Origin of the sequence: Cetobacterium sp. 2A (assembly GCF_014250685.1) — a bacterium.
Taxonomy (GTDB): domain Bacteria; phylum Fusobacteriota; class Fusobacteriia; order Fusobacteriales; family Fusobacteriaceae; genus Cetobacterium.
Genome location: NZ_JACFAJ010000001.1, coordinates 173,015 through 288,357, shown reverse-complemented (window position 1 = coordinate 288,357; position 115,343 = coordinate 173,015). Strand labels below are relative to the sequence as shown.

Here is a 115,343-nt window from a genome sequence, read left to right as displayed (position 1 = left end):
TTATTTTAAAATCTCATCCAATCAGTTTCAAACATAAAATTTTTCATGATAATAAATTAGAAATCTTAGTAAAAGAATTAGAAAGTAATTTTCGTTGTAATTTTCTTTCACAAGATAAAAGAATCCTTTCAGAATTTTTTGGAACTGCACAATATAAATTTAAATTCGGTTTAACGAGATACAATATAAGAAAAGAAAATCTCCCGAATCGATTAACTTCTGTCTTTGAAATTCTTAAATTTAATTTTGAAAAACACTTAGGAAACATCTACGAAGAAGATCTGGTTATGGGAACATTTTTAATAAAAAATATATTAAAACAAAAAATATACTCAGAAATTCCTGATATTTTTATCGTAGATTACAGTGTCTCAAATTGGGTAGGAGATAGTATAAAAGACGAACTTTTGAAAAATTACAAAGTAAAAAATGTAGATGTTAGTTCTATTTATACAGAAATTGACTGGGATAAAATAAAAAAGACTTATAAAAAAGTCTTTTTTATAGATATCAATAGCAATCTTATCAATAGAAATTTAAACCTAGAATATCATAGAATAAATCCTATTTGTCACCATAATAATCCTTATTATTTTGAAAAATTTGGAGTTAAAAGAAAATAAACAATTTCTGAATAAAATTTCTTTATATCTTCCCATTTATAATAGGGTTTCTGTTGACTTTCAATCGGAAACTCTATTTCTTTTTCATTGTATAACATTTTAACAAGGATAGGGTTTTCATTATTATGCTCATAAAAAATCCATTGAATATTGGCTCCCATCGGAGCTATTTCATAGTCTTTCCATATATTTTTAACCTCAATTAAATCATCAGTTTGTTCTGATGCTCCTTTTATCTTTAGTATACTCGCAAATGGAATTATAGTTTCAGCATGAGCAAACCTTAAATTCGCTGACGTTTTTCTATTTAGTAAAGCAGCCTCAGATGTTACTAAGAAATCTTTTAATAAGATAACAGATACGTTTGTAGAAATCTCATTTCCTATATTTCCAGGACCTTTTTCAAGATATTGAGATAAATTTTCATTTTCCCATAATATTTTAAGTTCTTTTTCTGTAAAGAAGTCTCCTAATCCAAAATTCTTCTTAATGTCGAATTGATTCCCATATATCTCATAAAGAATTTGTGAAAATTTATTTTTTTCATGAATTTCTTTCAAATAACTTTCTGAAAAGAATTTTTTTAAAAAATCAGTTGAAAAATCTTCTTTATTTTCAAAATTTTGAAGTTCCTTTTTCCAATCGCCTTTTTCTTTATATTCTAAATAAGCCTTATTGAGACTAAAAAATCTCAATATTGGATCTATTTTTCCATAACTTGAAGACTTAAAAAAATTTGAAGATGTATATTTTGAAAGTTCTTCTAAAAAACTATTCATGCTTTCTTTAGTTCTTTCCACATAAGTAGATACTGCTATAACTTCTTTCCCAAAAACTTCTGGAAAATTTTCATACATTCTCTTAGCAATTCCTTTTTCCATTTCTTTTCCTAAAGGGGTAAGCAGACCAAACTTTTCTTTTTCATAGTTTGCTATATTTATAATATATTTTCTGATAATCTTTCCATCTTCTGTAAGACTTTGTTTTTTATTTGCATCTTCAAATATATTTATAACATAATCTATATCTTTAGAAGTGGATAAATAACGTGCTCCATGTCTACCTATATGATTTATATAAATAGGTACATATCCTGGAGGAGGAGGCGTATACTCTCTTTTAACTTTCACATAAGGAGTTTGAGTTCCAAGGTAAGTATTAATCTCCATTTTTTTATCTTTACTAAAAATTAAATTAACACTTAGAAAAAACCAAATCATAATTCTCTTCATAATCCTCTCCTCTTAGTCATATTTAATTTGATATTCAATATATTTTCCCCATCTTCCTCTTTTTTACTTCATTATTTTTAAAATTTAATGAAAATATATTTTCTTTTTTACATTTTATGAAAATAACATTTGATTTTAAACGATTAAAATGTTAAAATATTTCTAAATTAAAAAAATATTTAACTTTGTCTTAGGAGGCTCAAATGAAAAAATTAACTAGCAACTCTTTAATAATAATAGCTATGATTTTAGGAATAGCTGTAGGTGCTATAATGGGTGAGAAAGCTGCCATATTTGCTCCATTAGGAAATCTATTTTTAAAACTAATAACAATGTTAGTTATTCCTCTTGTATTTTTTAGCATCATATCGGGTGCTGCATCTCTTGGAAAGACTAAATCTGCTGGTAAAGTTGGCTTTCTTACTTTAGCATATTACTTAGTTACATCTGCAATATCTGTACTAATTGGAATTGGAGCTGGTTCTTTATTCAAACCTGGACTGGGAGTAACGGTTCCAGAGGCTCTATTAACTGATAGTTCAGTTTATACAGAGGCTGGAAAAGTAGCAGGATTCTGGGATACTATCATAGGAATAGTTCCAAACAATCCTTTTGAATCTCTTATAACAGGAAATATTTTACAAATACTTGTTTTCTCACTATTTTTCGGAATCTGTCTAGCGAGTTTAGATGAAAAAAAACAAAAACCTGTATTAGATGTTTTAAGTACAGTAAATGATGTTCTTATAAAAATGGTAGAAAAAATACTTTTACTTGCTCCTTTTGGAGTATTTGGATTAATGGCTAATTCAATTGCAGTATTTGGCATTGATATATTAACATTGGTATTAAAGCTTTTTATTGTTTTTACAATTGCACTTTCAACAATTCATTTTGGAATGATTCCAGGACTTGTAGCTCTATTTACTGGTATTAGTCCTTTGAAATTCTTAAAAACTTTAGCTCCAGCTCAAATTTTAGCATTCTCTACAGCATCATCTATGGCAACTCTTCCCGTTAATACAAGATGTTGTGAAGAGTTAGGAGTTGATAATACTACAGCTTCTTTTGTTCTTCCACTAGGAGCTACAATTAATATGAATGGAAATGCAATGCTTTATGGTTTAATAGCTATGTTTTTCGCTCAAATGTTTGGAATAGAAATTGGGGCTAGTCAATTTGTTGCTATTGTTCTTACATCTGTTCTTGGAGCAGTTGGTACAGCTGGAGTTCCAGGACCATCTCTTCTCGTTGTTGCTGTTTTAGCTGCCGCTGGAGTTCCTGTTATAGCTCTTCCTCTTGTGTTTGGAATAGATAGAATACTTGATATGATGAGAACATCTACAAATACATTAGGAGATGCTTCGTGTGCTGTCATTATGGATAGTATAATAAAAAGAGAAAAGAAAGAAGCTCTTGCAAATTAAAAAAGAAGCTGAGATAACTCAGCTTCTTTTTTTATATCTCTTCTTCTGTAAAATCATCATCGTCTAATGAACTCTCACTATCCGACTCATCAATTGGTGCCTGAACTTTTCCTGCTCCAATTATTTTATTTACTTCTTCTTCTATCTTTTCTAAAAGATCTTTATCGCTTTCTAATCTAGTTTTAACATTTTCTTTTCCTTGTCCGATTCTTATGTCTCCAAAACTAAACCAAGATCCTGATTTATTTACGATATCATTATCTAGAGCAATTTCTAAAATTTCTCCTACTCTTGATATTCCTTTTCCATACATTATTTGGAATCTAGCTTCTTTAAATGGAGGTGCTACTTTATTTTTAGTAACTTTAACCGCAGTTTCGTTACCAATCATTTCATCACCTTGTTTCACACTTCCAATTCTTTTTACTTCAAGTCTTATAGATGAATAGAATTTAAGTGCTTTTCCACCTGTAGTTGTAGTTTGAGGTCCAAAACCAAATCCACCAATTTTGTCTCTTACTTGATTTATAAATATCATTGTTGTTTTTGATTTATTAAGTGTAGCTGTAAGTTTTCTAAGAGCTTTAGACATAAGTCTTGCTTGAAGACCCATTTGTTGGTCTCCCATCTCTCCATCAATCTCAGCCTTTGGCACAAGTGCAGCAACAGAGTCTATAACTATAACGTCAACAGCTCCTGATCTAACAAGCATATCCGCTATTTCTAGTGCTTGCTCTCCAAAGTCGGGCTGTGAAATTAAAAGCTCATCAACATCTACTCCTAAAGCTTTTGCATAAATTGGATCTAAAGCATGTTCCGCATCTATAAATGCTGCTATTCCACCCTCTTTTTGTGCTTGAGCAACTATATGTAAAGCTATTGTTGTTTTTCCAGAACTTTCAGCACCGTAAACTTCTACAACTCTTCCTCTTGGAACTCCTCCAATACCTAAAGCTATATCAAGATTTATACTTCCAGTTGGAATGACATCTACGCTCATACTTTGGTTTTCTCCAAGCTTCATTATAGAACCTTCTCCAAAGTCTTTTCTGATTTTTTTCATTGCTGCTTCTAGAGCTTTTTCTTTATCTGTATTATCTGATTTTTTTGCCATTTTCCCCTCCGTTATCTATAAAAATTACTACCTTATCTATATTTATATATAATATATAATACCATAATTTTTATATTTTGTCCATCTTGCTAAAGAGATTTTGTAAATGTATTACTATCTGTTTTTACAAATCCCATCTCTAATAAATAATTTTGATGAACTGTGTTATTTGTTTTTTGAACAATTTTTCTATAACCTTTACTCAAAAAAAGTTCTTTGTTTTGATTGTAAAGATAATTTCCAAATTTCATATCCCTAAACTTTGGAGTAACATAATCTAAAGATACAAGTCCAACATCATTATCTACTTTTTTCATCATTAAAATTCCAACTAAATAGTTATTTCTTAAAAGATAATAAGCTATATCGGCATCCATAATTTTATCAAAATCAAAATACTTCTGAATATCATTTTTATTTCTTTTTAAAAAGTATTTAAAATAACTAGTATTAATATCCGTTTCAATAATTTCAAAATCATCTTTAAAAAAATAAAGTTTTTTCAAATAATATATATCGATAACAACTATTCCAATATTTAAAAACATAGTTGAAAAAGATCCTATAAGGTAACCGTACACTGCAAATAAAAGAGATCCAAATAAATTAATCCAACGCAATTTAACAATAGAACTCATCATAAGAGACAAAAATATTGTTGTCGATGCAAGGGTTCCAAAAATCTCTAAAAAATTCACATTATCACTTCCTTACTTTCTATTATTAAGTTTTTCAGCTACCCATTTCACAGCCATTTCTGAAAGAAAATCACCTTGATACCCACTATCTCCTTCTGAATTTGTTATATAGATATTTTCTACATCTGCCCTCAAAAGAGCATCTGCAAGTTTTAAACTTTGTCTAATAGGTACATTATTATTTTTAACTCCATGTACTATAAAAATTGGTGGATTAGATGATCTAACTTGTTGCAGTGGACTTGCCATTTCAGCTAATTTAACTTTTTCATAATCTGGTTCTTTTACTTTCTTTTTATTTCTAAGTCCTCTTAAAATTCCAACTCCTTGTTCTGGATTTGTATATCCTAAAAGTTTTGCTTCAGGAGCTGTTGGTGTATCATGTTTTTCTATAGATTCTTTTCTAGATACATATCTAGAATTCCCATCAATTGCCATTGTTAGTAAATCAGTAGGACCATAGAAATCAACTACTGCTATAGTTCCACTATCAAACTCTGAATTTCCTCCAACATCACCTTCAAATTTTGGATTACCTGCAGTCATTCCTAAAAGTAATGCTAACTGCCCTCCTGCCTCATCGCCAACTACTGCAATTCTTGTTGGATCTATTCCGTATTTAGCTGCGTTAGCTTTTAAATATCTAACTGCACCTTTAACGTCAAAAATTTGTGCAGGAAATATAGCTTCATTTGAAAGTCTATATCCTACACTCACAAAAGTTATTCCTTTATCAATAACTTTTGAAAAAGCTTTAAAATTTGCATTTTTAGAACTATCTGTATTTGTAATATTTATTACATCCCCTTCTTTTAAAACAGGATCAATATATCCATTATTATAGTCTCCTTCACTCCATCCACCACCATGTATATAAATTAAAACTGGTGTAGGACCATTATCTATAAAAGGTTTAAATATATTCATTTTTAAATCTTTCATTTCTCCATTATCTTTTGCTACAGTCGCGTAAACTACATCTTTGTATGTAGCTTTTAAAAGATGAGTTTTTGGTTTTCCAACATTATCAACTTGAATTTTTTCTGTTTTAGGCTTAGAAGAATATAAATTATATTTTGCTGAAACTATTGGCCAAAAAAACACCCCCGAAGCTAGAGCAATTATTAAAGATATTAACAATAACGCATACTTTAATCCCGTGTGTTTAGGTTTTTTACTATACATTTTTCTCCTCCTAGTCCTCATCTTTTTCTATTACCATCTCTTACTAGAATTATTTAATACTCCTTTATTTTTATTAAATATATTTTATTTTGTAAAGGATTTATTTGTTTTTTTATGAATACTAATATAAGGTTTTTTTTAATTTGACTCTGGAGGATAGATATGAATAAAATTTTACTATTGTTACTCTTATATTCAACCATTATTTTTTCTGATGGATTAAAAGTTTTTACAACAATATACCCTAATTATAATCTTATTAAACCAATCCTTGGGGATTATGGATCTGTTGTAACTATTGTTCCTCAAAATATTGAAGTTCATCATTTTGAGCCATCAACTAGAGATATATTATCTATCAATAAGGGCGATTTATTTTTTTATACAAGTGATATTTTAGAACCTTGGGTTAAAAGTGTGTCTAAAAATTTTCCATCATCACTAACAGTTGTAAATAATAGTAATTTTGTAAAAAATTTAAACACAAAAGATACTCATATTTGGTTAGATCCGATTTCGGCTATTGATATAGTACATGGGATAGCTACTACTCTGGCTAAAACAGATCCTAAAAATAAAGAATATTTTATGAACAACGCTTTGGATTATGAAAAAAAAATTAAAGACTTACACACAGAATATACAAATACTTTAAAAAGTTATAAAAATAAAACTATTATTTATGTTGGTCATAATTCATTTGGATATTTGGAATCAAGATATGATATTAATTTTTTAACCCCGTATTCTGGATACTCTGTAGATTCTGAACCAACACCAAAATCTATTCAAAAAATAATTGATTTTGGAAAGAAAAATAATATCAAATATGTTTTTTATGAAAAAGGTACAGATTCTAAATTTGCTGAAACCATTGCAAAAGAATTATCAGCTAAAACTATTCCTCTTGATTCTTTACATTCAGCAAAAGGTGATTATGTTGAATTAATGAGAGCTAATCTTCCACTTTTAGAAAAAGGTCTAAAAAATGAGTAATTTAAATAATCTAATTGAAGTTAAAAATATTTGTTTTAATAGTAAAAACATTTCCATTTTAGAAAATATCTCTTTTGATGTAGAAAAAGGAGATTATATTTCAATAATTGGTCCAAATGGTTCTGGGAAATCCTCTTTAATAAAAATACTTTTAGGAATAATTGATTTTGGAATTTCTGGAAAAATAAATTTAAATAATATTACTTTAAGTGATATCGGATATCTTCCTCAAGCTAATTCGTTTAAACCTAAAAATTTTCCAGCTAAAGTTTATGAAATTATTTCTACAGGTCTTTTATCCAAGAAAAAATTTCCTAAATTTTTAAACTCATCAGATTTAAAAAAAATTGATGCAATTTTAAAACGAATAAATATTTTCCATCTCAAGGATAGAATTATTAGTGATTTATCTGGTGGAGAACAACAAAAAGTTCTTCTAGCTAGAGCTTTAATTTCAAATCCTAAACTTATTTTACTAGACGAACCTACGTCTGCTTTAGATTTAGATACAAGAAATAATTTTTATTCTCTTCTAAAAGAACTAAATGAAAAAGAAAATATAACAATTTTATTTATAACCCACGATATCGAAAATATTAAAAAAAATTCAAAAAAAGTTCTTTATCTAGATAAAAAAATCCTCTTTTTTGGAAATACAGAAGCTTATCAGGAGGAAAAAAATGTTTAATGAAATCATAGATTTTTTTTCTTATAGTTTTATTTGGTATGCTTTAGGAACTGGAATATCAATTGGGATTGCTTGTGGATTTTTAGGCCCATTTTTAGTAATAAAAAACTACTCTCTTATTGGAGATGGATTGTCTCATGTTGGATTTTTAGCCCTAGCAATTGGAGTTCTCTTAAAAAATTTGTCCTTTTTTATTCTCTTTCCAATTATATTTATTGCTTCTTTAATTATATTAGAGTTTTCAGAAAAACATGAGATTTCTGGAGATAGTGCTATTGGGATACTTTCTTCAGTGTCTCTAGCTTTAGGGGTTATTATTATAACTATTTCTTCTGGGTTTAATGTAGATGTATTTAGTTTTTTATTTGGATCAATTTTATTTGTAAGCTTTAATGATTTTTTATTTTCATTTTTTATAGGATTATTTGTTATGATAACCGTAACCCTTTTCTATAATGATTTACTTTGTGTCTCTTATGATGAAGATTTTTCAATTTCTCAAGGAATTAGTTTGAAATTATTAAAATATATTTTAGCTCTATTGGTCTCTCTTGTTATAACTGTCGGTATTAAGTTTTTAGGAACACTTTTAATTTCATCTTTAATTATTTTTCCAACGCTTTCAGCTTTTCAAACAAGAGGAAGTTTTAAATCTTTAATTTTTAAAAGTTGTTTATTTTCAATCCTAGCAACATTCTTCGGACTTCTTTTATCTTTTTTTCTAAACTTTCCAAGCGGTGCAAGCGTTGTTGTTGTTAATGCTATAATATTTTTGATAACTTTTATAAAAAAAGAAAGATGAAATCAGTTTAACTGATTTCATCTTTCTTTTTAGTTCTGTGAAAATAATAATATATCTCCATATAAAAGTTCTACATCTCCTTTAGGAGTTATATAGGTCTCATTTCTTTTTACTGATATTATAAGCATTCCTTTTGGTAATTCTAATTCTTTTATTTTTTTATTTCTATACTCAGAATTTTCATCTACAATCATTTTCTTAATGGCTAACTCTTCCAATTCATCTATAACTATAGAGTTATTATCAGTATCATCTTCATCAAATAAATTTAAATATCTCCCCAGAGGTTTTAATGTCATTCCTTGAATTATCACTGAAAAAACAACTATATAGAATATTAAATTAAACATCATTTGTGAATTTTCTAACCCTTCCGTTATAGCCATAGTTGAAAATATTATTGGAACTGCTCCTTTTAATCCAGCCCAAGAAATAAAAAATTTCTCTTTTCCTGTAAATTTAAATGGAATTAATAAAAGATAAACAACTAAAATTCTAACTACTATAACCATAATTACTGCTAAAATACTACCTATATAAATATATTTATATAAATTACTTGGAAAAACTAGTAATCCTAATATTACAAACATCGCTATTTGCATAAACCAGGTCGCTGAGCTAATATTTCTAATACTATTGAGTTTAAAATTAAACTTTTGATTCCCTACCATAATTGCATATACATATATCGCTAAATATCCATTTCCTTCTAATATAGTTGTTAATCCATAACATATAAAAAGGACTGCTATTAGATGAATCGTCAAAAACTCTTCTCTAACAATACTTATATATTTTGAAAGAGGTAAAGTTATTTTTCCAAATATATACCCTATAAGTGCTCCCAATCCAATTTGCTTAATTAAAAATATTATACCCCCAATTACAGATGTATTTTCGTTTTTAAAAAAGGAAATAATGAATAAAATTAAAGCATATGCCATTGGGTCGTTACTTCCAGACTCTATTTCAACAACAGATTTAATTTTTCTTTTTAATTTTGTATCCCCTAATGTCGACATAACTGCAGCTGCATCAGTCGAAGAAACCATCGCACTAAATAGTAAACATTCTTTTAAGCTTAAACTTGTCAAATAATATACTGCTATACCAGAAAGAGCTGCTGTTAAAAAAACACCCAATGTAGCCAATGTAAAACTTGGAAAAAATGCCAACTTAACATCACTTTTTTTTGTCTCTAATCCTCCAGAAAATATTATAAACATCAGAGCTACAGTTCCTATATTTTGAGCTAACATTGCATTATCAAAATAAATTTTTCCTATACCCTCAGATCCTGCCAACATTCCAACTAATATGAACATAATTAATAGTGGTATCTGTAATTTTTTTGATATTCTAATAGAAAATAAGCTCAACAATATAATTATTCCAGTTGTTAATATTTCAATTCCCATATTTTTTCTCCATTCTTAATCTTTTATGGTTCAATGATATCAGCTCTTTTCAATTATTGCTACAAAAAATATAAAATGACTAGCAAGTATTTTTAAGTGCCAGTCATCTTATATTTTGTTCTTATTTTTTCTTTACATATTTCATTGTATCTAATGCTACAGCCATGACTATTATAACTCCTTTTATTATAAACTGCCAATATGGATTAACTCCAATATATGTCAGACCATAATTTATAACTGTAAATATAAGTACCCCTGTAACCACTCCTGGAACTGTTCCAACTCCACCACTAAAAGATACTCCTCCAACTACACATGCAGCTATTGCATCCAGTTCATACATATTTCCTAGGTTATTTGTAGCACTTCCAACTCTTCCTGCTTCTAACAATCCTCCAAAAGCATAAAATATTCCAGATAGCATATAAACTATTAAAATAGTTTTCTTTACATTTACTCCAGAAACCTTAGCTGCTTCAGGATTTCCACCAACTGCAAATAAATTTTTTCCAAATATTGTTTTATTCCATAAAATCCATATAAATATTGTAGCTATTATTGCATATATAATCAGATAATTTACCCTCATTCCAGCAACACTAAAGAATCCCTGAGAAAATTCTGTAAATCTTGAATCAAAACCAGCAATAGGAGAGGCCCCAACATAATCAAAATAAAGTGAGGTTGCCCCATAAACAACTATTGAAGACCCTAGAGTTGCTATAAATGGTGTAACACTCAAATGAGCTACCACAAATCCATTTAGTAAACCAATAAAAGCTCCAGCAATAGTCACAATTAAAATTACAAGTGGTATTGGTAATTCTCCAATTTGAGGAAATACCTTATTCACATTAGTCACAGCTTGAAGTAAAGTTGCCCCTACTACAGCTGATAATCCAACTTGTCTTCCTGCAGAAAGATCTGTTCCTTGAGTTACTATAATCCCCGCAACTCCAAGAGCCAATATCGTTCTTACAGATGACTGAGTTAATATATTTCTAAAATTTCTAGCACTTAAAAACGAAGGCTCTTTTATTATTATAATAGACAAAAGAATGAATAAAACTAAATAAATTCCTCCATCCATCATCCATTTTTTAAAATCGATTGACCTAGACTTTTTTTCTGATGTAACTTCCATTTCTACTCCCCCTATAAATTAAAGATATAAAGATGCTAACTGTAAAATTTCCTCTTGAGAAGTTTTTGCAGTCTCTACAATTCCTGCTAATTTTCCATTACTCATAACCATTATTCTATCTGTTATTCCCAAAAGTTCAGGCATTTCAGAAGATATTATGATTATACCTTTATCTTTATTTGCCAAATCTAGCATTAGCTGATAAATTTCAAATTTCGCACCAACATCTATTCCTCTCGTTGGCTCATCAAGCATTAGTATGTCAGGAGAAGTCAATAACCATCTTCCTATTATTACCTTCTGTTGATTCCCACCTGACAAACTTCCGATTGATGTTTTATGACTAGGAGTCTTAACTCTCATAGAATCAATAACCCACTGTGTATCACTTTTCATTTTCTTATTATTTAAAAGTTTTGTAGCTCCAATATATTTATCTAAATTTGAAATTAAAGAGTTAAATTCTATATTTAACTGAGAATATATTCCAGTAGCTCTTCTCTCCTCTGTAACAAGTGCAAATCCATTTTTAATAGCTTCCAAACTTGTTTTGTTCCCTACTTCTTTTCCATTCACAATAACTTGACCTTGTTTTTTTTCTCTAATTCCAAATATTGTTTCAACTATATCAGTTCTTTTAGATCCAACTAGTCCTGCTACTCCTAAAATTTCTCCCTTTTTAAGTTCAAAGGTAATATCTTGAATAGACGGTTGATTTAATGCCGTTAGGTTTTTTACTTCCAATATTGTTTCTTTAGGCTCATTAGTTTTTTTAGGAAATCTTTGAGTCAATTCTCTTCCAACCATCAAACTTATTATTTCTGATGTTGTCACTCCTTTTAAACCAGTTGTCGTTACCCACTGGCCATCACGCAATATAGTTATTTCGTCGCATATAGCTGAAATTTCTTCCATCTTATGCGAGATATATACTACGCCACATCCTCTATCTTTTAATTTTTTGATAATCGTAAAAAGATGGCCTACTTCTTTTTCTGTAAGCGATGATGTCGGCTCATCCATAACTATTACTTTCGAATTGTATGAAAAAGCTTTTGCAATTTCTAACATTTGCATTTGTGAAACAGATAATGTTGAAACTTTTGCTTTCGGATTTACATCTATTTCTAGCTCATCAAATATTTTTTTAGTATCTTCGTACATCTTTTTATGATCAACAAATATCCCTTTTAAAGGGTATCTTCCTAGCCACATGTTATCCATTACTGTTCTTTGCAAAACTTGGTTTAGTTCTTGATGAACCATTGAAACTCCATTTTCCAAAGCATCTTTGGATGAGATAAAATTAATCTCCTTTCCTTCTAATAATATTTTTCCAGAATCTTTTTCGTAAATTCCAAAAAGACATTTCATCAAAGTTGACTTCCCAGCTCCATTTTCTCCCATAAGAGCATGAATACTATAAGGTTTTATTTTTAAATTAACATTATCTAAAGCTTTAACTCCCGGAAAAGATTTTGAAATTCCTGTCATCTCAAGTAAATATTTATCCATACATTGCTCCTTAAGTTTAAATTATAAAAAGGAGAGGGAAATTCCCTCTCCTTATATAGTAATAGAAAATTTCTTATTTTTTAAAATCTTTTAGGTTATCTTTGTCCACTCCTACATAAGGAACTCTAAGAACTCTCTCTTCTAGTACCCAAGTTGTTCCTTCAGTTGCAGGTTTTCCTTCAGCTAAATTCTTAGTTAATTCATAAGTTGCTTTTGCTTGATTTGCTCCATCATTAAGAACTGTTCCAGCCATTGCTCCAGACTCAACCAAAGCTAAAGCCTCTGCTAGTGCATCTACTCCAAATACAGGAATATTTGATTTTCCAGCTGCTTTTAATGACTCAATAGCACCCATAGCCATTCCATCGTTATTTGCGATTATAACTTCTATTTTATTTCCATTTGGTCCAGAAAGCCATGCATCAGTTTTATCTTTTGCCATAGCAGCATCCCACATTCCAGTATCCATATGTAATTCTTGAGTTTTTATTTTGTGAGTATCATTTAAAGTCTTTACAACGTAAGTTGTTCTTGCCTCAGCATCTGGATGTCCTGGTTCTCCTTTTAGTAAAACATATTGAATTACCCCATCCTTATTTAAATCCCAATTTGGATTTGCTTTCCATTGCTTAGCAACGATATCTCCTTGTATAACACCTGACTCTTTCGAATCAGTTCCAACATAATAAGCTCTATCATAACTAGCCATTGCTTCTTTAGAAGGTTCTTTATTATAGAAAACAACTGGTAAGTTTTCGGCTTTTGCTTTGGCAATTACTGTTGGTGCTGCTGCTGGGTCAACTAAGTTGATAGCTAATCCATCTACACCTTTTGCTATTAAAACATCAATCTGGTCATTTTGTTTTGATTGGTCATTTTGTGAATCATTCATCATAATAACAACATCTTTATCTGCTGCTGCATTTTTCTCTATAGCTTGTCTCACACTAGCCATAAAGTTGTCATCATACTTGTAAACTGTGAATCCTAACTTTGTTGGTGCTGCATAAACTGCAGAAGTTACTGCTAAAGCTGTTAAAAAAAATGTTAATTTCTTCATAAATATTAACCTCCCCCATTTTCTTGTAATAATATAGCACATTAAGATTATACAACGTATATTTTAAATGTCAATATTACAATTTTAGCTTTACCAGCTCCCTCCTCCTCCTCCTCCAGCTCCTCCTCCAGAACTTCCTCCACCCATAGAAGACATCCCACCTCCATAATTTGATGGAGCTTTAGGTGCGGAAAGCATGTTTTGGTTCAATCCAATCAAACTTCTATTAAAACTACTCATAAATAGAAGCATAGTAAATGATCCATCATTTGCTGAGTACCAAGTCGGAGGTGTCGTTACTAAATCTTTAAATTTATCTGCCCATTTATCACTTACTCCAAGTACTATTGTATACGGTAAAATATCATAAAAATATTCAGGATTTTCCTCTAATAACATTTCCAATTTATTCTTTTCTGCTGTTATTAAAAATCTTTTAAATCCTAAAACTCTCCCTAATATATTTTCTCCATATTCTGTTCTTCTTTTAGTTATTGAAGCAATTAAAAAAATTCCTGCTATTGAAATAATTGAAATTGGTATTTGGATAATTGGAAGTATTCCTGTAAACCAAACATATCCAAAAATAGTTAAAATTATAAAAATAGGAAAAGCTCTCATACAATTTCCAATTTGTAAACTTTTTTCATCATATAGCTCTCTATGAGCCATAATTATATCAATTTCAAATATCTTAGAAGCTTTTTGAATATGAGTGTAAAATTTATCTTTTAAACTACTCAATTTAACTTTAGAACTAGTGTCACTATATAAAAATAAAGCATCAAATAAATATTTTTGAAAATCACTTTTATCTGATTCTAAATTTTTAAGTTTTTCTATTTCAAAGTCTTCTTTTGAAAAAATTCCATTTTTTGGTATTACATTTATTTTTAGATATCCCTTGCTGGCCCAATAAAAAACCATGCTAGTAAAATCTTTAGAATCTAACCTTCCATCTATATAATACCCAATTTCTGTCGGTGTCATATCATCCGGTGGATAAAATTCTATAACCTCTACAATTTTTTTATTCGTTCCATATTTTTTGTATAAAATAAAAGATATTATCAGAAGAAGTATTGGTAATATAATTGTTACAATTTTAAGTAGTCCGTATAGAAATTTTTGATTATTTACATTAAAATATCCTTCAGGTAAAGGTAAGGCTAATGTTACACTTTCTCCAGGAGATAAAACTCTTGTAGTATATCCTGTTATTGTATTATCTTTAACACTCCATACTATTCCTTGCGTACTAGTACTTCCATATTTTCCTAAAGTAAAATTGATTTTATTTGAATCAAAATTCTTTGGAAGTGTTATAGAGAATTCAAGTTTATCAATATTGGTATCCCAATCGTTTCCGATTAAGTTATAATAAACTTCATCATAGTCATTTATTCTATCCCAACCCATGTTATATTTATATTTTATTTCGTAATATTTATTTCCTATTATATATTTATCGGGATTTCCTATTCTTAAATATATATATTTCCCATTATCTTTAGATGTCCACATTTCATTAGCTTCTAAATTTGTAATTGGTATAGTTCTTCCATTGTAATATTCTGGAATAACTCTATATATCCCTCTTCTATTCTCTTTAAATTCTACATCTATATTTTCTGAAATAGTATATACGTTATTGTCATTTATTTTTATATCTACCTTATAGTCTCTTATCACATATCCGTCATCTGCAAATATTGTTGAAAATATAAGGAGAAATAAACTAAAACTCCACTTTAACATTTTTCTTTTCTTCTTCATTTTCTACTTTAAAATATGGATAATTTGTAAATCCGAAAATTCTTGCAAATATTACTGCTGGGAATGTTTGACAAAGAGTATTGTAATTTCTAACAGTACCGTTATAATATTTTCTAGATTGTAAAATTTCACTTTCTAACTTTACAAGTTCATCTTGTAACTGCATAAAATTTTGATTTGCTTTAAGTTCTGGATAAGATTCTGTAAGAGCAAACAATTTAGTTAGTGCACCTGTTATCATATTTTCATTAGCTATTTTTTCTTCTGGTGTAGTCGCAGACATGTATCTATTTCTAGCTTCTATTACCCTAGTCAATGTATCTCCTTCATAATCTTTGTATCCTTTTACTGTGGATACTAGATTAGGAATTAAGTCATATCTTTTCTTTAAATATACGTCTATTGTTGAGAAAGCCTCATCTACATAGTTTTTCTCTTTTACTAATTTGTTATAGATTGATATACCCATGATTACTATAATTACAATTAAAATTAAAATTATTATTCCAAACATTTTTTCCTCCTTTAAATTTTTATTTCTACCTAATCGAATTATACCCTTTAGAAGTTTTTTTTACAATAAAATGAATGAAATATCAATTCTATATAGAATATCATTTTTAGATTTATAATTTTTTATGGAGGTAGAATTATGAAACTATTTTCTGAAATGCAAAAAATAGGAAAAGCATTAATGACACCAGTTGCAATACTTCCAGCTGCTGGGTTATTTCTAGCTTTTGGAAGTAAACTACAAATTCCACTTATGGAGCAAGCTGGTGGAATAATTTTTTCTAATCTTCCACTACTATTTGCAATTGGATCTGCTATAGGACTTGTAGGTGGAGATGGGATTGCGGCCTTGGCTGCTACTGTTGCTCTTCTAATTATGAACGTTACAATGGGAATCTTAACGAATGCCGAAGCTGGAATTGCTGCTAAAGATTTAGCATATGCTACTGTTCTAGGTATTCCGACTCTTCAAACTGGTGTTTTTGGAGGTCTTATAGCAGGTATTATTGCCGCTATATGTTATAAAAAATTCTATCAGACTGAACTCCCACCTTTTTTAGGTTTCTTCGCAGGAAAAAGACTAGTTCCAATCATGACAGCAATTGCAGCATTTTTAGTTGGACTTGCAATGCCTTATATCTGGCAACCTGTCCAATTTGGTTTAGAAAAACTATCATTTTTAGCTAATGAAACCAATACTAATGTTTCAACGTTTATTTTTGGAGTTGTTGAAAGAGCTTTAATACCTTTTGGACTTCACCATATCTTCTATGCACCTTTCTGGTTCCAGTTTGGAAACTATACGACTTCAACAGGACAAGTAATAACTGGTGACCAAGCTATTTGGTTTGCTATGTTAAAAGATGGTGTTACTAATTTTAGTTCAGCCACTTATGATGGAGCTGGAAAATTTATGGCTGGAAAATTTCCATTCATGATGTTTGGTCTTCCTGCGGCTGCTCTTGCAATGTATAACGAAGCTAGGGTTGAAAATAAAAAAATTGCCGGTGGTATCTTATTTTCAGCTGCTCTTACTTCTTTTTTAACTGGAATAACTGAACCACTTGAATTTTCATTTCTTTTTGTTGCTCCTATTCTTTATGGACTACATTGTATTTTTGCGGGGTTATCCTTTATGCTAATGAATATGTTTAAAGTTAGAATTGGAATGACTTTTTCAGGAGGAGTTATTGATTATACAATCTTTGGAATTTTGCCATCTACCGAAGGCTTTCAAACAAATTGGCCAATGGTACTTGTTGTTGGTGCAGGATTTGCAGTTATTTATTACTTTGGTTTTAGATTTTTCATTAGAAAATTTAATTTAATGACTCCAGGTAGAGAAATTGTAGATCCTAACGATACACAGGAAGTTTCTTTAGGAAATGAAGAGCTTGCAGTATTAGTTATAAACGCATTAGGTGGTAAAGAAAATATAGTTTCTACCGATGCCTGTATTACAAGACTTAGAATGGAAGTTAAAAACACATCTATGGTGGATGATAAAGAATTAAAAAGACTTGGTGCTAATGGAGTATTAAAAGTCGGAGAACACGGTGTCCAAGCTATATTCGGGGCAAAAGCTCAGTTCATAGCGAATGATATAAAAAATATTGTAGAAAAACAATAATAAATACAAAATAAAGATAGGAGACAATAAAAAATTTAGTCTCCTATCTTTATTTTAAAATCTATCTAAATAATCTGTAAAAATACCATCTACTTCATATTTTTTAAGCTTTTCAAAACTCTCTACATCATTGACTGTATACACAAAAGTTTTATATCCTAATTTCTTTATATCTTTTACTTTTTCTTCTGTTAAAAATTTTGCACTGGGATTAATACTATATGGTTTTATTTTACTTTCATTAATATATTCCTCTAGGTTATCGGGAAGCTCTTCGAATAATAATCCAATTTTTAACTCCTTATCCTTTTCAGATATTCTCTTTAATATTTCATGGTTGAAAGATGAAAACAATATATTTTCTTTTGGAAATGATTCTATATTTTTTAATATATAATCTTCAATTTCTCTTTTTTCAGAATCTATGGCTTTAAGTTCTATATTTAAAATACTCTCTTTAGGAATTATTTCTAAAACTTCTTTTAATACTGGGAATACCTCAGAAGAAAACTCTTCAGAAAAATTATTCTTAATTGGAAGAAATCTTAATTCTTTCAAATAGTTATCTTTAATATTTCCTTCTCCAGCAAATACTCTTCCTAATGAGTAATCATGATAAACCACAACTTCATTATCTCTAGTTAATTGTACATCTATTTCAAAAGCTTTTGCTCCCATCATAACTGCTTTTTTTATTGAACCTAATGTATTCTCAGGTGCATATCCAGATGCCCCTCTATGTGCAAATTTAATCATTTATTAATCCCTCCTCTTTTAATTCTTATATGCGATTATATCCTAAAATCTAGTTTTTCTAAAGTCATTTTTACAATTTATTTACATTAAGTTTGATATAACTTAATTAATTGACAGTTTTGTGAAATTAGGATACAATATTTTGTGAAATTTTAGGAGGTTAGATGGAAAATATTACAATAAACAACAACGGATTTCTAAGCTACGTTGATAGATATTTTAAGCTTAGTGAAAATAATAGTTCAATCTCTACAGAAATAACTGCGGGAATTACAACTTTTATGACAATGGCCTACATTTTAATAGTTCAACCTATATTTATGGGAGCAGCTGGAATGGATACAGGTGCTGTAACTATTGTTACTGCAATCTTATCGGCTATTTTCTCAATCATAATGGGTCTTTATACTAATCGTCCATTTGCAATGGCTCCAGCTATGGGTGGAAATGCCTTCTTTGCCTATACCTTAGTTGCTGGGGGAATGGTAACTTGGGAAATTGGAATTGGAATGGTTTTCCTATCAGGAATAGGCTTTTTAATTTTGACTCTATTTGGTCTTCGTGAAATTATAGTTAAAGCTATTCCTAGAAATCTAAAATTTGCTATTGGAGTTGCAGTTGGTTTCTTTATAGCAATGGTTGGATTTAAAAATGGAAACTTAATGACAATAGTTAATGGAACTATCCAGATGGGAAGTTTAAAAGATCCCGTTACCTTTTTATCTTTAACTGGGCTTGTAATTACAATCGCCTTAGTTCTTAATAAGGTAAAAGGTGGTGTTTTAATAGGAATTTTAACTACAACAATTTTAGGGATTCCTTTTGGAATTACAAACATCCCTAGTAGTTTCTTTTCAATGCCACCTTCAATTATGCCTATTGCTTTTAAGTTAGACATACTTGGAGCATTAAAACTAGCATTTTTCCCACTTATTTTTACATTCTTTGTAGGAGATTTTTTCTCTACATTAGGAACACTTTTAGGAGTATCATCAAAAGCCAATCTTCTTGATGAGAATGGAAATCTTCCAGAAATAGACAAACCTTTTCTTGTAGATTCAATAGCAACAATTTTAGGTGCAGTAATAGGTTCTACTACAATAACTACTTTTCTTGAATCTGCAGCTGGAGTAGAAGAGGGCGGAAGAACTGGACTAACTGCTGTTACAACTGGTATTTGTTTTCTACTTACAATATTTATAACCCCAATAGTTTATATAATTCCATCTGCAGCAACAGCTCCGGCTCTTATTTTTATTGGAATTCTTATGATGACAAGTATCAAGTTTATAGATATGGAAGATTTAACAGAATTTGTTCCTGCAGCTATAACAATTATGTTTACAATATTTACTGATAATATGGCTACTGGAATGAGTATCGGAATACTTTCTCATATCGTAGTGAAAATCGTAACTGGAAAAGCTAAAGATTTAAATTTACCTATATTAATTTTAAGCATTCCTCTTTTAGGTTATTTTATTTTTTTATAAAATAAAGGATATAATCATTTTCTAGAGTATATTTTTTTATAGATTTAATAAAATATTTTTTAGAGGTGATTTCAAATGCAACTTACCAAAAAAAATGATAATTTTTTAAATTTTTTCTCTGACTTTTTTGATGACAAACGTGCTTTAGAACCTTTTAAAAAAAATGTTATTCCTTCTGTTAATCTTCTAGAGAATGACAATGAATATGAAATTGATGTGTGTGCTCCTGGTATACCAAAAGACGATATAAAAATTGCTATAACTGGAGATTCATTAACTATAAGTTATGACTATGAAGAAAATAAAGAAGAAAATAAAAAAGATTTTACAAAGAAAGAATTTGTGTATCGTTCATTTAAAAGAACTACTACTATTCCTTCTGATGTTTTAAGAGATCAAATAACAGCTAATTTTGAAAATGGTATTTTGGCACTTAAACTTCCAAAAGATCATAGTAAAAAGGAAGAAACAAAAAACATAGAAATTAAATAACCCCAAATAAATTAAAAATCTCTTCTACATATAAAATGTAAAAGAGATTTTTTTCTTTATCTATAATCATTTTAATGTTATAATTAATGGCAAACATTTTAATAAAGGAGAGATCTAAATATGGACAGTTATCCCCAACGCTTGTTAAAAAAATTAAATAGATGATTTAAGGGGGCTGTTATATTTTTTGCTTCCTTAAACAGGGAGGCAAAATGTTAAAAAAACAAATTGACCATTTTTTGGTTACTAAAAATTATTTTCAGTTAAAAACATTTTTAAACGACTCTAAAGCAGTCGATATAGCTGATTTTATCGAAGAAAATAATGAAAGTATTCTTATAATTTTTAGACTATTGAACAAAGATGTTTCAGCTGAAGTATTTTCACATCTTTCATCTGCAAAACAAAGAGAAATTGTAGACTCTATTCAAGATAAAAAATTAAAAGAAATTTTGGACGAACTTTTTTTAGATGATATTGTAGATTTCGTTGAAGAAATGCCAGCTAATGTCGTAAAAAGAATTTTAGCAAATAGTACAGAGGAAGAAAGAATACTTATCAACCAACTTCTTTCTTATAATGAAGATTCTGCTGGAAGTCTAATGACAGTTGAGTATATATCAATGAAAAAAGAATGGACTGTAAAAGAGGCCATAAAGTATATAAGAGATGTTGGAACAAATAGTGAGAGTATTGACTCTTCTTATGTTACAAGCAACTCCAGACAATTAGAAGGTGTTGTTTCCCTAAGAGATCTTCTATTGGCAAAAGATAATGAAACTATTTCTGATATTATGAAAAATAATGTTATTTCAATACATACATATGAAAATCGTGAAAAAGCTCTTGAACTTTTTAAAAAATACGATTTATTAGTTCTTCCAGTTGTTGATAAAGAAGAAAAACTTGTAGGAATCATAACAATAGATGATGCTGTAGATGCCATCGAAGAAGAAAATACTGAAGATTTCCAAAAAATGGCTGCTTTAACTCCATCCAAAGAGGAATATCTTGAAAGTAGTGTTCTTTCTCTATCTAAACATCGTTTGCTTTGGCTTCTTGTTCTAATGGTCTCTGCTACATTTACAGGAGCAATTATAAGCAAATATGAGGGTATTCTTGAGTCTATGGTAGTTTTAGCTGCATCTATTCCTATGTTGATGGATACTGGTGGAAATGCTGGTTCTCAATCATCCACTCTTATAATCAGAGGTATGGCCTTAGGACATATAGAAATGAAGGACTACTTAAAAGTAGTTTGGAAGGAATTTCGTGTAAGTTTACTAGTAGGATTTGGATTGGCATCAATCAATTTCATTAGAATGTTTTATTTAATTAAAACAGACTATAGAATCTCTATTGTGGTATCTTCTACTTTATTTTTCACTATAGTTTTAGCTAAACTTGTAGGTGGTTTACTTCCCCTTGGTGCAAAGAGATTAAAATTAGATCCTGCTATCATGGCTGGACCTCTTGTAACTACAATTGTTGATGCACTAGCGTTATTCATATATTTCTATTTTGCTAAACTGTTACTAGATATTTAAAAATAACTTATCCCATCCAATTAACCTAAATTAGAAGTTAATTGAATGGGATTTTTTTAATCTATAAACATTTTTTTCAAGAAGTTATAAAAAACAAATCCTATTATTACTGTTGTAATATACATTTGTAATCCAGATATATCTTTTACAATTAACGATAAATTTATATCTCCAATCTTTGCTAAATATTCACTCATCTTAAACGATCCAACTACTCCTACAGCCATCGGGAATGTTGTCCCTGCAAATCCAGGATGAAAATCATATGAGAAAAATTTAGGAATATGTAACAAGACATATACCAAAGCCAAAAACATCATTCCATAAAATCCAAAAACTACATATTTGTTAGGATCTTTTATTACATTTAAATAACTAATTAAACAAAGTCCAATCGGAGCTATCAAAACTGTTTTTGTATGTATTACAAGTTCTGGTACTGGTACCATTATAAGTCTTCTAATCATAAATGGAATTATAATAAAAAATACAGCTATTCCATAATATAAAATTATTTTTGAAAGTTGTGGTTCATTCATAGCTCCACCAACTACAGTTGATACCATTATTCCATTATAAGTAACAAACCAGCTTGGAACAAAAGAATTTATATTGAAATTTTTAATAACATTTCTATAAGTAAAAACTACAATTAAAATGGCATGAAGACCAATACCTACGAGCCAAAGAGCTTTACCTAAATGTGGGAAATAAGTAAATGCATATGCCCCCATACTCATCATAAGCATAGTATATGCTCCATATAAACTTGCAGGTACAACATTTCCATATTCTTTTGCAAATGTTTTATGATGAAGTGTTATCTTTATAGTTGCTAAAATCAAAACTACAATTCCAATCAATGAAAAAATATGTCTTACAAGTGGAAATCCTATCAAATGATACGGCGTTGATAATGTTACTGCCCCTAGTGCTGTTGCTATAACCCCCACAGGAAGATTTTCACACCTTTCTATTATATTACCAATTCTCATAACTCCTCCTTTATTATCTTCATAAGGGATTCTAAATCCCTTAAATCAACCACCGGAACATCCGTTTTTATATCCAAATCTGTTACTATACAAAATAAATTTTTCTTATTAGAACTAATCTCTTTTGAAATCTCACTTCTTATTATTTCAATTTTTGGAAATTCTGAATTTTTTAATCCTTCTAATATTACTACATCATAATTTGAAAAAAATTTTAAATAATCTTTCTCATTCTCAAATTTTTCATCCTCTATAAGCATATACTTATTTTTCGAAAATATTAAAACACCACTTGCTCCAGCAACTTTGGCCCTATGTGTATCAGTATTTTCTGTATCAGCCTTAAAATCATGACCATCATGTTTGATAACCGCTACTTTTTTTCCCTCTTTTGTAAACTCCCTTATAAGATTTTCAATCAAAGTAGTTTTTCCTGAATTTTTAACGCCACATACAGAAAATACTAATTGTTTTTTTTCACAAATTTTATCTTTCAAAGAAGAATCACCTTCACCTTTTCTCCATTACTTAATTTTTCTGTTCCTGGTTGTATATCTATAATGCAATTTATTCCAGCAGTTGATAAAACTTCACCAGAAGAATGGTGATTACTCTCAATTCTAACTTCTTTATTATCTGAATAGACACCTCTTAACATTCTACGATTTGAGCTTTTTTTTAAGAACTCTCCTCTCAATGTCGCTGTCTCTCTCCTATAATTTATTTCTTTATCTCTAGATATTTTGCTTAAAATTGGTCTTCCTAAAAGTTCCAAATTTATTAAAGCTGCAAATGGATTTCCTGAAAGTGAGAGTAAAATTTTCCCCTCTTGCTTAGATGCTAATACTGGTGTTCCTGGCTGGATTTTAATTTTCCAAAATAATTTTGATCCTTCCAATAGATTAACTACTTCATGTAATATATCCTTTTTCCCAACCGAAACTCCTCCTGTTGTTATAAAAAGATCTACATCTCCAATATTTTCTTTTATTATATTTTTTACTTCTTCCGGATTATCTCCATAAGAACCAAAAATTTTATAATTCATACCTAAATTCTTTATTCTTGAAGCTATAACATACAAATTACTATCGTATATTTTTCCAGGTTTTAATTCATTTGAAATATCTGTTAATTCGTCACCTGTACTTAGAATACCAACTGTCGGGATATCAAAAACTTTTACTTGTGATATCCCCATAGTTGCTAAAATTCCAACATGAGTGTAATTTAATTTAGTTCCCTTTTTTAAAATAAGTTCTCCAAATTTTATATCCTCTCCTCTATGACAAAAATTTTCATATAATTTAAGTTCTTTTAAAACAATTATATTTCCATTTTTTTCCTCAATATCTTCTTGTCTTAAAACACAGGTACAATTTTCTGGAATCATTGCACCCGTCATAATTCTTACACATTCTCCAACTTCAATATTTTTCTCAAAATAATCTCCTGCACATATTTCGCCAACTATTTTAATTTCTATAGGTCTGTTTTCATCAGCCCCCTTTGATGATATATGATTGAAAGAATATCCATCTAATGGAGATCTATTGAAAGGTGGATTATCTAATTTTGCATAAATATCTTCAGATAGTATTCTTCCATCCAAATCAATTAAGCTCACTGTAATCTCCCTTTTCATCTCCATACAATTTTCTAGTAAAATTTCTATCGCCTTTTCTAATTCAATCATCCTTCCTCCTAATCATTTTAAAATTCAAATTGAGAGTCTTCTGTTGTGTGGAAAAAATCTGAATAATCTATCTTAAAAATTGGTTTTTTAACTTTTGAAATATTAATCTTATTTTTTATTAATTGAGTTAAAATTCCAGAATATGATAAATCTCCTTGTAAAATAGCTCCATAAATTTTCCCATCTTTATGTATTATTTTTTTATAATTTCCATTTTTATCATGTTCCACTTCAATAATATATCCATCTCCATGCAAGCTTACATTTCCAATTGACATTGTAGGAATATTAAAAAAATTCATTGTAGTTTTACTAGCAAAAAAATCTGTCATTTCCATTTTCTTGCCAGCCATATTACTTGCTGCTACTATTGATTCTTTTACAGCTGCTGGCCAAATAGGTGATAGTCCAGTTACATCTCCAGCACCAAAGACACTATTTATATTAGTTTTCCCATGCTCATCAACTAAAAGTCCCTTACACCCAACATCTACTCCACTATTTTCTAAAAACTCCACATTTGCTCTAACTCCTGCAGCGACTATAACTAAATCTACTGGAAGTATTTCCCCTGTTTTTAGTTCTAAAGAAATTATATTTTTCTTCTCGTCCATAACGGAATTTAAAACTGCGTTATCATAATAATGACTTACTCCAGCTTCAATAAATTTATTTTCATATGTTTTTGCTGTAAATTTATCAAGTTGTTGAAATAAAATATGAGATTGCATTTCAACTAGTGAAAGTTTTGCTCCACAATGTAAAAGTCCAGTAAGTGCATCCATTCCAATAAGACCCGCACCAATTACAACTATATTTTTAGCTTCCTTTGAAACCTCTTTTATTTTGTAACAATCCTCTAGTGTTCTTAATCCAATAACATTTTTAGCTTCTCTAAAATTCTTAATGGGTGGTATAAAAGGTTTTGATCCAGTCGCGACTAAAATTTTATCATAATGAATTTCTTTTCCATCATCTAATATAACACTTTTCTCTTTAGAATTCAAATGGACTACTTTTTTACCCTTTATCCATTTTATCTTTCGTTCTTCAAAAAAATTAATAGGTTTAAAATTTAATTGTTCAATGTCTCTAATCCCTTCTAAATAATGGTGTAAAATACATTTTGAATAAACTTCTTTATCCTCAGAAATTAAAACTATTTCAGCATTTTTATCTAATTTTCTCAATGTGTCTGCCCCATTCAATCCAGCAGCAGAAGCTCCTAAAACTAAATATTTCATTCTTCAACCTCCTCAAAAGTAATAGCAGCCATAGGACATTTTTCTACACATTTTGGATATCCACCAATATTTTGACACATATCACACTTCATTATCTTTTTCTTAGTTCTTTCATCGGCTTTTAAAACTCCATAAGGACATGCCATTATACACATGTAACAGCTAGCACAAGTGTTCTCATTATAATTGACATAGCCTGTTTTTTCATCCTTACTCATAGAACCTGTCATACAAGTATACACACATTCTGGTAAATCACAATTTCTACAAAAGATTGGAGAATATTTCATCTCGCTACTTATGACTACTCTATTTCTAGATTCTTCAGATTCATGTGATACAAGACAAGCTGAAACACAAGTTAAGCATCCAATACATTTACTTCTATCTATTTTAATTCTTTTCAAAGTTCTACCTCCTACAAAGTTTTAGAAATATTAATAGGAACATATTTATAAGATGGTTCTTTAGAATATGTATCATATATTGATGCTGTTAAACTATTCGTTTCTATATAATGCAACGGTGCATATAATTGATCTTTTGGTAAAGTTTTTGTAATAATGGCAGTAAATATTCTACTTTGACCATTGATTGATGAAACAGTTATTAGTTCTTCATCCTTTATTTTTAATTCATTAGCTAGCTCTTTACTTATATAAATATATGCTTTTTTAGATATAACCCCCTGAACATATGGAATCTCTCTTGTTCTAGTTTGGGTATGCCATTGCCCCACTGTTCCTCTTCCAGTATTTAAAACATATGGAAATTCTGATGTTACAGATAAAGGATTTTTAGCTACATCTTCAAATATAAACTTTACTTTTCCATTTGGAGTGTAATATATATTTTCTTCAAATAATCTTCTTTCATTATCAACTAAAACAGATCCAGCTGGAAACGGCCATTGTATTCCCTTTGAATAACTTAAATCTTCATATTCAATACCGGTAATATCACAAGGCATTCCTTTTGTTGTAGCTTTCATATAGTTGAATGCTCCTCTTGGAGTTTCCCATCCATCTAATAATTTACCCATTCCTAAAGCTTTTCCAATCTCTAAAATAACCTCGTAGTCATTTTTAGTTCCTTCTTCTTTTTTTAATACCGGATTTAACTTAGATAGACGACGTTCAGTATTTATTATAGTTCCTTCTTTTTCTATTCCAGAAACTACTGGTAAATATAAGTCACAATCTAAAGAACTATCTGTATCGTCATATATATCTTGAACTATAAAAAAATCCAATTTTTTCATAGCTTCTGCAAACTGGGTATTATTTATCCATGAATGTCTAGGATTTGTACAAAGTATCCAAAGGGCCTTAATCTCTCCAGATATTATTTTTTCAATTATAACATTATATGGTAACGTTGGTTTTGTTGGAAAAATAGAAGAATCTACACCTAAGGCCTGAGCTACAGCTTCTCTTCTTTTTTCGTTATCATAGTCTCCACCACCATAAAGACCAGTCGTATTACTAAATAATCTTGATCCCATAGCATTACATTGTCCTGTTAATGAATTAGGACCAGTTCCAGGTCTTCCTATATTTCCAGTCATAACAGCTAGATTTATAATTGCTTGAGCTGTTCTAACAGCTTGGTATCCTTGATTAACACCCATTGTCCACCAGATTGAAACTCTTTTTCCTTTGTGAATAAGTTCTGCCAACTCCAATACCCTCTCTGCGGAAATGCCAGTAAGCTCTTCTACATTTTCTAACTTATATTTTTTTACATGCTCTTTAAATCCCTCAAAATTCTCAGAATATTTATCAATATAATCTTTATCAATCCAATTTTTTTCAATAATTAAATTGCTTAATGTATATAAAAGTATTAAATCTGATTTAGGCTTTATTCCATAATAAAAGTCTGAGTTTATTGCAGTTTCAGACTTTCTTGGATCTATCGTTATAACTACTTTTTCATTATTTGATCTTATTCTACTCCAGACAACTGGATGAGCTACGACTGGATTAGAACCAATTAAAATAATTGTATCAGAAAGTTCAAAATCATTTAATGTATAAGGCGGTGCATCAAAACCAAAACTTTGTTTGTGTGCTACCACAGACGTAGCCATACAAAGTCTTGTATTTCCATCCATATTTCCACCAACATAATTTCTAAATACATGACCTACCAATGCCATTTCTTCAAGTGTCAATTGTCCTGTGCTTATTGCAGCTATGGAATCAGGTCCGTATTTTTCTTTAGTATTTTTAATTTTTTCAGCCACCATCTTAAAAGCATCTTCCCATTCTATTTCAACTCTTTCACCATTTCCATTCATAAATAGTGGTTTTTTCATTGTACGATACATAGTATTTTGCTTATCTAAATTTAGACCTTTTATACAGCTAAATCCCTTATTAACAGGATAATCTTTTGTTGGTAACACTTTAACAATTTTATTATCTTCAACATAAAAATCCATATTACAAGCTAACGAGCAATAATTACATGTCGATTGAATTTTTGTCATTCAAACTCCTCCTTAAAACGATATATAATATTTAATTCTACTCTTCTTGTTCATTTCCTTCTGTTTCTACATCTAGATTAATAAATAAAAAAGAGAATCTCTAATTTTTCTTAGAAATTCTCTCTATAATTCATAATTTATTTTTTTAAAGCGTTGCTTACTGCTTCTTTAAATCCTTCTGATGTATAAGTAGCTCCAGCAAAATCATCCACATCAGCACTTTGAGTTTCTATAATTTTTTTAGTTAACTCTGCAATTGCTGGTTCAGATATTCTTGGTGTATCTTGATTTTCTAAAACCTTAATAGCAATAATTTTATTGTCTTTAAGTTCTACAGATACTTTTATAACATCGTTGTACCCTTCTCCAGACCCCTCTTTTACTTCATTTGCTAAAACCAAAGATGACATTCCTAGAATCATAAGTGATAATATTAATTTTTTCATTTTTTCCCTCCAAATTAAAATCAAATTACTTCTCTATTTTAACTTGATTTCTAAACTCTGTCAACAAAACTACCTTAAAATATTCATAAAAAAAGTTATTATAGCCGCGTTAAAAAAATCTATAAATAATCCTCCAACTATTGGAATTACAAAGAAAGCTTTTGGAGATGGTAAATATTTTGCTGTAAGTGCTTCCATATTAGCTAAAGCTTTTGGAGTTGTTCCAAATCCACATCCACAATGTCCACTTGTCATAACAACTGCATCATAATCTTTTCCTGTAAGTCTAAACGTTACAAAATAAGCAAATATTGCTATTAATAAAGTTTGAACCACAAGCATAATAACTAAAGGTCCTGCTAATTCTTTTAATTCCCATAATTTAAAACTCATAAGTGTCATCGATAAGAATATCATCAATGTAAAATTTCCAACTGTATTTATTATATCTAAATGAACATCAAATTTCCCAGAATAATCAGATATATTTCTAATAACTGCTGCTGCAAACATCGCACCAATATATGATGGTAAAACTATCCCAATATCAGATAAGAATTTAGAAATTATACTTCCAATTCCCATAGCTATAATAATTTGAAAACAAGCTCCTGAAACTAAAGAAGTTTTTATTTTATCTTTTTTGTTCCCACCAAGCTCATAGTTTTCCTCGTTGCTAGTTTTATTTAATAAATCGTTTTTCTTTATAAGTCTATTCGCAATCGGTCCAGCTATAATACTTCCAGCTATCAGTGCATACGTTGCTGTTGCCATAGCAACAACTGTTGCTCCTTCGGCTCCATAGCTTTCAAGAATAGGTCCAAAGGCTCCTGCTGTTCCAGGTCCTCCCGTTGTAGACATAGATCCTGTAGCCAATCCAATAAAAGGACTGAGATCTAAAAGTTGTGCCATACTAATACCAACTACATTTTGAACAATAGCAAGTCCAACAGAAGCAATTAAAAACATTAATACTGGTAATCCAGCTTTTTTAAGTAATTTTAAACTTGCAGAATATCCTACTGTTGTGAAAAATGCTATCATAAAAATATTTCTTAAAGAGTCTTCAAAAATTATATTAAATAAACCAGTCTCATGGCCTATTAGTGTAATTACTGAAAATACAGTTCCACCAGTTACGGCATCCGGTATACAATTATCTTTTAAAAATTTAAAAGAGTTATTCAATATTTTCCCCAAGTATAAGACAACAACGGCTAACGCTATTGTTTGAATTGTTGTAAGTTCAATATTCATTCATTCCTCCTTAAAGTATATTAATACAAAAAAATATATAAAATGTATATAAAAAATAAATAGTAATACATTATATCATATATTTTATATAATACAAACGTTTATGATATAATAGAATTAAATCAAAAATAATTTTTAGGAGGACATTATGATTTATTCGGTTACAGATATTATGATGTTTTCTCTTATAAGCAATGATATTACAACTCAAAATAAATATAGCAAACCAATTATAAACCAAGAGTTTCTTTATAGTTTCTTTGACTATACTCTAAAAAATCAAATAAATATTTTTTCTGAAAAAAGATTAGTAAGAAGAGAAATTATAAAAGAGTTTAGTTCCAATATATCTAAACGTATAAATTCAGAAATTTTAGAAAAAATATTTCTGGATGATGTGCTATATTATGAAAAGTTAAAAAAGCAATCTCAAATTCAACTGGATACCTGTCAAAGTTTAAATATTAATTTTGAAGTAATTACCTCTAAAAATTACCCAAAAAATCTTCTTTCACTTAAATATCCACCATACTTCATATTTTACAAAGGAATACTTCCATCAGACTTAGAGTTTGGAAATTCTTTAACCATCGTTGGAACAAGAATTCCAAATGAATTTCATGCTGAAAATATCACTAAAACAATTTTAGAATCTATCTGCCATACAAATCCAATCATTATTAGTGGTCTTGCACTAGGATGTGACTCAATCGCACATTCAGCAGCTTTAAATTTATCATTGAAAACAGGAGCTGTCCTTGGGCAAGGACTTGCTACAAGTATTTATCCAGAAAAAAATACTCATTTATCTGAAACTATCTTAGACTCTGGCGGTTTTCTCATCTCAGAAATTCCACCTACATTAAAAATAAATCCCATGTATTTAAAACTGAGAAATAGAATTCAAGTTTCATTAGGAAAAATAATTTTTATTATGCAAACCTCAGAAAAAGGTGGAACTATGCACAGTGTTAAATATGCTTTACAACAACATAAAAATATTTTTGTCTGGAACCCATCAGGAGCTTTGAATAAAGAAAATAATTGTGTTAAAGGAAATTATAATTTATTAGAAACTAACAATTTTTTTTCTATAAAAGATTCCAATGATTTTAATGAAAAATTAAAAATAATAAATAAAAAAAAGCTAGAATATACATTCCAGCTTTTTCCTAACTAATTTTCTTCATTTTGAAAAACATGTTTTAAAACCATTGCAACATCTGCAGCATTTGTCTCCACGATGTGTACAAGTTTATGTTCTTTATTTTCTTCTTCAATTAAGAAATATATTCTTCCATCTCTTTGTTGAATCTCTTTACAAATTCCAATAACAAGAGAAAACTTTTCATTCTCTGATGAAACAGCTATTACTTCAAATTCTTCACCTGAAATATCAAAATTAATTTTATCTTCTGGCTCTAAAAATTGTCTTGTAATCTCTTCCGCTTGTTGATAAAAGTCCTCTAATTTTTTAACATATCTATGAGTTCCTATTACAGCATCAGCTAAAGCAGCTATTGAAAATGAGTGAAATATATCTTCTACAGAATATCCTGTTGGAGCTATCTCCTTATTTTGAAAATATATTTTAACTCCATCTTCTAAATTATACTTTATAGTTTCTAATAAAGGAGTTTTAGTTCCATCCATATAATCTATAGCATCTATTCCATATTTTCCTACAGATATTTTTTTTACCTTATCCTTCTTCATTAAATTTATAAAATCATTGTCTATTTTTTCATAAAATTCTTCAATAAAATTATGTAAAATCTCTAATTCTTTACTCATTTTTCCCTCCTCAATTACTTTTCTAACTATATCATAATTCCAAATTTATCTTTTTACAAGGAAAAAAATAAATTTATAGTAAATATTATAAAGAGATTTTTCTTGACTGAGGAGGAGTATCTATGTATATTTGGTTAGGTGTACTAATTTTTTTAGTTTTTACAGTTATTTCATTTAAAATACTTTTTATTATTTTAACAAGAAAATTTACTAAAAAAGTTAGAGGTACAAAAGATGACCATATTGAAACTCTTAGAGGAAGACTTGTTCAAATAAGAAAAATAAATAAAGAAAACAAGTTTGAAGTATCCATAGATGGAAAATATTGGTTAGGGACTTCTGATGATAACCTTAAAATCGGAGATAATGCTATAATTATTGGGTTCAATGACTTAATTTTAATTTTAAAAAAAATATGAGGTGAAAATTCGTGAAAAAACAACTAAGTGAAAGAACAAAAATGATTATATATATAGCTATCATTGTTGGATATCTTATATGGAGATCTTTAAGATAAATTTATTATCTCTCCACTTTTATTTCCAGTATATCCATCTAATCCAGTTAGTTTATTTTTAAAGAATTCAGATTTTAATAGATTTATAAATTCTATTATTTTCTGATCTTCTAGCATTTTAGTTTCTAATACAAAATCGTACTCTTCTTCTTTTAGTGGAATGAAATCTAAATCTGCTATACGAGCAGCTTCCATTATTCCTAATCCAGCATCTGCTGTTCCAGATTTTATTGCCATTGCAGCTTCCAAATGGGTAGCTGCTTCCCTTTCATACCCTACTATGCTATCTATAGATATATTTTCTTGCTTTAATAAATAATCTAGAAGTATTCTTGTTCCAGAACCTCTTTGACGATTTATATAGTTTATATTTTTATCTACTAAATCTTTTATTCCTTTTATTCCTAGAGGATTTCCTTTACTTAACATTATCCCCTGTATTCTTCCAACTCCCTTTATAAGGGACATTTCTTTATTTGGAAAATATTTTTTTACAATAGATATATTATACGTTCCATCATTTTCATCTAATATATGTATTGGAGCTATATGAGTATTGGAATTTTTCAATGCCATTATTCCTCCAAAGCTTCCAACATGTGTTGATGTAAGTTTAATTCTGTCAGAAATTAAATCCATAACTATATCATGACTTCCTACTGATACTAAATAGTCTCTAATTTCTTTTAAAGGTTTCAAAAGTCTAATTTTAACTTTTTCCCCTGAACCTATTCCTTCTATATTTTTAGGAATTTCTAAAATTCCATCAGCTTTTACTAAACTTGTAGTTATTCCGGCTCCACGTGAAAGCGGAGTTGCCATCAATTTCCCATCTATATAATAAAGTACTATTCTTACTAATTCTTTATGTTTTAAAGATGATACAATTGTCTTTGAAAGAGTAGCATCCACATATGTGTCCTCATTATAATTTCCTATGATTTTTTCTAATAATGATTTTACAAATATTTCCATAGAAAGATATGCAGAAACTGGATATCCAGGAATTCCTATCACTGGTTTATCGCTAATTTTTCCAAGTATTGTTGGTTTCCCAGGCTTTACTGCGATTCCATGAACCAAAACTTCTCCAAGAGACTGAATAACTTGTTTAGTATAATCTTTACTCCCAGCTGACGATCCAGCATTTATTATCACTATGTCAAAATTTTGATTCGCTATTTCTACTGTTTTCTTTATCTCTTCAAAATCATCTTTTGATTTTGGAAGTATGGTTGCTTCTCCTCCCCATACTTTTATAAGAGAACTAAATACATATGAATTTGAATCAATAATTGAATTTTCTACATATTTTTCTTTTAAGATATCTATAACTTCATTTCCAGTTGGTAAGATTGCAACCGTTGGTTTTTTATACACTTCTATTTCAAGTATTCCAGCTGAGAGTAATGCTCCTAAATCTTGAGGCATTATTTTGTGATTAGATTTTAAAATCATCTCACCTTGAATCATATCCTCTCCTACTGGTCTTATATGTTGCCAAGGTTTAGCACTTTTTATTATTTTAAAAATTCCATTTCCTTGTGGAATAAGTTCTTCAATCATTATTACACAATTTCCCAATTTATAATCTATAGGATTTCCAGTATTAACATAAGTGAAATCTTTTTCTTCGGATAAAAAAATTGGATTCCTCTCTGAAGCTTGAGATGTTTTATCTGCAAAAATCAATACCCCATCCATAGCACTAGCTGAATAAGATGGTGATGATTTTTTTGCAAATACTGGATTTGAAGTTATTTTTCCAACTGATTCTATAACAGATATCACTTCAACATATCTCTTTAGTTCTATATTTTCAAATAATATCTCTAAAGCCTTTTCAACCTCTATATTATCTATATAAATATTTCTGCTATCCATGCAATACCACCTCAACCATTTCTCCTGCATAATACCCCTCTATAAAATCTGGAATAGCTATATATCCACAACTTTCCAAAAGAGGCCTTACCATAGAAGATTTCCCAAAAATTGGATATACTATTTTTTCTCCACCTTCGTCAACTATCTTCACATTTATAAAACAAACTTTTCCAGGGTCTCCATAAAGATTTTCTCCAAGCTTTGCAATTATAGACTTTTTATTCTTTTTAAGAATTGATGGCTCTACCAAACACCTAAAAATATTTATGGCTGATTGTGGATGGCCAGGCAATCCAAATATAAACTTCCCGTTGCATATAGCTCCTATAGTTGGCTTTCCAGGTTTTACAGCTATTCCATGTAGAAATATCTCTCCTCCAATAGATTCAATAGCCTTTTCCGTGAAATCCTTTACTCCAACAGAACTTCCACCAGATATGAGAACAACATGCGCTGCCTCTAATGCACTTTCTAAACTCTCATGTAAAAGATTCATTTTATCTCCAACAAGAGATCTTATTACTACTTCTCCCTTTGCATCTTCAATGAGAGAACTCAAGGTATAAGTATTTATATCATAGACTTCACCTATATTTAGAGGTGTTCCTAAAGGTATAATTTCATCACCCGTAGAAATAATTGCAAATTTTATTTTTTCAATCACAGAAACATATTCCTGTCCTATAGATGCTAAAACTCCAATATGATATGGTGTTATTTTTTCTCCAGCATTTAATATTTTTTCACCAAATTTTATTTCATCACCCGTAAGAACCATATTCGAAAAATTTGATATCCCTCTGCTTATTAAAATTTCAGAATCTAATTTTTCACAGTCCTCTATCATTACAACACCATCAGCACCTGCTGGTAACATTCCTCCTGTTGGAACATAAACACAATTTCCTCTACCAATAGATAATTTTGTATGCTCTCCCATTAAAATTTCACCAGATAAAAATAGAGGGACTGGAACAGATTCACTAGCTCCAAAGGTATCCCTCACATCTACAGCATATCCATCTACAACTGACCTATCGAAAGATGGAATATTTACAGAAGATATAATATCTTCTGCTAAAATACGTCCAACTGAATTTTCTAATTTTATTTTTTCATTTTTTAATATTATTTTATTTCTAATCATTATATCTTCACAGGCTTTTTCCAGTGAAACAGTTGTAAAAAATTTCATTTATCCTCCTGAGATTTATTAATCATCCAACATATTCCGATGCTCAATTGTAGTAAAAAAATCATTGGAACAGCAAGCATAATCTGTGATACGATATCTGGCGGAGTCATAAGTGCAGCAACAATAAATATCAACATAATTAATATTGGTTGTTTTTTTCTTAAAGTTTCAGCTCTTAAAATTTTAAGTTTAGCCAATAATGCTACAACAACAGGAATTTCAAATACTATTCCAAACGTAAAAAGAATAGAACATATAAAATCTAAATAAGCTCCTACCGAAATCATTGCAGATATCTCATCTATTTGAAGTCTTGCAAAAAAACTTAACATGGTAGGAAGTACTATTTTGTACGCAAAAAAACTTCCTGTAAGAAAAAATATAACTCCAGCAAAGAGTGAGGCCATCAGATAGTTTTTCTCATCCTTATAGAGTCCTGGACCTATAAATCCCCATATCTGAGATAAAGTTATTGGAGATACTATTACAGCTCCCGAAACCAAAGAAATTTTAACATAAGCTAAAAAAAGCTCTGGTGGAGTAAGATATACAAGCTTCATATTTGGATTCATTTTAAGAAATATTTCAGTAAGTTTATCTGCATATTCGTAACATACAAATATTGATACAACATTTACTAAAAATATTATAAGAAGCCTCTTTCTTAACTCCGCTAAATGACCTAGCATAGTAAGATTATTTTTCCTCAATTTTACACTTCCTTATTGTTAAACATTTTTTTCTTTTTCTTCATTTGGAGTATTAGGGTCTATATCTTTAGCAATATCATTTGCATGCCCCTTAAATTCTTTTATTGCTTTTCCTAAAGATTTCCCAATCTCAGGTAATTTAGATGGTCCAAAAATTACTAACGCTATACATAATATAAGTATTAACTCAAACGGTCCAAGTCTTCCAAACATAAATTTCACCTCATCAATTTTTTGTTGTACATTTTATATTTTTATTAAATTATGGATTTTGAAATTGTTCCACTTCTACCCACTCACATAATCCTCTAGCATGAGGTTTTGTCATATATAAATCAGAATATAAATAAATGACCCCATTCGTTGCAGAAACAGTTTTTACATCCTCATATTCTTTATTTTTTTCTATCTCTTCTAAAGTTTTTTCTAATTCCTCATCAGTACCTTTAAATGGAGACAATTTAAACAAATTCAGTGCTGTGGGTCTTGGATAAAGTTTCGATTCTCTTCTAACAACCTCACAAATAGTTTTTACTAGATTTTTTTCCTCTAAGCTTACTAGAAGTTCTGCGTAATTATCACTCACGTATTCAGATGAATAAAAAAATTCTTTATCCTTCTCACTAATTTTTAAAATGTCCTTAAATTCTTCATCTGCAGACATCTCTTGTAAAATATCTTCAAGTTTAGAAGCCTCTAAACTTAGAGGCTCCTTTAACAATTCATCTTTTTTTACAATTTTTCCTTGTTTAGAAATTTCTCTTATATAATTTGAAATTTTCTCTTTTGTCATAATCTATAATTCACTCCCAATTTAAGCTGGTAAAAGATTCATTTTCTTAAGTTCTTTAGCTACATCTGAAAGTCCAAGTCTATCAAGAGTTGCTTTTGTTGGTGCTCCAGTTTTTTCATCCCATCCCATTTCTTTATAGAACATAGTCAAGGCAACTTGCATATCTTTTCTATCCATTTTATCTGTTCCTGGAGTAAATACAGGAATCTCTGGATCCTTATCAAATACCCATTCAGTCATTCCATCGTGTTCGTTTCTCATGTCTATTGTATTCATATTTTTAACTGTTAAAGCTCTATGAAGCGTGAAAATTCTTTCAGCAGCTAAATCTAAACTCTCTTCAGTATAATTTTCTCCAGTTACAACAGTCATGAATTTAGCCTCAAGACCTAAATCTCCTCTATAATTTCTTGATTTATGAGGTGAAACTGTCATTGGCCACATCCAGTTACATACAGTTAATGAATCATGTAGACAGTTTTTAATAATTGCCCATTTTGCAAGTTTAGCCTTATATTCATTCATAGGTGTATAATTTTTTGGTGCATCTATTCCCATAGGTGATCCAACAATTTCTGCTACTACATCCTTTTGAATTTCAATTGGTAGTCCACTTCCAACAAGGTTTACAAGTGTATGACTCTGAGCATCTCTGTTAAACATACAGCTGATAAGTGATCCTACTTGTCCATTTGTCTCATTTGAATGATGCTTTGGAAATCCTAATCTTGACCACAGACCATATTGAACATTGTTCCAATAGTCATCTCCAAAATTCCATCTCTTAGCTACCCAGTAAGCTCCTTCTCCTAGATGTCCTAATTCTCCCTCTTTATAAGCAATTCTTCTATAGAAATCAACTAAGAATGCTGGGTCTTTATCCTCTAAAAGATGCCAAGGAATTGAGTCGTATTCTGCAGCTGGTAAAACCTTTTTAAATATTCCTGTTTCATAAGCATGTCTTAAGTCTGTACCTAAAAGTCCATAGTTACACCATACACCATAGTCATCTGCAAGAGAAGCTCCTATGGCTGCAGCGAACATTTTTCCATCGCCTTTTTCTTCAATATCTTTATTTCCTTTAAACATTACTCTTTGTGGAGAAAAATATCCCATACATGAGTTTGCTACATAAGGAGATACTCCATAATCTTGAAGTTTTGGAATTTTTAAATGACTCATACATCTTATAGGGCATGATTGACATCCACCCATTCTAACAGTATATTTTTCTGCTGATGGTCCCAAATCAAAAGTTGCTTTCATAGTTCTAAATCCTACTTTATTTACATCTCCAGCAGCAGCTATTCCAGTTTCAACTGGTCCACCCTCCGCAGCTCCCCATGTAAGCCCTTCTTTTGCTGTCCATCTACTTCCTTTACTATGGAACTCTGCCCAAGGTTGTGGAGTACTTGGTACAACGTGTTGATTGTTGGCTCCAATTAAATCCTTCATCATATAGTTGTTTAATTTTAAAAGATCTCTACCTTTTCCAGCTATCTTTACAGCTTGAGTTCCTCTTACACCTATTGCCTTTAGCATTTTAGAACCAAGAACTCCACCATGTCCTCCTGCTGAATGACTTATTCCAGTCATTATAACAGATAGATTTACCATGTTTTCCCCTGCTTGTCCTATAGCAGCAATCGAAGCATCTTTTCCCATAAGAGATGATAACTGTGCTGTCGTATCCTTTATTCCTGTTCCCCACACTCTTGAAGCATCTTCAATAGAAACGTTGTCATCATCTATTTTTAGCCATACCGGTCTTGAAGATTTCCCTTCTATTATAATAGCGTCATATCCTGCATACTTTAAATGGGCTGCAAAGTTTCCTCCCATATGAGAATCCGATACAGCGTTATATGGATTAGATGGTAATAGCGATGTTATATTTGTTCTTGAACTTGATGGTGCTCCTGACCCTGTAAGCGGTCCCACAGCAAAAATAATTTTGTTAGCTTCATCAAAAGCTTTAGTTCCTGCTGGAACTTCATCAAATAAAACTTTGTATCCAATTCCCATTCCACCAATTAATGATTTGAATTTTTCCGTATTTTCTATTGTAATTTTTCCATTAGACAGATTTACTCTTAAAATTTTTCCTGCCCATCCGTATGAATTATTCATTTTTTAGTTTCTCCCCCTTGTTTTATCTCTTGCTAAAGTAGTGTGCTTTACTGATATCTTCCCATGGAATTATTTTTAATGCACTTGTTGGACATGCTTTTGCACATGCTCCACATGAAATACATTTTGTTGAATAACCTTTTTCTTGATCCAATGTAGGAAGACCCCATGGACAAGCCTCTGTACAAATTCCACATCCAACACAATTAGCTTTTATAACCGTTCTAGCTCCAGTATGTGGGTCTGCAACAATCGCTCCTTTTGGACACGCATTTCCACAGAAAGGTTCTCTGCACTGCTTACAAGTTACAGGAGTCATTTTAAGATTTCCAAATTGACCATCCTCATATTTATAATTCATTTTTGGTCCTGTCGTTCCAAAGTTGTAGTTTTCACTAACTTTGATTCTAGAAATAAAAGGTTGTATCTTCTCATCATTTTGAAGCGTACATGTGATTTCACAACGCTGACATCCTGTGCACTTAGAACGATCTACTACTAAAAGTCCCTCTGGAAGTGCTGTAGCTGCAATTGCCTCTTCTCCAAAACCAAACATTGAAAGAATAGATGATGTTACTGCAAATCCTGCTATTCCTTTTCCAGTTAGTTTTAGAAAATCACGTCTTGTAGTTTCCCTATCAAAGAGTTTCTTTTTTTCTTGTGACATTAGTTCTCCCCCTAAAATTTTGTTTTTTATGTAAAAAGATTTATTTTTATCCACCTATTTGATACATATATTTTTCAGAGCTACTTGTTCCAGACTCTTTCATGTTATGTTTTTCAGGTTTTTTTAAAACAGAATTTATTATATATTCTTTAAGAATTTTACTGTCTGTCATATATTTTGTTAAATCAATCTCTTCTTTTGCATGTAAACAAAGCTTTATAGTCCCTCTACTTGTAAGTCTAACCCTTGAGCAGTGGTCACAAAATGAACAACTTATTGGATTGATTAAGCTTATTCTTCCAGAAGATCCCTTTTTCTGATAATACCCTTCTGTATTACTTCCCTGTTGTGAAAAATACTCTACATCTGGAATAGATCTTAGAACTACATCAGGATTTACACCCTCATACTTTACCCCTTCACCTATAGGCATAAGTTCTATAAACCTTATATCAATATCACACTTCTCTGTGAGATTTAAAAAATCGACTATTTCATCATCATTTATTCCCTTTATTAAGACACAATTAATTTTTGTTTTTAATCCAAGTTTTTGTGCCTCAACAATTGACGCCATAATTTCAGAGAATTCCCCATTTTTTGTTATTTCTTTAAATCTTTTTTCCTGTAAAGAATCTAGACTAATGTTAACTCTTTTAAGCCCTTTTTCTTTTAATCTTATTAAATTTTTAGAAAGGCCCTGTCCATTGCTTGTGATTGCAATATCTTGAATTCCTAAGTTTTTAGAAAACTCTATCAAATTTTCTAAATGTGGAGAGAGCAAGGGCTCTCCACCAGTAAATCTAATTTTATCTATTCCTAACTCTCTAAATATCTGAATAATTTGTTTATAGTTACTCTCTGTTAAAAGATCTCTGCATTGTTTTTTATCTTGACCATTAGGCATACAGTATACACAACTAAAATTGCATCTTTCTGTTAAAGATACTCTTAAGTAGTCAATTTCTCTATCAAATCCATCTTTCATACGATTTTTCCTCTCATCTTTTTTACAAATAGATTATACTATTTTTAACTTGATAATTACAAGAAAAAAACTTATTTTTTTAAAATAATTGTTCTAATTATGATATAATAGGAATATTATAACTCATTTTACAAAGCTGTTTCTGCCAATATACTATTGAAAAATTCAACTCCATTTTTTAATACTGATGTTTCAAAATCAAATTTACTATTGTGTAAAGGATAAATATGATCTTTCTCCTCATCCCTTATTCCAAGTAAACATAAAAGTCCAGGCGTTCCATCTTGTAAATAAAAAGAAAAATCTTCCGATCCACTAAGTGATATCTCTGTCTCTATCTCTAGATTTTTAACCACTTTCTTGGCCATTTCTGCCAAGGTTGAATTATTTATAACCGGAGGATAAAATGGCATAAATTCCATATCTATTTTAACATCGTAAGAAACTTCAAATCCTGCATTTATCTTGGTAATTCTTTCTTTAATAAATGGTATTAAGCTTACATCTTCTATTCTTATAGTTCCCAATATTTCAACTTTTTCTGGAATAACATTTCTAACTTTTCCCGCCTTAAAACTTCCAATCGTAAAAATAAACACAGAATTTGGATTTATATTTCTAGATGCTATCGATTGATACGCCTCTACTAATTTTGCTCCAATTAATATTGAATCCACTCCTTTGTGAGGTTGTGCTCCGTGGCACCCTTTCCCAGTTAACGTTATATTTATATTTATATTCTGCAAAGAAAGAACCCCAGACTTTATAGCTATCCCTCCAGTATTTAACTCTGGATAAACATGAAGAGCAAATATCGATTCAATTTTTTTTGACTTATAAAATGAATCTTTTACCACAAATCTTGCTCCTCCAGCTCCCTCTTCTCCAGCTTGAAAAATAAAAAGTAATGATTTTTTTAATTTTGTTCCGTTGGTTATCATTTGTTTTGTATTTTCAATAAACGTCAATAAAGTTGCCGTATGTCCATCATGTCCGCACGCATGCATCATTCCTATATTTTTTGATCTATATTTGTTACCACTCTCTTCCACAACAGGGAGTGCATCTATATCTGCTCTAAAAGCTATACATTCCTCACTTTCTCCCGCTATAAAAGCCACTGTACTAGTTCCTATCTCTTTATACTCAACTCCTATGTTAGTCAATACCTCTCTAATATATTTAGCTGTGTTGTATTCTTCAAGAGATATCTCTGGTATAGAATGAAGATAATTTCTATGTGTCTCTAATTGCTTTAACATAAGTTCCCCCTAATATTATTTTATAATTGAGTCAATATATTATTACCATATTATTAGCATATTTTGTTCATATTTTTTACCAATGATAAGTATTAAAATAATATAATTGATTTATTTTATTTATGAAGTAAACTCAGAGCAATCTATTTATTAAATATCAGGAGGGAAATATGGCTGAAAATATTAAAGTTAAGAACGGCAATAGTTTTTTGGATTGGATTGAAAAAACTGGAAATAAAATTCCACATCCATTTATTCTTTTTTTTATATTTGCTGTTGGAATTATTATTATTTCTACGATTGCAAATATTTTTGATGTAAATGTAACTGACCCAGTTAAAAATGAAATTGTTAAAGTTAAAAGTTTATTGTCCAGTGACGGAATAAATTTTATGCTTCAAAGTATGATTAAAAACTTTACTGGTTTTTCACCTCTAGGTCTCGTTTTAGTAATGACTCTTGGAATTGGGTTAGCAGAACACGTTGGTCTTGTCTCTGCATTTATGAGAAACTCAATATTAAATAGCTCTCCCAAAATAATTACCTTTATGATTATGTTAATTGGTATTTGTGGAAATATTGCTTCTGATGCCGCAATAGTTATTGTTCCTGTAATTTCAGCAATTATATTTCTCTCACTTGGTAAACATCCTTTAGCAGGAATAGCCGTAGGATATGCTGCAACAACTGCTGGATTTAGTGCTAACTTAATTGTGGCTGGTACAGATGCTCTCCTTGCTGGAATTTCTACCGAAGCAATGAAAATAGTTAATCCTAATGTTACTGTATCTGTCGTTTCTAACTGGTATTTTATGGCTGTTTCAACATTTTTATTAGCAATTGTTGGGACTATCGTTACAGAAAAAATTATTGAACCAAGACTTGGAAAATATACTGGAAATAAAACTTTTAAAAACGAAGCTATTTCACCAGTTGAAAAATCTGCACTAAGATGGGCAGGTATTTACTCTTTAATTTATATACTTTTTATAGTTGCAATTGTAGTTCCAAAAAATAGTTTTTTAAGAAATCCTAAAACTGGTTCTTTACTAAACTCTCCACTCTTAAACTCTATTATCCCTCTACTTCTATTTTTATTCTTAATAGCTGGAATTACATACGGTAAACGTGTTGGACAAATTAAAACAGCAGGAGATATCCCAAGACACATAACCTCAGCTATGAAGGATATGTCTTCTTATATCGTTCTTGTTTTTATGATTGGACAATTTATAGCATACTTTAACTGGAGCAACTTAGGATTTATTTTAGCTGTCAATGGAGCTGACTTTTTAAAAAATATGAATTTAAAAGGAATCCCTTTATTCTTGATGTTTATAATTTTATCTTCAATTGTTAATTTATTTATTGGAAGTGGATCCGCAAAATGGGCTCTTTTGGCTCCAATTTTCATTCCCATGTTTTATATGTTAGGTTATAATCCTGCTCTAACTCAGATGTTATACAGAATAGGAGACTCCACCACAAATGTTATATCGCCTCTGTTTCCATATATGCCAATTATTCTTGGTTTAGCTCAGGAATATGATGAAGATTATGGAATGGGAACCGTTATTTCTGTCATGATGCCATATACTATAGCACTTCTTCTTATGTGGTCACTTATGGCTATAGTTTGGGTATACTTTGGTATTCCACTAGGTCCTGGAACACCTTTATATATCTAAAAATTTGCAATAAAAAAACCACTTTTTATTTAAAAGTGGTTTTTTTTATAGTTACGCCATGTCTTGGCATTATTTTTCTTTTGTTTATTATAATTAAAGGTGAAACTTCAGTTATATATAATATTTTTTCTGTTTTTTCATCTAAAAAAAATTCTGGTAAAACTTTTAGTCTAACAACTCTTTTTGATTTAGGTTTAATTTCAAATTCACTGGGATAAATTTTTATATATTTTACATTTTCATCTGATATATTTATAGATAACTTTAATAACTCATCTGATATATTTTCAATTTCAATACTTTCATTTCCACCATCTGAAGAAACAAAGATTCTTCCGGGAGTAACCGTTGTTCTAAAAACAGAACCAAATCCTGTATTAAATATAATTAGCATTCCTAACATAACATATAGCTTAGATATTTTCATGAATTTATAACAGTTAAAATGACAACATCGTCATTTATCTCCTTTCCATTTTTATTTGTGTCTAGAACAAATAATGTGTTATTTTCTTTTTTTATTTTTAGATTATTAGAGGTTGTCATAGTTCTTTCAACTTGTCCAAATTGATCTCTAAGTTCATTTAAATTTAAAGAAAGTTTATTATTTTTATTCTCTACTGTTGAAACAGTAGCAGAGTCTAAAACATAAGCTGACATATTTACAGTTGCGTTCGATTTTGCATAAATGTTTGTAATTCCTATTGTCATTCCTATTAATAACATCATTATTTTTTTCATATTTCTCACCCTTTTTATTTGATGAGAGATTTTGATAAATTTTGATACTAAGTTATGGATTTAAAAAAATAAAGCTATGACCATGTCATAGCTGCTTTAATTTAAATTTCACCCTATACTTAGTTGAAATTTTGGCAGCTGGCTGTCTTTCTATAAATAGTTAAGACCCTATAGTTTTGCGTCACTAGATTTCTCTAGTTTTGCTATTATCATTATCTCTGTTTATAGAATTTTACAATATAAATATTTCTATGTCAACTTTTATATATAAAAAAAATAAAATTAAAAAATTTAGGTATATAATATAAATAAAATTAATTCAGGAGGAGCCTATGAATGAAATTTCAGCATTGATTTTAACTGGTGGTATGAGTAGTAGAATGAATTATCAAGATAAGTACCTTTTAAAATATGACAACCGAAATTTTTTAGAAAAAATAATAGATGAGTTAGAAGATTTTCAAGAAATAATCATAGCAGCAAATAGTATTCAAAGTTTTCATCAAATTAATTTTAAGGATAAAAATGTAAAAATAGTCAGAGATATATATGAAAAAATTGGTCCAATTGGTGGTCTTTATAATGGAATCTTAAATTCCTCTAATGAATATATCTTTGTGACAACTTGTGATTCTCCAAATATCACAAAAAATTTTATTAATTATATTTTAAGTTTTCATACTCCTGATTACGATGTTCTAGTTGTAAGATGTGAAAGAGGATATATAAATCCACTATTTGGAATATATGGCAAAAGTTGTCTAGATAAATTAAAAAGTTGTATCGAGGATAAAGAATATAAACTTATTGAAGTTATTAAAAATTTAAAAATTAAAGAAGTTTCTTTAAAAAATATTCCTTTTGATGGAGAACAACTTTTATTAAATATAAATACTCCAGACGAATTAAATAAAATTTAATGAAAAACCCCTTAAAGCAAAAACTCTAAGGGGTAATATTTATTTCTTTTCTTTTTTCAAAGCTATTGCTGTTGTAACTATTAGTCCACCCCAGATTATTCCACATCCTAAAATCATAATAAATAAAGCAGAACTATTCATCTTTACCATCTCCCTTATTAGTTATTTTAGATTCATGCCAATCTTTTTTATACAAAATTGTAGCTGAAACCAGCATAAACAAAATTGTTCCCCAACCAAATATTAAGTTAGCTCTAAGATTTATATCGTCTAACTCAAATAATTTATCGATTCCCTGTATAAAATTAGAAATAACTGTAACACCTAAAAGTAGTGGAGTGAAATATTTTAATAACCAATCCCATAATTTCCCAACTTTAAAATCAGAATAACGATTAGCTTCTTCTCTCAATTTCTCAGTTCCATATATATATCCTATAGCAATAACTTCCACTAGTCCCAATGTTGCTATAACATAATTTGATACATGTGCATCAACTATATTTAATATAAAATTAAATCCTACATAACTTGCAAAAAATCCACTTCCTAAAAATCCAACTAATGATACATAATTTGTTAGTTTTCCTCTCTCTATATTAAACTTATCTAACGCAGCGGTATTAAATGCTTCTAGCATAGATATACTAGATGATAGTCCGGCTATAAAAAGACAGAAGAAAAATAAAAATCCAATTATACCTTGAATTATAGTATTCGTTGTAATAGTTGAAATAGCTATTGGAAAGGCTATAAAGGCTATTCCTGCTCCATCTCCAAAAGAGTTGAACTCTACTCCCATAGTTGAAACCAAATATCCAAGAGTAGAAAAAACTGTAATTCCTGAGATAATATCAAATGATGAATTCGCCAAAACTGTTATAAATGAATTATTAACTATATCTGACTCTTTATGTAAATAAGAACCATAAGCTATCATAACCCCAACTGCTAAAGTTGTTGAAAAGAATACTTGTGCATATGCAGCAATCCATATACTTGGATTTAAAAGCTTACTAAAATCAGGTGTAAATAAAGCATTTAAACCAATTGAAGCTCCCTCTAATCTTAAACTATTAATCATAAATGAGATCATTAAAACCATTAGAATTGGAGTAAATATAGTTGATGCCTTTTCTATCCCTTGAGAGATTCCTTTTTTTACAACTATCCAATTTCCAAGCCAAACAAATACCACAAAGAATAGTAAATATTTACTAATTCCTGCTCCAAAATCAAAGGCATTATTTCCACCGCCCACAATTATTCCCATAAGTTTTCCCGGATCATTCATCCAGTTTACTATTCCAAAAATTTGTCCCAAGGACCAAACCATAAATATTAAAGAAATTGATATAATAGTTGAATAAAACATCATAACTACTACGGGAACCATTACCTGTAGCCATCCAATCCATTCAAATTTTTTCCCCAGATGTCCTAATGACTTTGTTGAGCCTCCTCTAATTTTTCTACCATAAGAGTACTCCATAATCATAAGTGGTATTGCACAAGTAACTATAGCTATAAAATACGGGATAAAAAAAGCTCCTCCACCATTTTTATATGCTTGAAACGGGAATCTCCAGAGATTTCCAAGTCCAATTGCGGCACCTACTGCTGCAAAAATAAATCCCTTTCGTGTCGTCCATTGTTCTCTTTTTTCGCCCATTTTATCTACCTCCATATTTTAAAAAAATGACCTTAACTTTTTAAAATTAAGGTCATTTCTGAATCAATATATTATTTCTCTACTATCTTTATACCATATTTTATAACCATTTTACTAGTACCTATTTTTTATTAATAAGATGTGATATCACATCTTCTACAGTTTCAAAAACACAAGGATAAATTATAGAAGGTCTAGTTAATAGAATAGATACTGCATTTGCAGCCTTTGTTGCTTCAATCTTTTCTTTTTCGCCACCGGTGTCTCCACCTTTTTTACTAACTACATATTTTATATTTAAATCCTCAATTTGAGCCAAATTCATTTTATAAGAAAAAGGTCCCTGCTGAGCAATTATATTTCTAGGTAATATTCCAGAGTCTTCGGCTTTTTTAACCATTTCCCATTTTGGAAGTATTCTAAAGTATATATTTTTTAAATTTTTAAGTTTTGAAAATTTCTCAATATTGTTGCTACCCAATGTTACTAGTATATTTCCTTCTAATTCTTCAACATATAAAACTATATCCTCAACACTGTGAAGTTCTATAGCATTCTCATCCTCAGTCTCTAAATTAACTCTTTCAAAACGTACATATTCTATCTCTTTTATTTTTGCACAATTCATAGCATTTTGAGAAACTTCAACTGCATATGGATGGCTTAAATCGACAATTTTTTTTATCTGATTATTTTCAATAAACTCTTCCATCTCTTTAGGAAGGAGTCTTTTACAAAAAACTTTTACCGAAAAATCTTCTAGTAATTTTCCACCATATTCTGTTGCGGTAGTTACAATAAGTTTGTCTTTATCAGGAAAAGACTCTATAAAATCTCTAGAGTCTTTTGTTCCCCCAATAATCCAAATCATATTTTGTATCCTCTTGGTGTTATCATTCTGTCATTTGCTACATAAGTTTTAGAGTTTCCAATTATAACTACAGTAAACATATCTATTTCATGATTCAAGAAATCTCCAAGCGTTGTAAGAGTATAATTTTGCTCTTCTCTTCCAACGTGTCTAAGTAGAGCAACTGGTGTAGATGCAGCTTTATGTCTTAACATAATTTCTCTTGCTTCAACTATTTGGCTTGTTCTTCCTTTACTTTTTGGATTATATAAAGAAATTATAAAGTCTCCTTCACTTGCCTTATCAACACGGTTAGTTATAACACTCCAATCTGTCATAAGGTCACTTAAACTGATTATTGAATGGTCGTGCATAAGTGGTGCCCCAACTACCGAAGCTCCAGCTACTGATGATGTAACTCCAGGAACTACTTCTACTTCAATTCCAGATTCCATAGCAACTTCAATCATTATTCCTGCCATTCCATATATTCCAGCATCTCCACTACTGATTAAAGCAACATTTTTTCCAGATTTTGCAATCTCTAAAACTTGCTCGCATCTTTCAACCTCTTTTTTCATTCCTGACACATAAAACTCTTTTTCTGAAAACTCATCTCTAACTAAATCTATATAAGTTATATATCCTGCTATAACATCTATATTTTTTAAAGTATTATAAGCTCTAACTGTAATATCTTGCATATTTCCAGGTCCAATTCCTACAACATATATTTTACCAAATTTCATTTCCAAATCTCTCCTCATAAATGGATACAGTAACTCCATTGTATTTTAATTTTTTTTCTATAAATTTGCCATCTTTATTAGATGCAAGTAGTGCACATGGTTCTGACACCGCTTTTACTCCAATTTCTTTTTTTACAAATTCCGAACCTTCAAAATCATCCTCTATTTTTAAAATTTCGTCTCTAGAAATTATTGTTAGCTTCTTATTAAATTCTTCTACGGCCTCTAAAATTCCAATTTCATCGGCTTTTAAATCCACTGTAGAAAAAAGTTTTATGCTTTTTGTAGAAAGATTATTTTTTTCAAAAGCCATTTTTATAGCCTCTAAAACAACTTCCTTTTCAACCCCTCTTCTAGAACCTAATCCAACCACTAAATTTCTCGGATACAGTCTAACAGTTTCTATTTTCTCTTTGTTTGAAACTATTACTGCTCCATGGGAATTTCCCGATTCTATTATATTTTTAGGAAGAGTCAGTGTAACATTTTGTCCATCTACTATAAGAGACGTCACTTTTTTAGCTGCATCCAAAGATTCTAATTCAGATTTTAACTTTTGCGATAATGTATCTACAGCAATTTTTCCAGTCACATCTGAACTTGTTGTTATTATGGCAACTAAATTTAATTTCTTGGCAATGTCATTTACCATCTCATTAGCCCCACCAAGATGCCCCGAGAGAAGGGATATTGCAAAGTTCATCCCTTCATCTATAACAGCTACAGCTGGGTCTATATCTTTACTCTTTATAAGTTTTGAAATTTTTCTTATAACTATTCCAGTAGCCATAATAAATATATGTCCATCATATTTATTAAAATTTTCTTCTAGAGTAGATGTAAAATCATCCATCTGTACTGAATCTTCTACTGAAAATTTATTTAGTGTATAAAGAGTTCCGTTCATTTTACTTTTTACAATTTTGCCTAAATATCCAGCTCCTCTTGTCACTGTCCAAATGGCAATTTTCATTACTCTATTCCTTTTCTAAATTCATGAGTAAAGTGTTTATCATAAAGTTTTGATTTCTCATATTCGTTTCCTAAGAAATCTCCAACTAAAATTTGAGCAGTTTTAGAAATGTTAGCTTCTTTTACTTTCTCTTCTATAGTTTCTAAAGTTCCCATTACGATCTTTTGATCTTCCCAAGTAGCTCTTTGAACAATTGCTATTGGTGTAGTCATTGGATAATGAGTTGCCAGTCTCTTTATTACGTCTCCTATCATATGAACAGATAAGAATATTGCCATAGATGCCTTATGAGAAGCTAAGCTCTCTAATGCTTCTTTTTCTGGAACTGGAGTTCTACCTTCAAGTCTTGTACAAATGACTGTTTGAGATATCCCTGGTAAAGTAAACTCTTTTTTTACCGCTGCTGCCGAAGCTAGGAATGAACTTACCCCTGGAACAACTTCATACTCTATCCCATGCTCATCTAAAACGTCCATCTGTTCTCTATGTGCACCAAATATTGCTGGATCCCCTGTATGAACTCTAACAACTTTTTTACCAGCTTTTATTCCATTTACAGTTACTTCCATAACTTCTTCTAAATTCATACTAGCAGAGTTATAAACTTCTGCAGACTCTTTATGACACTCTATAACTTGTCTTGGTACTAGTGATCCAGCATATATTATAATATCCGCTTCCTTTACTAATCTTTGACCTTTTATAGTTATTAACTCAGGATCCCCTGGTCCCGCTCCTATGAAATAAACTTTTTCCATTGTTGAATACCGCCTTTTTTTAGTATTAGTGTTGAAAAATAATGTACATCCTCTTTATCTAAATTCTCTATATCGAAGAAAATTTCTTGATTTTCTTTACCACAATTAGAAACTAAGATTATATTATCCATATTTCCAGTTTCTTTTAATGCTGCTTTTAACTCATTGTAATCTCTTGTAACTTTCATAAATACTATATTATCACTTTTTTCAATTTCTTCCTTTATCTCTACATCTCCATGTAAAGATATAACTTTTAATGACTCATCTCCCATAACAAGAGGTAAATTGAATCTTGAAGCTATATCAGCAAAAGATGATATTCCAGGAATAGTCTTCACTGAATACATAGAATCTAGGTACTCTAGAACATATACATAAGTACTAAAAGTCATAGGATCTCCTATTGTTAAAAATCCAACATTCTTTCCTTCGCTTAAACATTTTTCAATTGTTTCAGCATGTCCTTTTCTGATAACTTTTTTCTTTTCTGCATCTTTAATCATTGGAAATTCTAAGAATAGCATTTCAATATCTTCTTTTAAATACTCTTTAGCTATTGAATAAGCTGTACTTCCTTCGTCTTTTTTTGCTTCTGGCAAAATTACAACATCTAAATCTTTAAGAGCGTTTATAGCTTTTAAAGTTATCATTTCTGGATCTCCTACTCCTACTCCTATTCCATAAAATGTGGCCATTATTCGTCTCCTTTATTTGCTGTTATTATATAAATTGGATTTTCACCATACATCATCGTATAAGGTCCTACGTTTTTCCCTCTACCTATTGACACATTTATAACCTCTATATTCTTAAACTTCATTTCTTTAAGCAATTTAGTGGCATCACTTAGTGTCTCTAGTGTTATAGCATTTATAACAATTCTTGAGTTTTCTTTAGAGTATCTTTTGAAGTGATCTAAAATAGTTTTCAAAGAACCCGTAGAACCACCAATAAACATTCTATCATAAGCTATTTCTGGAATAGACTCCGGTGCACGTCCAACTATTATTTCTATATTATCTAAGTCAAATTTTCCTATATTATTTTTAAGAGTCTCAATTCCTTTAAGTTCTTTTTCAATAGCATAAACTTTTCCTTTTCTACAATATGTAGCTGCTTCAATTCCTATTGTTCCCGTTCCTGCTCCAACATCTATTAAAACTGAGTCTGGATTTAACTGAAGTTTTGCAATCGATATTGCTCTAATCTCTTGCTTTGTCATAGGAAGCTCTCCTTGGACAAACTCGCAATCATATATATGTCCCATATTATACCTTCCTTAAAATTGTTACATTCATAGAATATTCTTTTTCATAGTTTTTATAATCTTCTAATAAAAATCTAGTAATTATTTCATTCTCATAAGATAATCTTTCTCCAACTATTACTTCTATATTTTTAATATTATTTTCGATTAGTTTTCTACTAATCTCTATTGGATTATTTTCAGAATCTGTAAGTAATACTATTCCTGCATCACTCTTTTCTAAGGCTTCTATGTAGTTAGTTTCTCTTCCATGAACACTATGAAGAGAATATTTTTCCCATGTCATAGTTATTCTAGAAAAAAGATATTGAAAAGATGATATCCCAGGAATAACTTCAAATAACTCTTCTGAAAAATTATTTCTTAAATAAGTAAGTAAGCTGTAGTACCCAGTATCTCCAGAAACAACTATTGTAATTTTTTTTCCTATATTATCTATTATAAAACTTTTAAATAACTCTAATTTGCCTAAAAAAAATCTTTCTTGGTTATCTAGTAAGTCATTCACTTCCTCTAGATGACGTTTTCCACCAATAACTATCTCACAATTTTTTATAGCCTTAATGCCTGCTCCTGTTACAAAATCTAAGTTTCCAGGTCCAAGTCCTACAACTTTTATTTTATTTTTCAACTAAATCACCAGCCAATTTTTTAAAATCATCACTTTCACCAATTAAATTTCCACTAAAAGTAAATAAAGCTGATTGAAATTCAATCTCTCCTCTGGAATACTCTACTGATTTTGATGCTACCTTATTTGCTATTAATCTGAAAAGTTCATTTTTTTCAACATATTGACAAGCTTCTTCTACTGTATTAGATTCCAAAATCTTTAATATATTTTCTCTTGGTTCATCTACTAAAACTGCATTAGCTGAGAGTATTTCGAGTCTTCCGTCTGCTACTCTACTATGTGTATTAAATATTCCACCAGCAATTTTTATGGCTTTACCAATATGTCCTATCAAAAGAACTCTCTTAAATCCAATCTCCATAGCACTATCAATCATAAATCCAATATAGTTACTCACCACAACCATCTGAGTAGTATCAACACCCATAGATTCACAAAAAGCTTTTCCATGATTTCCAAAAGCAAATATTACCCAATCTCTTGCTGTATTCTCTTTTAAAACTTTTAATTCAACATAAAGTGAATCTTTCCAAGCTTCTTCACTCATTGGTTTAACAATTCCAGTGGAGCCTAGTACAGATATTCCACCTGTTATTCCAAGCCTTGGATTAAATGTTTTTAAAGCTTTTGCTTTTCCTTGTGGGATGTATACTTTCACTAAAACTTTTTTATCCGTTCCCTTTATGATTTCTTGTACTGCATCTCTAATCATCTTTTGAGGACCGGGATTAATAGCAGATTTCCCTGCTGGAACTTGAAGTCCTTTTTTAGTCACTAGTCCAACTCCACGGCCACCAACTATAGCTATATTATCAAAATAGTGAGCTTTTTCTATTTGTGGTAACTCTTTATAAAGTTTAACTTTAACACAAATTTCTATACCATTTGTAACATCTGGATCATCTCCAGAGTTTTTTAAAACTACACCTCTAGCCCATTCTTTTCCTAATTTCAATGAATGAATTGGTACTTTCAAATCTATACCATTTAAACTTTTAATCTCTATTATTTCTCTTTTTCTGTTTGATATCAACAGTTCTAACGCTGCGGTAGTTGCCGCTGCAGCACAGGTTCCTGTGGTATAACCTGATTTTAACTGTTTTTTCATCTTTAGAATCCTTCTCTTGTAAACATTTGGTATAGTATTCCATGAAGAATAGATACAGCTACTGTACTTCCACCTTTTCTACCTTTTACTACGATATGAGGAATTCCACTTCCTGGTAAAATCTCTTTCGATTCTGCTGCACCAACAAACCCAACCGGAACCCCTACTATTAGAGCTGGTTTTGAAACCTCTCCTGAATCTATAAGTTCTTTTAATCTAAATAGTGCAGTTGGAGCATTCCCTATTAAGAATATATTTGTATCTGCATCTTTAGAGGCTTTTTCCATTCCGACAATCGATCTTGTGACTCCTCTTTCTTTTGCTTCTTTAGCAACTTCTGGGTCAGATACAAGTGAATAAGCTGTATATCCAAATTTTGTTAAATTTGGCTTACTTAGTCCATTTGCTATCATTTGAGTATCACAATAAATTTTACCACCATTTTTTAGAGCATTTATACAAGATTCAATTGCATCATCAGAAAATTCAAGTAAATCAGCATATTCAAAATCTGCAGTTGTATGAATTACTCTTTTTACAATTGGAAGTTGTTCTGGTAAGAATTTATTTTTCTTTGCTCCCAGTTCTTCTTCTATAATTTCAAAACTTCTAACTTCTATATCAACAGGTTTCTTTATATATTCCATTTTTTTACTCCTTCTAAAATATTAGTAATTATATCTAGATTTCCAAAGAAATGAAGATGAGGATAACCCGCAATTAAATTTTTATTGGTATAACCACAACTCCATTGTCTTCCATCATTTTTTTTCAAAGTAAATTTTCTCTCATCTTCTCCAACTTCATCTATTTTTGAATAATGGAATTCATGAGCCACTCCAGTTCCAAAAGGAGAATCAATATTTACATATCCAAATCTTGAAATATCTAATCTTTCTCCAACTTTTATAGAACAATCTAGTAAGTTAGCCATTGGATGATAAATGCCATCTAAGGTTTTTATTCCTTTTGTCAGATACATAAATCCTCCACACTCAGCATATATAACTTTATTCTCTTTATGAAAAGCTCTAAGTGATTCTAAAAATTCTTTGTTTTTAGATAGCTCCTTTGCATATGTTTCAGGATAACCTCCCCCAAAATACAAACAGTCAACATCTGGCACTTTTGAATCTTTCATTGGAGAAAATTCAATCAATTGTATACCCATTTTTTCCAAAAGTTCTAAGTTATCCTTATAATAGAATGAAAATGCATTATCTCTAGCTATTCCCATTTTCATTCCATTAAATTTATTCTTATACTCTTCGAAAATTTCTTTCACTGGACTATTTTTTATAGTCACAATTTCTTCAATTCCAGCTATATCTATAGTTTTTAAGATTTCTGATTTTAAAACTTCAATTTTTTCTTTTAAATCTCCAACCTCATTTGCTTGAAGTAATCCAAGATGTCTGCTACTAATATTTATATTCTCATCTTTTTTTAAATATCCAAAACATTTGATACCAGTATGAATTTCTATTGCTTCTTTTAACATTTTATAAAGTTTTTCACTTGAAACTCTATTTATAATAATTCCAGCTATATTTATTTCGGGATCTAAAAGCTTATATCCCAAAACTTCCGCTGCAATACTTGTACTCTTTCCAATGGCATCAACTACTAAAATTACTGGAAGACCCAATGTTTTAGCTACATGAGCTGAACTACAGTTGTTTAAATCATTTCCCAAACCGTCATACAGTCCCATAACTCCTTCAACTATAGATATTCCTTTATGATGAGAGTAAAAGCTATGTTTTACACCCTCTTCTTTCATTAAAAACAAGTCTAAATTATAACTTTTGTTTCCAGTTACAAATTCATGAAAACTTGGGTCAATGTAATCTGGTCCAACTTTAAATGGAGATACATCTTTAAAAACTGACATAAGTCCCATCGAAACAGTTGTCTTTCCTATTCCACTCCTCGTTCCTGCTAAAAGAAAGCCCTTCATTTTAGATTTCCTCTGATCTTGATATTAGGATATCTGCAAGCATTGGTTCTGCACCAATAGGTCTTCCAAATTTAAATTCTATCTTTGGATATTTTTCTCTCATTTCTTCTAATATCTCAGGAATATCCTGTCTGATGTGTATTCCTTCAAATAGGAAAAGTGGAACTGTTTTTATTTCGTTAATTTCAGGATTTTCAGAGATTAAAGTTTCTAACGCTTCTGGTATTGATGGTAAACAAAGTTCCATATGAGCACCTATAACTGGTAAATGAGTTTTTTCTTCCATCATTTTTACAACAGTTTCAAATTCCTCTTTAGCTTTTATACTTCTACTTCCATGTCCTATTACTAATATTGCTTTCATTATTTAACCACCTTTTCTATTTTCTCTAATATTTTTTTATTTTTGTCTCTATCTTTTACTGCAAGTCTTACAAACGACTCATTTAAAAATTTAAAGTTAGATGCATCTCTCACAACTATTCCTTCGTCTATCATCTTATCTCTGAAATTTTTAGAATTCATTGATAAAAGTTTAATAAGTATAAAATTACTTTCTGTTTTATATGGCTTTATATTTTTTATATTTTTTAGTTCATCGTGGAACCATTTTTTTTCTTCTTCAATCCATAGCTCTGTTGCTTTTATATATCCTTCGTCTTTTAGCATAACCTTTCCAGCTAATTCTGCAAAACTATTTACACTCCATGGTTCTCTAATAGAAGATATTTTTTTTAAAAGTTCTGTATCATAACATAATCCGTATCCAAGTCTTACTCCTGGAAGAGCAAAGAATTTTGTCAAAGCTCTTAAAATAAATATGTTTTTTCTCTTTAATAATATTGATGTTTTATCGGTCCAATTATCTATAAACTCTATAAATGCCTCATCTACAAATAGTTTTTTTCCTTTTTTATCTAAAACTAATGATATTTTATCAATATCCTCAAGAGATATAAATCTTCCTGTTGGATTATTTGGATTACATATTACAACTAATTCTTCATCTTGAATTTCTTCTAATAATCTATCTACATCAATCTTAAAATTTTCTGATTCTTTTAGTTCAAAGTAACTTACCTGTGCCCCACTTACCTTCAAAGCTCTCTCGTATTCTGCAAAAGTTGGAGAAACAATCATAGCTGATTTTACTTTTATTGCTTTCATATATAAAAATAAAATTTCAGTAGCTCCATTTCCAACTACAACGTTTTCAGAAGATATTCCATTATAATCTCCAATCGCTTCTCTTAGTTCAACATACTCTGGATCTGGATATTTTTCTAATATAGAAAAATTATTAATTACAGCTTCTTTAAAACTCTCGGGTACTCCAAGTGGATTTATATTAGAACTATAATCTAATATATTAATCTTCCCATCTCTTTCAAGTCTAAAAACATTACCTCCATGTAAATCCAATTCCTTCACCTCTCAGTATTATGAATATTATAGTAAATATTATTAAAGCAATGGCAGATGTTACATACAGTAATCTATATGCACTTCTAATATCTTCGAATTCAAATTCTTTTATTTTATCTCCAATAGTTGGCTTTTCGTAAACTTTTCCAAAATAACTAGTTCTACCACCAAATTGTACTCCTATCGAACCAGCAAAAGAAGCTTCAGAATGTCCAGAGTTTGGACTCGAATGATTGTATCTATCACGTAAAAATATTTTTATTGGTTTTATTATTCCTTTTCCTATAAGAAATGATGAAATCGGTATAAATATTAATCCAGCAATTCTTGCAGGTATTAAATTAAATAAATCATCAATTTTTGCAGAACACATTCCAAAATCTATATACTTTTCATTTTTATATCCAACCATAGAATCCAAAGTATTTACCGCTTTATACCCCATCGCAAAAGGAAGAGCTAGGGATATTCCGTCTATCATAAAACAACTTCCTAGGAACGCATAAAACATTGGAGCAATTATTCCATCAACACTATTTTCAGCTATTGTTTCAACAGTACTTCTAATAACTTGTATTTCATCCATTTCGCCAGTATCTCTACTTACAAGATACGAAAGTTCTTTTTGTGCTCTTGATAAATCTCCTGATTTTAATATTTTATATACCTTTATTCCCTCCAACCCTAAGCTTTTTGTTGCTAGTGTTGTGTATAATAAAAATACCTCTAAGATAGGAGAAATTCTAGCGAGATAAAAACTAATAACTCCTGTCAATAAAATTACACTTATTGCCATAATTCCACCAAAAAATTTCTTACTTTTGAATCTATATAAAAACTTTTCAAAAATCTCTATCAATTTTCCAATAACTCTTACTGGATGGTATAACCAGTGAGGATCTCCTAGTATTAAATCTAACCCGTATGCCAGACTATATTTCATATAAAAATCCATTACTTTCCTCCAAGGATTGAATATATGGCTTTAACATCTATATTTTCTCTCATAATTACTTCTAGTTTATCCAGTTCATTCATTCTATATTCATCAAATGTCATCTCAGATGATTTTTCATCCATTCCTTTTGATTTTCTAATTTTATTTAGTAGCATATCTGTAAATATTTTGTTATCAAATATTCCATGGATATAAGTTCCTACAATATTTCCTTTCACTGTTGCAACCATTCTATCATCCAAAGTTATGTTCGTTTCTGTACCTTTTGTTACCCCTTGATGAATTTCATACCCTTTAATTTCTATCCCATTCATCATGTCTAAAATACCTGAACAATTATCCAAAATACCAGAGTATTGAGTTGTAGTTTTTTCCTTTTCCATAATTGTCTCAACATCTAGTAATCCAAGACCTGGTAGTTCTTTTATGTCACTTTCTATTCCATAAGGATCTAAAACTCTTTCTCCTAAAATTTGGAATCCACCACATATTCCTACTATAGGAGTTCCTCTTCTTGAAGCTTTTATAATTTCTTGAGCTATTCCTTTTTCCTTAATATCTTTTAAATCTTCTATTGTATTTTTAGAACCTGGAATAACTATTAAATCTTCTTCTCCAATTTCGTGAGCTGAGGTTACATAATTTATCTCTACATCCAACTGAGCTCCTAAGGCATCTAAATCAGTGAAGTTTGAAATATGTTTTAATTTTATTACAGATACTTTAATTCCAGTATTTTTATTTTGAATCTTTTTAAATTTATCCGTAAGTCCATCTTCATCTTCAATATCTAAATCAAAGTGTGGCACTACACCTAAAACTGGAATTCCTATTCTTGCTTCAAGTTTATCAAGGCCAGGTTTTAGTATCTCTGAACTTCCTCTAAATTTATTAATAATAACACCCTTTACTCTTTCTCTTTCTGATGGTTCCATCAGTTCCAATGTCCCAACTATAGAGGCAAATACTCCTCCTCTGTCAATATCTGCTACCAAAATAACTGGAGCATTTACCATTTCAGCCATTCCCATGTTAACGATATCATCGTCTTTTATATTTATTTCAACTGGACTTCCAGCTCCCTCAAGAACACAAATTTCATAGTTGTCCTCAATATTTTTATATGCTTTTAATATTTCTTGTTTTAAACTAACTTTTGTTTTTCCATAGTCTAATCCATTCATATTTCCAATAGATTTTCCATTTAAAATAACTTGAATTTTTCTATCGCCAGTAGGTTTTAATAATATCGGATTCATATAATATCTAGGTGAAATCTCACAAGCCATAGACTGGACAGCTTGAGCTCTTCCCATTTCATGCCCATCCTTTGTGATATACGAGTTTAATGCCATATTTTGAGATTTAAAAGGAGCTACCGAAAATCCATCTTTAAAAAATATTCTGCACAATCCTGTTACTGTTATGCTTTTCCCTGCGCCAGAAGATGTTCCGACAACCATTAAATTTTTATGTTTTTTCATTTTAATCTACACTCCTCCAATAAATCGTCATTTTCAAACAACTCTATATCTCCATCTGAAATTATTTCACCTTTTTTTAAAAAAATATATCTCGATTTAAACTCTTGAGCAAAAGGAATATCATGTGTTGAAATTATAAGAGTTTTATTATTTTCTTGTAATTTTTTCAATAAATCTTTAAATTCTCTTTGATGATACGGATCTAACCAGGTAGTTGGTTCATCAAAAATAATTACCTCCGGATCCATAGCTAAAACTCCAGCTATTGCCACACGTCTTTTTTCTCCATAACTAAGTGAATGACATTCTCTATTTCTTAGATGAACAACATCACAGATCACCATGGCATTATGCACCGATTCATCTACTTTCTTTAAATTCCAACCTAGATTTAACGGCCCAAATTGTACATCACTTTCAACATCTGGTGCAATAAGTTGCATATCAGGATCTTGAAAAACAATTCCTATTTTTTCCCTTAATTCTCTTAAATTTTTTTTATTATACTTAACTACTTCGTTTTTAAATATATATTCTCCTTCAAAGGGTTTATTTATTCCATTCATTAAAAGCATTAAAGAAGATTTTCCAGAACCATTTTCTCCCATCAGAAAAAGTGTTTCTCCCTCTTTTATTTCCAAAGAAATATTTTTTAAAACTTCTCTTTTTTTTTCATAAGAGAAACTTATATTGCTAAGCTTTATCATAATCCCACCTTATAAAATATTAATATCACCCCATACCACAGTGCTAAAATTAATATTCCCCTCTTAGTAATTTTATATGAAATTGGATAGAACTTAATTTCATCATTATATCCTCTACTATACATAGCGTTTTCTTGGCCCTTTAAAGAAAAGTAACTATTTAAAAAAACTTTAGAAAAAAGTAATGCTACATCTCTGTATATATTTGAAAATTTACAAAAAGCACCTCTAGCTTCCATAGCTGTTTTTATTTTTACATATGAAACATACATTATATTAAGATAGTTAAACATCAAAATTCCGATTTCACAAATAAACTTTGGAATTTTCAACTGCAATCCGATATGGTAGAAATCCTTTACATTTACTGTCAATATAAAAATGGATAAAGCCATAAGAGATGCAATTACTCTAAAAAATATTTCTTTATCAAATACAAATTTTACCTCAGGGGTGAAGCTAATCCCCTGAGCTAAAATTGTAGGTATTAAAAATATCAATGGTGGTAAAAAGAAAAAGGTTAATCTTTTCATTGAAATTTTTTGAAAAAATAATATCATGGCTAATACTACTACCATCACCATATTTAGTTGTTCGTTCTTTAAGCTTATTAATATTATTGTTGTCCCCATTGACATCAAAAATTTTTCAAAAGGATTAATTGCTTTTAACATGACCTTTCCCCTTAAAAAATCCAAATACATATCCTAGTATTGCAGCACCAATTGCTGCTTGCATTGAGAATAAAAAGCTTTCCATTTCTCCACCTGGAGGTGAAAAGTAATTTTCTATCCATGGTGTATAATTAGGTGCAATAGTTTCAATTACAGTTAATGCTTCTGTGTCTGCTCCAGCAAATTCACTCTGAAGAAAAATAAAAGGTAGGGCTATTAAAATTAAAACTGCTATCATCAATACTCCATTTTTATTTTTACGCATTTGCAGTCACCTCTTTTTTTATAAGTGTTGACGAAATTAAATCTACTGGTAACATATTTATAATAACAACAGTAATTAATCCCTCTATAATAGCCAGTGGAATTTGAGTTACTGCAAAAACTCCTAAGAATTTGATTATTGAATCTATGTAATTTACTCCATCAACTGGATGTGCTAGAGCTAATTGCAATGCTGTGCATATATATGTTAATAAATCTCCTAAAGCCGCTGCCAAAAATATAGCTACTTTGTTATTCATTCTTTTTCTAAATAGTGTATATATAAAATATGATACTAAAGCTCCTACAACTGCCATAGATACCGCATTAGCCCCTAAGGTTGTGTATCCTCCATGCGCCAATAACGTAGCCTGGAAAAACAAAACTAAAGCTCCTAATACAAATACACTGCTTGGCCCAAGAAGTATTGCTCCTAGAGCTATTCCTGTAGCATGCGATGAACTTCCCGTTAATGACGGTAATTTTATTGCCGAAACTAAGAATATAAAAGCTCCAATTAAAGATATTAATAATTTTTTTTCAAGATTTTCTGATAATGATTGTTTTAATTTTTTTACTCCGACAAAGAAAAAAGGTAGATAAAGTGCCCACCAAAAAATGCTCCACTTTATTGGAAGATATCCCTCCATAATGTGCATTCCATATGCGTGTGACCCTTTGAAAAGAAAAATCATAAAAGTTACCGATAAGATTGATTGAAATGTACCCATTTTTTCACTCCTCATAATTTTATTTGGAGGAAGTCTAAAGGCAAAAAAGCTCGCGCCCTATACCTCCCGTCCCCGCAGGATGTATAAATTTTTAATGGCAGGTCTCCTGACTCAGAATCTTTTTACTCACGAACCTTCCCATACTTCATTAATACAGTGGTATTTTCGTTTTCATCATCTTTACAGTGGCGGGACCGTGTGGGGTTCAAACCCAACTTCCCTTTTAATCGCTAATGCAAACCATTAAAAATATATATGTTTACGATAATTATACATACTGGTAGTTATTAAGTCAATAAATTTTAAATAAAATCACATTTTTATTTATATAAAATTTAAATAAAAAAGAGGAGAACCATTCTCCTCATTAATACATTATGATAAATCTTTTTCTAAAACAACTAATGAAGCGAAAGAAATAACATTTCCTATGTGAGTCTCCGTTCCAATTTTTCTAACTTTGCTTGTAGTCATGGTAGTCCCAAAACCACCACCACCCATTGGAGCTGTACTTATAATTTCATATCCTTCATTTAATAGAGTATTTAGAGTTTCAGTATTCTCTCTCCATTTACCATCTGAACCCCAAAATCCCATAACTATAACTGAAACTTTATGCATATAAATCCCTCCTTAAATATCTTGTGTAGCTCTTCACTATAACTTTTTACCAAAATGCCATTTTTTTCCTTTTTTTAAATTTCTTATTGACTATATAAAATTATAGTATATACTCATATTGTAGAAAAAAACATAAAAGGTGGTCTATTTGAGAACTAATTTTGGTAAAATTTTGACAGAAAATAAGATTATTATTGCCGTTAAAAATTTAAATGACTTAGATGCAGCATTAAAAACAGATTCGAAAATAATATTTTTACTTTGTGGAGATATTTGCACCCTAGAGGAAGCTACTAGAAAAATAAAATCTGCAGGAAAAATTTCTTTTTTACATATAGATATGGTTGAAGGAATTAATAGTAAAGATCAAGTTGCTCTTGATTTTTTAAAAGAAAATAGCTTTGCTGATGGTATTATTACTACTAGAACTTCCACCGCAAAATACGCTAAAAAAATAGGATTTTTAGTTATTCAAAGATGTTTCTTAATTGACTCACTTTCCTTTGAAAACACTCAAAAAATATTAAAAGAATGCGAATTGGATGCAGTTGAAATACTACCTGGTGTAATGCCTAAAATTATTAAAAAGCTTTCTTCTAAAATTAATATTCCTTTAATTGCAGGAGGATTAATTTCTGATAAAGAAGATGTTGAAGTGGCTTTAAAATCAGGGGCTAAGGCAGTATCTACAACTAAATTAAATATTACTTTGTAATAGCAAGAGAGTATAGAGAAGCTATTCGATTCTAATTTTTTTAATACTTAGAATTGAATAGCTTTTTTTATAAAAAAATGTAAAACGGAGGAGATTTTTATGAATGTCTATTTGGCAGAGTTTATTGGTACAATGCTTCTTATTTTTCTAGGAAATGGAGTGGTAGCAAACGTGGTTTTATCAAAAACTAAAGGTAATAACTCTGGCTGGATTGTTATTACTGCTGGTTGGGGATTTGGAGTTATGGTTGGAGCTTATTGTGTAGGTTGGATTAGTGGGGGTCACTTAAATCCTGCGCTTTCTATAGGTTTTGCTGCAGCTGGACTTTTCCCTTGGAGTTTAGTTCCTGGATATGTTGCCGCTCAGGTGCTTGGAGCTATGACAGGATCTCTTCTTGTATTTTTAGCTTACAAAAATCATTACGATGAAACAACTGACAAAGGTGGAATTTTAGCAACTTTTGCAACTGGACCAGCTATCAGAAATTTAAAGTGGAATTTCACAACTGAAATGTTAGCCACTGCAATGCTTACTTTTGGACTTCTTGCTATTGGAAACGCCAATAATTCAACATTAGCTTTAGACTACATGAGTGGTGAAACTGTAAGAGGAAATATTGGAATCCTTGGACCTTTACTTGCTGGATTTTATATTTGGAGTTTAGGTTTAAGTTTAGGTGGACCAACTGGTTATGCAATAAATCCTGCTAGAGATTTTGGACCAAGAATTATGCATGCTATTCTACCTATTCCAAACAAAGGTGATTCTGATTGGGGATATGCATTAGTACCAATTTTAGGACCAATTGTTGGTGGTATAATTGGGTCACTTTTATATGTAACTCTTTTTATCTAAAACTTAATTCCAAAATAAATATAAATTAATAGGGGGATTATCATGAAATATATTATCGCGTTAGATCAAGGAACGACAAGTTCAAGAGCAATTATTTTTGATGAAAGCCAAAATATTATTGGAAGTTCACAAAAAGAATTCACACAAATTTATCCGAAAGAGGGTTGGGTTGAACATGATCCAATGGAAATTTGGGCAAGTCAAAGTGGTGTCCTTGCAGAGGTTATAGCTCAAACTGGTATCTCTCAACATGATGTTATTGGTATTGGTATAACTAACCAAAGAGAAACTACAATCGTTTGGAACAAATTAACAGGAAAACCAGTTTATAATGCTATTGTATGGCAATGTAGAAGAACTGCTCATATTTGCGATGAATTAAAAGAAAGAGGTCTTACAGACTATGTTAGAGATAACACAGGATTAGTAATTGATGCTTATTTTTCTGGAACAAAAATAAAATGGATATTAGATAATGTTCCAGGTGCCAGAGAAATGGCCGATAGAGGAGAATTGCTTTTTGGAACTGTTGATACATGGCTAATTTGGAAACTTACAAATGGTAAAGTCCATGCAACAGACTATACCAACGCTTCTAGAACTATGATTTATAACATCAAAAACCTTGAGTGGGATGAAAAAATGCTGAAAGAACTAAACATTCCAAAATCTATGCTACCTGAAGTTAAAGATTCAAGTGGAAATTTTGGATATGCTAATCTCGGTGGAAAAGGTGGACATAGAACACCTATCGCTGGTGTTGCTGGAGATCAGCAAGCCGCACTTTTCGGACAAGCTTGTTTTGAAAAAGGAGATGCCAAAAATACTTATGGAACTGGTTGTTTTATGTTAATGAACACTGGTGATAAGATGATTAGAAGTAATAATGGTCTTCTTACAACAATAGCAATTGGATTAGACGGAAAAGTTGAATACGCTCTAGAAGGAAGTATATTTGTTGGTGGAGCTGCTGTTCAGTGGTTAAGAGATGAATTAAAGTTAGTAACAGATTCTAAAGATACGGAGTATTTTGCACAACAAGTTAAAGATAATGGTGGAGTATATTTTGTCCCTGCTTTTGTTGGACTAGGAACTCCATACTGGGATATGTATGCTAGAGGAACTATAGTTGGACTTACTAGAGGTTCAAATAGAAACCATATAATTAGAGCCACTTTAGAAGCAATTGCTTACCAAACTAGAGATGTGCTTGAAGCAATGCAAGAAGACTCAAAAATAAAATTAAAATCTTTAAAAGTTGACGGTGGAGCTTCCGCTAATAACTTCTTGATGCAATTCCAATCTGACATAATAGGTACTATTGTTGATAGACCATCAATAGTTGAAACTACAGCTCTTGGTGCGGCTTATCTTGCTGGTATTGCTGTTGGTTTCTGGGAAAGTAAAGAAGAAATTAGAACTAAATGGTGTCTTGATAAGAAATTTGAACCAAGTATGTGTGAAGATGGAAGAGCCGAAAAATATAAAGGTTGGAAAAAAGCAGTTAAGCGTTCTTTAAAATGGGAACTTGACGAAGACTAAAATTTAATGTATACTCCAGATATAAAATAAAATGGATTAAAATAAATTAAATAAAAATAGCAAAGAGATGAAGAGAGCTAGAAAAACTATTCCTGTACGAATAGTTTTTTAAAGCTCTCTTTTTTATTTTAGATATTAGGAGGAGTTACTATGTATGATGTATTAATTATTGGAGCTGGAATTGTTGGAGCTAGTGTTGCAAGAGAATTTTCAAGATATAATTTAAAAATTGCTGTGCTTGAAAAAGATAACGATGTCGCAGATGAAACTACAAAAGCAAATAGTGCCATTGTCCATTCTGGATATGATGCTAGATCAGGAAGTTTAATGGCAAAATATAACGTTCTTGGTAATGCTATGTATGAAGATTTATGCAAAGAACTCTCTGTTCCATTCAAAAGAAATGGTTCATTAGTTATAGCCTTTAATGAAGATGAAATGAAACATATCGAAACTCTTTATAAAAGAGGCTTAGTTAATGGGGTTCCTGAATTGTCTATCATCTCCAAAGAAGATGTTAAAAAACTTGAACCTAATATATCTGATGAGGTTGTTGGTGCTCTTTACGCTAAAACAGCTGGGATTGTTTCTCCTTGGGAATTAACAGAAGCTCTTATGGACAATGCAATTGACAACGGAGTAGAGTTATTTTTAAATACGAAAGTTCTAGAAATCGAAAAAAAAGAAAATTATTTTGTAATCAAAACTAATAATGACACTTTTGAAACAAAAATTATTATTAATTGTTCTGGTGTCTATACAGACTTAATACATAATATGGTTGCTCCTGAATCTTATAAAATTTTTCCAAGAAGTGGGGAATATTTTGTTCTTGATAAAACTCAAGGTGCAAGAATTACAAGTACTATCTTCCAATGTCCTTCAGAACTTGGAAAAGGTGTGCTAGTTGCTCCAACAATCCATGGAAATCTACTAGTTGGACCAGATTCTATAGAAGTTGAAGATAGGTCTGATATATCAACTAACGCAGAAAGGCTTGAAAAAATAAAATCACTTGGCAGTCGTTCAGTAAAAGATATTAACTTTAGAGACTGCATCAGAAACTTTTCTGGAGTTAGATCTGAAAATGATAGAGACGATTTCATCATAGAAGAATCTAGTGTTAAAGGATTCTTTGATGTAGCTGGTATAAAATCACCAGGTTTAACATCAGCACCTGCAATCGCCATTGACGTTATAAAAATGGTAGCGGATAGTGGATTAAAATTAGATGAAAAATCAAGTTTTGTTCCTCCTAGAAAACATATTATCTTTATGAATCTTTCACCATCTGAAAAAGCTGAACTTATCAAACAAAATCCTGCTTATGGTAGAGTTATTTGTAGATGTGAGATGATAACTGAAGGTGAAATTATTGATGCAATACATAGACCTGTTCCTGCAAGAACTTTAGATGCAGTAAAGAAAAGATCACGTCCAGGTATGGGAAGATGCCAAGGTGGATTTTGTGGTCCAAGAGTTCAAGAAATAATTTCTAGAGAGTTAAACATTCCTCTACAAGAGGTAGTTTTAGCTAAAGATGGTTCATATATTCTTACAGAAGAGACTAAAAAATAGTTGGAGGAAAAATTATGAAATATGATGTTGTAGTTATTGGTGGAGGTCCTGCTGGACTTGCTGCTGCCAAAGCAGCTTATGAAAATGGAATAAAAAAAATTCTTATAATAGAAAGAGATAAAGAACTTGGTGGAATACTTCAACAGTGTATCCACAACGGATTTGGACTTCATAGATTTAAGGAAGAATTAACAGGGCCTGAATATGCTCAAAGATATATAAATATGATTACAGATTTACAAATTGAATATACTCTTGAATCAATGGTTTTGAATATAACCCACGACAAAAAAATATCAATGATAAGTCCTGAAAAAGGCTACCAAGAAATTGAAGCTAAATCAATAATTCTTGCAATGGGGTGTAGAGAAAGAACTAGGGGTGCTATAAACATTCCAGGTTATAGACCTGCTGGTATATTTACCGCTGGTGCTGCCCAAAGATATATAAATATGGAAGGATACATGGTTGGAAAAAAAGTTATCATCTTAGGTAGTGGAGATATCGGACTTATTATGGCAAGAAGAATGACACTAGAAGGTGCTGATGTTAAGGCCGTTATAGAACTACAGCCATTCTCTGGAGGACTAACAAGAAATATAGTTCAGTGTCTTGATGACTTTGGAATACCTTTATTACTATCACATACTGTTACTAATATACTTGGTAAAAATAGAGTTGAGAGTGTTACAGTTTCAAAAGTTGATGAAAATAAGCAACCCATCCCGGGAACTGAAATAGAATATGAGTGTGATACACTTCTATTGTCTGTTGGTCTTATTCCTGAAAATGAACTTTCAAGAGAACTTGGTGTAAAACTAGATAGAAGAACTAGTGGACCTATGGTAAACGAAACAATGCAAACTTCTATCTCGGGAATTTTTGCTTGTGGAAATGTAGTACATGTCCATGATCTTGTAGATTTTGTTAGTGCTGAAGGTGAACGTGCAGGTAAAAATGCTGCCAATTATGTTTTAAGTAAATCTATTCCTAGTCTAAATTCTATCGCCATCGAAAATGGAAAAGGAATTACTTACACTGTTCCACAAAATATTGACTTAGATAAGGCTTCTGAAAATATAGATATTTTCATGAGAGTAAATAATGTTTATAAAAATCAAAAAATTCTTGTAAAAAATGGTGAAAAAGAGCTGATTGGATTTCCTAGAAAGCATCTTGCACCAGGTGAAATGGAAAGAATTACAATCCCTTTAAAATTCTTAAAAAATATTGAAGGTAACTTAACTGTTGAATTACAGGAGGTTTTATAAAATGGTTAATATGATTTGTATTGTTTGCCCAATCGGTTGTCATCTTCAAGTCGATGTAAAAAATAATTACGCAGTTACTGGAAATGCTTGTCCAAGAGGAGAAGTTTATGGAAAAGAAGAACTTGTTTCGCCTAAAAGAGTTGTCACTTCAACAATTAAAATTATTGGTGGAATTTATAACAGAGTTCCCGTTAAAACTAATATTGCAATTCCAAAAGAAAAAGTTTTTGAATGTATGAAACTTTTAAATGATATTGAGATAAAATCTCCTGTTAAAATGGGGCATATTGTCTTAAAAAATATACTTGGAACAGATGCTGACATAGTCATTACAAGGGACATGTAGCTATCTTATACTTAAAATTTTGACTATTTCTGTATAATATGATATAATCTAAACATTATATATAAATAACCTGATTATTATACGGAGGTAGTCATTGAGAAAATTAAGTATTTTTATTTTAGCTTCTACAATTTTTGTAAGTAGCTTTTCTAAAGATTTTACAAGTCTTTTAGGAATTTTAGACGGAACTAAACATATAGAATCAACTTTAAATTCAAAAATTTCACCTAAAAATATTAACCATACAAATAATTCAAACTTGAATAAGCAAGTAAGTGAAATTAAAGGAAAACAAACATTTATTAAAAATATAGTTCCAATTATAAAAAGTGTAGAAGATGATATTGCTATGAATAAAGTTAGAGTTGCTTCACTTTCAAAAAAATCGACACTAACTTTAGAAGAAAAAACATTTTTAACTAATATTTTTGACAAATATCGTGTATCTTATGGAAATTTTGCTTCTCTTATGGATAAAATGATAATGCCACCAACTTCATTAATAGTTGCTCAAGCTTCTCTTGAAAGTGGATGGGGAACATCAAAAATTAGTTCTCGTTCTAATAATCTTTTTGGAATGAAATCTTTTAGTAAAAATGAACCTAGAGTAAAAGCCGATGATTCATTACATTATAGAAAATATGAAAATGTTAAAGAATCTGTTTATGATTATGTTATTAACCTTTCTAGACACAATGCATATAAAAGTTTAAGAAAAGGTATTAAAAACGGTGAGGATTCAACTTCTCTAACAAAATATTTAACAGCTTATTGTGAACAAGGAGATTATAAAGACAAACTTAATCATCTTATAAAAAGTAATAATTTTAAAAAATTTGATGTATAAAAGACGGATTTTCCGTCTTTTTTCTTTTATTCCTTCTCTTTTTATTATTTTTATATTATAATAATAAAACAAAGAATTTTTGAATAGTTTCTAAAAAGGAGTGTAATTAATGAGCAAACAAGAATTTAAAGGTAGTGTTGTTTTAAATCCTGTTCCAGTTGTTCTTATTACTTCTAAAAATAAAGAAGGAAAAGAGAATGTTTTTACTGTTGCATGGACAGGAACAATTTGTACTAAACCACCTATGCTTTCAATTTCTATTAGACCTGAAAGACTATCATACGAATATATAAAAGAAACTTTAGAATTTACTGTAAATTTACCAAGTAGTCACCAAGTTAGAGAAACTGACTTTTGTGGTGTTCGTTCTGGAAAAGATACTGATAAAATTAAAGAGATGGGCTTTACAATGAAAAAAGGTACACATATTGATGTCCCATATATTAAAGAATGCCCTATTAATATCGAATGTAAAGTAAAGAGCATAATTCCATTAGGAACTCATGATCTTTTCTTAGCTGAAGTTGTAGGATCTCATATCAATTCAGATCTTTTAGATGAAAAAGGAAAGATTCATTTTGAATGGGCCAATTTAGTTAATTATTGTCATGGAGAATATTTTCCAATGAGTAAAAAACCAATTGGACAATTTGGATTTTCAGTAGCTAAAAACTCTGAACTAATCGAAAAATATAAACATATCAAAACTTTTAATGAGTATAAATCCGATGACAACAAGACGATTTTACCTAAAAAAAAGAAAAAAAAGAAATATTAACCGTTATCCTCATCTTTTATTTTTTAAGATGGGGATTTTTTTATAGTATAAATTCTATTAAAAAAGAAGATATTTACATTTTAATAAGAATAGTAAGTGATGTTTATTACGTAGTTATACTAGAATTACAAGGAGGAGTTAAGATGGCAACAGAAAGTAAAAAATTGGGACTTTTAGCACTTGCTTCTATAGTAGTTAGTGCTATGATTGGTGGTGGAGTTTATAATCTTCCACAAAATATGGCTCAATCAGCTGGATCAGGAGCTATTGTTATAGCTTGGATTATTACGGGAATCGGAATGTGGTTCGTTGCTAATACTTTTAGGATTTTGGCTGTTGCAAGACCAGATGCAACGACGGGAATTTATACTTATGGTGAACTTGGATTTGGAAAGTTTGTTGGATTCCAAATGGCATGGGGATACTGGCTGTGCAACTGTTTTGCAAATATTGGATATGCTATACTTCTTATGGACTCATTAAACTACTTCTTTCCACCATATTTTAAAGGTGGAAATAACTTCTTGTCTATTATTGGTGGCTCTATTGTACTTTGGATTATATATTTTACAGTAATGGCTGGTGTCAAAAGTGCAGCTAAACTAAATATAATTGGGACAATAGGTAAACTTGTTCCATTAATTTTATTTATATTTATAACTCTATTTGCAATCAAATTATCAATGCTTTTTACAAATATTTGGGGAACAGAAACTATTGTTAAATTAAGTGATAAACCTTTAGGAAGTCTGATGACTCAAATTAAAAGTACAATGCTTGTAACTCTTTGGGTTTTTATTGGAATTGAAGGAGCTGTAGTAATTTCAGATCGTGCTAGGGATCAAGCTGAAGTTGGAAAAGCAACTCTTCTAGGATTCTTAGGTTGTTTAGTAATGTACATTCTTCTTTCATTGTTACCTTTTGGAAATTTCTCTCAAGGTGAACTTTCTGTAATGGCAGCTCCTTCTACTGCAGCAGTTCTTGGAGGGATTGTTGGGAAATGGGGAGATTGGCTTATGAATGCTGGTGTTATTATCTCTATACTAAGTTCATGGCTAGTTTGGACAATCATGCTTGCTGAACTTCCTTTCGCTGCTGCTAAAGCTGGGACATTCCCTAAAGCTTTTGCTGCTGAAAATGATAAAGGATCTGCATCTTTCTCTCTTATGGTTTCAACTCTTATCATGCAAGTTATTATGATATTAGTTTATTTTTCTAATAACGCTTGGAATTTGATGCTTAGTATCACCGGGGTAATGGTTCTTCCTTGTTATATAGTTTGTACTATGTATCTATGGAAAATAGCTGCAAAAAATGACAACTACCCAACTGATAGTTTTGCAAGTTTAAAAACTGCATTAATTACAGGAATTTTAGGGACTGTTTATGGAGCATGGCTAGTATATGCAGCTGGCCTTAATTATATGCTAGTTGCTGCCATAGTCTACGCTTTAGGTATTCCCGTATTTATGAAAGCTAGAAAAGAATCAGATCCAGGTAATCCAGAATTTACAAAATCAGAAAGAATATTTTCTATAATATTAGCTATCCTTGGAGTAATAGGACTTGTGTATCTATTTATGAATTACAAAGTTCTAATGGCTGCATAAAAAAGTGGGCAAATTAATTTGCCCACTTTTTTTATACTTCACCGCATTTTTTAAGTAATCTCTCCCACTTCAAATCTACATCATTTTGAATCTCTTCAAGCAAATGTTTATTTTCTTCTTTAAATAAATGCTTAAATCTTCCCTGCTTTTTTAAAAAATCAATTATTGGTAATTTATTTTTAGGTTTATATGATAATTTCCATTCTCCATTTATAACTTCAAATAATGGCCAGTAACAAGTTTCTACTGCTAATTTACATATCTCCATTAATTTTTCTGGACTATAATTCCATCCTCTAGGACAAGGAGCAAGAACATTTAAAAATGCTGCACCTGGGGTATATATAGCTTTTTCAGACTTCTCATGTAAATCTTTAAAATTTCCCATAAAAGTTGTTTGAGCTACATAAGGTATATTGTGTCCTACCATTATATCAGACAAGTCCTTCTTACCTTGAACTTTCCCACTGCTTTCATCACCTAAAGGAGTTGTTGTAGTACTAGCATATTTTGGAGTAGCAGATGAACGTTGTATTCCGGTATTCATGTATGCTCCGTTATCATAACATACATACACCATATCATGTCCTCTTTCCATAGCGCCCGATAGAGATTGAAAACCTATATCATATGTTCCTCCATCTCCTCCAAACGCTATAAACTTATAATTATCTTTTATTTTTCCTTTTCTTTTTAAAGCTTTATATGCCGCTTCTACTCCACTTATTGTCGCTCCTGCATTTTCAAAAGCGGAATGTATAAAAGAATCCTTCCAAGCTGTATATGGATAAAGAAAAGTTGAAACTTCCAAACATCCCGTCGCACTGCATATAACGGCTTCATCTTCAGGTTTTAAAGCTCTTAGAACTCCTCTAACTGCTACAGGAGCTCCACATCCAGCGCACATTCTATGTCCTCCAGTAAGTCTCTCTGGCTTGTTCATTTCTGTTTTAAAATTATATGGCATAAACTCCCCCTTAACCTCTTACTCCAAGATATCTATAAACTTCTTGTATTTCTTGATCTTTTTCTTTTAATAAAATTTCAAATATATCCTCTATATGGTTAACAGTAACATCTCTTCCACCAAGCCCATAGATATAATTTACCATTTTAGGTTTTGGACTTGAATCATAAAGTGCCGATCTTATTTCAGCAAATAATGGACCTCCAGCTGCTGACATTCCTTCACATTTATCCATAACTGCAACCATCTTAATATTTTTTAAAGCTTCTGCTATCTCCTTCATTGGAAAAGGTCTAAATACTCTTATTTTTAAAAGTCCTACTTTTTTCCCCATAGCTCTCATTCTATCAATTGCATCTTTTGCTGTTCCCGCAGTGGAATTTATTAAAACTAAAGCGACATCAGCATCATCTAATCTATACTCTTCAAAAAAACCATATTTTCTTCCACTTATTTTTTCAAACTCTTCTGCTACTTTTAGAATAACATCTCTTGAATTAATCATTCCTTGAGCCTGTAATCTTTTATGTTCCATATAATATCCTGCTACATCATAAGGTCCATGAGATATCGGTCTTTCTGAATTAAGTAAATAATCTTCAGGAGTATATTCTCCTACAAATTCTTTAACAATTTTATCTGGCAATAACTCTATATTTTCCACCGCATGGCTAGTTATAAATCCATCTTGGCATACCATTATAGGAAGTTGGACATCTTTATCCTCAGCTATCTTTACAGCCTGTATAAAGTTATCGTATGCTTCTTGATTAGTTTCACTGTATATCTGAATCCAACCAGAATCTCTTGCCCCCATTGAATCACTGTGATCTGCATTTATATTTATTGGTCCTGTTAGTGCTCTATTAACACATGCTAATGATATCGGTAGTCTTGTTGAAGCTGCCACGTAAAGCATCTCCCACATAAGCGCTAACCCACATGATGACGTGGCTGTCATAGTTCTTGCTCCTGCTGCTTGAGCCCCAAGACAAGCTGACATTGCACTATGTTCTGACTCTACCGGAACAAACTCCGTATTCACTAATTTATCTGCTACATACTGAGAAAAATACTGTGGTATTTCAGTTGATGGAGTAATTGGAAATGCTGCCATTACATCTGGCTCTATTTGCCTCATAGCGATTGCTACAGCTTCATTTCCTGACATTCTCTCTTTTAAATTCATACTTGCTACCCCCAAATTAATCTTTCATAAATTCTATTGCTTTAAATGGACATACTTCGTAACAAATTCCGCATCCTTTACAGTGGCTCATATTAAAGTCCAACCTCTTTCCCTCTACAACTGGAATAGCTGAATCTGGGCAAACAGGAATACATAAAAGACAGTGTTTACAATTTTCATCAACAAACTCAGGCTTCATACTTCTCCAATCACCAGTTATAAAATGTTGGGCACTTCCTGAATCATAAATTACTCCTCCTGGAGTTATATCTTGCCATTTTATAGTTTCATCAATTTTTATCCCCATCTTATTCTTCATTACATCTCACCTCATTCATAGAACGTTCAACAGCTTTTATATTTCCATTTAGAACCTCTGGTTTATGAGAAAACTTTTCTTTAAAAGATTCCTTTATTGCAGTCATAAATTCATCTTTTTCCATAACTTCACTAACTTTTACAAGTGCTCCTAGCATCGGAGAGTTTGGAAAATTCTTTCCTAATGTTTCTTCTGAAATTTTTCTTGCATCACAAGAATATACCCTTCCCATGTATCCTTTTAAATGCTGTTTTAGCTCTTCTGGATGCTTACTACTATTTATTATTATTGCTCCTGTTGCTTTCAATCCTTTTGTTACATCTACACTTTGAAGAAGAGTTTCATCAACTACAACAACGAAATCTGGTTCATAAATATTAGAATGAACTCTTATCCTTTCCTTAGCTATTCTATTATACGCAGTTATTGGAGCTCCCATTCTCTTAGGACCATATTCAGGAAATCCTTGTACAAACATTCCACCTGTAAAAGCAGCATCAGCCAAAAGAAGTGATGCTGTTTTAGCACCTTGCCCTCCTCTTCCATGCCATCTAATCTCAAGCATCTTTCTCATTATTATCACCCTTTAAAGTTTTTTATAAACTAATCTAATTAACGTATATACAACGAAAATGTTTTAAAATCAAGTCATATAATTTTTAAATGGTAATATTGTACCTTTGTGGATTTTTCAAAAAATCTTTTTCTAATTCTTTTAATTCCAGTTTTTTATTTAAAATAATATTTTTTATATCTTGTTCTATTTTCTCTATTTCAATTTTACTATCTTTTTTAATTTCTAAAATTTCTATCATTTTCTCATTTCTTTTTATTTCCAAATCATATTTCCAAAAAATTTCTTCAAATATTTTTTGTTGTTCTTCATTTAAATAAATTTGATATTTTGAATACTCATTGTTATCAAATACATTAGCTCGAACAACAAAAGAAATTAATAAAGTTCCAATCATTAAAAGTTTTTTCACATTAATCCTCCATAATTATTGATTTTATTTTATAAATCAATAATACTACTACTCTATGTCTGATTTATGTCGTAACTCCATATCATTTCAAATAAATTGTCGATCCTACTTTTTTTATCAACCCATTTTCTTCCAATTCTCTAATAACTTTTCTTAAATGTCGGTCCGAAACTAACAAATATTTTGCCATTTCAATATATTTTATATTTTCAATTTTATTATCCAGTGCAACTTTTCTAAAAAATTCCATAGCTCTTTCTCTAAGAGGTTTATGCTGAATATCAATCAATTTGACTGAGTTATTTATGAGTTTTTTTGTCAGAAGCTTTAAAATAAGTGCATAAAATTTATCATTTCCTTTTAATATCTCTTTCAAATCTTTAGAATATATTGCAATTAACGCACAATCATTTATTGCTTCGATATTACTATATATTTTATCTCCTAAAATATACTCAACGTCTCCAAATATATCTAAAGGTTCTGCAAAGTCAATTATAATTTCTTTGCCATTTTCTAAAAGTGGATAAACTTTAACTCTTCCTTTGACAAAAAAATATAAATAATCCATCTTATTTTGAGACAAATATATAATTTCACCTTTTTTAAAATAATGTATCGATAATTTTTTCAAATATTTTTCAGGAATAATATCTTCTATCGAATAAAATTTAAGAATTCTTTTTATCTCATTTATATCTTTTTTTACTTCCATTTTTTACCACCTTACGGATAAATATCCGGTTTTTATTTTGTATTATATGATAGTATTAAATATATAATAAATCAAGAGGTGAAACACAAAACATGTCAGAAAAGTTACGAAATGAAAAAATAAGTAAACTACTTATTTTATACTCAATACCAGCAATTGTAGGAATGGTTGTTAGTATTCTTTATAATCTAGTAGATAGATTTTTTATAGGACAATGGATAGGTAGACTTGGTATTGCAGGAGTTAGTATAACAATGCCTATTTCAACCTTCATATTATCTGTAGGATTATTAGTTGGAATTGGAAGTGGAGTATTAATCTCTATCAATTTAGGAAGAAATGATAAAAAGTCTGCAGAAGAAATTATTGGAAATACTATATCTCTTTTAGTTTTAGGTGGAGTTATCGTTTCCGTTATTACATTTTTGTTTATGGACAAAATTCTTTTCTTTATGGGAGCTACACCAGAAACTCTTCCATTTGCAAGAGACTACTTATATTATTTAACTCTTGGATTAACATTCCAAATAATATTTATAGGTTTAAATGAAAGTATTATCGGAAGTGGATTCCCAAAAAAAGCTATGATTATTAGTTTTATAGGATGTGGAATGAATATCATACTTGATCCAATCTTTATAAAGTTTTTTGGATTAGGAATAAAAGGAGCAGCTATCGCTACTTCTATCTCAAACATTGCTGCTACTACCGCTCAAATTTACTACTTTACTAAGGGATCATCTGTAATAAAAATTAAATTAAAAAATATGAAATTAAGACTTGATAAAATTAAAGATATCTCTAATATTGGTATCGCACCATTTATTATGCAAGCTTCTAACTGTGCAATAATAATCTTTATTAACCAAGCTTTAAAAACTTATGGGGGTAATATAAATATAGCGGCTTATGGAATTATAAGTAGTTTAAATCTTCTTTTCTTCCTACCTATAGTTGGAATCTACCAAGGAAGTCAACCAATTCTTGGATTTAATTACGGTGCTTCTCTATTTGAAAGGGTAAGAAAAACTTATATCTTATCTCTAATAGTTAGTGTGGTAATATCTTGCATAGGATTTATACTTATATTCTCTATTCCAGATATCTTAGTTAGTCCATTCATAAAAAATGATGAAGAATTAAGAATATTGACAATTGAAAGTGCTCAAATATTCTTTGCAATGCTTTTCTGTTTAGGTTTCAATTTAATAGGAAGTAGTTATTTCCAGTCGATAGGAAGACCTAAAATAACAACATTTTTAAATATCTTTAAACAATTTATCTTAATGATTCCTCTTCTTATTTTCTTACCGTCGAGAATGGGGTTAAAAGGAGTATGGATTGCAACACCTATAGCAGAACTCTTAACAGCTCTGGTTACAGGATACTATGTGTATAAGGAATTTAAAAAACTTAACGTAACAAATAATGTAGCAAATAATATATAAAATAAAATCCTCTAAGATTATTTTAACAATAACCTTAGAGGATTTTTTTATTCTCCGAAATATATTTTAAGCAATAACTTTATATATTCCTCATCGCTCAAAGTATTTGGACTATACTCTGTACATATATCATTTTTAATATCACAAATAAATTCTGGAATTAACCTTTTATATTCTTCAAATGGTATTCCTAAATCTTTTAAACACTTAGGAATTTCCAATTTTTCTTTTAAAATTTCTACATAGATTTTAAAAGATTTTTTACCTTCCTCCACACTACTAGCTGGAAGTTTTAACTCTTCGGCTATTTTAGAATATAAGTTATATGCATTTGTATTTACGTCTATAACATATGGCATTACTATTCCATTAGCTCTCCCATGGGATATATGAAGCTTAGCTCCTAATGTATGAGCTATACTATGGTTTATTCCTAAAGATGAGTTATTAAATGCAATTCCAGCGAGACATGATGCATACTGGATATTTTCTCTAGGTATTAATATTTTTGAGTCATTATAATGAGGAACTAAATACTTATAAACTAATTTTATTGCTTCTATTGCCATTGAGTTTGTAAAAGGATTAGATTTTTTAGATACATAGGCTTCCAATGAATGTGTTAAAACATCTATTCCAGTATCAGCAATGACTTTTTTAGGAAGTGTTTCCATAAACAATGGATTTAATAAAGCAATATCAGGTAACATTGAATCATTAGAAAGAGCTATTTTTTTATCTCCCGCAGTAAGTACACTGTATGATGTTACTTCAGATCCTGTTCCACTAGTTGTGGGAATTGCTATAAACTTTATCTTTTCACTGTTTTCTTTTAATTCATCTTTAACTTTATCTCCAAAATATAACATAGCTTTGCAAGCATCTATGGGAGAACCTCCCCCTAAAGCAATTATACATTCAGGATTAAAAACTAGCATTTCTTTTACTGCTTTTTCAACACTTTCAACTGTTGGATTTGGAGTCACATCACTAAATATTTTAACACAAATATTTGACCCAAGTTTTTCTATAATTTTATCTACAAATTTTAAGCTTACCATCACCTTATCTGTTACGATAAAGTATCTTTTAAATTTTTGAGTTTTTAAGAAATCAAGAGAATCTTCTCCAAACTTTATATCTGGCTTCAAACTAAAGTTATCCATTTTCTCCTCCTACTGTTGCTGCCAGTTTGCTGGATACACAACATATAAAAATTTAGCGTATTTTGGAGCACTAAATTGTATTTTTGAATTTTTAGGAATTAATATAACATCTCCTTTTTCTCCTACAACTTTTCTACCGTCTATTATAATTTCTAATGTTCCATCTATTATATAGTCGATTTCATCATAAGTTAAGGTCCAATCAAAACATGACTCTATCATTTCCATCATTCCAGCTCCAATTCTTGGACTCTCTTCTAAAGAAAATAGATCAGTTACATAAACTTGATTCTTTGGGTTACCTGTATCAAATCTTACTCTATCTATTTTTTCAGCTTTAATAACTCCAACTCCACTTTTATCCATATATTTTATAGAGTCAGACTTATTTTTTCCTAGTTCTTTTTCTATAACTTTTCTTATAAGATCTTCTAAATTTTTTTGATTCATCTCCATTATTTACTATCACCTACTACTTTATTAGTTTCGTCTTCTTTTATATTTCTAAACATTATTTTTGCTAAGATAACCGCTGTTACTCCACCTACTAATTTCCCAACAACCATTGGAAAAATCATACTTTTATCAACACCAGCAGTAAATCCTAAATGATCACCGAAAACAAATGCAGCACTAACTGCAAAGGCCATATTTAAAATTTTTCCTTTTTTATCCATATCTTTCATAAGACCAAACATCGGAATATTGTTAGCTAGAGTTGCAACCATTCCTGCTGCTGCAATCTCATTCATTCCAAGAAGTTCTCCGAATTTTAATAGTGGTTTATTAAATACCTTTGTAATAAAATATACTAATGGGAAAGCTCCTGCTAAAGTTATTGCTATTGCTCCAACTATTTCTATTCCGTCTGATATTGGTGCCATTCCAGGAATCACTACAAATCCTGTTAAAGTTTCTATTACAATAGCTGCTAGTCCAAGCGTTATAACAATAACAACTCCTTGTCCAAATATTGTAAATCCTTTTGTCATCTTCTCAGGCATTATCCACAATCCAACAGATATTATTCCTGCAAATATTATAATAGGAAGTAGATTTGAAAAAATCATTCCTAGACTAAATCCTGCAACAACTCCACCAGCCAAGCATCCAATCGGTATTGTAATCATACCAGCTAAAACACCTTTAGCTAAATACTCTCTATCTTTTGCTTCAATTATTCCAAGTGCTACGGGAATAGTGAATACAATTGTTGGTCCCATCATAGCTCCAAGTATTAATCCTGCAAATTTTCCAGCTTCTGGACTTTCAGCTAATTGCATAGCCAGTGGATATCCACCCATATCATTTGCCAATAAAGTTGTGGCAAACATAGAAGGATCTGCCCCTAAAAACTGATAAATTGGAGATATAACGGGTCTTAACATATTTGCCAGTACTGGAGCTAAAGAAACTACTCCAATCATTGCAAGAGCAAGTGCTCCCATTGCCATAAATCCCTCTTCAAACTTTTCTCCATATCCATACTTATTTCCAAGACATCTATCTATTGCCCCAATAGCCATAAAAAATGCCATTACATATATGATAATATCATTAATTCCCATCTTTTATCACGTCCTTGACTTTCCTTAATATTTCATTTATTTTTCTATCATCTATAATTTTATATTCTTCTTTTAAAATTTTCACTATAAGTTCAGAATCATTATTATAAATTACTTTTACATTTTTTTCTTTTAGATAATCCTTTATATTTGGGGGTAAAATCATATCTTTAGAAACATAAAATTCTTCTCCGCAAAGATATTCATTAATGTTATCAAGTGTTATTAGTTTTTTAGCCATATCACTCACCTTCTATCTCATCTATTATTCCAATCACAGCTGCATCTATTGGAATTTCTTCATTTTCCATCGCTTTTCTAGCAGAGCTTCCTTGAGTTATTAAAACTCGATCTCCAACCCCAGCGCCAATATAATCACACGCTATTATATTCTCATCTCTTCTCAGTTCAATGACAAGAAATTTCAAACCATTTAGCGACTCATCCTTTCTTGTGGACCAAACATTTCCGACCACTTTACCTATTATCATATTTTCACCTTTTTATGATTTTTATACCATTGGTTTCGGCAAATTCTTTAGCCAAATCTGTAATGGTTGTTTCTTTTGACAATTCTATTATTTTTTTATTTTCATCATAATTTTTTCTCAGTGTTTTCAAATCTAAAAGTTTTCCAGAAAAATAACGATTCTTTTCTTTTAAATTCTCTAAAACCTCTACTCTTTTAATAATTTTAATTCCGTAATCTAATATTTCTTTTTCATAAAATTCATATTTTTTTAAAAGTTTTTTTGGAATATCAGTATAATTTCTATATTCTATTCCCTCTTCAACTATAAATATTTCTTTTCCAGATAAAATATACGTTAAGAGTTTCTCTCCCACTTCATCAGAGTAAGTTCCTAAACTTAAGTCTACAAAATTTTTAATATTAATTTCAGAAACAATAACTCTGTTAGCACTCTCTTCAATTATAAATTTTTTTTCTAATTCTTGTTTTAAAATTAAATCAGTTCCATAAAAATTAATTTTCTCTTTTGAATTTTCATCACTTTTATTGCCTGATAAATATTTTTCTACCTCTTTTTTTATAATATCTACTAATTCTTGTTCACTCATATATTACTCCATATGAATCTTTTTCCAACATACATGCATTTCCTTCATCATAATCAACATGCATACTCAATGAAAAATTTTCATTTACTCTTACTAAAACATCTTCAAATATTACTGGTCTTTTAGAATGAACTTGAACTTTTACTAAATCTTTATCTTTAAGATTTAATACTTTTGCATCATTAACACTCATATGAATATGATTTTTTGCTACTATTACACCCTCTTTTAAAGTAACAAAATTTCCTCCATTGCTTACTAAAATTCCCGGAGTTCCACTGGTATCTCCAGATTCTCTAAGTTCTGGCTTTATTCCCAAAACTCTAGAATCTGTAACTGAAATCTCAACTTGTGTAGTTTTTCTATATGGACCTAAAATTATTACTCCTTCTATTACTCCTTTAGGTCCAATCAATCTAACTCTCTCTTTATATGCAAATTGCCCATGCTGAGATAACTCTTTCACAGCATTAAATTCATAATTTTTTCCAAATAAAGCCTCGGCATCTTCTAATGATAGATGAACATGTCTTCCAGAAGCTTCTATTGGAATATGTTTAGATTCACTAAGTTCTAATCTAGCTTTTACCATCTCAACTATTTTATCTATTTCCATATTCACCTTTTTCTCCTTTCAGCATCATTATATATATACCGCTACTTAATCTATTAAATGCCTTTAATAAATCTTTTCTCTGAACTACTCCATTTACTTCAGTAAATGCTTCAACTCCAGCTATTTCCATTTCTCTTGATAAAGCTCTAAGTTCATTTAATTTTAAGACTATAATATTATTTTTTACAGATATATCAAAAAGATGATTTAAATTAAAATATTTTTTAGGATTATGAGAAATAGATTTTATACTTTCTAAATCTTCACCTAAAATTTTAATCTCTTCCAACTCTTCATCAAGTATTTCTGCCAAATTTATTTTTTTAATAAACTGTGAAATACTTTCCATATCTTTGTTTAAAAGAGAATTTTTCTTATCTTCTAATTCCTTCTGCAACACAAGCCATTTTGCTAAAAAAGTATCTATTTTACCTCGTAATATAATTCTCTTAGAATCTTTTCTAACTAAAATATTTCCAAAAATTTGAGTCATATATTCAGGTTTTTCAAAATAGCTTTCTCCAAATATTCCTTTATACTTAGCCTCTATAGGTTTTTCCACCTCTAAGCACTTAACTTCTTTTTTATCGAATTTATTTTTTAATATTGTCACTGATTTATCTGTTAAAAATTGCTTTGCAGAGGGTGTAAGTATTGTTCCTTCCTCTACAACAAATTCTGTAAAGGGTTCATTCTTAAAAATTAATTTTAATTTATCCTCTGTTAAGACCATAATTTCTCCTATCTATTTAGTATTTCATTAAGAACTTTTTTTATTAACTCCTCCATATCCTTTGAATCTACATTAGTTTGCTCTACATTTTCTGTTCTAAAATAATCTAACTCTCTAACACCCCAAGCTACTCTTCTTATATTTATTAGGTTCATCGGAGTAATATTATCAGAAGTTGAACTTCCTCCTACTGCTCCACATCCTAAAGTTAGAGCAGGAGCTAGATTAGTAGTCGCTCCTATTCCTCCAAGAGATCCTGGAGTATTTACAAGCAATCTTGAAACTGGTTTTTTTAGTGCAAATTCTCTTATTACCTCTCTATCTTCAGAGTGAATAATCATTGTATGACCTCTTCCCTCATGATTTAATATTTCAATTGATCTCTCGCATGCTTTTTCCCAGTTATCTTCTACATAAAATGCAAGTATTGGAGCTAGTTTTTCGCTTGAATAAGGATTACTATTTGAAACAGTTGTCTCCTCAGACAATAAAACTCTTGTTCCCAGCGGAATTTTTATTCCTGCAAGATTGGCTATTACTTCAGCGCTTTTTCCAACTATCGCAGGATTCATTGTTCCATTTGGTCTTAATATAAATCTTGCAAGCTTATCAGCATCTTCTCTAGGCATAAAATATCCACCTTGATTTTCAACTTCTTTCATTATTTCCGTTCTATTACATGCTTCGGCTATTATTGACTGTTCAGAAGCACATATCGTTCCATTATCAAAAGTTTTACTTTGCATAATTCTTTTTACGGCCATTTTTACATTTGCTGATCTTTCGATAAATGCTGGCCCATTTCCTGGCCCAACTCCTATTGCAGGTGTCCCAGAACTATAAGCTGCTCTAACCATTGCTTCTCCACCTGTTGCAAGAATTAATGATACATCATCATGCTTCATTAATGCATCAGTTGCTTGAATTGTCGGTATTTCTATTACTCCAATTAAACCCTCTGGTGCTCCCGCTTTAATAGCTGCTCTTTTTAATATATTTGCTGTTTCAATTATACAATTTTTTGCATTTGGATGTGGACTTATAACTATTCCATTTCCAGCTTTAAGAGAAATTAAAATTTTATAAATAGTCGTTGATGTTGGATTAGTAGATGGAATTAGTCCAGCTATTACACCAACAGGAACTCCAACTTCCATAACTTCATTTTCCTCTCTTAAAATTCCAACTGTTTTCATATTTTTTATAAAATCATAAATATATGTAGATGCAAATCTATTTTTTATTACTTTATCTTCCCATTTTCCAAATCCCGTTTCCTCTACAGCTAATTTTGCTAGTTTTTCATCGTATTGTCTCACTTCCATAGACATTTCATGAACTATTTTATCCATTTTTTCTTGAGAAAATTCTACATATTTTTTTTGTGCAGCTTTACATGCTTTAACTAAGTCTCTTACCTGTTGCACAGATAGTAAATCTTTATCCATACTTTCCTCCTATATTAAATATGCTTTAGTATTCCTTCATATGGGTTATTAATTACCGCTTTATCTTTATATTTAAATAATCCTGTGACTAAAACTACCGCTTCTTCTACTGAACTGGTATCACCAGTTATTACATAATAACTTTTTCCTGCTGTTCCCCATCCTAGTACAAGCTTTAAAAGTTTAACATTAGTACTCTTAAGCACAAGATCCAAAGATTTTACACTATCAGGTATATTCCAAAACTCTACTATTCCAATAGAATTTTCTAATTCAGCTCTTCTTTTTCCCGATAAAATCTCTACAATCTCTTCAGATACTCCAGAAATAATCTGAACTTTAGCCAAATTTTCCAAACTTTCCATTGCCTCTTTTATAGATTCATTATCACCATATAAAATAAAAAAATATTTTCCTGGACAAGTAACAGCAGCCTTATATATTTCTAAATTAAAATTTTTTAATATGTTATCAAAACTAGATATTCCCGTTGGAATATCTTTAAATTCTGCCACTATAATGGTCTTCATAAAAATCATCCTTTAAATATAGGTGACAGCTTTTGATAGCTGTCACCTATTATTTTTGTTATTTAATTGATTTTGGTAATAAAATTTCAACTTCTGAATGAGGTCTTGGAATTACATGAACTGATAATAGTTCTCCAACTCTATCTGCTGCCGCAGCTCCAGCATCTGTTGCCGCTTTTACTGCTCCAACGTCTCCTCTTACCATAACAGTTACAAGTCCTCCTCCTACCATTTCTTTTCCTATTAATGTTACGTTAGCAGCTTTTACCATTGCATCTGCTGCCTCAATTGCTGCTACTAATCCTTTAGTTTCTATCATTCCTAATGCGTTTAATGTTGCCATTTAGCTCATCTCCCTTTTTTATTATTTTTTTTATCTTCTATTAATTCTATAACCTCTTTGATTTCCTCAATTACTTCTTGTTTTTTTTCTTCTATCACAACAACTGGTGGTACTGGTTTTTCTATAAGTTCAGCTATAAAATCGCTTGGTCGCGCTATAACATGACTTCTAACATGAACACCTAATCTTTTAGCTGCTTCTGTTCCAGCTTCAACAGCAACTTTAACAGCAGCCACATCTCCAGTTATTTCTACTGTAACAATTCCACCTTTTATTAGATGTCTGTTAACAACATCGACATCAGCTGTTTTTAAAGCTACATCTGTCGCTTCAATAGCTCCGACAATTCCTATTGTTTCTATCATTCCTAATGCTCTCATATCTTACTCCTTAAAACTTCGTTGGATTCTGAGCCACAAATTTTACAGCATCTGCAAAAGCTTCACAAGCCGCTTTACATGCTGATTGACTTCCTGTTAACAGGCCTCCTCCAAAGTTAGTTTCTGTTGGTGGCCCGAAGAATGCAGTTAGTTTAACATCCGCAGCTTTAAGAGCTACATCTAAAGCATACATTGCTTCAAGTGGAGGAGCTACAAGATATGCTAAAGCTTCTCCTTCTGCTACTCCTGCTGTTGCTGATAAATAACTCCCTGTTCTAGAAACACAGTGAGCATAGTAAGCTATAGTATCATCTTCATTTGCACTATAAAAACATGCATCATTTTCTATAAAATCAACTATTGCTGATAATCCACTTCTTACTTCTGCAGGTGTTGGTCCTGCAATTATTCCAATTACTTCTCCAGCTAATTTTGTATTTGCATTAGCTGCTCCACCATAGAAAGACTTTCCATATACAACTTTTACTTCTGCCATTTTCGTAGCTTGATCCAATGCTGTATAAGTTACATCATCACAATCCGCTGTTACGATTCCAATACTTTTATAACCATGTGGTAATTTTAGTTCTTCTGCCATTTTATCGTCTACATTAGGAATTAATTTAACCCCTAATACACTTGGCTTTAAAGGATCATTAGTCATTTTTCCCTCCGTTAAAGTTTTAAATCTTGTCCACTTGCTTTAGCTTCCAATATTTTTTTAATAATATGGGCTATATGTGCCCCAGCTTCCGACGCAGGAGTTCCATTTTTATGAATATTTGAAACTACTGTTCTTTTCGATTCAGGAATCCCAATGTATGCCTTATAAGTAATATAAGCACTCATACTTTCTGAAGTAGCTAATCCAGGTCTTTCTCCTATTAAAAGACAAGTAACTTCTGCATTAACCAATTCTGATACTTCATCTGCAGATCCAACTCTTCCATATTTTATGAATAGAGGTGTTCCTACATCAATTCCATAAGATTTTAAACCATTTAATAAAGCCGGTAATGTGTCTTCAATATTTGCTTCTATTGCTGTTGAACTCAACCCATCAGCTATACAAACTTGAACTTTTGGATTTTTTTTACATTTTTCCTCTATTATTTTGATACCTTCTGGAGAAATTCTTCTTCCTAAGTCAGGTCTAGTTATGTACTGATCTTTTGATTCACACTGAGTCTTCACTACAAGTAAATCGTTTCTTTTTAAAAATTCTTCAGATACATCTGTAAATACAGCATCTATAGCAGCGGCATGGTCAGCTCTAAATCTTAACATTGTATTAGTTGTGTATCTTGTTCCAGCTCTTGAAATACCAACTCTAGCTGGAGTTTTTTTCTTGTATTTCATAAGTTCTGCTCTGTTAGCAGGATTTTTCAATTCAGTTACTTCCCTTAAATCTACTTCAGTTATATCCACTAAATCTAAATTTGGTTTAACTCCCTCTACAACTCTTTCAACTATTATTTTTTCAGGTTCTTTTGTTTTATCCATGTCCTTAAGAACCTGAGAAATTATATTTCTCAACTCTTTTTCAGATACCATTTTCTCCTCCTACTTTAAAAATATTGATGCGTCTCCAGCTATTTCAGTAAGTTTTCCATCTTTTCTAATTCCAGTTTTTTCAAGCCATTCTTCAAATTCTTTTATTGGTTTTACATTTAGTGTTTCTCTTAATGTCTGTATGTCATGATATCCAGTAGTTTGATAGTTTAGCATAATATCGTCCCCTGCTGGAACTCCCATGAAATAATTACATCCTGCAACTGTCAGTAGGACAGCTAAATTCTCTATATCGTTTTGATCAGCCTTCATATGATTTGTATAACAAACATCAACTCCCATAGGTAATCCATGAAGTTTCCCCATAAAATGATCCTCTAAACCAGCTCTTATTACCTGTTTGCTATCATATAAATACTCTGGTCCAATAAATCCAACTACAGTATTTACGATAAATGGACTATATTTCTTTGCAAACCCATAACATCTTGACTCCATTGTCAATTGGTCTACACCATGATTTCCATTTGATGACAATTCAGATCCTTGCCCTGTTTCAAAATACATCACGTTTGGACCTGCCGCAGTTCCTTCTTTGAGAGCTAATTGTCTAGCTTCTTCTATCATTGCAGCATTTATTCCAAAAGCTTCATTTGATTTTTCTGATCCAGCTATACTTTGAAATATTAAATCTGTTGGTGCTCCTCTTCTTATAGCTTCCATTTGTGTTGTTACATGGGCAAGTACACAAATCTGTGTTGGTATTTGCCATTTATTTTTTATTTCATTAAATCTCTCAAGAACTCTAATAACACTATCCACAGTATCGTCTACTGGGTTTAGTCCCAATAATGCATCTCCAACACCGTAACTCAATCCTTCCAATAAAGAAATCATTATTCCATCCGGATCATCAGTTGTATGATTTGGTTGAAGTCTAGCAGCTAAAATTCCTTTACCACCTATAGTTGTATTACAATGTGCTGTAACTATTATCTTTTGTGCTGCATGGACTAAATCTAGATTTGACATTAGCTTAGTTACCGCAGCTATCATTTCTGATGTCAATCCTCTTCTTATCCATTGAATTTCTCTATCCTGTGTTTCTTCCGCAAGTAACCATTCTCTTAAGTCACTAACAGTCCAATCTTTTATTTGGTCATAAATTTTTAGATTTAAACTATCAATTATAATTCTTGTTACCTCGTCCTCATCATACGGAACTGCTGGATTTTCTTTCAAGTCTTTCAAAGTTATATTGGCAAGTACTTCCTTAGCAGCTACTCTTTCTTTTGTTGTAGTTGCAGCCAGACCTGCCAGCTCATCTCCTGACTTTTGTTCATTTGCTTTGGCCATTACTTCATTTAAAGATTTGAAGTCATATTCATGGCCAAATAATTTTGTACTTAATCTCATTAATTTCACCTCTTCCTTAATTAATAATTTAATACCAATGTTTTTACTATCACTGGAAGTACACTCCCATTTCCTAAAGGTTGTCCTATATCTATAAAATCTCCATCTGAAACTTTAATTCCATCTATACAAACTATTGGAATTTTATTCAAGTATTTAAGAGATAAAGTTTGACCTAACACTTTTCCTATGTCATTTTCAATAACCAAAATAATTTTTGTTGCATCTTTTAAAGTTTCATACAATCCTTCAGCTAAAATTTCTATATCTTTGTATTTCATATTAGCTTTTCCTGTAAGACCTATTGCTATCTCTTGATTTCCATCTCGAGTTTTAAACCAACTTAATTTTTTTTCCAAATTATTTTTAAAATCTTCACCTATTAAACTTTCATCATTTGATGTCAATTTTAAAATTGGTAAATTTTTAATTGGAAAAAGATTTTCTGTATACGTTATTGTACTTCCACTTATCTCTGTGGTGTGCGAACCTGCTCCAACTACTGTTGCACCAATCGTCTCCCCAAGTTTCACTATATTTATATTCTCTCTATCAAATTTTTCCTTTATTTGTCTCCCTAATATTATTCCTATATCATTATATTTAAAATCTTTCTCATCAAAGCCACCATATATATAATCTGCAACTCCACCAGAAAAACTTACAAATTTTAAATCTGGGGATTCTCTAAAATCTCTATCTGTAACTAGCTCGAAATAATCGGCCGTTTTAGCTTTTACTCCAATTGCCTCTAATAAAATTTCTGCCAATCTTTTACAAAGTATATTTAATTCTTTCACGTCTGCTATTTGCCCAACTCTCAAACTTTTTAAATTTAACTCTTCTATTAATAATTTATATTTTTCATACACATATATAATTTCTAAAGAATTTTCTTTGAATTTTATAAGTCTTCCACCGATATCCAAACATGTTGTATCTTTTATTTCTCCACAATCAAAAAGTGAAATATTTGTAGTTCCACCTCCGATATCGAAGTTATAAATAGACGTATTATTTTTTTCAGAAAAATCCATAGCTCCAGATCCTTTTCCTGCTATTATGCTCTCAAGATCTGGTCCAGCTGTTGCAACAACAAAATCTCCTGCCATTCCACTAAGAGCATTTAATACGTCTCTAGCATTTGATTTTCTGGCTGTTTCTCCAGTTATTATTACTGCACCAGTAGATACTTCTTCTGGCTTAACTCCTGCCTTTTTATATTCATTTTTTATTATTTCTTTGACCTTTTCAGCATCAATCTCTGTTTGACTTATTAGAGGTGTTAAGTATATATCACTTCTATAAAATACTTCTTTTCCTATAATTCTAATCTGCGGAACTCTGGCTCCAGAAGATATATTCTCTAAAGTTATTTTAGTGAATACCAACTGAGTTGTAGATGTTCCTATGTCAATTCCAACACTTAAAATAGTTTCTTTCATCAACTTCCTCCTGAAAATTGAGAATAAAAAAAGCCAAAGAGCATAGGTATCCCTATCATCTTTGGCTTCATTGCCTTTTTTAATATACTTCTTCGTATACTACTCTATTCATTTTTAAACTCAAATTCTACTTTAGTTCCTTTTCCGACTTTGGTTTCTAAACTAAACGTTCCCTTAAGCTTATCTTTGACAATTTTTTCTACAATCATTAATCCTAAGCTATTTTCACGATATCTTTCCTCGTCGATGCCAACTCCATTGTCAACAATACTAACTTTGGAATAGAATTTTTTCATTTCAATAGTAACATCTATCCTGCCATTCTCTTCTTTGGGAAAGGCATAGTTGATAGCATTTTGCAATAATTCATTTACTACTAAAGCAATCGATGTAGCTTTATCTGAACTAATATTAAAATCATCTCCTAATATATTAAACTCCACTCTTCCAATTTTGTCAATACTATTAGCAAAAGAATTATTATAAATTAATTGAATTATTTTTTTTATATTTAAATTGTCTAGTCCATTATCAGACAAAACTTCATGTGTTATCGCGATGCTAAGTATCCGATTTATAGTTTCTTCTAATATTTTTTTTGCTTCGTCATTTTCAACTCTTCTTCTTTGTATTCTTAAAAGACTAGCGATAGTTTGTAGATTATTTTTTACTCTATGATGGATCTCTTTTATAGCTACAGATTTTAAAATTAATTCCTGCTCGTTATTTTTTTCTTTAGTTATATCCCTTATTATCATAACTATACTTGAATTTTTTTCCTCTAAAAAAGTTACAAAATAACTTATATTTAAAATTAGACCCGATATTGAAATATCAATAGATTCCTCATCTTTCTGATATAAAATCTTTTCTAATTTCGACTTTGTTAATGTTATATTTTCAAAATTTTCTCCAATAATAGTCTTTGAAAAACCTAAACTTGAATATATTTTTTTTGCTACTTGGTTTACGTAAGTCACAAATCCGTCTTTATTAAAAACAACTACTCCGTCCTTTACAAATTCTGGAATTTTAGATCTAGAAACATCTATTCCCTCTATCAATTTATTGGCTGTTTGATTAAAAAGTTCTGTATTAAATTTGTTTTCCTGATTTTCTAAACACTCCATAATAATTACACCGATTACTTCTTGAATATCGTTTAATACAGGAACAACATTTTGTAAAACATTCTCATTTTCCTGTGTCAAAGCTTTATAATGTTTAGATGGAAGTCCTGTCATAAAACTTCTAAATACAGCAGGTTCCCTATAAGAATCTGCAATTTCGCCCGCTATATTTTTAGAATATAAACTTTTTGTTTCAGGTCTAGCATGATAAACAACTATAGCTTTTTCCTCGTCTCTTGTTGGACAATCAATAAAAACATCCATGTTCAAAATATTACTTAAAATGGATACTGTTTCTGTCACTCTTTCAATTTTTTCTATATCAGAACTAGTTAATGTAGCACACATTTTGCAATAATTTTTCAACATATTAATTCACCTGTTAAAATTACTATTTCTGATAATTTTGTCATATTTATTCTTTTTATCATACTTATATTTCTCATAAGTTCATATGCTTCATTTTCACTCATATTTTTAGAACTCATAATTATTCCCTTAGCTTTTTCTATCTTTTTTCGTTCTTCCAATTTTTCTTTGGCTTTCCTTGCTTCTTCACGAAGATTAATAACTTCTTGAAAATTAGAGTATATTAACTGTAAATGAGATATAAATGTCCCTTCCTCTACAGGTTTTAATAAATATCCCATAGCAGAATATTCTGTAGCCTCTTTTATATAATCTTTTATATTATAAGCTGTCAACATCACAATACAACCTTTAAACTTCTTCTCTTTTAAAACTTTTGCAACTTGAAGCCCTGACATAAAAGGCATCTTTATATCTAATAAAACTATATCAGGATTTTCTTTTTCACATATTTCCAAAGCTTCAAAACCATCTGATGCTTCCCCAACTACATTGTATCCATAAAATGTTAACATCTCAGATAAATCCATTCTCGTCAGAGTTTCGTCCTCTGCAATAACTATTCTTCTCTTCATTAAATGCTCCCAATTAGATTTTTTAATTGTTCAATTGTATTTTCGTCCTCTTTTCCAACTAAATAAATTTTATGTACTCCAGCATTTTCTAAAAAGCGTTCTGCTTTCTCTATATCTTCCTGTAAATCAACTTTGGTAATTATCCCTATTACCCTTTTATTAGTAAACATTGTTGCAAAATTTGGTGGAAAAATAGTTGCATCATCAGTTGATGCCTGAACTAATCCTATCACATCTGCATCACATGAAATAACATTTAAAGCTCCATAGTAACCTTTATTTTCAATATATTCTCCGGGAGTGTCAATAATTTTCCCTTCGTAAGTAGTCATTTGTGTTTTTTGATCAATAACTTCACTGTTATTAATTCTTTGAGTTAGAGTGGTTTTTCCAGACCCAGTTCTGCCAATTAACATTAACTTCATAACTACGACCTTGTAACTTTACATGTTGAAAATTGTAAGACAGATGCTAAAAACGACAAAATACTCTCCAACGAACTTTCAACACTCGAAACATCTCCACTTATTACAAGTGTTCCACTAAATCTATCTAGAAAACCTATTTCTATATCTCCGGATTTTGTTGCAACATCTGCAGCTATTATTGCTGCTTCACCTGGAGTAATAGTCAATATTCCTATCGCTTCTGTCTTTTCAGATATAAGTCCCAATTTTTTATAAATATCTTTACTCGGGTGTGCTATTAAATGCGCTAGTGTTACTTGTTTCCCAGGAACATATTCCTGTATTACTCTTGTTTTCTCCATTCAAATCATCCTTTCAAAACAAAATTACTATCTTAAGTATATCCACATGAATCTACTTTTTTCAACTATTTAATTCCTATAGTTTTTTCCTTTGCTTTTTCAATTGACCATTCTAAACCATCAGGTAGTTTTGATGCAAAATTTGAAAAAATTCCACCAAATAATAAACATCCCAGCAATAAAGTTGCTGTCGTCGTTTTCTTCATAATATCAGAATTTTTTATAAAAATAAACCTTAAAATTATCGCTGTAACAATTCCTTCGACTAACCCAATAGCCAAATGTATTGGTAACATCAACATTAAAAACTCTTTAAAAAGTATCTCAGAATTTCCAGACATAAATGTTTCCAACGCTACAAAGAAGGCTCCTAATTCTAATGAGACCATAACAGATAATATACTTCCAATCCATATTTTTTTAGTATCTATTTTACCTTTTACTATTTTTTTATAAATTAATTCATATCCAATAAAACATGGAAAAAATCCTAAATTAAATATATTGCACCCCAATGCTAATAATCCTCCATCATTAAAAAATAAGCATTGAACTGATAAAATTAAGCTCATTGTTAAAAATCCTGCATATGGACCAAGTAACACAGCTAAAAGTATTCCTCCACCGATATGACCACTTGATCCTGTGTAAGGTATTGAAAAATTTAACATTTGTAATGCAAAAATAAAAGCTCCTGAAGCTCCCATCAAAATTAATTTATTTTCCTTTATTTTTAATTTCCTTACTGAATATTCTAATGTCCCACCACTTAAAACATAAAATACCGATCCAACTACTGTTGAAATCAAAGTACTCTCCATATGCATAATTACTGCCTCCTAATCATAGACATAGTTAAAATTTAACAAATATTTATTCTTAATATCTAATTTAAATCTTTTATTTTTTTTAATAAAAATAAATATTGACTTTGAAATTAATTTTTGATAGAATCCATCTTAATAAGAAAAAAAGGAGGTCAAAAAATGCTAAGGGAAAGAAATAATAGATTAAAAATTTTAAATATTATATTCTTGAACATAGTTGATTATTGACTAACAAACTAATTTTTTATTTTCTAAATTTTATTTTGTCGCTATAAGTCTAACTTTAACTTGTTTTTGTTAATGTTAGGCTTTTTTTTATACAAAAATTTGGGAGGGATATTATGACAGTTTCAAAATTTTTATTAATTAGTAGTGCTTCACTCGCTTTATCTATGGTTTCATTTGGAAAAACTGAGTATACCGGAGACAAATTTCTAGGGAAAAACATCATAACAAATTTAGATGTTTCTGATTTAGAAGCAGGAAATATTTATGAATTTTATTTCCAAGGTGTCGAAAATAGTTTAGGTAATCCTTGGTATATTCCAGTAACTATTATAAAAGGAAAAGAATCTGGAGACAAATTTTTAATAAACTCTGGAGTACATGGAAATGAATTAAATCCTATTTTAACTAGCTACAAAGTAAAAGAAAAACTTACTCCAGAAAATGTTAAAGGAACAGTTACAATTGTTCATGGAATGAATACTTCTGGCCTTTTAAACAATACTAGAGGATTTAAATTTAGCGGTGGGAGTGAAACAACTTCTGATTTAAATAGACAGATGGATTCAGAAAAAAATACCAATTCTGACCAAAAATATTCAACTCTTATTTGGAAAAATTTATTATCAAAAAATGCTGATAGAGTAATCGATCTACATACAGGTGGAAAAGGAAATCAATTTCCATTATTTGTATATGCAGATTTTAGAAACCCTATAATAAAACAAATGGCCATGTTAACTGGAGCCGATATTATAAAAGATGATGAAGGTGAAAAGGGAAGTGTTGAAACATCATATGTATTAACAAACATTCCTGCAATTACTTTTGAACTTGGAACTTCTGAAACACAACAAAAAGATATTGTTGCTAGAGCAACTACTGGAGTTTTAAATAATCTAATTTATTCAAATAATCTTTCCAATGAAAAAATTAAAGAATATGAAAGTGTGACACGTAATATAGTATAAAGCTATTAACTATACTTCTGAAAGATGGAATGATGGATTAACGACCTGAAACGTCTTCTCTAATCTCCAGTATGCGGTGATATTCTAACTAAATATCACGGTTTAAAGCCTGGTAAAGTCAATTGAGAACTATCCCTAATCAAAGGAAAAGCGAACTTAACCGTCGAGATAGTAATAGATTGGGAGTCAAATTTATATGGTGAGAATGCATTAATAAATGCCGACGAAGTTGCGAGTGTACGGGTCTAAAATTCTATACGATAGAAATGTCGTAGCCACAAAATTGTGGTGTAAGTGACGATTAGTAAAACTTTTCATTATGAACATCGTTATACTGTTATAGGCAGTATCTAGCTTACAGGCTCATAGTAACCACCTAAGTAAATTTAATGATAAGAAGTATGGAACGTGGAAAGCAAGATACAACAAAAAGCCAGTTAGGGTGTTGGTGGATATAAGTTATAAATATAACGAAATTTCTTTAATCTTGTGAGAGTAGGGGCACAGTACCAATGAAACTATGATAATAAGTAGTGGAGGGATAGCCCCAAGTCAATTAAATAATAATTGATGGAACGCCGTATGATGGGAAACTATCACGTACGGTGTGGAGCAGGGGAAAAGATAGCGATTATTTCAAATTCTTACCTATTGCTATAAACATTTATTGGAAATGAATGGAATCGTATTAGAGCTGAAAAAGGTGGATATGTAGAAAATAAAGTTCAAATTATGGATAAAGTAAAAAAAGGCGATATTTTATTTGTTCAGTATGATGCTTTTGGAAAGAAAATCAAAGAATATATTACTGATAATGATGGAGTTGTTGCCAGCATAAAAGATTACCCATACAGTGAACCTGGTGATTCTTTAGGAAGAGTTATCTACACAAATAACAAATAAAAGTAGAGCCAAGATTTAAATCAATCTTGGCTCTTTTTAAATATTTTTAAAAAATTTCCATACCCTAATTCTTCCATTTTTTCTAAAGGTATAAACTTTAATGAAGCTGAATTCATGCAATATCTTTTTCCTGTTGGTTGTGGGCCATCATTGAATACATGCCCTAAATGTGAATTTGCATATTTACTTTTTACTTCTTTTCTTGGTAAAAATAATTTGAAATCGGTTTTTATAGTTATATTTTCTTCTATGATAGGTTTAGTAAAACTAGGCCACCCAGTTCCTGAATCAAACTTATCTAAAGATGAAAAAAGAGGTTCTCCAGAAACAACATCTACATAAATTCCAGCTTTTTCATTATCCCAATATTCATTTTCAAAAGGAGGTTCTGTCTTTTCTTTTTGAGTCACTCCATACTGAATAGAAGTCAATTTTTTCTTTAACTCATCCATACAATCACCCCTTACATTTATACTGATTTATTTAATTAAAGTTCTTATTTTTTCTATTCTTTTTCTATTCACATTAAAATCATACCATCCACTTTGAGCTGCTGACCTTACTTCTATAACTTTTTTTTCTTTATCTATATAAAACTCTGCATCATCTTCAAATTTAAAAAATTTACTTTGAAATTTTGCTTTTATATAATTATCTTTATTTTCTATAATTTCTCCATCTAAAGATTTTATTGCTTGAACTAAAGCTTTGTTTACAGATTCGATATTTTGATTCTGAAATTTTATAGGTTCAATATAATGTTTAGTATCACTCTCATCTGATATTACACAATTTGGAGAGTTTGGACAAGGACTACTAAATATTGATAGTGAAAGCGGTAAAAATAAAGCACATAATATTTTTTTCATTTAATTTCTCCTATTATTTTCTTCTTACTAGTTTGAGTCTATCCTTACAAATATAATTTGTCAAATAATAATTTAGAAAATAGGACTTGTATTTTTTAAATTTAAGTGATATATTACTCACTAATAAGATTTTTTAGGAGGTTGAGCTGATGTTTAGATTCAGAAAAATTAATACAACTTCATATTACTATTATTATAGAACTTAGGATTGGTGTTTATTCTTTTAAGAATTTAATACGAATCCATTTTATGTTTCATTAATAATTGATAACATGGATTTGTATTCATAGCAAAGTAATTTGACCTGTGGATTAATTCCGCAGGTTTTTTTTATACAAAAATATAAAAGGAGAAAAAAATGGAAAATTTAAAAAATATCGTCAATTTTTTTAACAATATCTTATGGAATAAAAATTTATTGGTAGTAATTTTAATAGGAGCTGGTATATTTTTCAGTTGGAAAACAAAATTTGTACAAATTAGATTGCTCAAGCATATGATGAAACTTTTAATGGAAAAGTCTCAAGGGGATGATCAAAACATTTCATCTTTTCAAGCTTTCTGTATAAGTACTGCAACTAGAGTTGGCGTTGGAAATTTAGCTGGAGTTGTAAGTGCTATTTCAATAGGAGGTGCTGGTTCTATTTTCTGGATGTGGATTGTAGCTCTTTTAGGAGCTGCTACAGCATTTATCGAAACAACATTAGCGGTAATTTTTAGAGAAAAGGATGGAAATGGAAATTTTAATGGTGGGCCAGCCTTTTACCTAAAAAATGGCCTCGGTATGAAAAAAACTGGTGCTATATTTGTAATTACTGGAATAATTTGTTGGGGTGGTGTTTTACAAATTGTTTCAAACTCAGTTTCTGAATCTTTCTATGTAGCTTTTAATATAGACCCTAAAATCATGACTATATTTTTAGTTATCTTATCCGCATCCGTTCTCTTTGGAAAAAAAGATAAAATAGCTAATGTCCTAGATAAAATTGTTCCTATCATGGCAACTTTATACTTGGTAGTTGTATTTTTTATAATTTTTAAAAATATAACTCTCATTCCAAGTGTAATTAAAGATATAGTTTCTCAAGCTTTTGGAATAAAACAAGGGATAGGAGGTACTTTTGGAGCAATTGTTATGCAAGGTGTCAAGAGAGGACTTTTTTCCAATGAAGCTGGAACAGGGAGTGCTCCTTGTGCAGCTGCATCTGCCAATGTAAGTCATCCTGTAAAGCAAGGTCTAATCCAATCTCTAGGAGTTTTTGTAGATACCTTTGTAATTTGTACCGCCACTGGTATGGTCGTCCTTCTGACAGAACCTTCCGCCATATCTAAATTTAATGGAATGGAACTTCTACAATCAGCTTTTAAATTTCATATTGGTGATTTTGGTGGAATTTTTATTGCAATCATTTTATTTCTATTTTCTTTTAGCACTCTTTTAGGAATATGTTTTTACGGAAAAACCAATCTTATTTTTTTATCAAAAAAACAATGGCCTCAAGAGTTATTTAAAATTTTTGCTCTATCTATGATTTTTATTGGTGGAATAGAACAAAACATTTTCATGTGGAATCTTGCAGATTTTGGTTTAGGTTTAATGACTATAGTAAATATGATTGCGATTTTTCCACTCCATAAAGTAGCAATTTCATCATTAGAAGAGTATAGCAACTAAATAATAGTTAATTCTCTTTACAGTTCTTCCAAATTTTATATTCAAATATGATATCGTGGAATTTTTTCATTCCCCAAACTACTAAAGCGGTATCATCTGTAAAACCTAAAATAGGTAGAATATCTGGAATTGAATCTATTGGGCTTACAACGTAAGCAACGATTCCAACTATTGTGCATAAATCAACTTTATTTATAGAATATTTTTTATTCTTTATATCTTGTAACATATATAATAAAGTTTTAAATTCCAATGCTATTGGTCCTAAACTTCCAGATTTTTTTAATCCTTCTGCTAATCTTCTAGAAGAAATTTTATTGCTTTTAAAAATATCAAGATAACTAAATATTCTCTTATTCATAAGTTCACTCCTGTATATTTTATTAATTTATATTTTAATATAAATTATAAAATTTGTAAAGCTTGAAGGAAATTCTTATGTTTCAATGTATCTTATCTTAGAAGCTAAAAAATAAAATTAGGAGGGATTTTTATGGAACATTTATTTACACTTTGGTCTAATAATTATATTTTTAATATAATTATTGCTCTTGTTATAATTATTTTAGGACTTTGGTTTGCATCATACGTAGCGAAAAAAATAGAATCATTATTTTCTAAAACAAAAATTTTTGGATTTTTAGAAGATAAAATTATTGGTGGTGAAGACAGCAGAAATAGATTCATTCTAGGTTTCTTCATTAAATTTATTTACTATATTATAGTAATCTTCGTTATCATTGCTGCTGCTGAAAGACTTGGATTCTCACAGTTTACAACACCATTAGTTGATTTTCTAACACCCATATTCTCATTTATTCCCAACGTATTTGGTGGTATTCTTCTGCTTATTGTTGCTGTTATTACAGCTAAATTTGCAAAATATTTCTCAGAAGAATTTCTAAAGAAACTAAAAGTTGATGACAAAATTAAGGTGTCTGATAACTCAGCTCCTATATCACACATAATTGGAGAAATTGTTTATCTAATAGTTTTTATTCTATTACTTCCTGGAATTTTAGTTTCATTAAAACTAAATGGAATTTTAACACCAATAACAGATATGACAAACAAATTTTTAAGTTATATTCCAAATATAATTGCTTCTGGATTAATACTGTTAGTTGGATGGTTCATTGCAAGTAAACTTAGAAATATTATTAAAGGAATTTTAGATTCATTCAATTTAGATAACAAAATCGTTGTTGATGGAAAATCAATATTCCAAGGAAAACTCTCTTCAATTATTTCTACTATTATATATATTTTAATCCTTATTCCTGTAATCACAGCTTCTTTAGGATACTTAGGACTTCAATATATAACTTTACCAATTATAAATATGTTAGATATTTTATTCCAATATATTCCTAATTTAGTTGGGGTAGCAATTGTTATAACTCTTGCTTTCTACTTCGGAAAACTATTTGAAAGTGTAGTTACTAATATTCTTATTGGATTAAAATTTGACTCTTATATTGAAAAGACTGGAATTAAAGTAAGTGAAAATAACTACTCTAAATTAGCTGGTAAAGCTGTAAAAATAATAGTAGTTTATTTTGCAATCATCCAATCTATTGAAATCTTAAGTTTCGGTACTTTAAGTACTTTAAGCTTAAACTTAACATTACTTCTTGGTCAAATACTTCTTGGTGTAATCATAATTGGAGTTGGAGTATTTCTTGCTAAATTCGCTTCTAATTTTATTTTAAATACAGAAATGGCTAATAAAAAATCTATAGCTGTGATTGCTAAAGTTGCAATTATAATTTTTGTAGGTGCTATGGGTCTAAGACAAATGGGAATAGCAAATGAAATTATAAATCTTGCATTCGGATTTACTGTTGGTGCATTAGCTGTTGCCTTTGCTGTTGCATTTGGAATAGGAGGGAAAGATTTAGCGAAAGAAAAACTTGAAAACTTAAAAAAATGTTGTAACGAATCTAAAAATATAGAAACTCCTGAAGAAACTAAATAATATAACTCAAGGAAAAGCAGGATCGTAACTGATTCTGCTTTTCTATATAAAGTTTGGTTTACTATAATTTTAGGAGGTTTTTATGGTAGAAAAAACACTCTTTGACTGGCCATTATTAATTTATAAAGATTATGATGAAAATTTAGATTTTGAAAATAGAACAAAGGAAATTTTAAAAAATATTCCCAATATATACACAAATTCTCTTGATAATTTTTATAAATATTTTTCTCATAATCAAAATATCTCTGGAATCATTCTGATTAATAAAAATAATATTGAAGAAATTGTAGATTATATTAGAAATATAAACCCAAAAATTCCAATCGTAATATTTTTAACTAAAAATAATAATAATTTTAATATAAAAATTTTGAAAAAAATTGATTGTACTATTAATATTTTTGAAGATACAGTTTTCTTCATCACAGGTCAAATATCTAATTTAATTACTAATTATATGAAAATTCTTAGAACTCCATTTTTTAGTGAACTCGTTGATTATACAAAAGAATGTAAATATGCCTGGCATACTCCCGGACATTCAGGTGGAACAATGTTTTTAACAAATCCTATTGGAAAAATTTTCTTTGATTTTTATGGAGAAAATACTTTGAGATCAGATTTATCTATCTCTGTTCCAGAACTTGGTTCTTTATTAGATGACGAAGGACCTATCAAATCAGCTGAAATAAATTCAGCTCGTGTATTTTCAGCTGACAAAACTTATTATGTTTTAAATGGCACTAGCTCGGTTAATCAAATAATTTGGAAAGGACGTGTTACAGAAGGTGATATTGCTTTTGTGGATAGGAACTGTCATAAATCTCTAAATTATGGAATGGTTGTAACAGAGGCTACTCCATTTTACATGATACCTCGAAGAAATAAACTTGGTATAATTGGTCCTGTTAACCTTAATGAGTTTAGTAAAGATTATATTGAAAAAATAACAAAGAAAAGAGTTAAAATGTCAGCACTAACAAATTCAACATATGATGGAATTTGTTATAATATAAACAAAATTAAAGAAACTCTAAATTCAAATGTAGATAATCTACATTTTGATGAAGCATGGTATGCATATGCTAAATTTCATCCTTTATATGCAGAACATTTTGCTATGACAAATTCAGATAATTCTATTGAACATCCACCAATATTCGCATCACAATCTACCCATAAACTTTTAGGAGCTTTTTCCCAAGCCTCCATGTTACAAGTTAAAGATGGTACAAAAGAAAAAATAGATTTTGATGTATTTAATCAAGCTTATATGATGTATAGCTCAACATCCCCACAATATAGCATGCTTGCTTCTCTAGATGTTGCTACAGCTATGATGGATTACAATGGAAAGGAACTCTTAAATAAAACTATCCTAGATGCTATTCATTTTAGAAAATATATAACGAATCTAAATAAAGAGGCTATCACTAATGGTGACTGGTTTTTTTCACTATGGCAACCAAAAAAGGTTGTTTATAATGAAAAATACATAAACTTCGAAGATGTTCCTGATGAATATCTTTTAACAAATCAAAGCTGTTGGACTTTCAATAGTAAAAACAATTGGCATGGTTTTGAAGATATTGAAGATAACTATGTTCTTTTGGATCCTATAAAACTTACCATAATTTGTCCTGGCATTACACTTGAAGGCGAATATGGGGATATGGGAATCCCGGCAAGCATATTAAGTAGATATATAACTTTAAAAGGAGTTGTTAACGAAAAAACAGATACGTATTCACTTTTATTTTTACATACCATAGGAACAACTCAAACTAAACAAGAAGCGCTTATTCAAGCATTAATCGAATTTAAAAAAGATTATGATAACAATACTCCCCTTGAATGTATTTTTCCAAAACTTGTGACTTTATTTCCAGAATATTATTCAAATCAAGGTTTAAAAGATCATTGTCAAATTATGCATAACTATATAAAGAAATCTAAACTTTTGGATTTTATGGATAAAGCTTTTGAAATTATTCCTAACCAAATTTTAACACCCGCTCAAGCTGCAAAGGAAGTCTTTAGATGTAACATAGAACATCTTCCTGTTAAAGATATAATGAATAGAATTGCAGGAGTTATGGTTGTACCGTATCCACCTGGTATTCCTATTTTAATGGGTGGAGAAAAAATCGACAAAAATTCTCAATCTATTTTAGATTTTTTATTAGCTCGAGAAAAATTCGAAAGAATATTTCCTGGATATTATAGTGATATCCATGGCATTAAAGCTTTTGAAGATAAAGATGGGATTAGAAGATTTCATACTATGGTAATTAAAGAATAAAATACAAGAAGCCATGATTATTCTCATGGCTTCTTGTATTTGTTAAATAATTAAAAAATACTTAAATTTAAATTAGATGCAATTTCTTCTAAAACTGATATGCCTGCAATAGAGTTTCCTTTTATATCTAAAGCTGGACCAAAAACACCGATTCCCATCTTTCCAGGAGCTACCGACATTATTCCACCACCTACTCCAGACTTCGATGGAACTCCAACTTTAACTGCAAATTCTCCAGATCCATCATACATTCCACAAGTTATCATTAAAGTTTTCACTATTGTACAAACATGTTCACTAACTATCCTTTCCCCTTTTGAAGTAACTCCACCTCTTGATAAAAACATTCCAATTTTTGCTAAATCAACTGCGGTAACTTCAATAGAACACTGTTTAAAATAAACATCCAAAACATCTTCAACATCATCTTGGATAAGTCCCTCTCCTTTTAAAAAATATCCCATAGAACGATTTCTATTTCCTGTCTTTTTTTCACCTAAATAAATATTGTTATTAATATCTAATTTATCATTTTCTGAAATAACTTTTATAAAATTTAAAACTCTGTTGAACTTATCCTCTGATGTTTTCCCCTTTATCATTGAACAAACCTCTATAGCTCCTGCATTTATCATAGGATTGAAGGGTTTTCTCATCCCTCCAGTTTCTAATTTTCTAATTGAATTAAATGGATCTCCTGTTGGTTCCATACCTACTTTTGAAAAAACATACTTCTCTCCCTGATCCAAAATTGCCAGCATAAGAGATAATGGTTTAGAAATGCTCTGAAGTGTAAATTTCACATCATAATCTCCAACACTTGTAATCTCACCATCATTAGTTATTAAACATATTCCTAAATTTTCTTTATTCGCAGCTGAGAGTCCTGGTATGTAGTCAGCAACTCTTCCTAAAGAACATTTATCAATGTTTCTATTTAAAATCCCCTGTAAAAAATTTTTCATTTCTTCCCTCTCTTGTAAATTTTTAATTAACTCATTGCAAAAAATGCTTTATAAGCTCTGTATGTTTCATATAAGTCTAGTTTCGATGCAACCTCAAAAGGTGAATGCATCGCAAGCAGAGCTGGTCCAACATCTATGGTTTTAATTCCAGCTTGGGCTAAAAACATAGCGACTGTTCCTCCGCCACCCTCATCAACTTTTCCAAGTTCTCCTGTTTGCCACTTTATATTTTGAGAATTTAAAAGATTTCTAATTTCCCAAACATATTCTGCGTCAGCATCATTTGTTCCACTTTTCCCTCTAGCACCAGTATATTTCGTAACTACAATTCCATAATTAAGTTTAGCCGCATTTTGACTCTCATGAACACTTTTAAATAAAGGATCCATTGCAACATTTACATCTGATGAAAGTGCCTTAGAATTCCACAAACATTTTCTTAAATATAAATCACTATACGATTCTTTAATCTTTGATATTAAATCTCCAGTAAAATATTCTATATAGTTAGATTGTAACCCTGTTGATCCATTTGAACCTGTTTCTTCTTTATCAGAAAGATAACATACTGCTGTTCTATCTGGTATTTCAGTTATGTCTAATATAGCCTTTAAAGATGTATATCCACAAATTCTATCATCTTGTCCATATGCTCCAACTAAAGATCTGTCTATACCTACGTCCTTAGCTTTGTAAGCTGGAACTAACTGAAATTCTGCTGATATAAAATCCTCTTCGATCATTCCATATACTTCGTTTAATTTCTCTAAAACAGCATATTTTACAAGTTCTTTAATTTCTGGATTTGCAATTGTTGTTGGCATACTTCCAACTATTATTTGCAACTCCTCTCCCATTAAAACCTCTCCCGCTTTTCTTTCTCCTTGATATTTTCCTGATAGATGCGGTAGAAGATCTGGAATTGTAAACACAGGATCATTTTCATATTCCCCAATTATAATTTCTTTTTTTTCTCCATTTGCTATAATAACAGTTCCGTGTAATGCCAATGGAATTGAAGCCCACTGGTATTTTTTTATTCCACCATAATAATGAGTTCTCATATATGCCAACTCTAAATCTTCATATAAAGGATTGGGTTTTAAATCTATTCTTGGAGAATCAATATGAGAAACTATAAAATTTATTCCTTCTAATATATCTTTTTTTCCAATAACAGCTAAAACTATATTTTTTTCTCTATTCACATAAAAAACTTTATCTCCAGCTTTTAAATGTTTCATGCTTAACGCACTTTTAAACCCATTTTCTTCAGCTAGCTTTAATGTTATTTTTACAAATTCTCTTTCTGTCTTTCCACAATCTAAAAATTCTTTGTATGATTCTGAAAATTCAAAAATTTCATTCTTTTTTACTAAATTCTCTTCTGTCCACCCATTTATCTTTTTTAATATCATAATTAGTCATCACCTCTATGTGGATTATAACTTTATTTTCTACTTTTGGCAATATAACAAATTAAAAATAAAAAAGAGGAATAAAGTTCCAAAATGTAGTATTATACAGAGTAAGAATTATAGATATTAAGGAGGTTATTTTTTATGGAGCGTTTTGATGAAGGATTAAGTAAAGTCTTAGATGAAGCAAAAAAAATGGCACTATATGGAAAATATGGTTTTGCTTCCGCTGAAAATCTTGCTATTGAAAATTTAAAAAAATCTCATTTCAGTCCCAATCGTGCAATCACTAGACTGGTTAGAAATGAAATTTATAAGTGTACTATAAATGGTGGAATAACATCGTTTGGTGGCTTTATGACTTCTATTGCTGGCTTCCCAGCAAATTTTTTAACTGTTTTAGCTATGCAATTAAGAATTGTTTATGCAGTTGCGTATATAAAAAATTACGAAATTAAAAATAATGATTCTCTTGATGTACTAGCAAAAGTATGTTTAATCTCAAATAATATAAACGATTTTCTTATAATTTCAAATGAAGTTGGAATGAAAAATTTTGGAAAAGTTATACCTTCTTCTACTCTAAAATCAATAAATGAAAGAATATTAAAAGCTCTTACAACAAAATTTTTATTTAAAACAGGTGGAAAGGTATTAGAATTTGTACCATTTATCGGTGGAATTGTTGGTGGAATAATTGATTATAATTTAACATATAATGTTGGAAATACCACAAAATCTCTTTTTAGTAAAAATCATAAAGAGTTAGTTGACTATTTTCTTAAATAATTAAGAAGGAGAGGACTGTCCTCTCCTTCTTAATTATTTAGCTTTTATTTTATTTATCTGGTTTAACAACTGTAACGATTTCTGCTACTTCAACTTCTTCTACTACCACAGTTTGTGGCTGTTCAACTGGCTCAGTTGAACTACATGCTCCCATAATTCCAATAATTCCTAACATTAACAATAATTTTTTCATTTGAGACCCCTCCTAAATATTTCGCTATCTAAATTTAGCTAAATTAATATACAAATTTTTTTTACTTTTCCTTTTAATAATCTATATATAAAAATTATCTAAATTTTCTATCTGTGAATAAATAGTAGCAGCCAATTTGTAAGGATGGTGTCTGATCTGATTTTTTTTATCTACCTGAATTATATTTGCTTCTATTAGCTCAACACCTAGTAGCTCTAAATTATCCTTATCCAGTTTTACAATATCGCTTCCTTCTTCTCTATACCTCTTAAGAATTTTATCTGGAATTTCTCTTGAATCGAATATAACTTTCTCTACCATATTATATCCTACATGTCTATTTATGGATTCAATATGGTTTCCAACGGTATATCCTTCAGTTTCACCAGGCTGTTGCATAGCATTACAAATATATATCTTTTTTCCTTTAGAACTTTTTAAGGCTTCTTGCATCTCATGAGATAAAAAATTTGGAATTAAACTCGTATATAAACTTCCTATTCCAAATATTATTAAATCTGCCTTTTCTACTTCTCGTAGATTTTCCTCCGGTGTTGTAAAATTTGAACTATAAAAAACTCTTTTAATTTTTTCTCCTGCAACTGGAATATTTGTTTCTCCTAATACTATTTCACCGCTACATTTTTCAGCAATTAATTCAACATTTTCTAAAGTTGCTGGTAAAATCTTTCCTTTTATATTAAATAGTTTTCTTAATTTTTCGATAGCTTTCCTTATATCCCCTGTTATTTCTATCATAGCTGTTATTAAAAGATTTCCTAATGGATGACCTCCAACAAATGAATCTTCTTTAAATCTATGTTGAAATACTTCTTCTATAAGAGGTTCTACATCACTCAAAGCTACCATTACATTCCTTAAATCTCCAGGAGCTGGTATATTAAACTCTTTTCTTAAAATACCACTACTTCCCCCATTATCTGCAACTGTAACTATTGCTGTTATATCAATTGGAAAATGTTTGAGTCCCTTTAATACAACAGAAAGCCCACTTCCACCACCAATAACAACTACTCTTGGTCTTTTCATTCTCCATCACCTTTTTGTTTATTTGTCACTATATTGTACTATATTATTTTTATAAATAAAAGAAAGGATTTATGTACTTTATGTATTATAAGTATGTAAAATTATAAAATAAAAAAAGGAGCTGATTAAAATGATTAAATTTTTTTTGCTTTTAGGACTTTCATTAATTTTAAATGCAGCACAAATTGAAAAAGAATTATTATATAATAAGTATACCCTAAAAGATCAATACTCCTACGGGAAAAAATCTACTCGTCAATTTCAATGGGAAAAAATTAATACTTATCTTGATAAATTGGAAGATTTTGAAAAAACTTATCCAACTCTTGGTTTTGTTGCCAATTATAAAAATATAAATGGTTCTCCAGCATTAATAAATGGAGAAACTATAGATTCTGATGGAGTACCCAGAAACCAAGCCATTCCTCTATATAATCCCAATAACTTATCTACTCCCGCAAAATATGGAAGAGATGGAAGTCTAGTTGCCATTATTAGTAGATATGAACAATTTTCTTTAATTAAAAGTTTCTCTAGAGATGGGGAATGGATGGTTCCTAATAGATATTTAGACGAAATTTCAAGCAATGATTTTAATAAAGCTATTTTTATAGATAGAAAAAATCAAAATATTGTTACTATGGATAAGATTAACGAAACATGGAAAGTTAGAAGTATGAATCCAGTTACAACTGGAAGAAATCATCCTCCATTTTCTGCTCCTACGCCGTTGGGAACTTATATTGTACAAGAAAAAAAATACAAGATGCTTTATTTAAAAGATGGCAGTAGTGATATAATTGAAGGTTATTCCCCATACGCAGTTAGATTTACAAGAGGAGCATATATGCATGGTATTCCTGTTAATTTACCAAGAACAGAAATGATCGAATACTCACCTCTTCTTGGAACTGAACCGCGTTCTCATATGTGTGTTAGAAATGCTACATCACATGCAAAATTTATATATGATTGGTCACGTATAAACCAAACTCTAGTTTTTGTTATAGATTAAAATTTTATTCCAAAAGGATTTACAACAAAAAATACGTATTATAAATATAAATCTTTTATTAAATAATTCTTTGGAGGAATTAATATGACTAAAATGAGATGTACTATTTGTGATTGGGTTTATGATCCAAGCATTGGAGATCCAGACAGTGGGATAGTTCCTGGAACTGCATGGGAATCTATACCAGACAATTGGATTTGTCCTGTTTGTGGAGCTAGTAAAGATCAGTTTGAACCAATTGAATAAGATAAAAATAGGTGCTGACATATGTCAGCACCTATTTTTAATTAATTTTATCTGATTCTATATGCCAAATATCTTTAGCATATTCTTTTATGGTCCTATCTGAAGAAAATTTACCACTATTTGCTATATTTAACCATGCTTTTTTTGCCCATTCCATTCTGTTTGAATAATCTTTATTAGCTTTTTTTTGTATCTCTCTATACGAAGAGAAATCTTGAAGAACCAAATATTGATCTGGATCATGCCATGAAGCTCCTTTCAAAAGAGAGTTGTAAAGCTCTATGTACTCATCTTTTTTCAAATAATCTACAACATTTTTTAATCCTTCTATTTCTTCATATGGAACCAGTGGATTATAGCCTTTTTTAAGAAGTTCCTCTATTTCTTCAACCTTTGATCCGAATATTAAATTATTTTCAATTCCTGCTTCATCTACAATCTCTACATTAGCTCCATCTAAAGTTCCTAGAGTTAAAGCTCCATTCATCATTAGCTTCATGTTCCCTGTTCCTGAAGCTTCTTTCCCCGCCGTTGAAATCTGTTCGGATATATCTGCTGCTGGATAAACTTTTTCAGCTACAGAAACTCTATAATTTTCTATAAATACTATTTTAATTTTTCCTAATATATCTTTATCATTATTAATTAATTCTGCCATTTCGTTTATAAGTTTTATTATCTTCTTCGCTCTTATATAACCGGGTGCAGCTTTCCCTCCGAATATGTAAGTTACAGGATTCATCTCTAATTCAGGATTCACTTTTAGTCTATTATAAAGATCCATTATATGGAGTATATTAAGAAGCTGTCTTTTGTATTCATGAATTCTTTTTACTTGAATATCATATATAGATTTAGTATCAATTTCTATTCCTTGTGTTTTTTTCAAATATTTAGCTAATTCATTTTTTTTCTTTTGTTTTATCTCTAAAAACTTAGTTAATACAGATTCATCTTCTGCAAAAACTTCTAATTTTTTTAATTCATTTAAATCTGTTATCCACTTATTCCCAATTAACTCGGTTATAAAATTTGAAAGTTGTGGATTAGATTGCAATAACCACCTTCTTTGTGTTATCCCATTTGTCTTATTCTGAAATTTTTCTGGAAATAATTTATACCAATCTTTTAACTCTTTATGTTTTAATAAATTTGTATGTAATTCTGCCACTCCATTTATGGTATGAGATCCATATATAGCTAACCAAGCCATATGTATTAAATCATTTTGGATTATAGCCATATTATTTTGTTTTTTTCTATCATTTGGATAATATTCTTCTAAAAGTTGTTCTAGTTCCACATTAATTCTTTGAGTTATTTTGTATATTTTTGGAACTACCTCTTTATATATTTCTACCCACCATTTTTCAAGAGCTTCTGCTAAAATTGTATGATTTGTGTATGAAAAAATTTGGGTAACTATTTTCCAAGAATTTTTCCAAGTTAATCCCTCAACATCCCAAAGTAACCTCATCATCTCAGGTATAGCAATTACAGGATGAGTATCATTTAATTGGATAGCAATAAAATTTGGAAGTTCTTCAAATCTGTTTCCATGAATTTTTTTAAATTCTCTTAGTATATCTTGTAATGATGCTGAAACAAAAAAATACTGTTGTTTTAATCTTAATTTTTTACCTTCATCTGTAGTATCATTTGGATAAAGAACTCTTGTTATATTTTCAGCATTATTTTTTTCTAATAATGAAAGTTCATAATTTTGCTTATTAAACTCTGTTAAATTAAGTTCAGATAAAGCTTCTGCTTCCCAAAGTCTAAGAGTATTTATATTATTAGTTCCATATCCTATAATTGGCATATCATAAGGGATAGCTCTTACAACCTCATCTCCAAATTCTACCAATACTTCATCAGCTGGTCTTCTAACTGTCCATACATCTCCATATTTTAACCATGTTTCTGGATATTCTATTTGAAAACCATTCTCAAATTTTTGTTTAAAAATTCCATTTTTATACCTAATCCCATAGCCTTTTCCTGGAAGATTCAAGGTTACAAAAGAGTCCATAAAACATGCAGCTAATCTTCCTAATCCTCCATTTCCAAGACCTGAATCCTCTTCTGCTTCTTCTATATCACTATAACTAACTCTTAACTCCTCTAATACTTTTTTAACCTCATTTAATAAACCTAAATTAGTCAAATTATTTCCTAAAGATTTACCCATTAAAAATTCTGCTGAAAAATAAAAAGCTTGCTTTTTTTCTTTATATGACTCTGTAGTCTTATACCAATTTTCAGAAATTTCACTCATTATTACTTTTCCTAAAGATTGATAAATTTCAAAGTCTTCAGCATCTTGTATCTCTTTTCCATAGGTTATTTTAAGTTGTTTTTCAATTTCTTTTTTTAACTTCTCTTTTTGAATTTTCACTTTTCACCTACCTATTAAATTTTTTGGTTATTTTTAGTATTTTACTAGCCAATTCATCTGTCAATTCTTCTTTTGAAACTCTCCAAGTCCAATTTCCACCAAGTGTCGAAGGTGTATTCATTCTACCTATATTACCAATTTCTAAAAAATCTTGAAGTTGAGCAATTGAAATTACAGATTTTGAACCCCATATTGCTTCTATACACTTCCAAGAAATACTTTCATTTAAATCGCCATCAATTTTTCTTAAGTAACATTTTAAATATTCGTTACAAAACTCTTTATCCTTTTTAGGGGCTTCTTTATACCATCCAACAATCGTGTTATTATCATGGGTTCCTGTATAAGCGATAGAATTCCTTTTATATTTATGAGGTAAATAGGAGCTCTCTCCACTACTATCGAATGCGAATTCTAAAATCTTCATTCCCGGATATCCAGTATCAATCAATAATTTTTCAACTTTTGAAGTTAAAATTCCTAAATCTTCAGCTATTATTGGAATATTTCCTAACTTACTCTTGATAATATTAAAAAATTTCATTCCCGGCCCCTTTTCCCATCGACCTACCGCTGCCGATTTTGCCTCTGCTGGAATAGACCAATATGATTCAAATCCTCTAAAATGATCTATTCTAGAAATATCATAAAGCTTGGAACAAAACTTCAATCTATTTATCCACCATACATATTTTTTTTCCTCCATAGCTTTCCAATCATATAAAACATTTCCCCATAATTGACCACTTTTACTAAAGAAATCTGGTGGACAACCCGCAACTCTTTTCGGTTTTTTATATTTATCAAATTGAAAAAAATTTGGTGTCGCCCAAGTGTCTGAACTATCTGTCGACACAAACATAGGAATATCTCCAATTATCTTTATCCCTTTTTTATTTGCATAGCTTTTTAGTTTAAACCAATGATTTTGAAATAAATATTCTAAAAATGTAAAATATTGAATAGACTTCTTTAATTCTATTTTTGACTTTTTCATAGTTTCTCTATCTCTAACTCTATATTTTCTTGGCCAATTTAACCAAGAAGCTCCATTAAACTTTTCTTTTAGGGCCATAAATAAACTATAGTCCTCTATCCAATATAGATTCTTTTTTCTAAATTCTTTTAATTGAATAAAATCTCCTATTTCTACAAATTTAGAATAAGCTTTTTTAAAAATGAAATATTTCTTATGATAAACTTCATTGTAATCTACAAGAGATGGATTTTTATTTTCTAAGTAATTAAGATCACTAAACTCAAGATATCCATCACTAACCAAAGATTCCAAATCTATAAAATATGGATTCCCAGAAAAAGCTGAAAAAGATTGATATGGTGAATCTCCATATCCTGTTGCACCTAGAGGAAGTATTTGCCAATTTTTTTGACCAGATTTTTCTAAAAAGTTTATAAAATCGTATGCTGATTTTCCAAAATCTCCTATCCCATATTTTGATGGGAGAGAACTAATGTGCATTAATATTCCGCTACTCCTTCTAAACATTTAATTCCCCCATTTTATCTTTTAGGCTTATAATTTATTGGTGAACTTCTAAAAGATATATTTTTTTCTCTCACTTTTTTTTCAATACTTAATATCTCTTCTAGTACATGGGTCATATTTCTTAAAATATCTGGCTCAAGAATATCCTCAGCTATAACTCCTTCTCTTTCTTTTAAATGGATATAATTTTTCCATAGCCATTTTTTTATCATTTCCATTTCTGCTGGTCTTCTTAAAAGATCTAGGATTTGTTTCTTTACTTTACTATAACTTTCTGGCTGATTATTTTTACTAACATATATTTTTGCAATTTCATGTTTTATTTTACTTGTTTCAACTTCACTTAATTCATGACAAATATAGCTTACTCTCTTCCACATCTCCTTTAAATCTATTTCATTATTAATTTCCTGTTTTTTTAACCATATAAACACAACCATTCTTCTTTTCCAGTCCCACCATCTAATGGGACTTTGTAAATCTACAGATGGAATTAAAAATATATCTTTTTGTAAAAGGAGTGCTCCAAAAGTCCCTGGTGGATTTCCTAATCTTTGATTTTTTAAACTAGTTCTATAAACTCCACAACTGGGACTTCCTTCCATAAAAATAAATACGTCTATTTCCGCTCTTTCAAGAGTTTCCATACATGATATACTCCCTTTTTTTATCCAACTGCTTACATCTTTTCCTTCTTTATTCTTTACAATTGCTTCTCCATTCCAAAAATCAATTCCATTTCCCTTTGAAAGTTTAATACAGGCTCTTGGTACACCCATTCCAGCAGTCAATTCAGGACAAACTGGAGTCCATATAAATTCTGATCTATCTCTTCCTAAATTTTGAAGCATATCTCTTCCTTTTCCATTGTATCTAACTTTTGAACCAAATTGACATGCTGAAATCCCTATTTTTATCTTTTGTTCAAAAATACTTTGCATAAATACCACCTTTTAAATTTATTAATTATTAAAAAACCTTACTAATTTATTTAGTTTTTCCTCTATTTTTATTTTGTTCCAAACTATGATATAATAAACACAAATATACTCGGGAGGGATAATATGAAAATATTTATTGATACAGCGAATGTAGATGAAATCAGAAAAGCAGCAGCAATGGGGTGTATTGCTGGTGTTACGACAAATCCATCATTAATTGTAAGAGAAGGAAGAGATTTTAAAGAGGTTGTAACAGAAATTTGTTCAATAGTTGACGGACCAATTAGTGCTGAGGTTATCTCTTTAGTTGCTAGTGAAATGGTTGAGGAAGCTATGGAATTAGTAAAAATACATAAAAATATTGTAATAAAACTTCCAATGACTAAAGACGGATTAGAAGCTTGTAGCATTCTTACTAAAAGAGGAATAAAAACTAATGTAACTTTAATTTTTACAGCTAATCAAGCATTATTAGCTGCTAGATCAGGTGCAACATATGTAAGTCCATTCCTGGGGAGATTAGACGATATCGGAATAGATGGAATTTCTTTAATTCAAGAAATTTCTGATATCTTTAAAATACACGGAATAAATAGTGAAATTATTGCTGCAAGTATAAGAAATCCTCTTCACTCTAAAGAGGCTGCTAAAGCTGGAGCTCATATTTCAACTATCCCATTTAATGTTCTTATGAAAATGATAGAGCATCCTTTAACTGATGCAGGAATTGAAAAATTCTTAAATGACTGGAATAAATAAAAAATGGGCCAATTAGCCCATTTTTTTATTTTGCTGCTTTTACTGGAGTTTTTTCAACATCATGCATTAATTTCATCATTTCAGTTTTATGATCAGCTGTACTTTCATTAATTTTTTTTACTTTATCCCAATCAACTTTTTCATCAAGCATAGCTTTTTTAAGTTCAGTTCTGTTTTCTTTTATAGCATCTATATGCTCCTGCATAAGTTTTTTGTTCTCTGGAGTCATATTCGCCATCATAGAATCTTTCATTTTTCCCATTTCTTCTATTTTCATTTCACTCATCATAGGACAATTACATTTTCCATCTTGCATCATTGTTCCACTCTCTGCTGCAAAAACTGTAGATGATAAAATAACTGTAGCTATTATTAATAACTTTTTCATACCTATCAACTCCTTGTAATTAGATTAATTTTAATCCTACGCACTCTTGTACTAAATTTTATAACAAAATCCTTTTTTATATTGAAAATAATTTTATATAAATAATATCAATTAAAAAAAAGGATATTCATTCCCAATCTATAAAGTAATAAAGATAAGAGTAATGGAGGTTTTTATGGAAAGTAAAGAAAAAATATATACTAGAGTAGTTATGGTTATAGTCTTAATAGCAATTTTAGCAATTGGTTTTTATTTTTCTCCTTGGAATATTTAAAAAAGAGAATCTTAGCATTCTCTTTTTTTTATTTTGACATCTAAAAAAAAACATGTTAAAGTATATATGATTACATAATCATATAATTATATGAAAAGGGGGAGATTTATGATAAACATATTAAAAAGTTTAAGCGATCAAAATAGATTAAGAATTTTATCTTTATTAAATTTAGCAAAAAGTTCATGTGCTTGTAATATAGAACATGCCTTAGAGCTTAATCAATCAAATGTCTCTAGACATATTTCAAAACTTAAAAGTGATCAGCTTATTACTACAAAAAAACAAGGAAAGTGGTGTTATTATTCAATCAACACAAAAACTTTAGAAAAATATTCTTTCATTGAAATTTTATTAAATGAAATTCCAAAAGAAATAATTGAAACAGATTATGATAAATTTTTAAATTTAAAAAATACTCAGCACTCTTGTAGCTCTTATGAAGAAGGTGAATTATAAAATGATTAAAAAAGAATATAATATAAAGAATCTTCATTGTGGGGGTTGTGCTGCTAAAATTCAATATGAATTTGAAAGTTTAAGCTTTGTAGAGACTTGCCAAGTGGATTTTTATAAGAAAAAAGTGATTTTAGAAATAAATGAAAATATAGAAGATAATGACTTATTGAATAAGTTAAATTTATTAGCTGATAGAATTGAACCCGGAACTTTGTTAGTTCCTTTAGAAAATAAAACAGAAGAAATTTCTGAAGAAGATGGCTCGAATAAAAAAATTATTCTGGCTCTATCAATCACAATTTTTATAATCTCATTTTTTATAAAAAACGAGACAGTAAAAAATTCTTTATTTATTTTAGCTTATATAATATCTGGTTATGATATTATCTGGAAATCTCTTTTAAATATAAAAAGAGGAAAATTTTTAGACGAGAATTTTTTAATGACAATTGCAACTATCGGAGCTTTCTCTCTTGGTGATTTTTCAGAAGCTGCTGGAGTAATGATATTTTATAAGATAGGAGAATTTTTCGAAGATTTAGCTGTAAATAATTCAAAGAAATCT

The 115,343-nt window shown here is 30.1% G+C and carries 124 protein-coding genes and 2 riboswitches (2 of these 126 running past the window's edge); of the genes, 34 read left to right on the top strand and 90 right to left on the bottom strand.

Annotated elements, in window-relative coordinates; translation table 11 throughout:
- Positions 1-623, top strand: the final stretch of a protein-coding gene (locus H3N56_RS01450) for a helix-turn-helix domain-containing protein (protein ID WP_185879566.1). Its footprint begins 856 nt before the window's first position; 623 of the gene's 1,479 nt are visible here — the last part of the coding sequence; its start codon lies off the left edge, out of view; it ends in the stop codon at positions 621-623.
- On the opposite strand, the gene H3N56_RS01445 is transcribed toward H3N56_RS01450, so the two are convergent.
- A complete protein-coding gene (locus tag H3N56_RS01445) occupies positions 590-1,855 on the bottom strand; it encodes a histidine-type phosphatase (protein WP_185879565.1) in 1,266 nt (421 codons plus the stop codon). The genes H3N56_RS01450 and H3N56_RS01445 overlap by 34 nt on opposite strands.
- Positions 1,856-2,058: 203 nt before the next feature.
- Here H3N56_RS01445 and H3N56_RS01440 point away from each other — a divergent pair, with 203 nt between their 5' ends.
- Entirely contained in the window at positions 2,059-3,282 is a 1,224-nt protein-coding gene (locus H3N56_RS01440) for a dicarboxylate/amino acid:cation symporter (RefSeq protein WP_221893417.1), read from the top strand.
- A 31-nt stretch (positions 3,283-3,313) separates the two neighbouring features.
- Here the strand turns inward: H3N56_RS01440 and recA are convergent, their stop codons facing one another.
- From recA to H3N56_RS01425, 3 genes are all read right to left on the bottom strand, one after another.
- A complete protein-coding gene (gene recA, locus H3N56_RS01435) occupies positions 3,314-4,396 on the bottom strand; it encodes a recombinase RecA (RefSeq protein ID WP_185879564.1) in 1,083 nt (360 codons plus the stop codon).
- An 89-nt stretch (positions 4,397-4,485) separates the two neighbouring features.
- Entirely contained in the window at positions 4,486-5,094 is a 609-nt protein-coding gene (locus H3N56_RS01430) for a GNAT family N-acetyltransferase (RefSeq protein ID WP_185879563.1), read from the bottom strand.
- Positions 5,095-5,106: 12 nt separating this feature from the next.
- Positions 5,107-6,279: an alpha/beta hydrolase gene (locus tag H3N56_RS01425; RefSeq protein WP_185879562.1), complete on the bottom strand. Its 1,173-nt coding sequence runs from the start codon at positions 6,277-6,279 to the stop codon at positions 5,107-5,109.
- 162 nt (positions 6,280-6,441) lie between these two features.
- Between H3N56_RS01425 and H3N56_RS01420 the strand changes: the two genes are divergently transcribed.
- The 3 genes from H3N56_RS01420 to H3N56_RS01410 are packed head-to-tail and all read left to right on the top strand — an operon-like array spanning position 6,442 to position 8,765.
- Entirely contained in the window at positions 6,442-7,275 is an 834-nt protein-coding gene (locus H3N56_RS01420) for a metal ABC transporter solute-binding protein, Zn/Mn family (RefSeq protein WP_185879561.1), read from the top strand.
- Positions 7,268-7,963: a metal ABC transporter ATP-binding protein gene (locus H3N56_RS01415; RefSeq protein ID WP_185879560.1), complete on the top strand. Its 696-nt coding sequence runs from the start codon at positions 7,268-7,270 to the stop codon at positions 7,961-7,963. The genes H3N56_RS01420 and H3N56_RS01415 overlap by 8 nt, the downstream gene beginning before the upstream one ends.
- Positions 7,956-8,765, top strand: a complete 810-nt coding sequence (locus H3N56_RS01410) for a metal ABC transporter permease (RefSeq protein ID WP_185879559.1) — start codon at positions 7,956-7,958, stop codon at positions 8,763-8,765. Before H3N56_RS01415 ends, H3N56_RS01410 begins: the two co-directional genes overlap by 8 nt.
- A 29-nt stretch (positions 8,766-8,794) precedes the next feature.
- Here the strand turns inward: H3N56_RS01410 and H3N56_RS01405 are convergent, their stop codons facing one another.
- The 6 genes from H3N56_RS01405 to H3N56_RS01380 form a co-directional block, all read right to left on the bottom strand.
- Positions 8,795-10,186, bottom strand: coding sequence for a potassium/proton antiporter (locus tag H3N56_RS01405; protein ID WP_185879558.1), 1,392 nt, complete (start codon positions 10,184-10,186; stop codon positions 8,795-8,797).
- Between the two features lie 121 nt (positions 10,187-10,307).
- Entirely contained in the window at positions 10,308-11,333 is a 1,026-nt protein-coding gene (gene mglC / locus H3N56_RS01400; protein WP_185879557.1) for a galactose/methyl galactoside ABC transporter permease MglC, read from the bottom strand.
- A gap of 18 nt (positions 11,334-11,351) precedes the next feature.
- Complete coding sequence (mglA, locus tag H3N56_RS01395) at positions 11,352-12,848, bottom strand: galactose/methyl galactoside ABC transporter ATP-binding protein MglA (protein WP_185879556.1); 1,497 nt, start codon at positions 12,846-12,848, stop codon at positions 11,352-11,354.
- 73 nt (positions 12,849-12,921) lie between these two features.
- A complete protein-coding gene (gene mglB, locus H3N56_RS01390) occupies positions 12,922-13,908 on the bottom strand; it encodes a galactose/glucose ABC transporter substrate-binding protein MglB (protein ID WP_185879555.1) in 987 nt (328 codons plus the stop codon).
- Between the two features lie 90 nt (positions 13,909-13,998).
- Positions 13,999-15,666 (bottom strand): DUF2207 domain-containing protein, encoded by a 1,668-nt coding sequence (locus H3N56_RS01385; RefSeq protein WP_185879554.1) that lies wholly within the window; start codon positions 15,664-15,666, stop codon positions 13,999-14,001.
- Positions 15,647-16,198: a LemA family protein gene (locus H3N56_RS01380; protein WP_185879553.1), complete on the bottom strand. Its 552-nt coding sequence runs from the start codon at positions 16,196-16,198 to the stop codon at positions 15,647-15,649. Before H3N56_RS01380 ends, H3N56_RS01385 begins: the two co-directional genes overlap by 20 nt.
- A gap of 138 nt (positions 16,199-16,336) precedes the next feature.
- Here H3N56_RS01380 and ptsG point away from each other — a divergent pair, with 138 nt between their 5' ends.
- Positions 16,337-17,827, top strand: coding sequence for a glucose-specific PTS transporter subunit IIBC (gene ptsG / locus H3N56_RS01375; protein WP_185879552.1), 1,491 nt, complete (start codon positions 16,337-16,339; stop codon positions 17,825-17,827).
- Between the two features lie 54 nt (positions 17,828-17,881).
- Here the strand turns inward: ptsG and H3N56_RS01370 are convergent, their stop codons facing one another.
- Positions 17,882-18,583: a glycerophosphodiester phosphodiesterase family protein gene (locus H3N56_RS01370; RefSeq protein ID WP_185879551.1), complete on the bottom strand. Its 702-nt coding sequence runs from the start codon at positions 18,581-18,583 to the stop codon at positions 17,882-17,884.
- A 164-nt stretch (positions 18,584-18,747) separates the two neighbouring features.
- Between H3N56_RS01370 and H3N56_RS01365 the strand changes: the two genes are divergently transcribed.
- The 3 genes from H3N56_RS01365 (at position 18,748) to mgtE (ending at position 22,115) form a co-directional block, all read left to right on the top strand.
- The gene (locus H3N56_RS01365) at positions 18,748-20,076 is read left to right on the top strand and encodes an NCS2 family permease (RefSeq protein ID WP_185879550.1); all 1,329 of its coding nucleotides are present in this window, start codon (positions 18,748-18,750) and stop codon (positions 20,074-20,076) included.
- Between the two features lie 75 nt (positions 20,077-20,151).
- A complete protein-coding gene (locus tag H3N56_RS01360; protein WP_185879549.1) occupies positions 20,152-20,568 on the top strand; it encodes an Hsp20/alpha crystallin family protein in 417 nt (138 codons plus the stop codon).
- A gap of 212 nt (positions 20,569-20,780) precedes the next feature.
- Entirely contained in the window at positions 20,781-22,115 is a 1,335-nt protein-coding gene (gene mgtE, locus H3N56_RS01355) for a magnesium transporter (protein WP_185879548.1), read from the top strand.
- A gap of 56 nt (positions 22,116-22,171) precedes the next feature.
- On the opposite strand, the gene H3N56_RS01350 is transcribed toward mgtE, so the two are convergent.
- From H3N56_RS01350 to gltS, 8 genes are all read right to left on the bottom strand, one after another.
- Complete coding sequence (locus H3N56_RS01350) at positions 22,172-23,110, bottom strand: TDT family transporter (protein WP_185879547.1); 939 nt, start codon at positions 23,108-23,110, stop codon at positions 22,172-22,174.
- On the bottom strand, positions 23,107-23,607 hold the full coding sequence (gene mobB, locus H3N56_RS01345) for a molybdopterin-guanine dinucleotide biosynthesis protein B (protein WP_185879546.1): 501 nt from the start codon (positions 23,605-23,607) through the stop codon (positions 23,107-23,109). The genes H3N56_RS01350 and mobB overlap by 4 nt, the downstream gene beginning before the upstream one ends.
- Positions 23,604-24,806 carry a molybdopterin molybdotransferase MoeA gene (locus H3N56_RS01340; RefSeq protein WP_185879545.1) on the bottom strand — a complete coding sequence of 401 codons (1,203 nt, stop codon included), beginning with the start codon at positions 24,804-24,806 and terminating at the stop codon, positions 23,604-23,606. The genes mobB and H3N56_RS01340 overlap by 4 nt, the downstream gene beginning before the upstream one ends.
- Before the next feature lie 17 nt (positions 24,807-24,823).
- Positions 24,824-26,050, bottom strand: a complete 1,227-nt coding sequence (locus H3N56_RS01335; RefSeq protein ID WP_185879544.1) for an NAD(P)/FAD-dependent oxidoreductase — start codon at positions 26,048-26,050, stop codon at positions 24,824-24,826.
- Positions 26,047-26,457 carry a 4Fe-4S dicluster domain-containing protein gene (locus H3N56_RS01330; RefSeq protein WP_185879543.1) on the bottom strand — a complete coding sequence of 137 codons (411 nt, stop codon included), beginning with the start codon at positions 26,455-26,457 and terminating at the stop codon, positions 26,047-26,049. The genes H3N56_RS01335 and H3N56_RS01330 overlap by 4 nt, the downstream gene beginning before the upstream one ends.
- 11 nt (positions 26,458-26,468) lie before the next feature.
- Complete coding sequence (locus H3N56_RS01325) at positions 26,469-28,544, bottom strand: molybdopterin oxidoreductase family protein (protein ID WP_185879542.1); 2,076 nt, start codon at positions 28,542-28,544, stop codon at positions 26,469-26,471.
- Positions 28,545-28,681: 137 nt separating this feature from the next.
- Positions 28,682-28,990, bottom strand: coding sequence for an FMN-binding protein (locus H3N56_RS01320; RefSeq protein WP_185879541.1), 309 nt, complete (start codon positions 28,988-28,990; stop codon positions 28,682-28,684).
- A 69-nt stretch (positions 28,991-29,059) separates the two neighbouring features.
- Entirely contained in the window at positions 29,060-30,247 is a 1,188-nt protein-coding gene (gene gltS / locus H3N56_RS01315) for a sodium/glutamate symporter (RefSeq protein WP_185879540.1), read from the bottom strand.
- Positions 30,248-30,395: 148 nt separating this feature from the next.
- Between gltS and H3N56_RS01310 the strand changes: the two genes are divergently transcribed.
- Complete coding sequence (locus tag H3N56_RS01310) at positions 30,396-31,427, top strand: DNA-processing protein DprA (RefSeq protein ID WP_185879539.1); 1,032 nt, start codon at positions 30,396-30,398, stop codon at positions 31,425-31,427.
- On the opposite strand, the gene H3N56_RS01305 is transcribed toward H3N56_RS01310, so the two are convergent.
- Positions 31,424-32,041 carry a hypothetical protein gene (locus tag H3N56_RS01305; protein ID WP_185879538.1) on the bottom strand — a complete coding sequence of 206 codons (618 nt, stop codon included), beginning with the start codon at positions 32,039-32,041 and terminating at the stop codon, positions 31,424-31,426. The two genes, H3N56_RS01310 and H3N56_RS01305, sit on opposite strands and share 4 nt — an antisense overlap.
- A gap of 122 nt (positions 32,042-32,163) precedes the next feature.
- Between H3N56_RS01305 and H3N56_RS01300 the strand changes: the two genes are divergently transcribed.
- Positions 32,164-32,460: an NfeD family protein gene (locus H3N56_RS01300; RefSeq protein ID WP_185879537.1), complete on the top strand. Its 297-nt coding sequence runs from the start codon at positions 32,164-32,166 to the stop codon at positions 32,458-32,460.
- Positions 32,461-32,549: 89 nt separating this feature from the next.
- Here H3N56_RS01300 and H3N56_RS01295 read toward each other — a convergent pair whose 3' ends face one another.
- The 9 genes from H3N56_RS01295 to H3N56_RS01255 form a co-directional block, all read right to left on the bottom strand.
- Entirely contained in the window at positions 32,550-34,442 is a 1,893-nt protein-coding gene (locus tag H3N56_RS01295) for a molybdopterin biosynthesis protein (protein ID WP_185879536.1), read from the bottom strand.
- Entirely contained in the window at positions 34,435-35,640 is a 1,206-nt protein-coding gene (locus tag H3N56_RS01290) for a molybdopterin molybdotransferase MoeA (protein WP_185879535.1), read from the bottom strand. The genes H3N56_RS01295 and H3N56_RS01290 overlap by 8 nt, the downstream gene beginning before the upstream one ends.
- Entirely contained in the window at positions 35,637-36,350 is a 714-nt protein-coding gene (tatC, locus tag H3N56_RS01285; RefSeq protein WP_185879534.1) for a twin-arginine translocase subunit TatC, read from the bottom strand. Before tatC ends, H3N56_RS01290 begins: the two co-directional genes overlap by 4 nt.
- 18 nt (positions 36,351-36,368) lie before the next feature.
- On the bottom strand, positions 36,369-36,563 hold the full coding sequence (locus H3N56_RS01280; RefSeq protein ID WP_185879533.1) for a twin-arginine translocase TatA/TatE family subunit: 195 nt from the start codon (positions 36,561-36,563) through the stop codon (positions 36,369-36,371).
- 49 nt (positions 36,564-36,612) lie between these two features.
- Positions 36,613-37,143 (bottom strand): hypothetical protein, encoded by a 531-nt coding sequence (locus H3N56_RS01275; protein WP_185879532.1) that lies wholly within the window; start codon positions 37,141-37,143, stop codon positions 36,613-36,615.
- A 21-nt stretch (positions 37,144-37,164) separates the two neighbouring features.
- Positions 37,165-39,273 (bottom strand): aldehyde ferredoxin oxidoreductase, encoded by a 2,109-nt coding sequence (locus H3N56_RS01270; RefSeq protein ID WP_185879531.1) that lies wholly within the window; start codon positions 39,271-39,273, stop codon positions 37,165-37,167.
- Positions 39,274-39,295: 22 nt separating this feature from the next.
- Positions 39,296-39,940 carry a ferredoxin-like protein gene (locus tag H3N56_RS01265; RefSeq protein ID WP_185879530.1) on the bottom strand — a complete coding sequence of 215 codons (645 nt, stop codon included), beginning with the start codon at positions 39,938-39,940 and terminating at the stop codon, positions 39,296-39,298.
- A gap of 46 nt (positions 39,941-39,986) precedes the next feature.
- Complete coding sequence (gene moaA / locus H3N56_RS01260) at positions 39,987-40,928, bottom strand: GTP 3',8-cyclase MoaA (RefSeq protein WP_185879529.1); 942 nt, start codon at positions 40,926-40,928, stop codon at positions 39,987-39,989.
- A 128-nt stretch (positions 40,929-41,056) separates the two neighbouring features.
- On the bottom strand, positions 41,057-42,190 hold the full coding sequence (locus H3N56_RS01255) for a M20 family metallopeptidase (protein ID WP_185879528.1): 1,134 nt from the start codon (positions 42,188-42,190) through the stop codon (positions 41,057-41,059).
- A gap of 170 nt (positions 42,191-42,360) precedes the next feature.
- Here H3N56_RS01255 and H3N56_RS01250 point away from each other — a divergent pair, with 170 nt between their 5' ends.
- On the top strand, positions 42,361-43,878 hold the full coding sequence (locus H3N56_RS01250; RefSeq protein WP_185879527.1) for an AbgT family transporter: 1,518 nt from the start codon (positions 42,361-42,363) through the stop codon (positions 43,876-43,878).
- Positions 43,879-43,903: 25 nt separating this feature from the next.
- Here H3N56_RS01250 and H3N56_RS01245 read toward each other — a convergent pair whose 3' ends face one another.
- On the bottom strand, positions 43,904-44,305 hold the full coding sequence (locus H3N56_RS01245; RefSeq protein WP_185879526.1) for a hypothetical protein: 402 nt from the start codon (positions 44,303-44,305) through the stop codon (positions 43,904-43,906).
- Positions 44,302-44,619 (bottom strand): hypothetical protein, encoded by a 318-nt coding sequence (locus H3N56_RS01240; RefSeq protein WP_185879525.1) that lies wholly within the window; start codon positions 44,617-44,619, stop codon positions 44,302-44,304. The genes H3N56_RS01245 and H3N56_RS01240 overlap by 4 nt, the downstream gene beginning before the upstream one ends.
- A 130-nt stretch (positions 44,620-44,749) precedes the next feature.
- A riboswitch (cyclic di-GMP riboswitch) is annotated at positions 44,750-44,834 on the bottom strand.
- A 117-nt stretch (positions 44,835-44,951) separates the two neighbouring features.
- Here H3N56_RS01240 and H3N56_RS01235 point away from each other — a divergent pair.
- Entirely contained in the window at positions 44,952-45,539 is a 588-nt protein-coding gene (locus H3N56_RS01235) for a molybdenum cofactor guanylyltransferase (protein WP_185879524.1), read from the top strand.
- Positions 45,540-45,578: 39 nt separating this feature from the next.
- Here the strand turns inward: H3N56_RS01235 and H3N56_RS01230 are convergent, their stop codons facing one another.
- The 21 genes from H3N56_RS01230 to H3N56_RS01130 all read right to left on the bottom strand — a co-directional run bounded on the left by H3N56_RS01230 (position 45,579) and on the right by H3N56_RS01130 (position 62,377).
- The gene (locus H3N56_RS01230) at positions 45,579-45,680 is read right to left on the bottom strand and encodes a methionine/alanine import family NSS transporter small subunit (RefSeq protein ID WP_185879523.1); all 102 of its coding nucleotides are present in this window, start codon (positions 45,678-45,680) and stop codon (positions 45,579-45,581) included.
- Entirely contained in the window at positions 45,673-47,211 is a 1,539-nt protein-coding gene (locus H3N56_RS01225; protein ID WP_185879522.1) for a sodium-dependent transporter, read from the bottom strand. The genes H3N56_RS01230 and H3N56_RS01225 overlap by 8 nt, the downstream gene beginning before the upstream one ends.
- A gap of 121 nt (positions 47,212-47,332) precedes the next feature.
- Entirely contained in the window at positions 47,333-48,082 is a 750-nt protein-coding gene (cobK, locus tag H3N56_RS01220) for a precorrin-6A reductase (protein ID WP_185879521.1), read from the bottom strand.
- Complete coding sequence (gene cobJ / locus H3N56_RS01215) at positions 48,079-48,810, bottom strand: precorrin-3B C(17)-methyltransferase (protein WP_185879520.1); 732 nt, start codon at positions 48,808-48,810, stop codon at positions 48,079-48,081. The genes cobK and cobJ overlap by 4 nt, the downstream gene beginning before the upstream one ends.
- Complete coding sequence (gene cbiG, locus H3N56_RS01210; RefSeq protein ID WP_185879519.1) at positions 48,797-49,783, bottom strand: cobalt-precorrin 5A hydrolase; 987 nt, start codon at positions 49,781-49,783, stop codon at positions 48,797-48,799. Before cbiG ends, cobJ begins: the two co-directional genes overlap by 14 nt.
- Complete coding sequence (gene cobM / locus H3N56_RS01205) at positions 49,783-50,541, bottom strand: precorrin-4 C(11)-methyltransferase (protein ID WP_185879518.1); 759 nt, start codon at positions 50,539-50,541, stop codon at positions 49,783-49,785. The genes cbiG and cobM overlap by 1 nt, the downstream gene beginning before the upstream one ends.
- Positions 50,520-51,239, bottom strand: coding sequence for a precorrin-2 C(20)-methyltransferase (cobI, locus tag H3N56_RS01200; RefSeq protein WP_221893416.1), 720 nt, complete (start codon positions 51,237-51,239; stop codon positions 50,520-50,522). The genes cobM and cobI overlap by 22 nt, the downstream gene beginning before the upstream one ends.
- On the bottom strand, positions 51,239-51,811 hold the full coding sequence (gene cbiT / locus H3N56_RS01195; RefSeq protein ID WP_185879517.1) for a precorrin-6Y C5,15-methyltransferase (decarboxylating) subunit CbiT: 573 nt from the start codon (positions 51,809-51,811) through the stop codon (positions 51,239-51,241). Before cbiT ends, cobI begins: the two co-directional genes overlap by 1 nt.
- Before the next feature lies 1 nt (position 51,812).
- Entirely contained in the window at positions 51,813-52,442 is a 630-nt protein-coding gene (gene cbiE, locus H3N56_RS01190; RefSeq protein WP_185879516.1) for a precorrin-6y C5,15-methyltransferase (decarboxylating) subunit CbiE, read from the bottom strand.
- Positions 52,432-53,553, bottom strand: coding sequence for a cobalt-precorrin-5B (C(1))-methyltransferase CbiD (gene cbiD, locus H3N56_RS01185; protein ID WP_185879515.1), 1,122 nt, complete (start codon positions 53,551-53,553; stop codon positions 52,432-52,434). Before cbiD ends, cbiE begins: the two co-directional genes overlap by 11 nt.
- A 2-nt stretch (positions 53,554-53,555) precedes the next feature.
- Positions 53,556-54,200 carry a precorrin-8X methylmutase gene (locus H3N56_RS01180; RefSeq protein WP_185879514.1) on the bottom strand — a complete coding sequence of 215 codons (645 nt, stop codon included), beginning with the start codon at positions 54,198-54,200 and terminating at the stop codon, positions 53,556-53,558.
- Positions 54,188-55,513, bottom strand: coding sequence for a cobyrinate a,c-diamide synthase (locus H3N56_RS01175; protein ID WP_185879513.1), 1,326 nt, complete (start codon positions 55,511-55,513; stop codon positions 54,188-54,190). Before H3N56_RS01175 ends, H3N56_RS01180 begins: the two co-directional genes overlap by 13 nt.
- Position 55,514: 1 nt before the next feature.
- Complete coding sequence (locus H3N56_RS01170) at positions 55,515-55,877, bottom strand: sirohydrochlorin chelatase (RefSeq protein ID WP_185879512.1); 363 nt, start codon at positions 55,875-55,877, stop codon at positions 55,515-55,517.
- Positions 55,877-56,935, bottom strand: coding sequence for a histidinol-phosphate transaminase (locus H3N56_RS01165; protein ID WP_185879511.1), 1,059 nt, complete (start codon positions 56,933-56,935; stop codon positions 55,877-55,879). The genes H3N56_RS01170 and H3N56_RS01165 overlap by 1 nt, the downstream gene beginning before the upstream one ends.
- The gene (gene cbiB, locus H3N56_RS01160; RefSeq protein WP_185879510.1) at positions 56,916-57,893 is read right to left on the bottom strand and encodes an adenosylcobinamide-phosphate synthase CbiB; all 978 of its coding nucleotides are present in this window, start codon (positions 57,891-57,893) and stop codon (positions 56,916-56,918) included. Before cbiB ends, H3N56_RS01165 begins: the two co-directional genes overlap by 20 nt.
- The gene (locus H3N56_RS01155) at positions 57,893-59,380 is read right to left on the bottom strand and encodes a cobyric acid synthase (RefSeq protein ID WP_185879509.1); all 1,488 of its coding nucleotides are present in this window, start codon (positions 59,378-59,380) and stop codon (positions 57,893-57,895) included. Before H3N56_RS01155 ends, cbiB begins: the two co-directional genes overlap by 1 nt.
- Positions 59,377-60,087, bottom strand: coding sequence for an energy-coupling factor ABC transporter ATP-binding protein (locus H3N56_RS01150; protein WP_185879508.1), 711 nt, complete (start codon positions 60,085-60,087; stop codon positions 59,377-59,379). Before H3N56_RS01150 ends, H3N56_RS01155 begins: the two co-directional genes overlap by 4 nt.
- The gene (locus H3N56_RS01145; RefSeq protein ID WP_185879507.1) at positions 60,084-60,761 is read right to left on the bottom strand and encodes an energy-coupling factor transporter transmembrane protein EcfT; all 678 of its coding nucleotides are present in this window, start codon (positions 60,759-60,761) and stop codon (positions 60,084-60,086) included. The genes H3N56_RS01150 and H3N56_RS01145 overlap by 4 nt, the downstream gene beginning before the upstream one ends.
- Positions 60,745-61,026, bottom strand: coding sequence for an energy-coupling factor ABC transporter substrate-binding protein (locus H3N56_RS01140; RefSeq protein WP_185879506.1), 282 nt, complete (start codon positions 61,024-61,026; stop codon positions 60,745-60,747). Before H3N56_RS01140 ends, H3N56_RS01145 begins: the two co-directional genes overlap by 17 nt.
- On the bottom strand, positions 61,019-61,756 hold the full coding sequence (locus tag H3N56_RS01135) for an energy-coupling factor ABC transporter permease (protein WP_221893415.1): 738 nt from the start codon (positions 61,754-61,756) through the stop codon (positions 61,019-61,021). Before H3N56_RS01135 ends, H3N56_RS01140 begins: the two co-directional genes overlap by 8 nt.
- A gap of 78 nt (positions 61,757-61,834) precedes the next feature.
- Positions 61,835-62,016: riboswitch (cobalamin riboswitch) on the bottom strand.
- 115 nt (positions 62,017-62,131) lie between these two features.
- Positions 62,132-62,377 (bottom strand): hypothetical protein, encoded by a 246-nt coding sequence (locus tag H3N56_RS01130; protein ID WP_185879504.1) that lies wholly within the window; start codon positions 62,375-62,377, stop codon positions 62,132-62,134.
- 148 nt (positions 62,378-62,525) lie between these two features.
- On the opposite strand from H3N56_RS01130, the gene H3N56_RS01125 reads away from it, so the two are divergent.
- The 9 genes from H3N56_RS01125 (at position 62,526) to H3N56_RS01085 (ending at position 71,919) form a co-directional block, all read left to right on the top strand.
- The gene (locus H3N56_RS01125; RefSeq protein WP_185879503.1) at positions 62,526-63,092 is read left to right on the top strand and encodes a glycerol-3-phosphate responsive antiterminator; all 567 of its coding nucleotides are present in this window, start codon (positions 62,526-62,528) and stop codon (positions 63,090-63,092) included.
- A 99-nt stretch (positions 63,093-63,191) separates the two neighbouring features.
- Positions 63,192-63,947, top strand: coding sequence for an MIP/aquaporin family protein (locus H3N56_RS01120; RefSeq protein WP_185879502.1), 756 nt, complete (start codon positions 63,192-63,194; stop codon positions 63,945-63,947).
- A 42-nt stretch (positions 63,948-63,989) separates the two neighbouring features.
- On the top strand, positions 63,990-65,489 hold the full coding sequence (gene glpK, locus H3N56_RS01115) for a glycerol kinase GlpK (protein ID WP_185879501.1): 1,500 nt from the start codon (positions 63,990-63,992) through the stop codon (positions 65,487-65,489).
- A 150-nt stretch (positions 65,490-65,639) separates the two neighbouring features.
- Complete coding sequence (locus H3N56_RS01110) at positions 65,640-67,067, top strand: NAD(P)/FAD-dependent oxidoreductase (RefSeq protein WP_185879500.1); 1,428 nt, start codon at positions 65,640-65,642, stop codon at positions 67,065-67,067.
- A 14-nt stretch (positions 67,068-67,081) separates the two neighbouring features.
- The gene (locus tag H3N56_RS01105) at positions 67,082-68,338 is read left to right on the top strand and encodes an FAD-dependent oxidoreductase (protein WP_185879499.1); all 1,257 of its coding nucleotides are present in this window, start codon (positions 67,082-67,084) and stop codon (positions 68,336-68,338) included.
- Position 68,339: 1 nt separating this feature from the next.
- Positions 68,340-68,684 (top strand): DUF1667 domain-containing protein, encoded by a 345-nt coding sequence (locus tag H3N56_RS01100; RefSeq protein ID WP_185879498.1) that lies wholly within the window; start codon positions 68,340-68,342, stop codon positions 68,682-68,684.
- Positions 68,685-68,778: 94 nt separating this feature from the next.
- On the top strand, positions 68,779-69,531 hold the full coding sequence (locus tag H3N56_RS01095) for a glucosaminidase domain-containing protein (RefSeq protein ID WP_185879497.1): 753 nt from the start codon (positions 68,779-68,781) through the stop codon (positions 69,529-69,531).
- A gap of 109 nt (positions 69,532-69,640) precedes the next feature.
- On the top strand, positions 69,641-70,309 hold the full coding sequence (locus H3N56_RS01090; protein ID WP_185879496.1) for a flavin reductase family protein: 669 nt from the start codon (positions 69,641-69,643) through the stop codon (positions 70,307-70,309).
- Between the two features lie 143 nt (positions 70,310-70,452).
- Complete coding sequence (locus H3N56_RS01085) at positions 70,453-71,919, top strand: basic amino acid/polyamine antiporter (RefSeq protein ID WP_185879495.1); 1,467 nt, start codon at positions 70,453-70,455, stop codon at positions 71,917-71,919.
- A gap of 31 nt (positions 71,920-71,950) precedes the next feature.
- On the opposite strand, the gene H3N56_RS01080 is transcribed toward H3N56_RS01085, so the two are convergent.
- The 6 genes from H3N56_RS01080 to H3N56_RS01055 form a co-directional block, all read right to left on the bottom strand.
- Positions 71,951-72,886: a thiamine pyrophosphate-dependent enzyme gene (locus tag H3N56_RS01080; protein WP_185879494.1), complete on the bottom strand. Its 936-nt coding sequence runs from the start codon at positions 72,884-72,886 to the stop codon at positions 71,951-71,953.
- Between the two features lie 10 nt (positions 72,887-72,896).
- Entirely contained in the window at positions 72,897-74,075 is a 1,179-nt protein-coding gene (gene porA / locus H3N56_RS01075) for a pyruvate ferredoxin oxidoreductase (RefSeq protein WP_185879493.1), read from the bottom strand.
- A 16-nt stretch (positions 74,076-74,091) separates the two neighbouring features.
- Complete coding sequence (locus H3N56_RS01070) at positions 74,092-74,394, bottom strand: 4Fe-4S binding protein (protein ID WP_185879492.1); 303 nt, start codon at positions 74,392-74,394, stop codon at positions 74,092-74,094.
- Complete coding sequence (locus H3N56_RS01065) at positions 74,384-74,968, bottom strand: 2-oxoacid:acceptor oxidoreductase family protein (RefSeq protein WP_185879491.1); 585 nt, start codon at positions 74,966-74,968, stop codon at positions 74,384-74,386. The genes H3N56_RS01070 and H3N56_RS01065 overlap by 11 nt, the downstream gene beginning before the upstream one ends.
- A gap of 85 nt (positions 74,969-75,053) precedes the next feature.
- A complete protein-coding gene (locus tag H3N56_RS01060) occupies positions 75,054-75,380 on the bottom strand; it encodes a hypothetical protein (RefSeq protein ID WP_185879490.1) in 327 nt (108 codons plus the stop codon).
- 82 nt (positions 75,381-75,462) lie between these two features.
- Positions 75,463-76,095 (bottom strand): Crp/Fnr family transcriptional regulator, encoded by a 633-nt coding sequence (locus H3N56_RS01055; RefSeq protein ID WP_185879489.1) that lies wholly within the window; start codon positions 76,093-76,095, stop codon positions 75,463-75,465.
- 92 nt (positions 76,096-76,187) lie between these two features.
- On the opposite strand from H3N56_RS01055, the gene H3N56_RS01050 reads away from it, so the two are divergent.
- Positions 76,188-77,543 carry an MATE family efflux transporter gene (locus H3N56_RS01050; protein ID WP_185879488.1) on the top strand — a complete coding sequence of 452 codons (1,356 nt, stop codon included), beginning with the start codon at positions 76,188-76,190 and terminating at the stop codon, positions 77,541-77,543.
- Between the two features lie 47 nt (positions 77,544-77,590).
- On the opposite strand, the gene H3N56_RS01045 is transcribed toward H3N56_RS01050, so the two are convergent.
- The 21 genes from H3N56_RS01045 to H3N56_RS00945 form a co-directional block, all read right to left on the bottom strand.
- On the bottom strand, positions 77,591-78,709 hold the full coding sequence (locus H3N56_RS01045) for a 1-propanol dehydrogenase PduQ (protein WP_185879487.1): 1,119 nt from the start codon (positions 78,707-78,709) through the stop codon (positions 77,591-77,593).
- Positions 78,710-78,718: 9 nt separating this feature from the next.
- A complete protein-coding gene (locus tag H3N56_RS01040) occupies positions 78,719-79,159 on the bottom strand; it encodes a cupin domain-containing protein (protein ID WP_185879631.1) in 441 nt (146 codons plus the stop codon).
- Between the two features lie 5 nt (positions 79,160-79,164).
- Positions 79,165-80,277 (bottom strand): ethanolamine utilization protein EutH, encoded by a 1,113-nt coding sequence (gene eutH / locus H3N56_RS01035; protein WP_185879486.1) that lies wholly within the window; start codon positions 80,275-80,277, stop codon positions 79,165-79,167.
- Positions 80,267-80,518 carry a hypothetical protein gene (locus H3N56_RS01030; RefSeq protein WP_185879485.1) on the bottom strand — a complete coding sequence of 84 codons (252 nt, stop codon included), beginning with the start codon at positions 80,516-80,518 and terminating at the stop codon, positions 80,267-80,269. The genes eutH and H3N56_RS01030 overlap by 11 nt, the downstream gene beginning before the upstream one ends.
- A gap of 1 nt (position 80,519) precedes the next feature.
- Entirely contained in the window at positions 80,520-80,768 is a 249-nt protein-coding gene (locus tag H3N56_RS01025; protein ID WP_185879484.1) for a EutN/CcmL family microcompartment protein, read from the bottom strand.
- A 4-nt stretch (positions 80,769-80,772) separates the two neighbouring features.
- Positions 80,773-81,357: a hypothetical protein gene (locus tag H3N56_RS01020; RefSeq protein WP_185879483.1), complete on the bottom strand. Its 585-nt coding sequence runs from the start codon at positions 81,355-81,357 to the stop codon at positions 80,773-80,775.
- Positions 81,350-81,973, bottom strand: coding sequence for a phosphate propanoyltransferase (gene pduL / locus H3N56_RS01015; RefSeq protein ID WP_185879482.1), 624 nt, complete (start codon positions 81,971-81,973; stop codon positions 81,350-81,352). Before pduL ends, H3N56_RS01020 begins: the two co-directional genes overlap by 8 nt.
- Complete coding sequence (locus H3N56_RS01010) at positions 81,960-82,706, bottom strand: ethanolamine utilization protein (RefSeq protein ID WP_185879481.1); 747 nt, start codon at positions 82,704-82,706, stop codon at positions 81,960-81,962. The genes pduL and H3N56_RS01010 overlap by 14 nt, the downstream gene beginning before the upstream one ends.
- 8 nt (positions 82,707-82,714) lie before the next feature.
- On the bottom strand, positions 82,715-84,154 hold the full coding sequence (locus H3N56_RS01005; protein ID WP_185879480.1) for an acetaldehyde dehydrogenase (acetylating): 1,440 nt from the start codon (positions 84,152-84,154) through the stop codon (positions 82,715-82,717).
- Positions 84,155-84,168: 14 nt separating this feature from the next.
- Positions 84,169-84,684: a BMC domain-containing protein gene (locus tag H3N56_RS01000; RefSeq protein ID WP_185879479.1), complete on the bottom strand. Its 516-nt coding sequence runs from the start codon at positions 84,682-84,684 to the stop codon at positions 84,169-84,171.
- Positions 84,685-84,742: 58 nt separating this feature from the next.
- Positions 84,743-85,027: an ethanolamine utilization microcompartment protein EutM gene (gene eutM, locus H3N56_RS00995; protein ID WP_185879478.1), complete on the bottom strand. Its 285-nt coding sequence runs from the start codon at positions 85,025-85,027 to the stop codon at positions 84,743-84,745.
- Positions 85,028-85,032: 5 nt separating this feature from the next.
- A complete protein-coding gene (locus H3N56_RS00990) occupies positions 85,033-85,407 on the bottom strand; it encodes a BMC domain-containing protein (protein ID WP_185879477.1) in 375 nt (124 codons plus the stop codon).
- 10 nt (positions 85,408-85,417) lie between these two features.
- A complete protein-coding gene (gene eutL, locus H3N56_RS00985; protein WP_185879476.1) occupies positions 85,418-86,071 on the bottom strand; it encodes an ethanolamine utilization microcompartment protein EutL in 654 nt (217 codons plus the stop codon).
- A gap of 11 nt (positions 86,072-86,082) precedes the next feature.
- Positions 86,083-86,961 (bottom strand): ethanolamine ammonia-lyase subunit EutC, encoded by an 879-nt coding sequence (eutC, locus tag H3N56_RS00980; RefSeq protein WP_185879475.1) that lies wholly within the window; start codon positions 86,959-86,961, stop codon positions 86,083-86,085.
- A 9-nt stretch (positions 86,962-86,970) separates the two neighbouring features.
- Positions 86,971-88,335: an ethanolamine ammonia-lyase subunit EutB gene (locus H3N56_RS00975; RefSeq protein ID WP_185879474.1), complete on the bottom strand. Its 1,365-nt coding sequence runs from the start codon at positions 88,333-88,335 to the stop codon at positions 86,971-86,973.
- A 20-nt stretch (positions 88,336-88,355) separates the two neighbouring features.
- Positions 88,356-89,780 (bottom strand): ethanolamine ammonia-lyase reactivating factor EutA, encoded by a 1,425-nt coding sequence (gene eutA, locus H3N56_RS00970; RefSeq protein ID WP_185879473.1) that lies wholly within the window; start codon positions 89,778-89,780, stop codon positions 88,356-88,358.
- 104 nt (positions 89,781-89,884) lie between these two features.
- Positions 89,885-91,279 carry a sensor histidine kinase gene (locus H3N56_RS00965; RefSeq protein WP_185879472.1) on the bottom strand — a complete coding sequence of 465 codons (1,395 nt, stop codon included), beginning with the start codon at positions 91,277-91,279 and terminating at the stop codon, positions 89,885-89,887.
- Complete coding sequence (locus H3N56_RS00960; RefSeq protein ID WP_185879471.1) at positions 91,273-91,854, bottom strand: ANTAR domain-containing response regulator; 582 nt, start codon at positions 91,852-91,854, stop codon at positions 91,273-91,275. Before H3N56_RS00960 ends, H3N56_RS00965 begins: the two co-directional genes overlap by 7 nt.
- Positions 91,854-92,279 (bottom strand): EutP/PduV family microcompartment system protein, encoded by a 426-nt coding sequence (locus H3N56_RS00955; RefSeq protein ID WP_185879470.1) that lies wholly within the window; start codon positions 92,277-92,279, stop codon positions 91,854-91,856. The genes H3N56_RS00960 and H3N56_RS00955 overlap by 1 nt, the downstream gene beginning before the upstream one ends.
- Positions 92,280-92,281: 2 nt before the next feature.
- The gene (gene eutS, locus H3N56_RS00950; protein ID WP_185879469.1) at positions 92,282-92,623 is read right to left on the bottom strand and encodes an ethanolamine utilization microcompartment protein EutS; all 342 of its coding nucleotides are present in this window, start codon (positions 92,621-92,623) and stop codon (positions 92,282-92,284) included.
- Positions 92,624-92,688: 65 nt separating this feature from the next.
- A complete protein-coding gene (locus H3N56_RS00945) occupies positions 92,689-93,450 on the bottom strand; it encodes an energy-coupling factor ABC transporter permease (RefSeq protein WP_185879630.1) in 762 nt (253 codons plus the stop codon).
- Between the two features lie 341 nt (positions 93,451-93,791).
- Here H3N56_RS00945 and H3N56_RS00940 point away from each other — a divergent pair, with 341 nt between their 5' ends.
- Positions 93,792-94,646 (top strand): succinylglutamate desuccinylase/aspartoacylase family protein, encoded by an 855-nt coding sequence (locus tag H3N56_RS00940; RefSeq protein ID WP_185879468.1) that lies wholly within the window; start codon positions 93,792-93,794, stop codon positions 94,644-94,646.
- A gap of 666 nt (positions 94,647-95,312) precedes the next feature.
- Positions 95,313-95,549, top strand: a complete 237-nt coding sequence (locus H3N56_RS00935; RefSeq protein ID WP_185879629.1) for a succinylglutamate desuccinylase/aspartoacylase family protein — start codon at positions 95,313-95,315, stop codon at positions 95,547-95,549.
- A 20-nt stretch (positions 95,550-95,569) separates the two neighbouring features.
- On the opposite strand, the gene msrB is transcribed toward H3N56_RS00935, so the two are convergent.
- A complete protein-coding gene (msrB, locus tag H3N56_RS00930) occupies positions 95,570-96,001 on the bottom strand; it encodes a peptide-methionine (R)-S-oxide reductase MsrB (protein ID WP_185879467.1) in 432 nt (143 codons plus the stop codon).
- Between the two features lie 27 nt (positions 96,002-96,028).
- Complete coding sequence (locus H3N56_RS00925) at positions 96,029-96,418, bottom strand: DUF1499 domain-containing protein (protein ID WP_185879466.1); 390 nt, start codon at positions 96,416-96,418, stop codon at positions 96,029-96,031.
- A 358-nt stretch (positions 96,419-96,776) separates the two neighbouring features.
- On the opposite strand from H3N56_RS00925, the gene H3N56_RS00920 reads away from it, so the two are divergent.
- The gene (locus tag H3N56_RS00920; RefSeq protein ID WP_185879465.1) at positions 96,777-98,093 is read left to right on the top strand and encodes a sodium:alanine symporter family protein; all 1,317 of its coding nucleotides are present in this window, start codon (positions 96,777-96,779) and stop codon (positions 98,091-98,093) included.
- Positions 98,094-98,100: 7 nt separating this feature from the next.
- Here the strand turns inward: H3N56_RS00920 and H3N56_RS00915 are convergent, their stop codons facing one another.
- Positions 98,101-98,454: a YkvA family protein gene (locus tag H3N56_RS00915; protein ID WP_185879464.1), complete on the bottom strand. Its 354-nt coding sequence runs from the start codon at positions 98,452-98,454 to the stop codon at positions 98,101-98,103.
- Between the two features lie 132 nt (positions 98,455-98,586).
- Here H3N56_RS00915 and H3N56_RS00910 point away from each other — a divergent pair, with 132 nt between their 5' ends.
- Complete coding sequence (locus tag H3N56_RS00910; protein ID WP_185879463.1) at positions 98,587-100,071, top strand: mechanosensitive ion channel; 1,485 nt, start codon at positions 98,587-98,589, stop codon at positions 100,069-100,071.
- 82 nt (positions 100,072-100,153) lie between these two features.
- Positions 100,154-102,376 (top strand): Orn/Lys/Arg decarboxylase N-terminal domain-containing protein, encoded by a 2,223-nt coding sequence (locus H3N56_RS00905; protein WP_185879462.1) that lies wholly within the window; start codon positions 100,154-100,156, stop codon positions 102,374-102,376.
- Positions 102,377-102,426: 50 nt separating this feature from the next.
- Here the strand turns inward: H3N56_RS00905 and glsA are convergent, their stop codons facing one another.
- Together glsA and H3N56_RS00895 are read right to left on the bottom strand one after the other, a co-directional pair.
- Positions 102,427-103,341 carry a glutaminase A gene (gene glsA / locus H3N56_RS00900; protein ID WP_185879461.1) on the bottom strand — a complete coding sequence of 305 codons (915 nt, stop codon included), beginning with the start codon at positions 103,339-103,341 and terminating at the stop codon, positions 102,427-102,429.
- Positions 103,342-103,367: 26 nt separating this feature from the next.
- A complete protein-coding gene (locus H3N56_RS00895) occupies positions 103,368-104,759 on the bottom strand; it encodes an aminopeptidase (protein WP_185879460.1) in 1,392 nt (463 codons plus the stop codon).
- Between the two features lie 144 nt (positions 104,760-104,903).
- Between H3N56_RS00895 and H3N56_RS00890 the strand changes: the two genes are divergently transcribed.
- Entirely contained in the window at positions 104,904-105,548 is a 645-nt protein-coding gene (locus H3N56_RS00890; RefSeq protein WP_185879459.1) for an EcsC family protein, read from the top strand.
- Positions 105,549-105,597: 49 nt separating this feature from the next.
- On the opposite strand, the gene H3N56_RS00885 is transcribed toward H3N56_RS00890, so the two are convergent.
- The gene (locus H3N56_RS00885; protein WP_185879458.1) at positions 105,598-105,741 is read right to left on the bottom strand and encodes a hypothetical protein; all 144 of its coding nucleotides are present in this window, start codon (positions 105,739-105,741) and stop codon (positions 105,598-105,600) included.
- Positions 105,742-105,822: 81 nt separating this feature from the next.
- Positions 105,823-106,791, bottom strand: a complete 969-nt coding sequence (yvcK, locus tag H3N56_RS00880; RefSeq protein WP_185879457.1) for a uridine diphosphate-N-acetylglucosamine-binding protein YvcK — start codon at positions 106,789-106,791, stop codon at positions 105,823-105,825.
- A 130-nt stretch (positions 106,792-106,921) separates the two neighbouring features.
- Between yvcK and H3N56_RS00875 the strand changes: the two genes are divergently transcribed.
- The gene (locus H3N56_RS00875) at positions 106,922-107,806 is read left to right on the top strand and encodes a L,D-transpeptidase (RefSeq protein ID WP_221893414.1); all 885 of its coding nucleotides are present in this window, start codon (positions 106,922-106,924) and stop codon (positions 107,804-107,806) included.
- A gap of 84 nt (positions 107,807-107,890) precedes the next feature.
- Entirely contained in the window at positions 107,891-108,052 is a 162-nt protein-coding gene (gene rd / locus H3N56_RS00870; protein WP_185879456.1) for a rubredoxin, read from the top strand.
- A gap of 37 nt (positions 108,053-108,089) precedes the next feature.
- Here the strand turns inward: rd and H3N56_RS00865 are convergent, their stop codons facing one another.
- The 3 genes from H3N56_RS00865 to H3N56_RS00855 are packed head-to-tail and all read right to left on the bottom strand — an operon-like array spanning position 108,090 to position 112,898.
- Positions 108,090-110,450 carry a glycogen/starch/alpha-glucan phosphorylase gene (locus H3N56_RS00865; protein ID WP_185879455.1) on the bottom strand — a complete coding sequence of 787 codons (2,361 nt, stop codon included), beginning with the start codon at positions 110,448-110,450 and terminating at the stop codon, positions 108,090-108,092.
- A gap of 7 nt (positions 110,451-110,457) precedes the next feature.
- Positions 110,458-111,957: a 4-alpha-glucanotransferase gene (gene malQ / locus H3N56_RS00860; RefSeq protein ID WP_185879454.1), complete on the bottom strand. Its 1,500-nt coding sequence runs from the start codon at positions 111,955-111,957 to the stop codon at positions 110,458-110,460.
- Positions 111,958-111,971: 14 nt separating this feature from the next.
- Complete coding sequence (locus H3N56_RS00855) at positions 111,972-112,898, bottom strand: DUF523 domain-containing protein (RefSeq protein ID WP_185879453.1); 927 nt, start codon at positions 112,896-112,898, stop codon at positions 111,972-111,974.
- 123 nt (positions 112,899-113,021) lie between these two features.
- Here H3N56_RS00855 and fsa point away from each other — a divergent pair, with 123 nt between their 5' ends.
- Positions 113,022-113,657, top strand: a complete 636-nt coding sequence (gene fsa / locus H3N56_RS00850; RefSeq protein ID WP_185879452.1) for a fructose-6-phosphate aldolase — start codon at positions 113,022-113,024, stop codon at positions 113,655-113,657.
- Positions 113,658-113,682: 25 nt separating this feature from the next.
- On the opposite strand, the gene H3N56_RS00845 is transcribed toward fsa, so the two are convergent.
- Positions 113,683-114,045, bottom strand: a complete 363-nt coding sequence (locus H3N56_RS00845; protein ID WP_185879451.1) for a hypothetical protein — start codon at positions 114,043-114,045, stop codon at positions 113,683-113,685.
- Positions 114,046-114,427: 382 nt separating this feature from the next.
- Here H3N56_RS00845 and H3N56_RS00840 point away from each other — a divergent pair, with 382 nt between their 5' ends.
- Positions 114,428-114,778, top strand: coding sequence for a helix-turn-helix transcriptional regulator (locus tag H3N56_RS00840; RefSeq protein WP_185879450.1), 351 nt, complete (start codon positions 114,428-114,430; stop codon positions 114,776-114,778).
- 1 nt (position 114,779) lies between these two features.
- On the top strand, positions 114,780-115,343 hold the beginning of the coding sequence (locus H3N56_RS00835) for a heavy metal translocating P-type ATPase (RefSeq protein ID WP_185879449.1). The gene runs 1,524 nt beyond the window's last position; the window shows 564 of its 2,088 coding nt (coding positions 1-564); its start codon is at positions 114,780-114,782; its stop codon lies off the right edge, out of view.

Coding starts and splice junctions, on each gene's coding strand:
- H3N56_RS01055 (WP_185879489.1), bottom strand. CDS start 76,095: ATGGAAGTAAAAAAAGATATAAATGAGATAAAAAGAATTCTTAAATTT.
- H3N56_RS01090 (WP_185879496.1), top strand. CDS start 69,641: ATGAGCAAACAAGAATTTAAAGGTAGTGTTGTTTTAAATCCTGTTCCA.
- H3N56_RS01025 (WP_185879484.1), bottom strand. CDS start 80,768: ATGATAATAGGTAAAGTGGTCGGAAATGTTTGGTCCACAAGAAAGGAT.
- H3N56_RS01360 (WP_185879549.1), top strand. CDS start 20,152: ATGCAACTTACCAAAAAAAATGATAATTTTTTAAATTTTTTCTCTGAC.
- H3N56_RS01410 (WP_185879559.1), top strand. CDS start 7,956: ATGTTTAATGAAATCATAGATTTTTTTTCTTATAGTTTTATTTGGTAT.
- eutM (WP_185879478.1), bottom strand. CDS start 85,027: ATGGCAACATTAAACGCATTAGGAATGATAGAAACTAAAGGATTAGTA.
- moaA (WP_185879529.1), bottom strand. CDS start 40,928: ATGAAAGATGGATTTGATAGAGAAATTGACTACTTAAGAGTATCTTTA.
- H3N56_RS01020 (WP_185879483.1), bottom strand. CDS start 81,357: ATGAGTGAACAAGAATTAGTAGATATTATAAAAAAAGAGGTAGAAAAA.
- H3N56_RS01065 (WP_185879491.1), bottom strand. CDS start 74,968: ATGAGAAAGATGCTTGAGATTAGATGGCATGGAAGAGGAGGGCAAGGT.
- H3N56_RS01050 (WP_185879488.1), top strand. CDS start 76,188: ATGTCAGAAAAGTTACGAAATGAAAAAATAAGTAAACTACTTATTTTA.
- H3N56_RS01250 (WP_185879527.1), top strand. CDS start 42,361: ATGGCTGAAAATATTAAAGTTAAGAACGGCAATAGTTTTTTGGATTGG.
- H3N56_RS00940 (WP_185879468.1), top strand. CDS start 93,792: ATGACAGTTTCAAAATTTTTATTAATTAGTAGTGCTTCACTCGCTTTA.
- cbiB (WP_185879510.1), bottom strand. CDS start 57,893: ATGGATTTTTATATGAAATATAGTCTGGCATACGGGTTAGATTTAATA.
- mglA (WP_185879556.1), bottom strand. CDS start 12,848: ATGGATAAATATTTACTTGAGATGACAGGAATTTCAAAATCTTTTCCG.
- H3N56_RS01440 (WP_221893417.1), top strand. CDS start 2,059: ATGAAAAAATTAACTAGCAACTCTTTAATAATAATAGCTATGATTTTA.
- H3N56_RS00885 (WP_185879458.1), bottom strand. CDS start 105,741: ATGAAAAAATTATTGTTAATGTTAGGAATTATTGGAATTATGGGAGCA.
- H3N56_RS01225 (WP_185879522.1), bottom strand. CDS start 47,211: ATGGGCGAAAAAAGAGAACAATGGACGACACGAAAGGGATTTATTTTT.
- H3N56_RS00895 (WP_185879460.1), bottom strand. CDS start 104,759: ATGATATTAAAAAAGATAAATGGGTGGACAGAAGAGAATTTAGTAAAA.
- H3N56_RS01240 (WP_185879525.1), bottom strand. CDS start 44,619: ATGAAAAAAATAATGATGTTATTAATAGGAATGACAATAGGAATTACA.
- cbiG (WP_185879519.1), bottom strand. CDS start 49,783: ATGAAAATTGCCATTTGGACAGTGACAAGAGGAGCTGGATATTTAGGC.
- H3N56_RS00840 (WP_185879450.1), top strand. CDS start 114,428: ATGATAAACATATTAAAAAGTTTAAGCGATCAAAATAGATTAAGAATT.
- cobI (WP_221893416.1), bottom strand. CDS start 51,239: ATGGCCACATTTTATGGAATAGGAGTAGGAGTAGGAGATCCAGAAATG.
- glsA (WP_185879461.1), bottom strand. CDS start 103,341: ATGAAAAATTTTTTACAGGGGATTTTAAATAGAAACATTGATAAATGT.
- H3N56_RS01230 (WP_185879523.1), bottom strand. CDS start 45,680: ATGAATAGTTCTGCTTTATTTATTATGATTTTAGGATGTGGAATAATC.
- mglC (WP_185879557.1), bottom strand. CDS start 11,333: ATGGAAGTTACATCAGAAAAAAAGTCTAGGTCAATCGATTTTAAAAAA.
- H3N56_RS01135 (WP_221893415.1), bottom strand. CDS start 61,756: ATGGGTACATTTCAATCAATCTTATCGGTAACTTTTATGATTTTTCTT.
- H3N56_RS01325 (WP_185879542.1), bottom strand. CDS start 28,544: ATGACAAAAATTCAATCGACATGTAATTATTGCTCGTTAGCTTGTAAT.
- H3N56_RS00960 (WP_185879471.1), bottom strand. CDS start 91,854: ATGAAGAGAAGAATAGTTATTGCAGAGGACGAAACTCTGACGAGAATG.
- H3N56_RS01085 (WP_185879495.1), top strand. CDS start 70,453: ATGGCAACAGAAAGTAAAAAATTGGGACTTTTAGCACTTGCTTCTATA.
- H3N56_RS00965 (WP_185879472.1), bottom strand. CDS start 91,279: ATGTTGAAAAATTATTGCAAAATGTGTGCTACATTAACTAGTTCTGAT.
- msrB (WP_185879467.1), bottom strand. CDS start 96,001: ATGGATGAGTTAAAGAAAAAATTGACTTCTATTCAGTATGGAGTGACT.
- H3N56_RS01425 (WP_185879562.1), bottom strand. CDS start 6,279: ATGTATAGTAAAAAACCTAAACACACGGGATTAAAGTATGCGTTATTG.
- cbiD (WP_185879515.1), bottom strand. CDS start 53,553: ATGAAAAAACAGTTAAAATCAGGTTATACCACAGGAACCTGTGCTGCA.
- H3N56_RS01300 (WP_185879537.1), top strand. CDS start 32,164: ATGTATATTTGGTTAGGTGTACTAATTTTTTTAGTTTTTACAGTTATT.
- cobM (WP_185879518.1), bottom strand. CDS start 50,541: ATGGAAAAAGTTTATTTCATAGGAGCGGGACCAGGGGATCCTGAGTTA.
- H3N56_RS01305 (WP_185879538.1), bottom strand. CDS start 32,041: ATGAGTAAAGAATTAGAGATTTTACATAATTTTATTGAAGAATTTTAT.
- H3N56_RS01080 (WP_185879494.1), bottom strand. CDS start 72,886: ATGCCATATAATTTTAAAACAGAAATGAACAAGCCAGAGAGACTTACT.
- mgtE (WP_185879548.1), top strand. CDS start 20,781: ATGTTAAAAAAACAAATTGACCATTTTTTGGTTACTAAAAATTATTTT.
- H3N56_RS01175 (WP_185879513.1), bottom strand. CDS start 55,513: ATGAAGGGCTTTCTTTTAGCAGGAACGAGGAGTGGAATAGGAAAGACA.
- cbiT (WP_185879517.1), bottom strand. CDS start 51,811: ATGGGACATATATATGATTGCGAGTTTGTCCAAGGAGAGCTTCCTATG.
- cobK (WP_185879521.1), bottom strand. CDS start 48,082: ATGATTTGGATTATTGGGGGAACAAAAGACTCTAGAGATTTTATAGAG.
- H3N56_RS01295 (WP_185879536.1), bottom strand. CDS start 34,442: ATGGATAGCAGAAATATTTATATAGATAATATAGAGGTTGAAAAGGCT.
- H3N56_RS01275 (WP_185879532.1), bottom strand. CDS start 37,143: ATGACAAAAGAGAAAATTTCAAATTATATAAGAGAAATTTCTAAACAA.
- H3N56_RS01170 (WP_185879512.1), bottom strand. CDS start 55,877: ATGAAAGCAATATTAGTAATAGGACATGGAAGTAGAAGTATAAAAGCT.
- H3N56_RS01370 (WP_185879551.1), bottom strand. CDS start 18,583: ATGATTAAATTTGCACATAGAGGGGCATCTGGATATGCACCTGAGAAT.
- H3N56_RS01350 (WP_185879547.1), bottom strand. CDS start 23,110: ATGAGAATTGGTAATATAATAGAAAGGTGTGAAAATCTTCCTGTGGGG.
- H3N56_RS01270 (WP_185879531.1), bottom strand. CDS start 39,273: ATGAATAATTCATACGGATGGGCAGGAAAAATTTTAAGAGTAAATCTG.
- H3N56_RS00875 (WP_221893414.1), top strand. CDS start 106,922: ATGATTAAATTTTTTTTGCTTTTAGGACTTTCATTAATTTTAAATGCA.
- H3N56_RS01340 (WP_185879545.1), bottom strand. CDS start 24,806: ATGATTGAATTAGAAAAGGCGATAGAAATTTTACTAGAAAATTGTATG.
- H3N56_RS01335 (WP_185879544.1), bottom strand. CDS start 26,050: ATGAAATATTTAGTTTTAGGAGCTTCTGCTGCTGGATTGAATGGGGCA.
- cobJ (WP_185879520.1), bottom strand. CDS start 48,810: ATGAAATTTGGTAAAATATATGTTGTAGGAATTGGACCTGGAAATATG.
- H3N56_RS01415 (WP_185879560.1), top strand. CDS start 7,268: ATGAGTAATTTAAATAATCTAATTGAAGTTAAAAATATTTGTTTTAAT.
- pduL (WP_185879482.1), bottom strand. CDS start 81,973: ATGGAAATAGATAAAATAGTTGAGATGGTAAAAGCTAGATTAGAACTT.
- H3N56_RS00920 (WP_185879465.1), top strand. CDS start 96,777: ATGGAAAATTTAAAAAATATCGTCAATTTTTTTAACAATATCTTATGG.
- H3N56_RS01155 (WP_185879509.1), bottom strand. CDS start 59,380: ATGAAAAAACATAAAAATTTAATGGTTGTCGGAACATCTTCTGGCGCA.
- H3N56_RS00915 (WP_185879464.1), bottom strand. CDS start 98,454: ATGAATAAGAGAATATTTAGTTATCTTGATATTTTTAAAAGCAATAAA.
- H3N56_RS01320 (WP_185879541.1), bottom strand. CDS start 28,990: ATGAAAAAATTAATATTATCACTTATGATTCTAGGAATGTCATCTTTG.
- mglB (WP_185879555.1), bottom strand. CDS start 13,908: ATGAAGAAATTAACATTTTTTTTAACAGCTTTAGCAGTAACTTCTGCA.
- H3N56_RS00925 (WP_185879466.1), bottom strand. CDS start 96,418: ATGAAAAAAATATTATGTGCTTTATTTTTACCGCTTTCACTATCAATA.
- H3N56_RS01385 (WP_185879554.1), bottom strand. CDS start 15,666: ATGTTAAAGTGGAGTTTTAGTTTATTTCTCCTTATATTTTCAACAATA.
- eutH (WP_185879486.1), bottom strand. CDS start 80,277: ATGGGAATTAATGATATTATCATATATGTAATGGCATTTTTTATGGCT.
- H3N56_RS01120 (WP_185879502.1), top strand. CDS start 63,192: ATGAATGTCTATTTGGCAGAGTTTATTGGTACAATGCTTCTTATTTTT.
- H3N56_RS00855 (WP_185879453.1), bottom strand. CDS start 112,898: ATGCAAAGTATTTTTGAACAAAAGATAAAAATAGGGATTTCAGCATGT.
- H3N56_RS01145 (WP_185879507.1), bottom strand. CDS start 60,761: ATGTTAAAAGCAATTAATCCTTTTGAAAAATTTTTGATGTCAATGGGG.
- H3N56_RS00905 (WP_185879462.1), top strand. CDS start 100,154: ATGGTAGAAAAAACACTCTTTGACTGGCCATTATTAATTTATAAAGAT.
- H3N56_RS01310 (WP_185879539.1), top strand. CDS start 30,396: ATGATTTATTCGGTTACAGATATTATGATGTTTTCTCTTATAAGCAAT.
- H3N56_RS01040 (WP_185879631.1), bottom strand. CDS start 79,159: ATGAATCAAAAAAATTTAGAAGATCTTATAAGAAAAGTTATAGAAAAA.
- recA (WP_185879564.1), bottom strand. CDS start 4,396: ATGGCAAAAAAATCAGATAATACAGATAAAGAAAAAGCTCTAGAAGCA.
- H3N56_RS01235 (WP_185879524.1), top strand. CDS start 44,952: ATGAATGAAATTTCAGCATTGATTTTAACTGGTGGTATGAGTAGTAGA.
- glpK (WP_185879501.1), top strand. CDS start 63,990: ATGAAATATATTATCGCGTTAGATCAAGGAACGACAAGTTCAAGAGCA.
- H3N56_RS01030 (WP_185879485.1), bottom strand. CDS start 80,518: ATGGCTAAAAAACTAATAACACTTGATAACATTAATGAATATCTTTGC.
- H3N56_RS01140 (WP_185879506.1), bottom strand. CDS start 61,026: ATGCGTAAAAATAAAAATGGAGTATTGATGATAGCAGTTTTAATTTTA.
- eutC (WP_185879475.1), bottom strand. CDS start 86,961: ATGGTATCTGAAAAAGAGTTGAGAAATATAATTTCTCAGGTTCTTAAG.
- H3N56_RS01280 (WP_185879533.1), bottom strand. CDS start 36,563: ATGTTTGGAAGACTTGGACCGTTTGAGTTAATACTTATATTATGTATA.
- eutS (WP_185879469.1), bottom strand. CDS start 92,623: ATGGAGAAAACAAGAGTAATACAGGAATATGTTCCTGGGAAACAAGTA.
- H3N56_RS01100 (WP_185879498.1), top strand. CDS start 68,340: ATGGTTAATATGATTTGTATTGTTTGCCCAATCGGTTGTCATCTTCAA.
- H3N56_RS01070 (WP_185879492.1), bottom strand. CDS start 74,394: ATGAAGAATAAGATGGGGATAAAAATTGATGAAACTATAAAATGGCAA.
- H3N56_RS01290 (WP_185879535.1), bottom strand. CDS start 35,640: ATGAAATTTTTTACAACTGTTTCACTGGAAAAAGCCTGTGAAGATATA.
- yvcK (WP_185879457.1), bottom strand. CDS start 106,791: ATGAAAAGACCAAGAGTAGTTGTTATTGGTGGTGGAAGTGGGCTTTCT.
- rd (WP_185879456.1), top strand. CDS start 107,891: ATGACTAAAATGAGATGTACTATTTGTGATTGGGTTTATGATCCAAGC.
- H3N56_RS00945 (WP_185879630.1), bottom strand. CDS start 93,450: ATGCATATGGAGAGTACTTTGATTTCAACAGTAGTTGGATCGGTATTT.
- porA (WP_185879493.1), bottom strand. CDS start 74,075: ATGAATTTAAAAGAGAGAATGTCAGGAAATGAAGCTGTAGCAATCGCT.
- H3N56_RS00990 (WP_185879477.1), bottom strand. CDS start 85,407: ATGAGAGCATTAGGAATGATAGAAACAATAGGAATTGTCGGAGCTATT.
- H3N56_RS01420 (WP_185879561.1), top strand. CDS start 6,442: ATGAATAAAATTTTACTATTGTTACTCTTATATTCAACCATTATTTTT.
- fsa (WP_185879452.1), top strand. CDS start 113,022: ATGAAAATATTTATTGATACAGCGAATGTAGATGAAATCAGAAAAGCA.
- H3N56_RS01105 (WP_185879499.1), top strand. CDS start 67,082: ATGAAATATGATGTTGTAGTTATTGGTGGAGGTCCTGCTGGACTTGCT.
- H3N56_RS01180 (WP_185879514.1), bottom strand. CDS start 54,200: ATGGAATATATAAAGAAACCTGTTGATATAGAAGTTAGAAGTTTTGAA.
- H3N56_RS01380 (WP_185879553.1), bottom strand. CDS start 16,198: ATGTTTGGAATAATAATTTTAATTTTAATTGTAATTATAGTAATCATG.
- H3N56_RS01365 (WP_185879550.1), top strand. CDS start 18,748: ATGGAAAATATTACAATAAACAACAACGGATTTCTAAGCTACGTTGAT.
- H3N56_RS01445 (WP_185879565.1), bottom strand. CDS start 1,855: ATGAAGAGAATTATGATTTGGTTTTTTCTAAGTGTTAATTTAATTTTT.
- H3N56_RS01110 (WP_185879500.1), top strand. CDS start 65,640: ATGTATGATGTATTAATTATTGGAGCTGGAATTGTTGGAGCTAGTGTT.
- H3N56_RS01005 (WP_185879480.1), bottom strand. CDS start 84,154: ATGGATAAAGATTTACTATCTGTGCAACAGGTAAGAGACTTAGTTAAA.
- H3N56_RS01150 (WP_185879508.1), bottom strand. CDS start 60,087: ATGATAAAGCTTAGCAATATAAGTTTCTCTTATGAAAAAAAAAGAGAA.
- H3N56_RS01000 (WP_185879479.1), bottom strand. CDS start 84,684: ATGAAGACCATTATAGTGGCAGAATTTAAAGATATTCCAACGGGAATA.
- H3N56_RS01405 (WP_185879558.1), bottom strand. CDS start 10,186: ATGGGAATTGAAATATTAACAACTGGAATAATTATATTGTTGAGCTTA.
- eutA (WP_185879473.1), bottom strand. CDS start 89,780: ATGAAAGAAACTATTTTAAGTGTTGGAATTGACATAGGAACATCTACA.
- H3N56_RS00910 (WP_185879463.1), top strand. CDS start 98,587: ATGGAACATTTATTTACACTTTGGTCTAATAATTATATTTTTAATATA.
- ptsG (WP_185879552.1), top strand. CDS start 16,337: ATGAAACTATTTTCTGAAATGCAAAAAATAGGAAAAGCATTAATGACA.
- eutL (WP_185879476.1), bottom strand. CDS start 86,071: ATGACTAATGATCCTTTAAAGCCAAGTGTATTAGGGGTTAAATTAATT.
- H3N56_RS01245 (WP_185879526.1), bottom strand. CDS start 44,305: ATGAAAATATCTAAGCTATATGTTATGTTAGGAATGCTAATTATATTT.
- H3N56_RS00890 (WP_185879459.1), top strand. CDS start 104,904: ATGGAGCGTTTTGATGAAGGATTAAGTAAAGTCTTAGATGAAGCAAAA.
- malQ (WP_185879454.1), bottom strand. CDS start 111,957: ATGTTTAGAAGGAGTAGCGGAATATTAATGCACATTAGTTCTCTCCCA.
- H3N56_RS01130 (WP_185879504.1), bottom strand. CDS start 62,377: ATGCATAAAGTTTCAGTTATAGTTATGGGATTTTGGGGTTCAGATGGT.
- H3N56_RS00845 (WP_185879451.1), bottom strand. CDS start 114,045: ATGAAAAAGTTATTAATAATAGCTACAGTTATTTTATCATCTACAGTT.
- H3N56_RS01010 (WP_185879481.1), bottom strand. CDS start 82,706: ATGGTCTTAACAGAGGATAAATTAAAATTAATTTTTAAGAATGAACCC.
- H3N56_RS00955 (WP_185879470.1), bottom strand. CDS start 92,279: ATGAAGTTAATGTTAATTGGCAGAACTGGGTCTGGAAAAACCACTCTA.
- H3N56_RS01265 (WP_185879530.1), bottom strand. CDS start 39,940: ATGTCACAAGAAAAAAAGAAACTCTTTGATAGGGAAACTACAAGACGT.
- H3N56_RS01255 (WP_185879528.1), bottom strand. CDS start 42,190: ATGTTAAAGCAATTAGAGACACATAGAAATTATCTTCATTCTATACCA.
- H3N56_RS00975 (WP_185879474.1), bottom strand. CDS start 88,335: ATGAGATTAAGTACAAAATTATTTGGCCATGAATATGACTTCAAATCT.
- gltS (WP_185879540.1), bottom strand. CDS start 30,247: ATGAATATTGAACTTACAACAATTCAAACAATAGCGTTAGCCGTTGTT.
- H3N56_RS01045 (WP_185879487.1), bottom strand. CDS start 78,709: ATGGATAACTTTAGTTTGAAGCCAGATATAAAGTTTGGAGAAGATTCT.